This is a genomic window from Azospirillum fermentarium, assembly GCF_025961205.1.
In the GTDB taxonomy this organism is placed as follows: domain Bacteria; phylum Pseudomonadota; class Alphaproteobacteria; order Azospirillales; family Azospirillaceae; genus Azospirillum; species Azospirillum fermentarium.
Window position 1 is genome coordinate 394,426 of record NZ_JAOQNH010000001.1, and the last position, 111,561, is coordinate 505,986.

Below are 111,561 nucleotides of genomic sequence, written 5' to 3' on the forward strand. Positions count from 1 at the left end.
GGCCGTTCCGGCATCCACTCCGCGCCGCGCAGCCCGCGGACAGGGTTTACCGCGGCCATGCCGCCCCTGCCAACGTTCCGCCCCGAACCCGGCGCTGCTCTGGTTGCTTGGCTTTGTCTCTGGGTGACCCTGCCCGCGGCCTTTTGGTACGAACAACCCCTGGAAATGCGTCTCTTGACTGGAAACGAGTCTCTTGAAGGGATGGTCCGCCGCCCGACACCGGGCCGCCATACCCGAACGGTCACCCTAGATCGTCCGGCATATTCTATACAGATTCACCCGCACCGCAACCGTCGCTGCCTGAACGAACAGGGCCTTGCGGGGATTATTCCACACCACTCCAGAAGGGAAGCACCCATGTCCCCAGCGCATACGGACCCGGCACCCGAATCCGCCCCCGCCCCGTTCCACCTGCACGAGCGGCTGGCCGCCGACACGCTGTTCGTGGCCGACCTGGGGCTGAGCCGCCTGCTGCTGATGAACAACCGGGTGTGGCCGTGGCTGATCCTGGTGCCGCAGCGCAGCGGCGCGCGGGAATTCCACGACCTGACCTTCGGCGACCGCGGTGTCCTGATGGAGGAGATCTCCGCCCTTTCCGCCGTGCTGGCCGCCGTCGCCAAGGCCGACAAGATCAACGTGGGCATGCTGGGCAACATGGTGCCCCAGCTTCACATCCACGTCATCGCCCGCCATGCCGGCGACCCGGCGTGGCCCGGCCCGGTGTGGGGATCGGGCCGGGCCGAGCCTTATGACGGGGATCAGGCACAGGCCCTCATCGCGGCGGTGACGGCAAGGCTGTAGTACCCCGCCTGGAACCGCAACGCCCCAGCCCGGCTGCGTGTTGATAGCGGTATCAGACATCAACGGCCCGTCAGAAAGGACAAGGACCATGATCGACAAGGACCGCATCAAGGGCGCCGCCAAGGAAGTCGCCGGGCAGGTGCAGAAGGAAACCGGCAAGCTGACCGGTGACCGCGAGATGCAAGCCCGCGGCGAGGCCCGCAAGACCGAGGGCAAGATCGACAAGGCCGCCGGCCACGTGAAGGAGGTTCTGCGCGGCGACAAATAAGCCGTCCGCGCCGTGGAAAAAAGGGGAGGCCGGGCGCCTCCCCTTTTTCTTGCATCCAACAGTATAAGACCAAAGAGACGGTTCAAACATACCCCCTCCTCAGCCATATGCGTTGACGGCGTTGCCCCGTCTGATATCATTGAAAACAAAAAAGCAGGATACCGTCACAAGGGTTTGCCGATCCTGTTTATGGCTGTCAGCCTTTTTTGACACTCCGGCGACAGGAATATTGCAAAAGACAAACCAGACGACTCTGACGTGCCCTGCGTAACAACGACGCACCGGCTCTCTCAATGCCGGCGCCCGATACGGAGGATGATCGTTCATGACCAGCCGTCTTGCCGCCCATTACCGACAGCAGCACGCCGAACTGTCCGCCATCATCCAGCACATCGACACCCTGCTGGCTGCACCCGAGGCCCGCACCGCCGCCGCCCGCGTGCGCGCGGATGTGGAGGCGCTGGCCCGCAAGCTGAACGCCCATCTGAACCAGCAGGACGAAGGGCTGTACCCCCGCCTGCTCTATCACGACGACACCCAGGTGCGCGACACCGCCCGGCACATGTGCCGCGAGATGGGCGCGGTGCGGAAGGACTTCGACCGCTTCGTGGCGGCATGGGCCAGCGTGCCGCTGATGACCGTGCGTTTCCCCACCTTCGCCGCCGACGCCCGCAGCGTCACCGGGCGTCTGTCCGCCCATCTGGAGGAGGAGGGGAAGACCCTGCCCCCGCTGGTGGAAAAGGCCGGGCTGTAACGGTCCTCCCCCCCGCCACCCCCTCGGCGTAGCGTTGCGGCGTCTCGCCGAGGGCGCGGCGGAACATGGCGGTGAAGGCGCTGGGGCTGCCGTAGCCGGCGGCCCGCGCCGCCGCCGCCACACTGTCCCCCTGCGCCAGCCGTGCCAGCGCCTCGGCCAGCCGCGCCTGTTGCCGCCACACGCCGAAGCTCAGCCCCGTGTCCCGCCGGAACAGCCGCGCCAGGGTGCGGGCACAGGCCCCACAGGAATCCGCCCATCCCTCCAGCGTGTCGTCCCGTGCCGGGTCGTCCAGCAACGCGCGGCACAGGGCGGCCAGCCGCCTGTCCCGCGGCATGGGCAGGTTCAGCGGAACCTCGGGCGCGCGGGCCAGTTCCGACAGGATCAGGCCCGACATCAGCGCCGCCCGCGCCCGGTCCTCCCCCGCCCGCTCATGGCACGCCGCCAGGATCAGGGCGCGCAGCAGATCCGACACCGCCACCACCCGGCAGCGCCCGCCGTCGGGAAACACCGCCGTGGCCGCGTCCACGTAGAGCGTGCGCATGGAGACATCCCCGGCGATCAGGAACCCGTGCTCCACACCGGGGGGAATCCACACCGCGCGCAGCGACGGCACGATCCAGGCACCCGCGTCCGTCGTCACCCGCAAGGTGCCGGTGACGGCGTAGAGCAGTTGCGCCCGCCGGTGGGCGTGGGGCGGCACGCGGGTTCCGTGCCCATATTCCTTGGCCAGCGCCACCACCGGCAGGCGGGAATCATCGTCGGCATCCTCGATACGCATGCTGTCGGCCCCTCTGCGCAAAACCAAAGGGAGCGGCGGAGTTTCCGATGGGGCCGCCCCGGCCCCCGCCGCCTATTGTCCGTTTTGCGACGATCATTGTCAGGACACAGCATAGCAGACACGCCTAGTCTGTTTGAACCGGCGCCTGTCTGAACCGGCAGAGCCGGGCCGACATTCCACCGATCCATCAAGGGAGCGTTTCCATGACCGCCGCCGCGCGCCGGGTCATCGCCTTCGTCAACATCGGGCATGTGGCCGACCACCTCCTCATGCTGGTCTATCCCACCGCCGTCCTGGGCATGGGGGACAGTTTCGGCCTCAGCTACGGCGAGCTTCTGGCGCTGTCGCTGGGCGGGTTCATCGCGTTCGGCGCCGGGTCGCTGCCGTCCGGGTGGCTGGGCGACCATTGGAGCCGCCACCGCATGATGATCCTGTTCTTCATCGGCATGGGATCGGCCACCATGCTCACCGGCTTCGCCTCCACGCCGTGGCAGTTGGCCGCCGGCATCACCGCCATGGGGGTGTTCGGGTCCATCTATCACCCGGTGGGAACGGCGCTGCTGACCGCGCACGCCGACAAGCTGGGGCAGGCCATCGGCGTCAACGGCGTGTGGGGCAATCTGGGCATCGCGTTTGCCGCCCTGCTGACGGGGGCGCTGACCCAGGCGTTCGGGTGGCAGATGGCGTTCATCGTGCCCGGCGCGGTGACCACCCTGTGCGGTGTCGCCTATTGGCTGATGGTGCCCGACGTGCCGTCACCCAAGCGGTCCACGGCGCGGCCGGTGTCGGCCCTGCCCCGCCGGGTGGTGGTTCAGGCGTTCGCCGTGCTGGCGGTGACCACGGTGGCCGGCAGCCTGGGGTTCAACGCCACGGTGATCTCGCTGCCCAAGCTGTTCGACGAGCGGCTGGCCATGGTGGCGGGAACGCCCATGGGGGTCGGCGCCATCGCCTCGCTGGTCTATGTGCTGGGCGCCACGTCGCAGTGGCTGGTGGGACGTCTGCTGGACCGCCACACGCTGCGGCGGGTGTTCATCCCGCTGGCCCTGCTCCAGGCCCCGGCCTTCTTCGCCGCGTCCCTGGCCGGCGGATGGACGCTGGTGGCGGTGGCGGCGGTGATGATGTTCGCCGTGTTCGGGCAGGTGACCATCAACGACACCATGGTCGCGAAATACACCGACGAGGCGTGGCGGGCACGGGCCTATGCCATCCGTTATCTGGTGTCGTTCGCCGCCAGTGCGGCCGCCGTGCCCATGGTGGGGGCGCTGCACGACGGGGGAGCCGGCTTCACCGTGGTGTATCAGGTGCTGGCCGTGCTGGGGGCCGCGGTGGCGATGGCGGCTTTCGCCTTTCCCCACCGGCCTGACGAGGTGGCGCCGCAGGCCGTGCCCGCCGAGTGAGAAAAGCGGGCTGCCGCCCGCACCCGCATGGGGGCACAACCCCCATGCCCCCAGTCTTTTATACGTCTGATGGGGCTGGGGATGCCGCCCCGTTCTACACCGTCTTGGTGACTTTCCGCAGATGAGCCGGCGCGTCGGGATCGCACCCCCGCGCCCGCGCCACCCCCGGCAGCGCACGGTAAAGACTCGCCACCGCCGCCAGCGGCTCCAACAGGGGATGCACCCCCTCCACCACCGGCAAGCGCTCCGCCCCCGGCACCGGCAGCGTGCTCCACACCGGCGAGCCATAGGACGCCATGCGCGCCGCCGCCTCCACCATGCCGGGGGCGGCGGCGTCGTTCTGGCCCAGCGCCAGCACCGGCAGGTCCGGCCCGGCCAGCGCCAGGGGACCGTGGATCACCTCCGCCGCGCTGAAGGCTTCGGCGTGCAGGCCGCAGGTTTCCTTGAACTTCAGCGCCGCCTCCCCCGCCGGCCCCAGCCCGGCGCCGCGCCCCAGCACGTAGAGGCCGCGCGCACCGGCCAGCGGCGCCAGCGGTGCGCCCCAATCCCGTTCCAGCGCCGCGGCCAGGGCGTCGGGGGCCGCCGTCACCGCCGCCGCCGCGTCCGCGTCCCGCCCCCAATGGGCGGCAAGATCGAGGAAGGCCAGGGCCGACAGCAGAAAGGATTTGGTAGCGGCCACCGCCCGCTCTTCCCCCGCCCACAGCGGGACGGTCACGTCGCACAGACGGGCCAGCGGCGATTGCGTGTCGTTGACCAGCGCCACGGTCAGAGCGCCGCCGCGCCTCATCGTTTCGGCCAGCCGCAGCAGGTCGGTGCTCTGCCCCGACTGGGACACGGCGAGGAACAGGGCGTCCTTCACCGCCAGATCGCGGCCATAGACCGACGCCACCCCCGGCGCCACCGAGGCGACCGCCCGCCCCAGCCGCGATTCCAGCACGAAGGCACCATAGGACGCCGCGTGATCGGAGCTTCCCCGCGCGCCCGTCACGACAAAGGACGGCGGCGACCGCCGCAGCCGCGCCCCCAGATCGGCCAGCAGGCCGGCGTTGGCCGCGGTCTGCCGCCGGGCGGCTTCCGGTGCCTCCAGCGCTTCGCGGGCAAGCTGGCTGTCGATGGGCGGCAGGATCATGGCGGGGGCCTTCCGGCGGAGAGCGGGCGGCAATAAGGCCAGAAATGGCGAAGGCCGGCAACCTGTTCGGTTGCCGGCCTTCAGAGGATGGTGGGCGCGACAGGGATTGAACCTGTGACCCCCACGATGTCAACGTGGTGCTCTCCCGCTGAGCTACGCGCCCATCCTTTTTCCCTTCGAACCGTGCCGTTCGGCGCCGTCCGTCGGTGGAGCGGGGGTGTATCACCATACCGGGGGGCACGCAACCCCCTTCGTGCATTTTCCTCAGAAAAAAACGAATCCCCCTTTCCCAGGCGGATTGTCACCATGACGGCGTGACACGGTGGCCTGCCTCGACTACATCAAGGAACCATGGACGCGCACTTCGATCCCACCACCGCCCATGACCGGGTGCTGGACATCCTGTCCCCCGCCGACCAGGCTCTGCCGCTGGTGGTGGCGTCGCCGCACAGCGGCAGCGACTATCCCGACGATTTCCTGCCGCTGACCCGGCTGAACGGCGCGGCGCTCCGCAAATCCGAAGACGCCTTCGTGGACGAGATCTATGGGGCGGCCCCGCGGCTGGGGGCGCCGCTGATCCGGGCGCTGTTCCCGCGCGCCTTCCTCGACGTCAACCGCGAGCCGTACGAGCTGGACCCGGAAATGTTCAGCGATCCCCTGCCCAGTTACGTCAACACCCGCTCGCCGCGGGTGGCCGCCGGGCTGGGCACCATCGCGCGGGTGGTGGCCAACGGCGAGGACATCTACCGCCACAAGCTGACCTTCCCCCAGGCGGTGGAGCGGGTGAACCGCTATTACCACCCCTATCACAACGCGCTGAACGGGCTGATCCAGCGCACCTGCGCGCGCTTCGGCCACTGCATCCTGGTGGACGCCCATTCCATGCCGTCCGCCGGCACGGGGGAGAAGGACCGCAGCCGGCGGGTGGACATCGTGCTGGGCGATTGCTACGGCAACGCCTGCGCCGCCCCGGTGATGGAAACCGCCGACGCATTCCTGCGCGCCAAGGGCTATGCGGTCAAGCGCAACAGCCCCTATGCCGGCGGCTACACCACCCGCCATTACGGGCGCCCGCGCTTCGGCGTCCACGCGCTGCAGATCGAGATCAACCGCACGCTCTACATGGACGAAACCACGCTGGAGCGGCGCCCCTATCTCGACACCCTGGCCGCCCATATGGCCGAGCTGCTGGACACGCTGGGGCGGCTGACGGCCCCGTCCTTGCGGGCACGGTAAGGGCTCCAGGCCCGCGGGGCTACAGGATCGGCTCGCTCTCGTGCCGCGGGTCGAAGCGGTCGCGCAGCCCGTCGCCCAGCAGGCTCAGGCCCAGCACCGACCACGCGATGGCCGCCCCCGGAAACACCGCCAGCCGCGGCGCGCGGGTCAGAAAGGTCTGGGCATCCCCCAGCATGCGCCCCCAGCTCGGTGTCGGCGGCTGCACGCCCAGACCCAGGTAGCTCAGGCCCGCCTCGCTCAGGATGGCGGCGGCGAACAGCACCGTGGCCTGCACCGCCAGCACCCCGGCGATGGACGGCAGCACATGGACGAACGCCACCCCCCACGGCCCGCGGCCCAGCGCCACCGAGGCGCGGACGAAATCCCGCCGCATCACGCCGCGCGCCGCCCCTTGCGTCACCCGCGCCAGCACCGCCACGTTGAACAGCGCGATGGCCGCCACCGCGTTGCCGGCCCCCGGCCCGTTCAGCGCCGTCAGCAAAATCGCCACCAGCACGGCGGGAAAGGCGAACAGCAGGTCGGCGGCCCGCCCCGCCACCTCGTCCCACCACCCCGGACGCGCCGCCCCCAGCAGGCCCAGCGGCACCCCGCCCAGCAGCCCCAGCCCCACCGACGCCGCCGCGATGCCCAGCGACAGCCGCGCCCCCACCATCAGCATCGACAGCACGTCGCGCCCGAAATGGTCGGTGCCCAGCCAGTGATCCGGCCCCGGCGGGCGCAGCCGCGCCACCACCCGCACCGCGTCGGGCGCATAGGGGGTCCAGGCCAGCGACACCAGCGCCACCAGCACCAGGACCGCGGTCAGCATCGCCCCGGCCACCAGGGGAACGGAGGAGCGCCGCCGCCGCCTCACGCCGGCCTCCGCGGGCGGGGGTCGATCACGGCGTGGAGCGCGTCCACCAGCGCGCTTACCCCCATCACCAGCACTGCCAGCAGCAGAACCACCCCCTGCACCACCGTCACGTCGCGCTGGCCGATGGCCTGGGTCAGCAACCGCCCCAGCCCCGGCAGGGTGCAGACATTCTCCACCACCACCACCCCGGCGACGAGGAAGCCGAACTGCAGCCCCACCAGCGTGGTGATGGGGATCAGCGCGTTGGGCAGCACGTGGCGCCGCAGCACCGCCCCGCGCCGCACGCCCTTGGCGGTGGCGGTGCGCACATAGTCTTCACGCAGGGTGTCGAGCACGGCGGCGCGGGTCAGCCGCACCAGGATGGCCGCTTCCGGCAGCGCCAGCGCCACCGCCGGCAGGATCAGCGCCGCCAGCGCCGGCCCCACCCCCGCCGCCCATCCGGGAAAGCCCCCGGCGGGCAGCCAGCCCAGCGACACGGAAAACACCCAGACCAGCAGCATGGCGATCCAGAAATTGGGCACCGCCACCCCCAGCCGCCCGAACCCGCGCACGGCCCCGTCGGCGAAGCCGCCGCGCCGCGCCGCCGCCCACACCCCCAGCGGCACGCCCGCAGCCACCGCCAGCGCCAGCGCCAGCAGCGCCAGCGGCAGCGTGACCGCCAGCCGCTCCGCCACCAGATCGGCCACCGGGCGGTTGTAGGTATGGCTGACGCCGAAATCCCCGCGCAGCAGGCCGCCGCTCCAGCGGACGAAGCGTTCCGCCGCCGGGCGCTCCAGCCCCATCTGGGTGCGGAGTGCTGCCAGGGTGTCGGGCTGTGCCTCGGTGCCCAGGATCAGCAGCGCCGGGTCGCCCGGCACCACATCCAGCACCACGAACACCGCCAGCGCCGCCACCCACGCCGACAGCGCGAAGCCCAGCAGGCGGCGGGTCAGGTAGGGGATCATGCCAGGGGCCTTGCCCCCGGCACCCCCAGCAAGGGCCGGGGGGCCCTTGCATCCCGGCGATGAGGGAAAAGGGGGGTTACTTCCACGACACGCCGGTCACGTCGTTGGCCTGCAACGGACGGTTCGGCCACATGCCGGTCACGCCGGCCTTCTGCACCGTCACCACCGGCAACTGGAACAGGAAGCCGTTCACCGCATCCTCGGCCACGATGCGCTGTTCCTGCTGCAGCAACGCCACCCGGCGGGCGGGGTCCAGGGTGCGGCTCAGTTCGTCCTCCGCCGCGTTGAAACGGTCGGAGCGGTAGTTGAAGTAATAGTCGGGACGGGCGTAGATGCCGATGTCCAGCGGCTCGGTGTGCGCCACCAGCGTCAGGTCGAAGTCGCGGCCCTTGAAGGTGCGCTCCAGCCACGCCGCCCATTCCACGTTCTCGATGCGCAGGCGGATGCCCACCTCGGCCAGCATGGCGGCGATCAGTTCGCCCGAGCGGCGGGCGTAGATGGGGGGAGGCAGGCGCAGCACCGCCTCGAACCCATCCTTGTAGCCGGCCTCGGCCAGCAAGGCGCGGGCCTTGGCGGGGTCGTAGGCGGACAGGCCGGTCAGGTCCACGTATTCCGGGCGGTGCGGCGGGAAATGGCTGCCGATGGGCTTGGCGGTGCCGAACATGGCGCCGTCGATCAGCGTGGCGCGGTCGATGGCGTGGCCGATGGCCCGGCGCACCCGCACGTCGTCGAACGGCTTGCGGGCGTTGTTGATGACCAGCAGCGTTTCGCCCTCGCTGGACCCGTCCAGCACGGCGAAACGGCTGTCCTTGCGGAACTGGTCCAGCGCCTCGTAGGTGCCGAACTGGGGGAAGGTGTCCACGTCGCCCGACAGAAGCGAGGCCACCTGCGCCGCCGGGTCGCTGATGAAGCGGAAGGTCACCCGCTCCAGCGCCGGCTTCGGCCCGTCGTAATCGGGGTTGCGCACCAGTTCCACCCGGTCACCGGCCGCCCAGCGCTCCAGCTTGAACGGGCCGGTGCCGACGGGCTTCTGCTTGTTGGTGTCGGCGGTTTCGGGCGCCACGATGACGGCGTCGCCCTGGCCCATGTGGAAGAGGAACAGCCCGTCGGGCCGCGACAGCGTGACCACCACCGTGCGCGGGTCGGGCGTCTCCACCCGGTCGATGGCGGCGAAGTACGCCTTTTGCGCGTTGACCGAATTGGGGCCGCGGGCGCGGTCGAGCGTGAACTTCACATCCGCCGAATCGCAGACGCTGCCATCGTGGAACCGGGCACCGGGCCGCAGGGTGAAGGTGTAGGTCAGGCCGTCGTCCGACACGCTCCAGCGCTCCGCCAGCCCCGGCACCACCGCCCCGGCGGCGTCGATGCGGGTCAGCGGCTCGAACAGGTTGGCGTAGGTCACCTCGTCGATGGCGCCGGCGGCGCCGGCAGTGGGGTCCAGATGCGGCGGTTCAAGCTGCATCCCCACCACGAGGCCGGTGCGCGCCTCGGCCGCCCAGCCGGCTCCCGGCAGTGCCGCCAGCATCAGCGCCGCCGCGGCCACCATGGCCTTGCCCATTCCCCCCATGATTTTTCCCCTGTCTCTTGCCAGCCCCGGGTTTGTGCCGCGATGATGCGGCGCGCAAAGGGGGAGTTCAATTTCTTTATCGGAACCCCGCCCGCCCCTGGTGTAGAGAAGGTCCATGCGATACCTGACGATCCTTGCCGCGCTGGCCGTGGCCATCCTCGCCAATTACGCCCTCTGGTGCGCGCCCAACCGCCCGGTTCCGCTGGAACCGCCGCCGGGCGGAAAGCTGCGCAGCATCTCGTTCGCGCCCTTCCGCGACGGGCAAAGCCCGCTGACCCGCGTCTATCCCACGCCCGAACAGATCGACGCCGATCTGGCGGTGATCGCACCCCAGGTGGCCGGCGTGCGCACCTACACCTCCCTGGAAGGGATGGAGACGGTGCCGGAACTGGCGAAGAAGCACGGGCTGACCGTCACCATGGGCGGGTGGCTGTCGCCCAAGACCGTCATCAACGACGCGGAGATCGAGTCGCTGATCGATCTCGCCAACCGCTACCCCGACACCATCACCCGCGTGATCGTCGGCAACGAGGTGCTGCTGCGCGGCGACCTGAAGCCCGACCAGCTCATCGCCTACATCCGCAAGGTCAAGGCGGCGGTGAAACAGCCGGTGTCCTATGCCGACGTGTGGGAATGGTGGCTGAAGTTCCCCGAGATCGCCGACGAGGTGGATTACCTGACCATCCACCTGCTGCCCTATTGGGAGGACATCCCGGCCAGCATCAAGGCGTCCGCCGATCACATCGCCTGGACCCACAAGATCATCACCGAACGCTTCCCCGGCAAGCCGATCCTGGTGGGCGAGGCCGGGTGGCCGACCTCGGGCCGCACCCGCGGGGCCGCGGTGCCGGGCCGGGTGGAAATGGCGCAGTTCGCCGGGGCCTTCGTCCGTCTGGCCGAGGAAAAGGGCTTCGACTACAACCTGATCGAAGCCTTCGACCAGAGCTGGAAGCAGAAGCTGGAGGGCACGGTGGGCGGCCACTGGGGCCTCTACACCGCCGAGCGCAAGCCGAAGTTCCTGCTGGCCGGGCCGGTGGTGGAGCTGCCCCACTGGCGCGACCGCTGGGCCATTGCCGCCGGGGCCGGGCTGCTGCTGTTCGCCGGCGCCCTGGCCTTCGCCCCCGCCGCCGTGCCGGCGGGCAGCGGGGCGGCCCTGGCCTTCCTGACCCAAGGGGCGGGCAGCGCGCTGGTCCATGCGGCCGTCGTGGCGCAGGAATGGAACTACTACCCGCAGGACGTGGCGCTGCAATGGGTGCTGCTGGCGGTGCTGGCGGTGCTGACGCTGGCCCTGACCGCCGGGTTCGTGCGCGCCGCCGTGGCCCGCACCGTCACCGCGCGGGTGCTGGCGCCGGGGGCGCTCAACGGCCTGCTGAAGCCCGGCCCCATGGACGCTCTGGAGCGGGTGGGCACCGCGGCCACGCTGATCCTGGGCGTGGTGGCGGTGGTGTGGAGCGTCCTGATCGTGTTCGACGGGCGCTACCGCAATTTCCCCGGCATCTACATGTATATCCCCGCCCTGGGGCTGCTGGCGCTGGGCTGGCTGCGCATGATCCGCCGCCCGGCGGGCATGAGCCGCGGGGCGGCGTTCGCGGTGGGCAATCTGTTCGGCCCGGCCATCCCGGTGCCCACGGGGGCCGAGGGCCGGCTGACCGCCGAACGCTGGATCGGGCGCCTGCTGGTCGCCGGCGCCGTGCTGACCGTGGTGGCCGAGGGCGTGCTGCCGGTGGATGCCCCCCTGCGCGGGTGGATCCGCGGCACCAGTGCCGCCCCGCTGTCGGCCATCGAATGGACGCACCCGAACTGCGAGGCGCTGCGCTGGGCGCTGCTCCAGCTTCTGCTGGCGGTGCCCTTCCTGGCCTCGGCCCGGCTGGTGCGGGATCTGGCAAAGGTGACGGGCCGCCGCTAAGGCGGCCCGCGCCTCCCCCTCACCCCACCGGGGAGAGGGGGAAATGGGGGGATCCACCCCGCGGCGAACGCTAAACCGCCACGGACCGGGCCGTACCGGCGTGAGCCTCGGTCCAGCGGGTGGGGTCGTGCAGGTACGCCTGGATCTCACCCAGCACCGGTTCGGGCAGATAGCGGCCCTCGTTGGCCACCTCCAGCAGATCCCACCATGTGGACAGGGCGTGCATGGTGATGCCCAGCCGGCCCAAATTCTGCTGGATCACATCGAAAATCCCGTACTGGAACAGCACGAACACGTCGCTGAGGTGGCAGCCCATGGCCCGCAGCGGTTCGGCGAAGCGGGCCTTGCGGTGGCCGTCGGTGGCGATCTGCTCCACCAGCAGCACGCGGCAGCCGGCGGACAGGTTGCCTTCCACCCGGCTTTTCAGGCTGCCGGCGTCCGGCTCCTCCTTGCGCACGAACACCAGGGGCAGGCCCAGCCGCTCGGCGATCAGGGTGGCGAAGGGCACGCCCCCGCCCTCCCCCGCGGCGATGGCGTCCAGGGGCGAGCCGTTGCCGGCGTCGATCTCCATGCGGATCATGCGCTCGGCATAGTCGATGGTGCGGCGGCGGGCGGCGGGATATGAGAGCAGCCGGCGCCCGTCGAACCACACCGGGCTGACAAGGCCCGAGGTATGGCGGAACGGGTGTTCGGCGTCGAACCGCACCGCCCCGGTTTCCAGAAGGTCGCGGGCCAGCACCAGGGCCCGTTCATGCGTTTCCATATCCCATGATTGCGGAATCATCCTGACATCCTCCCCTGATGGACGGCCCCGGTGCGGGGCCCTTGTGCCACCACCAACCAGGGAGACGGGGAAAGGGTTGCAAAAGCAACGGTGCAGCCGGATGACCGGACGGGAAAAGAGTATGGCCGCCCACATCACACACTTTTGAGTTTAAGTTGACAAAACCCTCAACTCGCCGGAAAACAGGTCTGGTATGGTTGCCAGGGATCCAGCGACTCATGACCGCGACCGACAATGATGACGAACTTCTGTTCGCCGACGAGGATTCCGTCCCGGATGGCGGGCCCGCCATCGACCCCACCCTGCCGCCCTGGGTCATCCTGATCGTCGATGACGATCCCGAGGTGCACGCGATCACCCGCGTGGTGCTGGGGGAGATGATCTATGAACGCCGCGGCGTCACCTTCCTGTCCGCCCACACGGCGGCGGAGGCCAAGGCCATCCTGCGCAGCCACGAGGACATCGCCACCATCTTTCTGGATGTGGTGATGGAAACCGACGACGCCGGGCTGAAGCTGGTCCATTTCATCCGCGAGGAATTGGGCAACAGCCAGGTGCGCATCATCCTGCGCACCGGCCAGCCGGGACAGGCACCGGAACGGCAGGTCATCGTGTCCTGCGACATCAACGACTACAAGGCCAAGAGCGAGCTGACGGCGCAGAAGCTGTTCACCGCCACCGTCTCGGCCCTGCGGTCGTACCAGCACATCGTGGCGCTGGAGCAGAGCCGGCGCGGGCTGGAAAAGATCATCGACGCCGCCGCCGCGCTGCAGGAGGAACGCTCGCTCCAGCGCTTCGTGGAAGGGGTGGTGCAGCAGATCTCCTCCCTGCTGGGCCATGCCCGCGGCGCGCTCCTGTGCGTGCCGAACGACGAGCCCGGCACGGCGGAGATTCTGGCCGGCAGCGGCCTGTTCGACGGCACCGCCGGGCGGCGCCTGGCCGACGCGCTGGACGAGGGCACGCGCGCCGACATCGCCGCAGCACAGGCCTCGGGCCACGCCGTATCCCGCGACGGCTCTTATTCGGCGGTGTTCCGCACCCGCCGGCACACCGCCTGCGTGGTCCATGTGGCCGGCACCCTGACCCCCATCGACCGGCAACTGGTGGAGATCTTCTGCTCCAAGGTGGCCGCCGGCCTGGACAACGTTTATCTGCTGGAACAGCTCCGCCGCACCCAGACCGCCACCGTGCAGGTGCTGGGCAAGCTGGCCGAGTTCAAGGACGAGGTGACGGGGGAGCACGTGAAGCGCATCGAGCGCTGGACCACGCTGATCGCCCGCGAACTCCAGGCCCGCGGCACCTTTCCCGACATCGTGGACGATCATTTCTGCGACCACATCGGGCTGGCCAGCATCCTGCACGACGTGGGCAAGGTGGGCATCCCCGACCACATCCTGCGCAAGCCCGGCCGGCTGGACCCCGACGAGATGACCATCATGCGGGAACACGCCGCCATCGGCGGCACCGTGCTGCGGGAAGCGACGCGGATGGTGGACGGCCACACCTATCTGCAGCTCGGCGCCGACATCGCCGAGTCCCATCACGAAAAATGGGACGGATCGGGCTATCCCCGCGGCTTGAGCGGCGATGCCATCCCGCTGGCCGGGCGCATCGTCGCCGTGGCCGACGTCTACGACGCCCTGATCCACACCCGCCCCTACAAGAAAGCGTGGGAACAGCACGAGGTGCTGGACCTGCTGCGGCGGGAAACGGGCACCCATTTCGACGGGCGGGTGGTGGACGCCTTCTTCGCCGTGCTGGAACGGGAAGGGGCGGCGCCCGTCTGAGCGCCGCCCCCCGCCGTCCCCTTACGATCCCTGGCTCAGGGCTTCTTCCAGGTTCACGTTCTTCGGATCCTTCCCCTGCATGACGAGCTGCATCTGGGGGTACGGGATGCTGATGCCCAGCTCGTCGAAGCGCTTCTTCATGCGCTTGTTGAACTCGCGCCCGATGCCCCACTGCTTGATCGGGCGGGTCTTGAAGCGGGCGACGATGACGATGCCGGAATCGGCCAGCTTGTCCAACCCCATCACCTCCAGCGGCGCCAGGATGTCGAAGCTGAACTGCGGGTCGGCCTGCATCTCCGCCCCCAGCCGCTTCAGCACGTCGATCACCCGGTCGCAATCCTCGTTGTAGCTGACCAGCACGTTGAAGACGGCGAAGGAGAAATCCTTCGTCATGTTCTTCACCGTGGTGACGGCGCTGAACGGCACCGAATGCACCGCCCCCGCCGTGTCGCGCAGGCGGATGGTGCGGATGGAGATGGCCTCCACCACGCCCGAGTGGTTGCCGCCCACGTCCACCACGTCGCCGACCGCAATGGTGTCCTCGAACAGGATGAACAGGCCGGTGATGACGTCCTTGACCAGCGTCTGCGACCCGAAGCCGATGGCAAGGCCGACCACGCCGGCACCGGCCAGCAGCGGTGCTATGTTGACGCCCAGCTCCGACAGCGTGATCAGGGCCACCATGACGATCAGCAGGATCATCACCGCGTTGCGCAGCAGCGGCAGCAGCGTGCGCACGCGGGCGGAGCGTTCCACATGGGTGCCGTCCGCCCCGGTGCCCGACAGGAAGCGTTCGATGAAGGCGCTCACCACCTCCCACACCAGCACGGCGAAGACCAGGGTGATGAGGATGGTGGTCCCGCCCTCGATCAGCCGGCGGCCGACGCTGCTTTCCACCCAGCCGCCGGTGTCGATGCCCCAGCCGGCCAGGGCGGCCAGCAGGGCGGTGATCCAGATCACCAGCTTCACCAGCCGGTGCAGCAGCGGCAGGTAGAGGTTGATGCGGGCTTCCAGATGCGGATACGCCTCCCGCGTTTCGGCGGGCAGGCGCACGCCGCGCAGCAACAGCCGGCCCAGCCCGTTGACCAGGAACCGGGCGCCCACGAACACCGCGATGGTGATGCCGGTGGCCCGCGCCAGATACTCGAACCCGCCATAAACGTTCAGCACCCACGCCCCGAAGGCCACCAGCACATAAGCGATGGCGAACAGGTGCCACACGTCGGCGAACCGCCGGCGGGCGGAACGCATGACCGCCCCCTGCCCGTCGCGTTCCCGCTCCTCCGCGTCCCGGGCGTTGCCGTTGCCGCTCAAGGGATGGCCGCGCAGCCATTCGGCCACGTCGGCGCGGTTCTGCAGGATCAGCGCCACCAGCATGACGGCGATCAGCAGCCCCAAGAGCTTCAGCAGCGCGCCATAGGCGGCCAGCGGCAGCCCCAGCACGAACGCCGACTGGATCAGGAAATAGCCGTACACCCCGGCCACCACCAGCCGGCGCACCCACACGTACGCCCGCACCGCGGTTTCGTCGCGGGCGCGCAGCAGCCGCAACCCCGGTGCCGCGGGGGCCAGCAGGAAATCGGCCACCAGCAGCACCGCCTGCACGATGACGCTGGCGCTGGTGATGGCATAGAGCACGCTGCGCACCCGCGGTCCCGGCATGATGACGGTCAGGGCACCATAAACCACCACCACGAACACCAGGATGGGCAGAACCCGCAGCAGCATGCGGGCGAACAGGTACGGCACCCGGCCCAGGATGCGCTGGGGCCGGCGGTTGGCCAGCGCCCCCAGCGGGCGCGACAACGCCTTGTCCCCCAGCCGCCGGATCAGGAAGGCGGTCAGCAGCAGCGGCGGCACCATCACCGCCAGATTGAACCAGCGCTCGTGGGTGGAGGGATCGTCCACCTGCCGCTGGATCCAGGCGGAAACCTGCGGCACGTCGGAAAACGCCTCGCCGATGCGCACAAGCTGGCCGGTCAGCCCGTCCACCTGTTCGGCGATCAGGGCCACGCCCATGGCGCCCAGGGTGTCGGGCTTGTCGTCGTCCTTTTCCTCCTCCGCAGCACCGGGCGCCTGGCCCTTTTGCGCGGCGATGAGGATCTTGAGCTGTTCCACCAGCTTGGCGCGCGCCTCCGCGTCTTCCAGGGTGGCGACCATGTCCTCAAGCTGGGCGGCGGGGCCGTCCTCCTTGGCCGCCGGGGCGGGAGCGGCCGGGGCGGCGGGGGCCATGGGCACCCCCGGCGTGCCGGGCGCCACGGCGGCCACATGGGTCAGCCGCGCCGGGGGGTGGGCGTGCTGGACCGCCGGCTGGGCCTGCGTCTTGGCCGGCGGGGCGGCCTTGGGCGGCGATGCGGGTGCGAGGGCGGGGGCGGGGGCGGGGGCGGGGGCGGGGGCGGCCTGTGCCGCTTCCGCGGGCGAGATGGGCGACCCGGTGTCTTCGTTGGCGTGAACAGGCAGTGCGGCAAAGATCACCGCCGCCAGCACGCACAGGAGAAAGACCAGACGGCCGGCAGGGCCGGTCATCCGCGGCACGAACGAAACAGGCATCACAATCCAAAACGGCTGTTGCGGCGCATCAAGGCAGCAAAAGCTACCGTGCGGGGCGGCGGTTGCCAACCCGTCTATGGTCTAGCCCGGAAGACAGAGCCGCCGTCTCATGTCTTTATTGGTGAGACCCTATCCAAAAGCGTAGGCGGCAGCTCCATCAGGAACGGCCCGTCGGTCCACACCAGCGCGCAGCGGATGATCCGCCCCGGATAGATCGCCGCCACCGCGTCCCGGTACGCCGCCATCTGCGCCAGATAGACCTCCGGCACCGACTCGACGGCGCGGGGCGGCGGGCGGTTGGTCTTGTAATCGGCGATCCACACCGCGTCCCCGGTCACGGCCAGCCGGTCGATCTGGCCCGACAGGGCGCGGTCGCCCACCAGCCCGACCACCGGCACCTCGGCCCGCGACTGCGGCCCGAACAGATGGGCGAAGGCCGGGTCTTCCAGCACCGCCAGGGTTTCCCGCGCCAGCCGGTCCTGCTGCGCCGCCGTCAGGCCGTGGGCCGGGCGGGCGAGGAAGCGGCGGGCCGCCGCTTCCCGCAGGTCCGGTTCCAGATCGGGCAGGGTCTGGAGCAGGCGGTGAACCAGGATGCCGCGCTGGAAGCGGTTGCCGTCGTCCTCTTCCAGGGGGGAGCGGACCGCCGGCTCCTCCGTCTCGGGGCGGGACGGGGTGAGGGGGCGCGACGGCGTGGGCTCCGGCGGCGCCCGGTCACGCCACCAGCCCGGCAGCGGCGGATGTTCCACCGCCACCGCTTCCGCCGGCTGGTCGCTGCGGGCCGGGGCGGTCTGCGGATCCTTCCACCGCCAGCCGCCGCCGCTCCACCCGTGGGCGCCGAAGCCGGTGAAGTCGAAATCCCAGCGCACGGCGCCGCCCGGTTCCCCGGCGGCCTCGAACGCCTGATCCACCAGCTTGTACCAGCAGTCCCCCGACGGTTCGCGGGTGGTTTCCCAGCCGCAGACGATCATGCGGTCCTCGGCCCGCGTCAGGGCCACGTACAGCAACCGGCGGTATTCCTGGTCACGGCGGTGGTTGGCGCGGGCGCGGGCGGCGGTGGCGATCCCCTCCATCTGCGCCACACGCGGGGCGTAAAGGGGGACCGGCAGTTCCTCGTCCGGCCACAGCACCCCCGGCCCCTGAACCGGCGCGCCGCAGGTGTCGGGCAGGAAGACGATGGGGGCCTGCAGCCCCTTGGACCCGTGCACGGTCATGATGCGCACGCGCCCGCCGCCGGCGTCCTGCTCGCGCTTGATCTCCGCCTCGCTGGCTTCCAGCCATGCCAGGAAAAGCTGGAGCGAGGGCGGCTCGGTCTTCTCGAAGGCCAGCGCGATGGCCAGGAACTCGTCCAGCGGGTCCAGCGCGTCCGGCCCCAGCCGCCGCAGCATGGCCCGCCGCCCCGACACATCGTCCGCCGGGCAGGGTGCCGCCAGCAGCCCGGCGAACAGCTCGTACGGGCGGCGGAAATCGGTGCGGCCCATCAGATCGCCCAGCCAGACGCGGGCGGGCCGGAACACCGGGTCGCTTTCCGCCCGCCGCACCATCGCCTGCCACAGGCTGCCCTTGCGCTCGTACGCCAGGGTGAACAGCTCGTCCTCGCCCAGCCCGATCAACGGCCCCTTGAGCACGGTGGCCAGCGCCAGATCGTCTTCGGGCAGCAGCAGGAACCCGGCCAGGGCCATCAGGTCCATCACCGCCAGCTGCCGGGTCAGCACCATGCGGTCAACGCCCGACACCGGCACCGCCCGTTCCTTCAGCGCACGCACCAGTTCGGTGACGAAGCCGGTGCGGCGGCGGACCAGCACCATCACGTCGCCGGCCTGGACCGGGCGCCCGCGGGATTCCAGCATCTCCCCCGACCGCAGCCAGCCGGCGATGGTGTCGGCGATCACCGCCGCCAGCCGGTTGGCCGGGGAATCGACGGTTTCGCGGGCCACGGGCGGTTCCCAGGGCGCGCGTTCGGGCGGGGGTTCCGGCTTGATTGTCGGCCACACCTCCACCACCCCGGCCTGCCCGCGGCGGAAGGCGCGGTGGGTGATGGTGCCCGACAGCACCACCCCGTCGCGGGCGGCGGGCTGGGCGAACACCGCGTCCACCGCCCCCAGCACGGCGGCGGTGGAGCGGAACGAGATGTTGAGCGACACATCGGCCCAGGTGCGCGCCGATTCCGCCGCCAGCGCCTCGAACCGCCGCCGCATCCGGTTGAACTCGGCGGGATCGGCGCCCTGGAAGCTGAAGATCGACTGTTTCTCGTCGCCCACGGCGAACACCGTGCGCACCGTGCCCGCCCCGGCCCCCGATCCGGCGCCGGTATCGGCGAAGAACTCCTCGGCGATGGCGGCCACCACCGCCCATTGGTCGGGGTTGGTGTCCTGCGCCTCGTCGATCAGGATGTGGTCCAGGCCGCCGTCGAGCTTGTACAGCACCCACGGCACCACCGGACGCCCCGGCACCCCGCCCAGGAGTTCCTTGGCCTTCAGGATCAGGTCGTCGTAATCCAGCAGCGCACGGGCGGCCTTGCGCTCGCGGTACGATCCCAGCAGCGCGTCGGCCAGCGTCAGAAGCGCGGTGGTGGAGGCCGCGACCCGCGCCGCCCGGCGCCGTTCCGACAGCGCAACAAGCCGCTCGGCCTCGTCCTCCATGGCCGCCAGCGCCAGGGGGAATTGGGTGGCCGGCTTCCTCGTCATCAGCGTCTTGCGCACCGTGCCGTCGGCGGTGAGGAACTGGGCGGCGTAGACGTCGAAGCCGGCCAGCCGGTCGCCGGAATCGAGCCATGCCTGAATGGCGCTCCCCCGTTCCTGATCGGTCTTGCTGCCGCCGGCCAGCGCCTGACAGGCCAGCCGCAGCCCCGCTTCATCGAAGGCATCCGGTTCGGTGCCGGCGCGCAGGATGTCGGCGTCGTCGGTGCCGGGGGCGACGGAGAGCAGACGGTGCACCGCCTCCACCACCGGGTCGAGCCCGCGGTGGGCGCGCAGCAGCCCCTCGATCCGCCCGCGCTGGCTGGTCAGTTCGGCCAGCAGGTCGGCGAACTGCTCGGCGTTGAGATCGGTGGTCAGCCGCGCCAGCGCCCGCCCGATGGCCGTTTCGGGGGCGGAACGGCCCTGCTCCAGCACGGCGTCGCGCGCCTCCCCCAGCAGCCCTTCGGCGGTGTGGTCGTCCATCACCTCGAAATGGGGGGCAAGGCGCGCTTCCAGCGGGAAGCGGCGCAGCAGCGACTGGCAGAAGGCGTGGATGGTCTGGATCTTCATGCCGCCGGGGCAATCCACCACGCGGGCGAACAGCCGCCGCGCCGTGGTGCGGGTGTCGGCATCGGGCATCAGCCCGCCCAGCGCCGCCAGCTCATCGGTCAGCGTGTCCTCGTCCAGCGTGGCCCAGCGCCCGAGCGTGCGGTTGATGCGGATGGACATTTCCGCGGCGGCCGCCTTGGTGAAGGTCAGGCAGAGGATGCGGGCCGGCGTGGTGCCGGTCAGCATCAGCCGCAGAACGCGGTCGGTCAGCACCTTGGTCTTCCCCGATCCCGCCGACGCCCCCACCCACACCGATGCCACCGGGTTCGACGCCAACTGCTGCTTGACGTTGGGATCATAATCGTCGGGAACGGCGAAGGAGGCGTCGGTCATGATCGGGTGCGCTGCCGGGGGTGGGATCGGTCGGGCACGGTAGCACATCCGGGGAGATTTGCGGCTTTCACCATGCCGAATTTACGAGATACGAGATACGTATTGCGTAAATTCGAATTAATGGTAGGATCAGTTATCCGTCCGGCGTGGTTTTGGCTCTTCGTATCCGCGATGCTCTCCCCCATCGAACAGCCGATCGGAGGCACCGCATGATCAAATCCTTTGCCTGCCGGGATACAGAGGCACTGTACAACGATGTCCGCGTTTCCCGATTCGAGGCCTGCGAACGTCATGGCCGACGGAAACTGACCATTCTGGCAACGGCCCCCAGCCTCAACGCCTTGAGGGTGCCACCGGGGAACCGGCTGGAAGCCTTATCCGGGGACCGGAACGGGCAGTTCAGCATCCCCATCAACAGCCAATGGCGCATCTGTTTCCGCTGGATCGACGGGCATGCCCACGACGTTGAAATCTGCGATTATCATTAAGCGCCGCCTAGGAGGCATCCATGTCCGACACGCTTTCCCCCATTACACCGGGCGAAATCCTGAAAGAGGAGTTCATGGAGCCAAACGGCATCAGCGCCAGCCAGCTGGCCCGCGACCTAGACGTGCCAGCCAATCGGATCAGTGAGATCATTGCTGGCCGGCGGTCTATCACTGCGGATACGGCCTTGCGGCTAGGACTCTATTTCGGAATCGAACCGGAATTCTGGCTCAATCTGCAAAACCACTACGACCTGCGCCTTGCGCGGGCGGCAGCCGGGGAGGCCATCGCTCAGCGCGTCCGCCCGCTCCAGGCCGCCTGAACGCCCGCGGCACCGTCAAGACAGGCTGCTCACAGGCACCCCACGGGCGCGAACCGCTTCCGGTGTCCCCGCAAGCCGGGCGATGGTCTCGGCCACCCGTCCGGGCACGGCGTAATGGATCATGTGCCCGGCGCCGGGGATCAGTTGAAGGTCGCTGCGGGGCAGCCGGTGGTGGAGCCACACCGAATGGCTTTCGGCATCGACGATGCGGTCCCCGGTGCCGGCCATGATCGCCACCGGCCGGTCCAGCCCGTCCAGCCGGTCCCGCAGCGCCCGTGCCGCCGGCATCATCAGGGCGGCGTCCTGGGCCTCGGCACGGATCTGCCAGGGACGGACCAGAAGGTTGCCGGGGAAACGGCGGCGGAAATGCTCCGGCACCGGGCGCGGGGCGAACACCGCCTTGAAATCCAGCGGCAGCAGCGCCGTCCCGGCCAGGGGCGACACCGTGTAGCGCAGCACCCCGCCGATGATGGGAATCGTCGGTGCCGCCGCCAGCGGCACGTCGTAGCGCACGGTCGCCGCATGATAGCCCGCCAGCAGCACCAGCCCCGCCACGTCACCGGGCCGGCTGAGCGCCATCTCAAGGGCAACGAGCGTGCCCCACGAATGGCCGGCGATCACCGGACGTCCGACGCCCAGCCGCCGGCACGCCCGCCACAAAAGCCCGGCCTGCCGGGCCGCCGTCCACACGGTGCCGTGGGGGCGTTCGCTGTAGCCGTACCCCGGCCGGTCGATGGCGATGACCCGGTGCCGTTCGGCAAGCCGGTCGAACACGCCGCTGATGAGAAAATCCTCGGCCACCACCGCGTTGCCGTGGATGAGGAGGACCGGCGGCCCCTCCCCCTTTTCGAAATAATGCAGGCGCACGCCGTCCACGGCGATGAACCGCCCGCCGGGCGGGTGCTCCCGCTCGGCCTTATGCGCGCGGTAGGTGTTGTAGACCGCCGCTGCCGCCAGGGCCGCGGCGGATGCGGCCAGGACCGCCCCCGTCCGTGACCGGGTGGGGGGCCGTTCCGATACGGCAACGATGCCGGGGGGAAATGTCCGAACTCCGTTCACGTCAGCCTCCTGCCGGAACCGGGGAGCAGCCCCCGGAGCATCCCTCGTTGTGCTTTGCAACATGGACAGAAGGGTCAACCGGTCAGCGTGGGGAGTGGTTCCGAGGGCATGCGCACCATCGCCCTACAGCCGCCACGCCCAATCATTCAAATGAAATCAATTTTTCATTGTTGAACAAACAAATATTGAATGGAAGAATATGTCTGATTTCAGCGGAGGATTCCATGACAATCAACTACATATATGGAACATTGGGTAACGACCTTCTTTTTGGATCCAGTGGCGATGACGTCATGACCGGGGAGGCCGGCAACGACACCCTGATTGCCGGGGGCGGGAACGACAGCCTGTATGGTGGGGACGGCAACGACGACTTGAACGGCCTCGTCGGCAGTGACCTTCTCGACGGCGGTGACGGTATCGATATCGCCTATTTCGCCAACGCCGAACTCGCCGCCGGGGCCGTCATCCGGCTGGACCTGGGCACCGCCACCTTCACCGGCAGCACGGACGTCTGCACCCTGATCAGCATCGAGAACGCCATCGGCACCGAGGGCGACGACACCATCGTCGGCGATGCCGGGGCCAACTGGCTCTACGGCTTCCACGGCAACGACAGCCTGTTCGGCGGCGACGGCAATGACACCCTGATCGGTGGCACCGGCAATGACAGCCTGTACGGCGGCACCGGCAACGACACCCTGATCGCCGAGGACGGCAACGACAGCCTGTTCGGCGGCGATGGCAACGACGAGCTGAACGGCGGCAGCGGGCTCAACCTGCTGGACGGCGGCGCCGGCACCGACACCGGCTATTTCGCCAACGCCGCCCACGCCGCCGGGGCCGTCATCCGGCTGGACCTGGGCACCGCCACCTTCACCGGCAGCACCGACACCGGCACCCTGATCAGCATCGAGAACGCCATCGGCACCGAGGGGGCCGACACCATCGTCGGCGATGCCGGGGCCAACTGGCTCTATGGCTTCCACGGCAACGACAGCCTGTTCGGCGGCGACGGCAACGACACCCTGCGCGGCGGCTTGGGGAACGACACCATCGACGGCGGCTCCGGGTTCAACATGGCTTCCTTCATCGACGACACCCTCGGGGCCGCCGTGATCGACCTGGGGCAGCAGCGGGCCAGCTTCGCCAACGGCGACACGGATACCGTCCGCAACATCCAGCACGTGGTCACCGGCAGTGGCAATGACCTGATCCTCGGAACGAACGCCGCCGAACTGTTCGAAGGCCGGGCCGGCAACGACACCCTGATCGCCGGAGACGGCAACGACAGCCTGTACGGCGGGGACGGAAACGACGAACTGAACGGCGGCAGCGGGCTCAACCTGCTGGACGGCGGCGCCGGCACCGACACCGGCTATTTCGCCAACGCCGCCCACGCCGCCGGGGCCGTCATCCGGCTGGACCTGGGCACCGCCACCTTCACCGGCAGCACCGACACCGGCACCCTGATCAGCATCGAGAACGCCATCGGCACCGAGGGGGCCGACACCATCGTCGGCGATGCCGGGGCCAACTGGCTCTATGGTTTCCACGGCAACGACAGCCTGTTCGGCGGCAACGGCAGCGACACCCTGACGGGGGGCAACGGCGCCGACACCCTGCGCGGCGGACTGGGAGACGATTTCCTGACCGGCGGTGAGGGAAGCGATTTCTTCCGCTTCGACCGGGCCGACGTTCCCAACATGGTCCAGACGGACCGGATCACCGATTTCCACATCGGCGAAGACAAAATCGACTACCGTGACTGGGGTTACAACGTCAACAACAGCAACGGCGATACATACACGTGGTGGAAGTCGGCCGGCGTGCAGATCCAGAGCCTGAACGGGGGCGTCAACATCGCCGCCTATGGCGGGGCGTACAACCTGTATCTGGAGAACACGGACTACACGGCCTTCACGGCCGCCGGCTCCGCCAACTTTCTGTTCCTCTGACCGGGGCGCGGGGCGTGCCGGCTTTTCTATACCGGCAGCACCACCGTCACCCGCAGCCCCCCCTCCTCCCGGTTGGTCAGCGTGATGTCGCCGCCGTGGCCGCGCACGATGGTGCGGGCGGTGGCAAGCCCCAGCCCCACGCCGCCGGTGTCGCGGCTGCGCGACCGTTCCAGGCGGTAGAAGGGGGCGAAGACCTTTTCGAACTCCGTCTCCGGGATGCCGGGGCCGTCGTCGTCGATGTCCACCCGCGCGGTGCCGTCCGCCCGCCCCAGCCGCACCCGCACCGCGCCGCCATAGGCGATCGCGTTGTCGATCAGGTTGGCGAAGGCCCGGCGCAGCGCCACCGGGCGCCCCTGCACCGTCACGTGCGACGGCCCGTCGAAGGCGGCACTCTGCCCGGCGTCCTCGCGGTCGTCGCACAGGCTTTGCAGCAGGGCCGCCAGATCCAGCGGCCCGCGCGGCTCGTGCCGGGCGTCGTCGCGGGCGAACGCCAGGGTGGCGTTGACCATGGCTTCCATCTCATCCAGGTCGGCCAGCATCTTGCGCTGCATCTCCTCGTCCTCCACCAGCTCGGCACGCAGGCGCAGGCGGGTCAGGGGGGTGCGAAGGTCGTGGCTCATGGCCGCCACCATCTGGGTGCGGTCGGCGACGAAGCGGCGCAGGCGTTCCTGCATCCGGTTGAAGGCGCGGGTGGCGGCGCGCAGCTCCATCGGCCCGACCTCCGGCAGCGGCTCGGCCTCCCCATCCACGCCCAGCCGTTCGGCGGCACCGGCAAAGCGGGCCAGGGGAGCGGTGATGCGCCGTCCGGCCCACAGGGACACCAGCGTGATGACGGCGGCGATACCCCCCATCCACAGCACGAAGCGCACCAGCCGGAACGCGCCTTCAACCGGGTCTCCGGTGGTGAACAGCAGCCACGAGCCGTCGGAAAGTTGCACCGACAGGCGGAACCGCTCCGACCATCGCGGCTCGTCGCGGGGCGGCGGCGGGGGAGAGAGCGGCCCGGCGGTCAGCGGCCCCGGCTGAGGGTCGAGGAAGGAGCGGTCGCTGCGCATCTCCACGATCACCGCGCGGTCGGAATCGTTCAGGGCGACGCGCAGGCGGCGGATCAGGTATTCCGCCCCCATGCCCTGGTGCCGGTGTTCGAACCGGGGCGGGTCGCGCCGCCATTCCACCCGCAGCACCGGGTCGTCGATGGCCCCCACCACCCGCTTGCGGTCGGAGACCGGCACGGTTTCCACAAGCTGGGCGATGGAGGTGACGCGCTGGATCAGCACCTTGGGCCCATGGGGCGGCGGCGGCGCCTCCCCCCGGTCGGTCAGATAGATCAGCGCGCTGACCATCTGGGTCAGCAGCAGCGCCACCACCACGGTCAGGGCCGTGCGGGCGGCGATGCTGTCCGGCAGCAGCCGGCGCAGAACGGTTCTCATGCTCCCGCCGTCACCGTGGGCGTGAAAAGATAGCCGCCGCCGCGCACCGTCTTGATAAAGGCGGGGTCGGCGGGGTCCGGTTCGATCTTGCGCCGCAGGCGGCTGACCTGCACGTCGATGGAGCGGTCGAACGGCACCGCCGCCCGCCCGCGCGCCAGATCGAGAAGCTGGTCGCGGGTCAGCACCCGCTGGGGATGCTCGGCAAAGGCCACCAGCAGGTCGTATTCCCCCGCCGACAACTGCACCAGCACCCCATCGGGGGAATGAAGCTCGCGCTTGGCCAGATTGAGCGCCCATCCCTCGAACCGCAGGGTCTTGCCGTCGCCGCCGCCACCCACCGGCTGGGGTGTGCCGCCGGCCCGGCGCAGCACCGCCTTGATGCGCGCCAGCAGCTCGCGCGGGCTGAAGGGTTTGGCCAGATAATCGTCGGCCCCCATCTCAAGCCCGACGATGCGGTCGGCCTCGTCCCCCATGGCGGTCAGCATGATGATGGGGGTGGGCGGCCCCGGCTGGGCGCGCAGGCGGCGGCACAGGGACAGCCCGTCCTCTCCCGGCAGCATCAGGTCGAGGACGATCAGGTCCACCCGCGCCGATTCCAGCACGCGGGCCATCTCCGCCCCGTCGCGGGCGGCGGTGACGCGAAAGCCGTGGCGGGTCAGGAACTGGGAAATCAGCGAACGGATTTCCCGGTCGTCGTCCACGACCAAGAGATGAGGTGTGCGGTCCATGGCCCCATTGTCGCCGCGGGGCCCGCCGGGGTTAAGGGGAAAAATGTAACGGCGCGTAACGGACCCGGCGGCTGAAACAGACTGTTACCAAAAGCCGGGTTTCCCGACATCAACCGGCAAAGTTCGTGAGCCAGGATCAGGTCATCGGGAACGGCGGCCCCCACGGCAACACCAGCCGGACGGTGAAACGGCCCCGGTCCCCAACGGAACACACGGGAACAGTCTTCCTTGAGGAGTATGGACATGAAACGCGCTTTCTTCGCCTCCGCCGCCGTGGCGCTCGGTCTGGCCGTTGCCATCCCCGCCGTGGCGCAGCAGGCCGGAACCCCGGCGCCGAAAGCCGGCCCCCAGGCCCATTTCGCCCGCATGTGCGAGGATCACGAGGCGTTCCTGGCCGGCAAGCTGGCCTTTGCCGAGAAGAAGCTGAAGATCACCGACGCGCAGAAGGCCGCCTGGACCAAGTTCGCCGACGCCGCCCGCGCGTCGCAGGCGCCGATGGCCAAGTTCTGCACCGACTACAAGGACAAGCCGGCCCCCGCCGCCCTGCCCGACCGTCTGGACCGCATCCAGGCCATGGCGACCGTGCATCAGCAGACGCTGGCCCAGATCGTCCCGGCGGCCAAGGAACTCTATGCCCAGCTCACGCCCGACCAGCAGAAGACCGCCGACCGGCTGCTGCCGGGCCGCGGAATGGGGCACGAGGGCATGATGGGCGGCCATCGCGGCGGCCCGGACGGCGGCCCCGGCCATCACGGCGGCCCCGGCCCGATGAAGGGTCCGAACCCGCCGGCCCCGCCCGCGGCCCCCGCCCCCGGTCAGCCGGGCTGACGCCCTGCCGCCGACGCCCCGGCCGGGCACGGCCCCCGCCATTCCCCCCGGCCCCCTCTTGGGCCGGGGGGAATGGCGTTTGGGGAGGACGCATTGGCGGCACCGCCGACATGTTCGCGACACGGGGATTTCTCGAACACGTCGGGAGGATATGTTAAGAAAACAGCTTATTTCGAACATATCCGGTCGCACATGTTAAAGCCGTCCTACACCCTTCCCCCGCTCCCGCCGCCGATGGAATTAGAGACGAAGGCCGTGTTGCGGACAGCGGCAGAAGCACACCGCTATTTGGCGGAGGTCAAGGGATTGGCCGCCGCCATTCCGAACCAGGGAATCCTGATCGACACCCTGTCCCTTCAGGAAGCGAAGGCAAGTTCGGAGATCGAAAACATCGTCACGACCCAGGACGAACTGTTTCAGGCGGATCTTTTCCCCGAAGGGCCACGCTCAGCGGCGGCAAAAGAAGTCGCACTCTACCGCGATGCCTTGAAGCTGGGCTTCAACGCGATGCATGATTCCGACGGGCTGATCACGAACAATACCCTGATCGCCATGTTCCAGACGCTGAAGCGGACGACGGGTGAATTCCGCACCACCCCCGGAACCGCGCTGAAGAACGACCGGACGGGTGAGATCGTTTACGTCCCGCCCCAAGACGGTCGGGACATCATCGCCCACATGACGGCGCTGGAACGTTTCATCAATGACGACAGCCTGTCGGACCTGGACCCGCTGGTCAAAATGGCGGTGATTCATCACCAATTCGAAAGCATTCATCCCTTCCCGGACGGTAACGGACGGTTGGGGCGTATCTTGAACGTGCTTTATCTGACCCGAGTCGGATTGCTGGATATCCCTGTTCTCTATCTCAGCCGCGCCATCACGGGCAGCAAGGGCGAATACTACCGCCTGCTCCAGGCTGTGCGCGACGACGGTGCATGGGAAGCGTGGGTGCTCTATATGCTGCGCGCCGTCGCCTCAACGTCCCGCACGACACTGGAGTTGATCGACGGTGTGCGCGGCCAAATGGCGGACTACAAGCACCGCATCCGCCGAGACATGCCGAAGCTCTATTCCCAGGATCTGCTGAACAACCTGTTCCGCCATCCCTATACACGGATCGATTTTCTGCAAAACGATCTGGATATCACCCGCCAGACCGCCGCCCGCTATCTGGATCAGTTGGCGGATGCCGGATTCGTCAAGAAGCATCAGGCCGGGCGGAACAATTACTACATCAACACCAGCCTGATTGCCCTGTTCATGCGGGTTTCGGACGGCATGTGACGCCCCTGTCACCGGAAAAGCCAGGGGCGCACTGCGTCCAAAGGGCCGTTACGCCCCCGGAACGCCCTTGCTGGTGGAATATTCGAAGTGCAGCGCCTCGCCCGGATGGACCAGGGCGTGGACGGCGTGGGCGGCCTGGGCCGCTTCGGCGAAGCCGCACAGGATCAGCTTCAGCTTGCCCGGATAATGGGCGATGTCGCCGATGGCGAAGACACCGGGCGCGCTGGTGGCGCCCGTACGGGGATCGACCGTGATGTGGGCCTTGTCCAGGTTCAGGCCCCACTCGGCGATCGGCCCCAGATTCATCGACAGCCCGAAGAAGGCCAGCAGCGCATCGGCGGGCAGCGCCTTTTCCACCCCGTCCAGGGTGGCGACGCGCACGGCGGTCAACTGCCCCTCAGCACCGTCCAGGCCGGAGAGCTGGTAGGGCACCACCATCTCCACCTTGCCCTCGCGCACCAGCGCGTCCATGCGGGCCACGCTTTCCGGGGCGGCGCGGAACTTGGGCCGGCGGTGGACCACCGAGACCTTTTCCGCCACGTCGGCCAGCGACAGGGTCCAGTCAACGGCGGAATCGCCGCCGCCGGCGATCACCACCCGCTTGCCGGCGAAATCCTGGCGGCGGCGCACCATGTAGTGCACCGATTTCCCCTCGAACGCTTCCAGCCCGTCCAGCGGCGGGCGGTTGGGACCGAAGGCGCCGCAGCCGGCGGCGATGATGACGGCCTTCGACTCGATCACCGTGCCGGTGCTGGTTTCCAGCCGCCAGCCACCGTCCGCCGTGGGGGCCAGGGTCTGCACTTGCTGGCCCAGATGATAGGTGGGGGAGAAGGGGGCGGCCTGTTCCGCCAGCCGGTCGATCAGGTCGGCGGCCAGGATCGACGGGTGGCCGGGGATGTCGTAGATCGGCTTTTCCGGGTAGAGGGCCGAGCACTGCCCGCCCACCATGTCGAGCGCGTCCACCACATGGCAGGACATTTTCAGCATCCCGCACTCGAAAACGGCGAACAGCCCCACGGGGCCGGCGCCGATAATGGCGACATCGGTGCGGTGAACGGTGGCGGACATGGGAAAACCCCTCGGCACAGGCCATGGCAAAAGGTTGCGGTGCCGTTTCTATGTCCCCTTTGGCGCCCGCGTTCAACCACACTGGCCTTGTGGTCTTTACGGATGCACGGATTTTTCAACGTGTGGCGTTGTTGAGCTTGACCTGTTGCTTATTCAATCCAGAATAAAGTTTCCTCCCCCGCTCCCCCTGGCCCCACAAGGCGGAAAGGCACCGATGAAGGAATTGCGCTGCCTTGTCTTCAAGGATCAGGAGGTGATGAAGGCCGTCACCGAACGGCGGCGGCGGCGGGGCGACCCGATGCCGGCCGAGAGCGTCACCGCGGTCAGCTACCTGACCGGCGACGGCGGGGTTCTGACCTGCCTGCACCTGGACGGCGGTGAAACCCTGGTGCTGCCGGCCGACGAGGTGCTGGGCGCCCTGGTGTCCCATTGCAAGAACCGGCATGTGCCCCTGCCCGCCGACTCGGACAAATCCCTCTATGTCATCCGCGGCACGCTGGCGTTGATGATCACCATCAATTTCAACAAGCCGGTGCGGATGATCCCCATCGACGCTCACGCCGCCGGGTCCACGGTCCCGCCGGCACCCCAGCCGCGGCGGCGGATGGTGGCCTGACGCCCGTTTTTTGCACGCATTCCGTCTTGCGGGCGGCGGGCGGCTTCCGCACAATCCGCGGCCATGGCCGACCCTGCATTCACCCGCACCCTGACCCTGCCCGACGAGGCCGCCACCACGGCGTTGGCCCGTGCCATTGCCCCGTGTCTGCGCGCGGGTGACGCGATGGCGCTGCGCGGCGACCTTGGCGCCGGAAAGACCGCCTTCGCCCGCGCGCTCATCCGCGCCCTGTGCGGAGAGGAGACCGAGGTGCCGTCGCCCACCTTCACCCTGGTGCAGATGTACGACGCCCCGGATTTCAGCCTGTGGCACTTCGACCTCTACCGCCTGTCCGGCCCGGACGAGGTGTACGAGGTGGGATGGGACGAAGCGCGCGAGGGGGTGGCGCTGGTGGAATGGCCCGAACGCCTGGGCCCGCTGCTGCCCGCCGGGCGGCTGGACCTGACGCTGACCATCACCGGCCCCGGTGCCGCGGGGGAGGAGGCGCGCCGCGCCACCCTGTCCGGCCCCGCGCGGTGGGCCGAACGGCTGGCCGGGGCGCTGCCGTGACCCACACCCGCGCTGACACCATCCGGGAATTCCTGACCGCCCACGGGCTGGCCGGGGCCACGCGCACCCCGCTGGCCGGCGACGCCTCCGTCCGGCGGTACGAGCGGCTGGCCCTGCCCGGCGGCACCACCCGCATCCTGGCCGACACGCCGGACCCGGCGGCGGATCTGGTGCCCTTCATCGCCATCGGGCGGGTGCTGGACCGGCTGGGGCTGTCGGTGCCGCAGGTGCTGGCCGCCGACACCGCCGCCGGGCTGGCGGTGCAGGAGGATTTCGGCGATGCCACCTTTACCCTGTGCCTGGACCGCGGCGACGCTCCGGCCCCGCTCTACGCGCTGGCCACCGATGCGCTGATCCGGCTGCACGCCGGCTTCACCGATGCCGACGCCGCCGGGCTGGACCTGCCCCGTTACGGCGCCGGGCTGTTCGTGGACCAGGTGATGCTGTTCGCCGATGTGTGGATGCCGCTGGTCCGCGGCCATGCGCTCTCGGACCGGGAGCGCAACGATTGTGCCGCCGCCTGGATGGCGGCGGTGGAGCCGGTGTGCGCCGGGCCGCGGTCGCTGCTGCTGCGCGACTATCACATGGGCAACCTGATGCGGCTGCCGCGCGACGGCGTGCGGGCCGCCGGACTGATCGACTTCCAGGGGGCGGGGCTGGGGCCGGTGGCCTATGACCTGATGTCGCTGCTGGAGGATGCGCGGCGCGACGTGCCGGATGATCTTGCGTCGGCGATGAAGGCGCGCTACCTCGACGCTTTCCCGGCGCTGGACCGGGCGGCGTTCCATCGGGCCTTCGCGGTGCTGGGGGCCGTGCGCCACGCGCGCGTCATCGGGATCTTCGCCCGGCTGGCGGTGCGCGAGGGGCGGCGCGGCTATCTGGTGCACATGCCGCGGCTGTGGCGGCTGCTGGAACGCGCGCTGGCCCATCCCGATCTTGCACCCGTGGCCGGGTGGTTCGGCCGGCATCTGCCGCCGCCGGCCCGCGCCGCGTTCGTTATCCCGGAGACGGATTGAATGACCGTGACTGCTGCGCCCGTTCCCCCCACCGCCACCCCGCCGCGCCGGGCCATGGTTCTGGCCGCCGGCCTGGGCCTGCGGATGCGGCCGCTGACGCTGAACACGCCCAAGCCGCTGATCCCGGTGATGGGCCGCACGCTGCTGGACCGCGCGCTCGACCATCTGGAGCGTGCGGCGGTGGACACGGCGGTGGTCAACACCCATTACAAGGCCGAAATGATCGCCGCCCATCTGGCGGGCCGCACCACGCCCCCGGCCATCGTCCTGTCGCCGGAGGAAACGGCGCTGGAAACCGGCGGGGGGGTGAAGAACGCCCTGCCCCATCTGGGCGCCGATCCGTTCCTGGTGGTGAACGCCGACATCCTGTGGCTGGACGGGCCGCAGCCGGCCATCCAGCGGCTGGCCGCGCATTGGAACCCGGAGACGATGGATGCGCTGCTGCTGCTGATGAGCACCACGCGCGCCGTCGGCTATGAGGGGGTGGGCGATTTCCAGATGGACCCCGAGGGCACGCTGTCCCGGCGGGAGGAATCGCGCGTCGCCCCCTTCGTCTATGCCGGCGTGCAGATCGTGAAGCCGGAGTTGTTTGCGGAGTCGCCGGACGGGGCGTTCTCCATGAACGTGCTGTGGGACCGCGCGATTGCCGCGGGCCGTCTGCGCGGCATCGCCCACGACGGGCTGTGGTACCATGTGGGCACGCCGTCCGCGCTTCAGGAAACCGAAGAGTTGCTGGCCATGGACGGGCTGAAGCCCTTCTGGCCCTGATCTCGCGCCCTTGATGGTCCCCCATCAGGGGCTGTTGCCTCAATCGCCGGCGGGGCCGCAGCCGCGGGCCTTGGATTTTGCGGGGGGAAAGCCCATGACGGAACGTGGTCAGGCCACGGTCTACACCATTCCCCCCTGCGCCCCCTTCGTGGACCGGCTGGCCGAAGGGATCATGGAACGGGTGGGGCGCGACCCGCTGGATCTGGCGGCGGTGACGGTGCTGCTGCCCACCCGCCGCGCCTGCCGCTCGCTGCGCGACGCCTTTCTGCGCCGCGGCCATGGGCAGCCCATGCTGCTGCCGCGCATGCTCCCCCTGGGGGATCTCGACCCCGACGCCCTGTCCATCGAGGTGGAGGAGGTGCCGGGCATGCCCGGCGCGCTCGACGTGCCCGAGGCCATCACGCCGCTGCGCCGCCAGCTTGTCCTGGCGCAACTGGTGCTGCGGGCCGAGGGCATGGCCGCCACCACCGCCCAGGCCATGCGGCTGGGCGCCGACCTTGGCCGTCTGCTGGATCAGGTGGCCACCGAACGGGCCAGCTTCGACCGGCTGGAACAGCTTGTGCCGGAGGATTACGCCGAGCACTGGCAGGTCACGCTGAAGTTCCTGCGCATCATCACCGCCGTCTGGCCCACGCTGCTGGACGAGTGGCAGCAACTGGACCCCGCCGCCCGCCGCAACGCGCTGATGGAGGCGCAGGCGGCGCTGTGGGCCGCCTCGCCGCCGCCGGGCATCGTGATCGCCGCCGGCTCCACCGGCTCGATCCCCGCCGCCGCCGACCTGCTGGCGGTCATCGCCCGCATGCCGCAGGGGATGGTGGTCCTGCCCGGCCTGGACCAGAGCGCCGACGACGCCACCTGGGACGCGGTGCTGCACGACGAGGCCCACCCCCAGCACGAGCTGTGCTGCCTTCTGCGCCGCATGGGGGTGGAGCGGTGGCAGGTGCGCCTGTGGGATCCCGCCGACGCCGGGGCCGAGCGCATGGCCCGGTCCCATCTGGTGGCGGAGGCCATGCGCCCCGCGGCCACGACCGAAGCGTGGCGAAACCTTGATGGTTTCGATGGCGAAACGCTGAAGGGCCTGACCCGCGCCGACGCCGCCGGCCCGGAGGAGGAGGCCGCGGTCATCGCCCTGATGATGCGCGGGGCGCTGGAGACGCCGGGCCGCACCGCAGCCTTGATCACCCCCGACCGCAATCTGGCCCGCCGGGTGGCGTCGGTGCTGCAGCGCTGGCGCATCGCGGTGGACGATTCCTCGGGCCGTCCGCTGGGCAATTCAGCGGTGGGCACCTATCTGCGGCTGGCGGCGGAGGTGGGAGCGACCCGCGTCCACCCGCTGGACCTGCTGGCGCTGGCCAAGCACCCCATGGCGGCGGGCGGATGGCTGCCCTTCGACTTCCGCGCGGCGGCCCGCGCTCTGGAACGCATCGTGCTGCGCGGCCCCCGGCCCGGCCCCGGCTTTGCCGGCCTGCGCGCCGCGCTGGAGGCCGCCGACCCGAAAGATTTCGACCACCCGGACCAGCGCGCCCACCTGGGCACATGGATCGACGCGGTGGAGGGGCTGGCCGCCCCCTTCCTCGATCTGCTGGACCGCGGCACGGTGCCGCTGCGCGACCTGATCGAAACCCACGCGCGCTTTGCCGAAAACCTTGCCGCATCCGATACCGAACCGGGACCGGAACGGTTGTGGAAACGCGAGGACGGGGAGGCGGCGGCCCGTTTCCTCAACGACCTGCGCCAGGCGGCGGCGGATTTCCCCGCGGTGCCGGTCAAGGATTACCCGGCCCTGTTCGAAGCGCTGATGGCCGGGTGCGTGGTGCGCCCGCTGTTCGGCCTGCATCCCCGGCTGGCGATCCTGGGACCGATGGAAGCGCGGCTGCAGCACTTCGACCTGACCATCCTGGGGGGCCTGAACGAAAAGAGCTGGCCCCCGGATGCCGAGGCCGACCCGTGGATGTCGCGCCCCATGCGCAAGGATTTCGGCCTGCCGAGTCCCGAACGCATGATCGGCCTGTCGGCCCACGACTTCGCCCAATGCCTGGGCGCGCCGGAGGTGGTGCTGACCCGCTCCCAGCGGGTGGAGGGCACGCCGACCGTGCCGTCGCGCTGGCTGCTGCGGCTGGAAACGGTGCTGAAGGCGCTCAATCTGGAAAAGCGGCTGGAGGCCAAGGGCGAACAATGGCTGGCCTGGGCACGGTCCATGGACGAGCCGGACCGGGTGCAGCCCATCCGCCCCCCCGAACCGCGCCCGCCGGTCCAGGCGCGGCCCCGCCGCCTGTCGGTCACGCGGATCGAAACGTGGATGCGCGACCCCTATGCCATCTACGCCCAGTATGTGTTGCGGCTGAAGAAGCTGGACCCCATCGCCGCCGACCCCGGCGCCGCCGACAAGGGGCAGTTCATCCACAAGGCGCTGGAGCGTTTCATCCGCGACAACCCCGGCACCCTGCCCGGCAACGCCCTGCCCCAGCTTCTGGACGCGGGGCGGGAGGCGTTCGGGCCGCTGCTGCACAGCCATCCCGACGTCTGGGCCTTCTGGTGGCCGCGGTTCGAGCGGCTGGCGGCGTGGGTGGTGGACCGCGAACGGGACCGCCGCCGCACGGTCAAGCCGCTGGCGGTGGAGGTGTCGGGCCGGCTGGTGCTGTCCGGCCCCGCCGGGCCGTTCGAACTGACCGCCAAGGCCGACCGCATCGACCGCGACAACAGCGCGGCCAATCGTTCCGAGGGCGGCGGCGGGGGCTTGGTCATCATCGACTACAAGACCGGCCTGCCCCCGTCGGCGTCCGACGTGGCGCTGGGGTTCGCGCCGCAATTGCCGCTGGAGGCCGCCATCGCGCGGGCCGGCGGGTTCGCGGGCATTCCGGCGGCGGATGTGGCGTCCCTGCTGTTCTGGCGCCTGTCGGGCGGCGACCCGCCGGGCAGCGAGGTGCCGGTGAAGGGGGACATCGGCGATCTCGCCGATCAGGCGCTGGCCGGGCTGGAAAGCCTGATCTGCACCTTCGACGACCCGGCCACCCCCTACCGCTCCGTGCCGCGCCCATCGCTGGCGCCGCGCTACACCGACTATGCCCATCTGGCGCGCGTGCAGGAATGGTCCGCCGGGGGTGAGGGCGCGGGCGAATAGTTAACAAGGCGGAACGATTACATCCCCCTCTCCCCCGGATCGTTTCCGCCATCGACCCACCACAAAATTAGAACGGTCTTCTCTTTTCTTGCATGGAAATTGGAACGTTGTTCTGAAATTCTGCTTCACTGATTTCTGTCGCCTAAAAAAGAACAGCCTGCGCCGGCCCCGGCGGGGACCGCCCCCCGCTTGGCCCGCGCTGCGGGCAGGGAGGAAGAGGCCATGACCATTCGCGCCCGGATTTTCGGGGGGTTTGCGGCTGTGCTGGTGCTGGCGCTGCTGATCGCCCTGATCGGGTGGTACGCGCTGGGGCAGTTCGCCCAGCGGGTGAACGTCGCCCTGCTGGCCCAGGGTGTCGCCGGAGAATTCCAGGATCTGCTGCTGGCCAGCAACCGTTTCGTCCAGCGCGGCGCCCCCGCCGGGGACGACAGCGCGGCGCAGGCGGTGGCGCGCACCCGCGCGTCGCTGGACACGCTGCGGCAGACCGCCGGGGCGGACTCAGGCGCCGTCGCCCGGCTGGGGGATTCGTTGCAGACCCTCAACGACGCCCTTGCGGCCTATGTGGAGCAGGAACGGCTGAAGCAGTCCCTGACCGGCGACCGCCGGACCATGATCACCAAGCTGCGGGAAATCGCCGACGCCACCATCCGCCGGCAGGACGAACAGTTGACCGAGGCCAAGGCCGCGCTGGGCACCGTCGCCACCGCCCGCAAGGCGCTGGAGAACACCCAGGAGGTCATCGCCATCCTGGAGCGGACGGATCTGGAGATGCAGGCCGCCCAATCCCTGCTGACCGCCACCGGGGCCGCCGCCGAACGCACCGCGCTGGAGGACAAGGTGGGGCTGGCGTCGCAAATCGCCGCCGTGCTGACCGCCCAGCCCCTGCCCGGCACCGATCCCGCGGCCCTGCCCGCCGCGCTCTCGGCCTATGAGGCGGCGCTGAAGGGGACCGCGGGTGCCCCGCCCCTGCCCGACGCGCTGGCGACGGTGCACGAGGCGGTGAATGGCCTGTCGCAGGCGCTCCAGCACGCCCGCGTCAACGCCCGCCAGGATTTCGACGACGCCCAGCGCCGGCTGGGTCAGGCCAACGAGCTGAAGCAGGCGGCCCTGACCACCCTGGCGCTGGCCAATCAGGCCGACGCCGGGGAAGCGGCGCTGGCCGGTGCCGCCACCCCCGCCACCATCACCATGCTGGAGGCCACCGCCGCCCGTCTGGGCGAAGCGGCGGAAACCCTGCTCTATTGGGCCGACGAGCCCGAGGCCCGCACGGCGCTCAAGGACATGCGCCAGCGCAGCCGCGGCTACGCCGACAATCTGGGCCGCTTCATGCAGGCCAAGCAGGCCCAGGACGCCCTGTCCCGCACGCTGGAAGACAGCGTGGCGTCGGCGCTGTCCACCGTGCGCGCCGTGCGCGACCGCGAGGTGATCCAGACCCATCAGGACCATGACCGGGCGACCCAGCAGCTTCTGGCCGGGGTGCTGATCGTGCTGATGATCGGCGCCAGCCTGTCGGTGCTGATCGGGCGGGGCATCACCCTGCCGCTGGCCCACATCGTGTTCGTCATGCGCCGTCTGGCCGAGGGGCACACCGACACCGCCATCCCCGGCCGCGACCGTTCCGACGAACTGCGCGACGTGGCGCTGGCGGTGGAGGTGTTCCGCAACAACGCGCTGGACAACGCCCGCCTGAACAGCGAACGCGACGAGGTGAAGCGCCGGGCCGAGGCCGAGCGGCGCGACACCATGCTGCGGCTGGCCGATTCCTTCGACCAGACGGTCAACGGCGTGGTGGACGTGATCGGCAAGGCCGCCGGCGCCCTGAACGAATCCGCCGGGCGGCTGACGGCGAACGCCGAGGGCACGACGCGGGAAACCGCCGGGGTGGCGGCGGCGATCCGCCAGACCTCCGACAACATCCGCACCGTGGCCGACGCGGCGCAGGAGCTGGCCTCCTCGGTCAACGCCATCGCCGGCCAGGTGGCGGAATCCTCCCGCATCACCCAGGCGGCGGTGACCGAGGCCCAGCACATCGACGCCAACATGAAGAGTCTGGCCGCCGCCGCCGCCCAGATCGGCGGGGTGGTGCAGTTGATCCAGGCCATCGCCTCGCAGACCAACCTGCTGGCGCTGAACGCCACCATCGAGGCGGCCCGCGCGGGCGAGGCCGGCAAGGGCTTCGCCGTGGTGGCGTCGGAAGTGAAGAACCTCGCCAACCAGACCGCCAGCGCCACCGACGAGATCGCGGCCCAGGTGGCGGCGATTCAGCGGGAAACCCAGGAATCGGTGGAGGCCATCCAGGGCATCAGCGCCACGGTGGCCAAGGTGTCGCGCATGACCGAGACCATCGCCACCGCCATGGAGCAGCAGTTCACCGCCACCTCCGCCATTTCCCGCAACGTGCTGGAAGCGGCCCAGGCGGCGGAGGAGGTGTCGCAAAGCACCCTGACCGTCACCCGCATCGCCGAGGAAACCGGCCAGTCAGCGACGCACATGCTGCGGTCCACCACCGACGTGAACGACAAGGCCGCCGCCCTGCGCCACGCCGTGGACGATTTCGTCCACAACATCCGGGCCATGGGGTAAATCCGCGGCCTCCCGCCGGGGCCGTGGCTCCGGTGGGAGGCCGCGTCATGCCGGCCTCACCCCTGATCCCGCCCCTCAATCACACTGCATGTTGCCGGCCTTGGTCATGGTGTGATGGTGGGCGAAGGCATCGCTCATGCCGCAGCCACCCCATTTTTCACCCGACCCGCAGATCCTCTTCTTCTGGCCGATGTTGTGGTCCTGCCCTTTGGTGCACACGATTTCGGTGTAGTCCCGCTCGGCACGGACCACGTTGAAGCACACGTCGCCCGAGCGGCACGGCCCGCCGCCCCCGACGCTGGCGCGCCGGTTGGCCTCCTCCTGGGCGGCGTAGGCACTGGCCCGCGCCCGCCGCTGGGCGTCTTCGGAAATGAAATCCGACTGCAGCCGGCTGGACGCACCATAGGCGTTGCTGTCGGTGGAGGTGACGGGGCCCTGGCTCTGGACCTTCCCCGCCTCCCGCAGCACCTTGTCGAAATCCAGCGCCAGAGACGGCGCCGCCGGCACCAGCAGGATCACCAGGGCCGCCGCCCGGATGCGGGCGCTCTTAATCCACGAGCTTGACATTGGTCACCTCGAACGTCACTTGCGGGTCGCCGATCAGGGTCACTTCGGTGGTGCCGCCGGCCGAACCGCGCTCCTTGAAGTTCAGGATCACGTCGTTCACCCCGACCCTCTTCACCGCGCGGTAATCGGGGCCGGAGATCCGCACCACCTCTTCCGCCGAAACGGTGTTGGTCTTGGTCTCGTCCACGTTCCCCAACCAGAAGCTCTGCCGGTACATATGCTGGCGCAGGCTGACCGTCGCCTTGACCGTCACATCATAGACGCCATAGGCGAAGACGCCGATGCTTTTGTCGGCGGACACCTCCAGCTCCGACGAGAAGTTGCCACGGCCCGAACTGACGGTATCGACGAAGATGAAGCCGTTGCCGCGCACGGCCGTCACGGCGGAGGTGGTGGGCTGGGTGGCGCGCAGCGCGAACAGCCGGTTGATGTTCCCCACCTTTCTCTCGATCAGCTTGAGGGCCATGTACTCGGTCTTGCGCTTGTCGCCGGAGGTGGTGGCCAGCGCCTCCGCCCGCTTGGCGTCGTCGATGTCCGACGACAGGTCGAAGGCCCGCGCGTAGCCGTCGAAGGAGTTGGCGCCACGCAGGATGGACAGCCCCCGTGCCCGGTTTTCCGGCGACAAGGGCAAGGCGGACATGGCGGCGTAGAGGAAATTCGGCGATTTTGCCCCTTCCCGCTCGATGTTGGCGCGGACGATGGCGTCCCGCTCGGCGGTGGACACGGTGCCCGGCGCGTAATACGTCATGAAGAACTTCGCGCCCGCGATGCTCTTTCCAGCCTCGTCCTTGTGGTATTCCCACTTCTTGGTGGCCAGGGCATCGACGGCCAGCTTCACCTGCTTCAGAACCTCGAAATCCTGCACCGGGTCGGACACCGCCCTGGTCAGGGATTTACGGGTGGACGACAGCTTGGGGTCGAAGCTGAGCACGTCGATCGCCAGGGTCAGCGGCGAAAGCGCGGTCCCCACCGCCCCGCCCCATGCGGCGCTGGCCGCATCCTTGGCCTTGCGGGTGGTCAGAATGCTCTGGTCGCGTGTGCCGTAATCGAACCAACGCCCCTGATCGCAGACCGACACGTTGTGGCCGTTCACGGTGGCGGCGGTGATGCGGATGCAATCGTAACTCTTGATCGCATTGGCATTGCCGGAAAAAAAGCCAACCGCATCGGCCTGTTTGTCCGTCGTCTTGATGATCTCGGTCGGGTTCCCCTTCTCATCCTTCTTATAGACGACGTACAGCTCGCTCTTGCCGTAAAGCTGGCCGATGTCTTTCAAGTCTTCCGGCTTGACGGTCAGAGGGGACAATTTCCGTTCCGCACACCCGGCAAGCAGAACGGCACACACCACCGGAACGGCAATCGCTTTCATCATGGAACCCCGAACGACGGAAGGGGGCGCCCCATGGCCTTCCGGTTTTCCCCGGACGGGAGGGGCGCCATCAGGGCACCCTAGGAAACCCAACGGAGGGGCAGCAATTGGGGGATTTTCCCCATAACGTATGGGGAAATGCGCGCAACCACATGCACACAAACGATTATCCGCGATAACGTTCCCGGTACGACGGGAAGCGCCCCAACGAGCGTGCCTCCCACACCGCCCGCCCGATGGCGCGGGCGACGCAATCGGCGGCCAGCGCCCCCAGCCGGGCCAGCGTCAGCGGCGGGTTATCCCCCAGCCCCAGCCGCCCGGTGGACAGGGCGAACAGGGTGTCGCCGTCGAAGGGAGTGTGAACCGGGCGGATGGCACGGGCAAAACCGTCGTGGGCCATGGTTGCCAGCCGCAGCGCCTGCGCCTTGGTCAGCGTGGCGTTGGTGGCGACGACGCCGATGGTGGTGTTGGCCCCCGCCACCGCGGAATCCATGAAGGGCATGGCCGGATCGGGCGGCACCGGGCCGGCGGGCGGGATCTGGCCGCCCATTTCCTCCGCCATCTCCCACGCCCAGGCCCACAGGGTGTCCGTTCCCGGCATCACCACCGATCCCACCGGGTTGACCGCGATCAGCGCCGCCACCTGATAGCCGTCGGCGCTGATGATCGAGGCCGATCCCAGACCGCCCTTGATGTCGCCGGCCTTGGCCCCCAGCCCGGCCCCGGCGTTGCCCAGGGCGAAATCCAGCCCTTGTTCCGTCAGTGCCGTTTCACAGGCGGAATAGGCAAGGCGGCGGTACGGCGGATCGTCCCCCCACCCCTTGTCGCCGCCGTTCAGCAGGTCGAACAGCACCGCCGCCGGCACGATGGGCACCCGCTGGTCCCCAACGGCAAAGCCGCGGCCCCGGCCCGCCAGCCACCCCATCGCCCCCGATGCGGCATCCAGGCCGAAGGCGGACCCGCCGGTCAGCACCACCGCATCCACCCCCTCCACCAGACAGGTGGGGTTCAGGGCATCGGTTTCCCGCGTGCCGGGGGCGCCGCCGCGCACGTCCACCGCCGCCCCCGCCGGTTCGTCGGGCAGCACCACGGTCACCCCGCTCCACGCCCGCGCGTCCTCGGCGTTGCCGACGCGCAGGCCGTCAACGTCGGTCAGGCGGTTGCGGGGGCCGGGACGGAAGGGGCCGAGCACCACGGACGGGCCTCAGCAGCCTTCGGCCATATCGTAGATGGCATCGAGGTCGGCGATCAGCACCTTGTTGCCTTCCTGCAACGAGATGGTGCCGGCGGTTTTCAACTGGGTGAAGGTGCGGCTGACGGTTTCGGTGGTCAGCCCCAGGTAATCGGCGATGTCCGCCCGGCTCATGGGCACATAGACGGGGTTTTCCTTGTGCCCCCGCCGGGCCGCCCGCTGGGACAGCATGATGAGGAAGGAGCAGATCTTTTCCTTGGCCGTCTTGCGCCCCAGCAGCAGCATCTGATCCTGCGCCGCCGCCAGCTCGTTGGAGGCCATGGAGAACAGCCGCCGCTGCATCTTGGGGAATTCGTCCATCAGCGCCTCCATCTTCCGCCGCGGGAAGCGGCAGAGGGTACAGGCGGTGACGGTTTCGGCGCTGTAGGCGTAGCTTTCGTTGACCGCCAGCCCCAGGAAATCGCCGGTGGCGACGAAGCCGGTGATCTGGCGCCGCCCGTCGGGCAACAGCTTGTAGAGTTTCACCGTTCCCGATGTAACGTTGTAGAGGGTGTCCGCCGCATCGCCCTCGCCGAACACGGTCTGGTTCGCTTCCACCCGCACGGTCTGAATGATGTCGGCCAGCCGGCGGACTTCTTCCGGGTCGAGGGCGGCACAGATGGTCAGGCTGCGCACCGGACAGGCGCCGCATGGGTTCATTTCGGTCACGGCGCCCTTCTCGCGGGCGCGGCCCATGTCAAACGGAGGCATTGCGGCACCACGCCAAATCCGGCAACGGCCCCCATCATGGTCATATTCCTGACACTTCGCAACCATGGCAGCGGGGGTAGCGGCTATTTTGCAAATCCCGTGCCTGTTGCCGGGAAAGACTCATCGCTTGTCCTCCGTCACGCCCCCCGCCACGGGCCGGACCGGCGGAGCCGGGGGGACATCGCCGTCGTCGAACAGGATACGGTGGGCCGCCCCGTCCAGATCATCGAACTGGCCCGACTTCAGTGCCCACAGAAACCCCGCCAGGGCCAGAAGGCCCAGGCTGAGAGCGGCTGCAATCAAATAGAGAAGCTCGGTCACGGCATCCTTCCTTCAAGCCCCGGCTGCGGCTGAGCCGCAACGCGTTGACGATCACCAGCAGCGACGACGACGACATGGCCAGCGCCGCCAGCAGCGGCGTCAGCATTCCCGCCATGGCCAGCGGCACGGCACAGATGTTGTAAACGATGGCGATGGCGAAATTCTGGCGGACCAGAACCCCCGATTGCCGCGACACCGCCAGCGCCTCGGCGATGGGGGACAGGTTGCGGCCCTGGAACACCACGTCCGCCGCCGTCTGGCTGACATCCACCGCCGTGGACGGCGACATGGACACCGTGGCCGCGGCCAGGGCCGGGGCGTCGTTCAGCCCGTCGCCCACCATCAGCACCCGCCGCCCCGCCGCCGTCAGGGCGTGCAGCGCGTCGGTCTTGTCGGTGGGGCTTTGCGCCGCCTTCCAATCGTCGATGCCCAGCGCCCCGGCCACCGCGCGCACCGCACCGGGACGGTCGCCCGACAGCAGCGACACCGCCATGCCACGGGCCTTCAGCACCGCCACCACCGCCGCGGCGTCGGGCCGGGGGGTGTCGGTGAAGCCGATGCGCACCGGGGCGTGGCCGGGACGGGCCAGCCACAACTCCGGCCCCGCCGCCATGGCATCGTCATCCGCCGTGGACGCAGCCCCGGTGAACACCCGGCTGCCCAGGCGGATCTCCCCGTCGTCGGTGTCCAGCGCCAGGCCGGCGCCCGGCACCTCGCGCACGCCCGCCGTCACCGGCACGCCGGGCACCGCGCGCACCAGCGCGCGGGCCAGCGGGTGGCGGCTGGCCCCGGCCATGCCGGCGGCAAGCCGCAGGACGGCGGCGTCGATGCCCGACAGGCGCGCTTCCGGGCGGCCTTCGGTCAGGGTGCCGGTCTTGTCGAACACCACGGTGTCGATGGTGGCCAGCCGTTCCAGCGCCGTGGCGGATTTCAGCAGAATGCCCTGGCGCATCAGCCGGCCCGACGCGATGACCTGCACCACCGGCACCGCCAGCGCCAGCGCGCAGGGGCAGGTGATGATCAGCACCGCCACCGCGTTCATCAGCGCGTCCTGCCATTCCACCCGGCCCAGGAAGAACCAGCCGAGGAAGGTGGACAAGGCCGCCACATGCACCACCGGGGCATAGAGCCGCGACACCCGGTCGGCGATGGCGACGTATTTGGCGCGGCCCTGCTCCGCCACCTCCATCAGCCGGACGATCTCGGCCAGCAGCGTGCCCTCGCCCACCGCGGTGACGGTCAGGCGCAGAGGTGCCGTCAGATTCATCATGCCGGCGAACACCCGGTCGCCCGGCTTCACCGCGTTCGGCACCGTCTCGCCCGTGATGAGGGCTGTGTCCAGGTCGGACACGCCGTCCAGCACCACCCCGTCCACCGGCACCCGTTCGCCCATGGCGACCAGCACCGTTGCCCCCGGCTCCACCTGTTCCGGCGGACGGATGGAGGAACGCCCGTCGGCCCCCAGCACCGTCACCGCCGTGGCCTGCAGCCCCAGCAGATGCTCCGCCGCCGAGCGCGCCCGGCCCCGCGCCCGCTGGTCGAGGTAGCGCCCGATCAGCAGGAAGAACAGCAGCATCACCGCCCCGTCGAAATAGGCGTGCAGGCCGCTGTTCATGGTCTCGTACAGGCTCATGCCCGTGGCGAGCAGGACGCCGATGGTGATGGGCACGTCCATGTTGGTGCGCCCGCGCCGCAGGGCGGCAAAGGCCGACCGGGCAAAGGGCCGCACGCAATAGGCAATCGCCGGCAGGCAGATCAGCGCCGACAGCCAGTGCATCAGGTCGCGGGTCGCCGGCCCCATGCCCTGGGTGTAGCCGGCCCATACCGAGACCGACAGCAGCATGACGTTGGACGCGGCGAACCCCGCCACCGCCATGGCGCGCAGCAGTTCCGTCTCGGTCTTCTTCTGCGCGTTGCCCAGCCGGCCGGGGTCGAAGGGCACGGCGCGGTAACCCAGCCGCGTCACCACATCCACCACGCCGTTGGCGTCGGCCTCGCCCGTGTTCCAGCGGATGGTCAGGCGGCGGGTGGTCATGTTCATCCGCGCCTGCACCACCCCCGGCTGGCGGGCCAGCACCGTTTCGATCAGCCAGACACAGGCCGCGCACTGCAGCCCGTCGATCATCAGGTGCAGCGACGCGGTGCCGTCGCCGCCGTCATGGGCGTGGGGGGCATAGTCGATGGCGGGCGCGTCGGCGTCGGGGCGCAGGGGCCGGGCGGCGGGATCGACGGTGCGGCGGTCGTAATACCGCTCCAGCCCCAGCCCGCGCACCATGTCGTAGGCCGCGGCACACCCCGAACAGCAGAAGGAGCCTGCCCCGGATTCCGGTGCAGGCTCCACGCCAACGGGCAGTTCCTGCCCGCAGTGCTGGCAGCAGGTCATGGTTACTGGACCCAGACTCGCTTCTGATCCTGATAGTCGCCGGTGGAATGGTCGATCTTCACCCGCATGTCCCAGACGCCGGCCATGGCGAATTCGACCGGCTGGGCATAGCGCCCCTCGCCCAGGTAGGGGAGGTCGAGGGTCTGGTCATAGCCCTGGTTGGTCGGGCGCGTGAACGAGACGGTGACGCGGGCATCCTTCAGCAGGTTGCCGTACTTGTCGTGAAGCGTCACGGCCACCAGACCCTTGCGGTCCTCGGGGCTGGTGAAGTCCAGCGATACCTTCCACGCGCGGGCCGCCTGGGCACGCGCGCCGGCAAGGTCATCGTTGTACTTGATGCCCTTCATGAAGTGTTCTTCGGTTTCCAGCCCGGTGTAGGTGGAGGTGGCGACGTAGATCATCACCCCGTTCACCGCAAGAACAACCATAAAGGCGGCGACGAAAATCCAGGGAATATACCAGCCGGGGGCCCGCGAACGGCCCCCCGGCGATGATTGCCCCTGGTTCAACGATGGCACGGACGTCATGGGCATTACCCGGTCCTAAGTGTCGGAGATCAGTTGCCCGGCCCCATGAACACCGTCTCATACCGGGCGGTCTCACCATTGGCCGAGGTCAGCGTGAAGGTAAGCCCCATCGACGCGCCATGCAAACTCGACGTGGGCACGGTCACAAAGATTCGATAGGTGGCGACCGAATCCGGGGCCGCCGACAGCTTCAGCCCGGTGGAAACCTTGCCCTGGTCCTCGCCGGCCACGGCCAGTTCGGCCCCGGCCAGACCGCCCACGGTCAAGGTGTACTCCCGCGGGTCGCGGGTCATGTTGGAGATCTTGAAGGTGTACGCGTTGCGGATGGACCCGTCGGAGAGGGCCACGTACAGCGGCGCCCGGTCGCGCAGCACCGAGATGTCCAGCCCCGGCTTGAACACCAGCCCGGCGGCGATCGCCCCCATCACCACCGTCATCATGGCGGCATAAATGATGGTGCGCGGACGGATCAGACGGATCGGCACCCGCTTGCCCGCCGTGCCCTGCGACACCTGATTGAGCTGGGTGTCGAAGCGCACCAGATTGCCGGGCCGCCCGATCTTGTGCATCACCTCGTTGCAGGCGTCCACGCACAGGCCGCAGCCGATGCAGCCCATCTGCATGCCGTCGCGGATGTCGATGCCGGTGGGGCACACCTGGACGCAGGCGAAGCAGTCGATGCAGTCGCCGTGGCCCGCGGCCACCCGCTCGTCCCACGTCTGCGACTTGCGGATGGGCGCCCGGCCCTCGCCCCGCCAGTCCTCATAGGTGACGATCAGGCTTTCCTCGTCGGTCATGGCGCTCTGGAACCGCGGCCAGGGGCACATGTAGAGGCACACCTGCTCACGCGCGTAGCCGGCCAGGATGAAGGTGGTGGCGGTGAACAGGCCGATGAAGCCGATGGCGGTGGAACTGGCCTGGAACCGCAGCATCTCAGCAACCAGGGTCGGCGCGTCGGTGAAATAGAAGATCCACGCCCCGCCGGTCAGCAGCGAGATCAGCAGCCACGCGGCGTTCTTGGCCGCCTTCTTGCGGAACTTGCTCCAGCCCCAGGGCTGCTGGTCCAGACGGATGCGCTCGCCGCGGTCGCCTTCGATCTTGCGCTCGACCCACACGAACAGGTCGGTCCAAACCGTCTGCGGGCAGGCGTAGCCGCACCACAGACGCCCGGCCAACGCCGTCGCCAGGAACAGCCCGATGGCCGACACGATCAGCACGCCGGTCAGGTAATAGATCTGCTGCGGCCACAGCTCGACGAAGAACAGGTAGAAGCGGCGGTTGGCCAGATCCAGCAGCACCGCCTGATCCGGCGCATGGCCGCCCCGGTCCCAGCGCACCCACGGCAGGATGTAGTAGATGCCGAGCAGGACGAACAGCGCCGCCCATTTCAGGCGCCGGAAGGTGCCGGACACCGCGCGCGGATAGACCTTGGAATGCTTGTTGTAGAGGGAGCGGGAGGCGCGTTTTTCAGCCTTCGGCTGAGAGTCGGAAGCCGTGCTCATAATCCTGCCTTCTCGTGCCCGCCCATGGTCCGCAGCCGGGCCGTGGCGGTGTGGTGGGCCTTGTCGGACCGCCGCGCGGCCCCAGGAACGGGGGGCGGCGGGGAAGGAAATCGGTCGTTACGCCTGGCAAAATGGTGCGCGTGGCCGCGCCCGGACTATGGCGGCGCGGTGCCGCAGGGGCATTGCGATGGATCAATGGTCCATAAGACTTTTATCAGAAGCCGCTCATTCCAAGGTCATAGCCCTCAAAAGAGCATAAAAAAAGCGCCGGGGGATGTTTCCCCCGGCGCCCTTTTCAGCAGACCTGAAGCGAAGCCTTACTGGCCGCCGCCCAGGTTGTGGACGTACACGGCCAGCTGCTTGATGGTCACGTCGTCCAGACGCTTGGCCCAGTTGGGCATCACGCCGGCGCGGCCGTTGGTGATGGTTTCCATCAGGGTGGCCTTGTCACCGCCGAAGATCCACGAGGCGGTGTTCAGCGGCGGGGCGCCGACTTCGATGCCGGCCTTCACGCTGCCGATGCCCTTTTCACCGTGGCAGGCGACGCAGTTCTCTTCGAACACGGCCTGACCGGCCGTCGCCTTGGCGGCGTCGGTCGCACGGTTGGTGAGCGACAGCACGTATTCCGACACCTGATCGATCTGGCCGGCGTTCAGGATGCCGTCCTTGCCGAACGCGGTCATGCCGGCCGGGCCGCGGGTATCGGGATCATCCGCACGGATGCCGTGCTGGATGGTCTTGTAGATGTCCGCGGTGGTGCCGCCCCACAGCCACACGTCGTCGGCCAGCGAGGGGAAGCCCTTGGCCCCCTGGCCACCGGCGCCGTGACAGGCCGCGCAGTTCTCGTTGAACATGGTGCGGCCGCCGGCCATGGCGAAGTTGCGCAGCTCGTTGTCCTTCTGGATCTCATCGACGGACTTCGCCGCGATGGCCGAGGTGAACTTCGACTGGGCCTGCTTCGCCTTGTTCAGGTCTTCCACGATCTGCTCGCGCATGGTCCAGCCCAGGACGCCGGTCGTGTGCGACTTGCCCAGCGGCCAGGCCGGGTAGAGCACGTAGTACACCAGCGACCACGCAATGCAGACGTAGAAGACGTACAGCCACCACTTGGGCAGCGGGTTGTTCAGCTCCTTCAGGCCGTCCCACTCGTGGCCGGTGGTTTCGACGCCGGAGAGAGCGTCCTTCTCAATATTTCTCGCCATCGCCTAAAACTCCTGACCGTCATCCTTGAGCGGAATGCTGGCGGCTTCGTCGAACTTGTTCCTGTTCCCCGGCCACATGGCGTACGCCATGATCCCGGCGAGCAGAAGCATGAGCCAGAGCGTCCAGAAGGACCGCAGAGCAACCGTGATCGAATCCAAGTCCATGGATTCCTCCTAGGGGTTGGTTACTGCAGCAACTGCTTGGGCGACTGGTACTTCGTGAAGTCCACCATGGTGCCCAGAACCTGCAGATAGGCGACCAGAGCGTCCATTTCGGTGACGGCCTTGTTCCCCGTGAAGTTGGCCACCACCGCCTTGGGGTAGCGCTTCATCAGGGCCGCGGTGTCACCATCGGGAGCCCGCTGGGCTTCCAGGTCCGCCTTGGCGTTGGCGATCTGCTCATCGGTGTAGGGCACGCCGACGATCTTCAGGGTCTTCATGCGGTCGGCGATGTCGCCGTACTTCAGCGGACGGTCCTTCATCCAGCTGTAGCCGGGCATGATCGATTCCGGCACGACCGCGCGCGGGTTGACCAGATGGGCCACCTGCCAGTCGTTGGAATACTTGCCGCCCACGCGGGCCAGATCGGGACCGGTACGCTTGGAACCCCACTGGAAGGGGTGGTCGTACATCGATTCCGCGGCCAGCGAGTAGTGACCGTAGCGCTCCACCTCGTCGCGGAACGGACGGATCATCTGGCTGTGGCAGTTGTAGCAGCCTTCGCGCAGATAGATGTCCTGGCCGGCCAGTTCGAGCGGCGAATAGGGGCGGACCCCCTCCACCTTCTCGATGGTCGATTCGATGGTGAACAGGGGCACGATCTGGACCAGGCCGCCGATGGCGACCGTGACCAGCACCAGAACGATCAGCAGAAGCGTGTTCCGCTCGATCGTATCGTGGCTAAAGCCCTTCTTTTCTGCAGCCATAATCAACTTCCTCCCGCCCTATCAGGCCGCGCCGACGGCGGCCTTGTGGGGCGCCGTGACGTAGGGCTTCTCGATGCGGATGTCGCCCTTGGCGGTGCGCCACAGGTTGTAGACCATGATCAGCGCGCCGGTCAGGAACAGGACGCCGCCCATGGCGCGGATCACGTAGAACGGATGCATGGCGGCGACCGTTTCCACGAACGAGTACTGGAGGAAGCCCAGGTTGTCGTACGCGCGCCACATCAGGCCCTGCATGATGCCCGACACCCACATGGCGGTGATGTAAAGCACGATGCCGATGGTGGCGGTCCAGAAGTGGTAGCTGACCAGACGCATGCTGTAGAGCTGCGAGCGCTTCCACAGGACGGGCACGAGGTAGTAGATGGCGCCGAAGGAGATGAAGGCCACCCAGCCCAGCGCACCGGAATGCACGTGGCCGATGGTCCAGTCGGTGTAGTGCGACAGCGCATTCACCGGCTTCACCGACATCAGCGGGCCTTCGAACGTGGACATGCCGTAGAAGGCGACCGACGACACCAGGAAGCGCAGGACCGGGTCGGTGCGCAGCTTGTCCCAGGCACCCGACAGAGTCATGATGCCGTTGATCATGCCGCCCCACGACGGCATCCACAGCATGACCGAGAAGGTCATGCCCAGCGTCTGCGCCCAATCCGGCAGAGCCGTGTAGTGCAGGTGGTGCGGACCGGCCCAGATGTACAGGAAGATCAGGGTCCAGAAGTGGACGATCGACAGGCGGTACGAATAGACCGGACGCTCGGCGCGCTTGGGCACGAAGTAGTACATGATGCCCAGGAAGCCGGCGGTCAGGAAGAAGCCCACCGCGTTGTGCCCGTACCACCACTGCACCATGGCGCTCTGCACGCCCGACACGAAGGGATAGCTCTTCATGCCGAACAGCGACACCGGAACGTTGACGTTGTTGCCCAGGTGCAGGATCGCGACCGTGAGGATGAACGCCAGGAAGAACCAGTTGGCCACGTAGATGTGGGATTCACGCCGCGTCATCACCGTACCGATGAAGATGATGGCGTAAATGACCCAGATGACCGTCAGATACAGGTCCAGGATCCATTCCGGCTCGGCGTATTCCTTACCCTGGGTGTAGCCCAGAGCATAGGACAGCGCGGCCAGAACGATGAAGATCTGGTAGTTCCAGAAGACGAACTTGGCCAGCCCCTCGCCGCCGAACAGGAACTGCCGGCAGGTGCGCTGCACCGAGTAGAGCGAGGTGGCGAACAGAACGTTGCCACCGAAGGCGAAGATCACGGCCGAGGTGTGGACCGGGCGCAGGCGCCCGAAGCTGGTCCATTCCAGACCGAGGTTCAACGCCGGGAAGGCGAGCTGAAGCGCGATGAACACGCCGGCCGCGAAGCCGACGACGCCCCAGAAAACTGCCGCGATGGTGAAGAGCCGGATTACGTCCTCATAATACCGGACTTCATCCGACCGCTGGCCACCCAGGGCGGCCCCTGGGGTCAGAGTCGCTGATGTCATACAATCTCTCCCGTTTGCCCCGGGCGGCTCGGGCCGCTCTCTTGAGGAACTCTCGCAGGGTACGTCGCTTGAGAAGAACAGCAGGGTGCACACGGCCCGAGGAAGAACGCCGCGCACACCCTGTCGCTGATACCGCCACTATCGTGGAGGGGCCGGTCATACAACATTGATCTAGGTCAACGACCGCTCCGCCCGGCCCCTGTCAAGGTGCCGTGCTGCACCGGGGAGAGGCGCGGCGGATTGGGCATGGACACCGGCTTTATCGCAAAACCTTTGACGTCGCGCCAGATCGATCAGGCGTTTCCGCTGGTCCAGGTTCTGGCGCCGGGGCTGGACGTGGAGCGCTGGCGCGCGTTCGCGCGCGCCGTCATGCCCGAGGACGGGCCCCGCCCGGCGCCCACCGGCATCGTCGGGATTCAGAACGGAAACGGCTATATCCATGGCCTTTTCTCCTACGCCCGCACACAGGATCTGGTGCATGGAGCGGTTCTGACGGTCGAAAACGTCATCGTTCTGGACCTTTTCGACATGGCGGGGGCCGCGTTGACCCTGGTGGGCGCGGTTGACCGCCTGGCCTCGTCGCTGGCCTGCACCGCCATCCACACCAGCCTCGACACCCGTGGCGCGGCGCCGTGCGGCCGGGGCCGCCCGCTGCTCGACGCCTTCCGCGAGAGCGGCCATGCGGTAGAATGCCGCAGGCTGTGCAAGGTGCTGCCTCCCGCCGCCGCCCCCTCCGACATGATGAAAAAGGCGCACTGACCCGCCGCCCTTCCCCGCGCCCGGCCCGTGATCTTTTTCGGCCCGGCAGCGGGCGATGCCACCGGCCACCCGCCCCGTGAGGGCGTGTTGCATCCCTGCCCGCCCCGACTCCGGCTTGCGCGCCGTGGCGCGCACGGTAGGATGCGGGCCTTGATCCCCCCATTTCCGATTCCCGTGATGTCCGCCAAAGCCAACGCCCCGAAATACCCTGTGGTCCGCCTGCACCCCAACCGCGACAAACGCATCCGGTCGGGGCACCCGTGGGTCTATTCCAACGAGGTCCAGATGGACCAGACCGCCAAGGTCATCCCGCCGGGCAGCGTGGTGCGGCTTCTGGACGCAGGGGGATCGGCCTTGGGGCTGGCCACCTTCAACCCACATACGTTGATCGCCGCCCGTCTTCTGACCACCGACACGGGAGCGGTGATCGACCACGACTTTCTGTCCGGGCGAATCGCGCGGGCGGTGGCTCTGCGCGACCGGCTCTACGGCCGCCCCTATTACCGGGCCATCCATGCGGAGGCCGACGGGCTGCCGGGGCTGATCGTGGACCGCTACGGCGACGTGGTGACGGTGCAGGCCAATTCGGTGTTCATGGACAGCCGGATGGACGCCATCCTCGCCGCCATCGACAGCGTGCTGGCGCCGCGCGCCGTCATCCTGCGCAACGACAGCACCCAGCGCGCGCTGGAGGGGCTGGCCGAGGAATCCAGGCTGGCGAAGGGGGAGATCGACGGCCCGCTGACGCTGGAGGAGAACGGCTGCACCTTCTACGCCGACCCCATGGGCGGGCAGAAGACCGGCTGGTTCTATGACCAGCGCGACAACCGCGCCTTCATCGCCTCGCTGGCGGCGGGCGGGACGGTGATCGACTTCTTCAGCTACAATGGCGGTTTCGCGGTGACCTGTGCCGTGCGCGGGGCGGCGTCGGTGGTGGCGGTGGACCGGTCGCAGGCGGCGCTGGAGAACGCCACCCGTGCCGCCGCGGCCAACGGCGTGTCGGACCGGTTCGAGGCCCGCCGCGCCGAAGCCTTCCAGGAGTTGGAGCGGCTGGCGGCGGAGGGCGCGCTGTTCGACGTGGTGATCGTCGATCCCCCGGCCTTCGTGAAGTCCAAGAAGGATCTGGCCGTGGGCTGCCGCGCCTACCGCAAGATGACCCGCATGGCGGCGCGCATCACCCGGCCCGGCGGCTTCCTGCTGGCGGCGTCGTGCTCCCACAACGTGGACCCGGTGATGTTCGCCGAGCAGGTGGCCCGCGGGCTGACCGACGCCGGGCGCACCGGGCGCATCCTGCGCTCGTCGGGGGCCGGCTGCGACCACCCGGTGCATCCGCACCTGCCGGAATCCGCCTATCTCAAGGCCATCACCCTGCAGTTGGACTGAGGACGGCATGGCACCCGGATTGACCCTGCCGGACATGAGCGGTCTGGTCCTGTGGATGGACCTGACCGGGGTTTTCGTGTTCGGGCTGACCGGCGGCACGCTGGCGGTGCGCCACCGGCTGGATCTGGTCGGCGTGCTGGTGCTGTCGCTGGCGACCGCGCTTGCCGGCGGGGTGATCCGCGACGCGGTGCTGGGGGCCGGTCCGCCGGCCACCTTCCGCGACGACCGTTACCTGTGGGTGGCGCTGGCGGCGGGCCTGACCGCCTTTGCCGCCCATCCGCTGATCAACCGGCTGGGCAAGCCGGTGATGGTGCTGGACGCGCTGGGACTGGGGCTGTTCGCCGTGGCCGGGTGCCAGAAGGCGCTGGCCGCCGGGCTGACGCCGCTGCCTTCGGTTCTGCTGGGGGTGGTGACCGCCGCCGGCGGCGGGGTGGTGCGCGACGTGCTGGTGTGCGAGGTGCCCCGCGTCCTGCGCGAGGAGATCTACGCCTCCGCCGCCGTGCTGGGGGCGGTGATCGTGGTGGCGGGGGAACACGCCGGCCTGTCCGGCCCGCTGGTGGCGGGGGCGGGGGTGCTGGCGGCCTTCACCTTGCGGGTGGTCAGCGTGATGCGCGGCTGGAGCGCGCCAAGAGCGCCGTGGTCGGAAACGCCAAGGTCATAATATTCGCCAAGCCAACACTTGGCCGATACGATGTGTCGGCAAAGCTGACGCAAAGGACAGGACAGAGACGGCCCTGAAAGGGTATCGTCGCCCCCTAACGAACATCGTGAGGGAGGAGTTGCACCATGGCCCACCACGGCACCGATACACCGCGCGCCCTGTCCTGGATCAACGGGGAGTGGGTGGAGGGCAACCCGCCGGTGATGGGGCCGATGACGCACGCCTTCTGGCTGGCGTCCATCGTGTTCGACGGCGCCCGCGCCTTCGAAGGCGTGGCCCCCGACCTGGACCGTCACTGCGCCCGCGTGGTCCGCTCGGCCCGCGCCATCGGGCTGGAACCCACCCACACGGCCGAGGAGATCGAGGCGCTGTGCCGCGAAGGCATCCGCCGCTTCCCCGCCGACGCCGCGCTCTACGTCCGCCCGCTGTTCTACGGCGAGACCGGCTTCGTGATGCCGGAACCGGCGGGCACCCGCTTCGTGCTGACCCTGCACGAAGCGCCGATGCCGCCGGCCACCGGCTTCACCGCCTGCATCTCCAGCCACCGCCGCCCGCTGCCGGGCACCGCCCCCACCCAGGCCAAGGCCGCCTGCCTCTACCCCAACGCCGGGCTGGCGCTGAGCGAGGCGCAGAAGAAGGGCTTCGGCAACGCCGTGATGCTGGACCCGCTGGGCAACGTGGCGGAATTCGCCACCGCCAACCTGTTCATCGTCACGGACGGCGTGGTGGCCACCCCGGTGACCAACGGCACCTTCCTCAACGGCATCACCCGCCAGCGGGTCATCGGGCTGCTGCGCGGCGCCGGGATGACGGTGGAGGAGCGTACCATCACGCTGGACGACCTGCGGGCGGCGGACGAGGTGTTTTCCACCGGCAACTATTCCAAGGTGGTGCCGGTCACCCGGCTGGAGGACCGCGAGCTTGGCGCCGGCCCGGTGGCCGCCACCGCCCGGCGCCTGTACTGGGACTTCGCGCACGGGCGGCTGTAACCGGGGGTGTCCCGTGCGGGTGCCCGTACGTCTCGGGGGAACCCCGTACGTCCCGGCACCCGTACGTCTTACCGTCCGTAGGTGGCGGTCAGCGATGCCTTGCCCAGGGTGTTCATGTGAACCATGAACCCCACCAGGGCGCCGCTGGCCTGCGCGTCCAGTTCCAGCCGGTCCGTCTTCAGGGCATGGACCGTGAAGACGTAGCGGTGCGCCGGCCCCGGCGGCGGGCACGGCCCCAGGAAGCCGTTGGCGCCGGCATCGTTCCGGGTCTGCACCGATCCCGGCGGCAACACGCCGCCGTTACCGGCCCCTTCCGGCAGGCTGGTGGCTGAGGCGGGGATGTTGATGACCCCCCAGTGCCAGAACCCCGACCCGGTGGGGGCGTCGGGATCGTAGACGCTGACCACGAAGCTCTTGGTGCCTTCCGGTGCCCCGCTCCATGCCAGATGGGGCGACAGCCCCTGGCCGGAACAGCCGAACACCGCCGCTTCCTGCCGTTTGGTCAGGGCGGCACCATCGGCGATGGTGTCGCTGCGCAGGGTGAAATCCCCCGCCCAGGCCGGGGCGGCGGCCGCCAGCAGCAGGGCTGCCGCCCAGCCGGCGCGGATACGGTTCGGTACCATCGGTGCATCTCCTTCTTTGATGGGACGGCACCGAGCCTAGCGCGTCGGCGGGACCGCCGCGCGCCGGGACCGATCAAGCCGTGTGCCGAAACGCTCATTCCACGCTTTCCAGCACCCCGGCCCGGATGGCGGTGGGGGAATGGCCGAAACGTTCGCGGAAACGCACGGCAAAACGCGACGGGCTGTCGTACCCCACATCGAACGCGATCCGCGTCACCGGGGCGTCGGTGGATTGCAGCAGCATCAGCGCCCGGTGCATGCGCACGTCGATCAGGATCCTGCTGGCGCTCTGCCCCTCCTCGGCCAGCCGGCGGCGCATGGTGGGTTCGCTCATGGCCAGATGGCGGGCGGCGTCGGCGGCGGTCCAGCCGCGGGCCGGGTCGGCGGCAAAGAGATCCCGCACCCGCGCGGCCACCGATCCCCCCGGCGCACACGCCGGACGGGCGCCGTACAGGCCCAGCCACGCCAGCACCTCGCGCAGGCGCTGTTCGGCGACGGGGGCGGGCAGTGCATCCCCCGCCGTCACCGCCGCCACGGCACGGCCATAGGCATCGAGGAAATCCGGCTCCAGCCGCGGCAGGGCCACGGCGGCGGACACCGCCGGCACCTCGGGCCGCTCCGCCCCATAGCGGGCCAGCACACGCGCGTCGAAGACCAGCCACGAGGCGCGGTAACCCCCATCGGCGCCGGGAGTGTTGATGACGTCGAACGCCTGCCCGCCGGCCACCACCACCGCCCCGCCGGAATCGAGCACCCACTCCCCGCCGCCGTTGACCAGCCGCTTGCGCCCGCAGGCGACGACGATCAGGGTCGGCTGGTCCACTACCACCCGGGCCAGACGCAGTTCCCGCCCCTGGAGGATGCTGGCCGTGGCGCCGATGCCGGGCCGCACGCTGACGATTCGCTCCATCTCCCGTGCTCCGTCCGTGGCTCCATCCCGGCTCACCTAGCAGGAATCCGCCCGCTGGGCTTCCGTGGGCAGCCCCAGGGTGCGGGCCAGCCGGTCCAGCATCTCCTGCTCCGCGCCGCTGACCTGCCCATCCACCGCCGCCACCGCCCCGGCCACATGCAGCAGCAGCCGGGCATGCTCCGGGCGGTCGGACAAGGCCGCAAGCCGGTCCAGCAGAACGGTACGGGCCGGCTCCCCTTCCCTCTCCAGCCGGTCCACGGTGTCCTCGAACCGTGTGCGGGCGTGCTCCATGCCCAGACGGCGCAGGTTGGCAAGCTGCCGGACGAGGCCCAGCGTCTCCGTCGCTTCCCCGCGGGTGACCCGGCCCGCACCGGGACCGTCGGCGGACGCCACCAGCGCGGCGGCGTCCACCATGTGCAGCACGGTTTCAGGGGGAAGCACACCGGCAGCGCGGGCCAGATCGGTGTGGGTTGCGGCGAGCAGCCGCTCTATCCAGCGAAGAAGCATGGCCCTTTATGTGCGCAAGGCCAACCGAACGGTCAAGATCCTGGGATCGCCCTATCGTGAAATTTGCATCAATGGTTGTTGACACAGCTTTTCAAGAATAGCAAACATCACAATCGCAAATTTAGGCTTGTGTACAATAGTACTCAGACAGCCAAGCCTGAATTATTTCTATCCTGTAATGTCGTGATTATAATTTTTTAATAGGGAGGCGACCAGATTGACGCTGCGCTTTCTCCAGAACCGTCGTGAATTCCTGCAGTCGGTGGGAGCAGCAGGACTGACGGTGATCTACACGCGGCTGGCCGAAGCCGGCCCCGCCGCCGATACCGCCCAGCAGGCGGCCCCGGCCAACACATGGAGCGGGCCGCCGGGAAAGGCGCGCTACCGAATCGAGGGGGTGCCGAAGGTGACGGGCGCCAAGATCTACGCCCGCGACTTCCGCGCCCGCGACATGGAGGGCTGGCCGGCGGGGCCGGAACGCTATGCCCTGGTGCTGCGCACCACGGTGGTGGACCGGCCCTTTCAGGGCATCGACCTGTCGGTGCTGCCGCCGGAGCTGCTGCCCCAGCAGATCATCACCGCGGAAAAGCTGGCGGACGACAAGATCACCTTCCCCTCGTCGATGACACCGCCGGTGGGGCGGCCCGGCGGGCTTCTGGTGGCGCAGGGCAAGCTGCCGGTCTATTTCGGGCAGCCGGCGGTGATCCTGATCTTCACCGACTTCGCCACCTGGCGGCAGGCGTCCCGGCGGCTTCAGTTCCACAAGGGCGTGGTAAAGTACGGCCCCGCCGCCGATCCCGACATGTGGGCCAGCCCGCAACAGCCCCCCTATTCGCCGCCCACCTATCTGACCCGCGTGGCCAAGGGGAAGCAGGAGCTGTTCTCGCAGGTCAAGGACGGCCAGAGCAACCCCACCGGCAGCGCGCCCGTGGACCGGGAGGCCCGGAAGTGGCGCGCCGACATCAAGGCGGAATTCAACCAGAGCGACGTCACCACCTTCACCGGCACCTATGACACCCAGGTTCTCGATCCGGTCTTCATGGAGCCGGAAGCGGGGCTGGGCTGGCTGGAACCGGCAAAGGACGGCCAAACCGGCGGAACGCTGCATCTGGTGCTGGGCACCCAATCCACCAACGGCGATTTCCAGACCACGCTGAACCTGTTCTCCAACGCCGGCTGCCCGGTCCAGGTCTCCACGATCGTGCTGAACTCCTGCTATCCCGGCGGCGGGTTCGGCGGGCGCGACGTGTCCACGGTGCCGGTCATCATGGCTCTGGCCGCGGCCTATGCCGGCGGGCCGGTGCGTCTGGCCTACGACCGCTATGAACAGTTCCAGTCGGGGCTGAAGCAGCTGGGCGCCACGGTCACCCCCCGTCTGGCCATCGGGCGCGACGGGCGGTTCCGCGCCATCGAATACGACATGGTGCTGAAGGCCGGCGGCAACAACAACTACAGCCAATGGGTGGCGCAACTGGCCGCCTATTGCGGCGGTGGCAGCTACGACATCGACAAGGTGGCGATCAACGCCGGCGCCCGCCCGACGCCGGGGGTGGTCGCCGGCTCCATGCGCGGGTTCGGCGGACCGCAGGCGTTCTTCGGCATCGAATGCCTGATCGACGAGGCGGCGGAAACGCTGAAAATCGACCCCATCGCCCTGCGCCTGCGCAACGTGCTGAAGACCGGCGACCGCACCGTGACCGGCGCGCCGATCGAACAGGCCATGCGCCTGAAGGACATCTGCGAGCGCGCCGCCGCCACCCCGCTGTGGGCGGACCGGGCGGCGGAAAAGCAGCGGCGCGACACCGCCACCCTGGCCTATGGCGTCGGCTTCGCCCTGAGCAACCAGGCGTTCGGCACCGGCGGCGACGGCGTGATGGCCGAGGTGTCGCTGGCCCCCGACGGGCGCATCACCATGTCCACCAACGCCGTCGATATGGGCAACGGCTCGGCCACCTCGCTGGCGGTCAGCACGGCAGCGGCATTGGGGGCCAACGCCGACGCCATCGCCATGGGCAAGGTGGTGCCGTTCGTCGCCGGGCTGGGGTTCGACAGCACTCTGCCGGCGTCCGAACAGGTCTGGACCAACCCGCGCTATACGGCATCCTTTTCCATGTCGTCCAGCGCCTGTCTGACCGGGTTCCATCAGGTCCACGCCGCCGAACAGGCGGCGCGCATGCTGTTCCTGACCGGCATCCTGCCCACCGCGCGGGTTCTGTGGCGGGCCCGGGTGGCCGCCGACAAAGTGCGGTGGAAGGACGGCGCCCTGACCGCGCGGGGCCGCCGCCCCCTGCCGCTGGCCGAGATCGCCGCCGCCGCCCATGCCCGCAAGGGCGTGGTGGGGGCCATGGTCCATGCCTACAACCAGGCGCGCTGGGTGGTGGGCACCTACACCGTGGACGGGGTGCGTCACACCGGGCCGATCGACGGCCTGTCCACCCGGCTGGGCGGGGAAGCCAACTGGCGCATCCACGACCGCCAGGACACCAAGCCGCCGCCCGCCAACGGGTATCTCTATGGCCGTTCCCACTATGCCCCGTCGGGCACGCTGGCGGCGGTGGAGGTCAACCGCGACACCGGCGCCGCCAGGGTCATCGCCCTGCACACCTATCTGGATTCCGGACGCGTGATCCAGCCCGACCTGCTGACCGGCCAGTACGAGGGCGGGGCGGCCATGGGCATCGGCTATGCCCTGCTGGAAAACCTGCCGCTGCTGAAGGAGGGCGGCGGGTCCGGGCGCTGGAACCTGGACCGCTATTCCGTCCCCCTGGCCGGGGACGTGCCGCTGGACCGGCTGACCCTGGAGCTGCTGGGGACCGAGGACGCCAACGGCAAGGGCATCGCCGAAGCGGTGCTGTGCCCCATCGCCCCCGCCATCGTCAACGCCATCGCCCACGCCGTGGGCCGCCGGTTCCGGTCGCTGCCGGTCACCGCCGCCGACATCCGGCAGAAGAAGGAGCCGGCCTGATGCCCACCGTTTCCGTTGCCATCACCATCAACGGCACGCTGTACGAACGCAGCGTGCCCGACGACCTGCCGCTGCTGGATTTCCTGCAAGAGGATCTGGGGCTGACCGGCACCAAGCTGGGCTGCGGCATCGGCGTGTGCCGGGCCTGCACCGTGGCGGTGCGGCGCGTGCCCACCGCCGCCCTGACCCCGCTGCTGTCCTGTTCCACCCCCGCCGCACACCTGAGCGGACAGGAGGTCTTTACGGTGGAGGGGCTGGGCGATGCCCGCCATCTCAGCCCGCTGCAGAAATCGTTTCTGGACGAATTCGCGTTCCAGTGCGGCTATTGCGCGCCGGGGTTCCTGATGGCGGCGCACATCCTGCTGGATTCCCTGCGCTTCGCCCCGGTGCCCCGCGACCAGTTGGACGCGGCCATCGCCGACGCCTGCGGCGCGCACATCTGCCGCTGTACGGGCTACAAGCGCTATTACGCGGCGATTCGCAAGGCCGCCCTGGCCGAACCGGGGCTGGTGTCATGACCGGAGAGGCGATGATGACCCTGATCCGCCGCAGCCTCGCCGCACTGGCGTGGCTTGCCCTTTCCCACGCGGCCCCCACCCTGGCCGAAACCGCCCCGTCCGACACCGGTGCCGCCTATGCCAAGGCGTGTCAGGCGGCCATTGCCCCCATCCCCGCCTTCGACTGCCGCAACGGCGAGGTGATCCCCATCACCGTCAACGGTGCGGTGCCGGCGGAGTACCAGCCGGGCATGACCTGCGACCGGCCCTCGCTGCTGGCGGGGGTGGAGAATGGGCTGCTGAGCGGGGTGAAGAAGGAGCCGTGCGCTCCCTATTCCCGCGCGCTGGTGCTGCGCGACGACACCAAGGCGCAGATCGCCGTCTGGTGCCGCCAGACCCAGTTCCGCCCCGCCGACACCCACCTGTACGACGAAATCAACATGGTGGTTCACGACGTCGGCAGCGGCAGCACCTGCTGGTTCCAGGCGGAACCCAAGGAAGGGTCGGACGGCATCGACGGCAGCAACGTCCAGCCCCCCGGCGCCCCCGGCAACCCGTGGAGCACGCCGGAGCAGTTGAACGAGGGGCCGATGGCCTGCACCCAGTGCCACGACGCCAGCCCGTTCATGTACAGCCCCTATTACGCCCAGACCAAATCGCTGCCGTCGGACCCGTTCGGCAAATACACCACCACCATCGGCATCTTCAACGACTGGCCCAAGCCGATGAGCATCACCACGCGGGGCAACACCTGCACCGGCTGTCACCGGATCACCAATTTCCAATCGTGCCAGACCTTCACGCCCATGACCTATGAGCCGTCGAAGACGGAGGGGCTGGATGCGTGGGGCTATCACTTCCCGCAATCCCACTGGATGCCGCCGGGCAACCTGCACAGCCGCGAGCAGTGGGAGGTGATCTACCGCGAGAGCATCGCCGGGATCGAAGCCTGCTGCCAGGATCCCACCCGGCCCGAATGCATCGTCACGCCACTGCCGGGCGACAAGTAAGCACCAGGGGCGGCGGGAGGACGGCTCCGGCCTTCCTCCTTCCCCCGTTCAGAAGTCGGAGCAGCGGCCCTTGAATTCCCAATCGCCGTAGCGGGTAGGTTCGGGGCCGTTGGGGCCGCCGATTTCGCCGGGCATCTGTTCCACAGGCTTGGGCGTGGCGGGGTCCGCGGCGGTGGTTTCCGTCGTTGCCGGCGACTCGGACGCGGTGGTGACCGCCGCCGGGCTGAGGGGCCGGGCAGCGGGGGACGGGGTTCCGTCGGCAGGGATGTCGGTGGTGCTCATGACCGGCAAGGATAGGCCCGCCGCGGGCGGGGGGCAAGGGAGCGGTTGCTTTCACTCTGGCCTGAACACCCAATCCCCCGGTTTCCAAAGGCCCCCGGCCTTTGGCGGATGCGGGCGGCGCCCGCGTGGGTTCCCTCACCTCAGATACGGCGTGCGCTGGGCCACGGCCCCGCGGTCGCGTGCAGTCACCCCAAAGCGGTCGAGCATGTCCGGCCACTGCCGCAGCCCGTGTTCAACCTCGTCACGCACCCGTCCGGCGGTCCCGGCCTCAAGCCCGAAGGCCGGAAAGACGGCGAACGCCGCGCCGGGATCGGGCAACGGGTCGGCACCGCGGGCGGGCCGGACCGCCAGATGCGGCGCCCGGTGGCACATCAGGTCGAAGGCCGGCGACAGACGCCAGCCGCCATCATGGAGGAAGGCGGTGTTGCGCAGGTGGTCATCGGTGTTGTGAAGGGCGCAATTGAACAGCAGCCGGCGAAAGATCTCCTCCTCGCACGGTGCGGCCCCCATGGCGCGGGCGGCGGCGGCGATGTCGGTGTAGGTGAAGCGGGTGGCGTAATCCGCCGGTGGCTGCCGCAGAATCGTCGCCGCGCTCAGATAGCCCAGCCGCCGGCCATCGCCGGTGCGGTCGAAGCGTTTGACCAGCAGCACGGAACGGCCCGCCACGGTCACCACCTCGTGCTCCGGCACGGCGATGCCGCACGCGCGGGCCAGGGACAGGCAGGCAGCCTCCACCCGCGGCTCGTCGAAGGCATCGCCGCGGGCGGAAAACTTGGCGATCCAGCCATGGCCGTCCCGGCGGATGCGGGCCTTGGGCCGAGCGCCACCCACATCGGCACTGGAACGGAACAGAAGCTCCAAATGGTGGCGGCGGGCGATGCCGGCCTCCACCGCCTCGGCGGCTTCGGTCAGATCCTCCAGGGTCTCGCTGCCGTCGGGCAGGCCGATGAGGGCATCGCCGGGCACCCACTGGCCGGGACCGGCGTCCGGGGTAGGACCGAAGCGAAGGTCGCCAGTACGGTCATCGCCGGCAGCGGCAAGGTATTCGGCCAGCCCGAACACCTGATTGGGAAAGGCCGCCGACAGAACGTCCTTGCCCCACCCGTCCGGCCCGGCATCGTAGAAGGCCAGAGCCGCTTCGTAAGGATCACTGACAGCCGGCTTGCGCCGCAGCGGCAAACCGATGGGGTCGATGGCACGGGCGTCGGGACGGGCCAGCCACGAGGCGGCGTATTGGAAACGGGACCGGCGCGCCGCCCGGCCGTCAAACTGCAGGGCGCCGACGGGGACCGGCACACCGCCGCAATCGGTGAACACCACCAGCCGCTCGATCCGGCCACCCCTAGAAATCGGCCACATCGGGTGTCCTTCCCGCGCGCTTGCGCCCGTGGATGTCGTCCAGATCCTCGCCGATGGGGTCGGTTTCCAGCAGGGACGCGATGCGGCCGGGATAGCCGAGGATGGCCAGAACCTTGACCAGCAGGCCGATGCCGGCGGTGGGGCGTCCGGCTTCCAATGCCTGATAGGTCTTACGGGTGACGCCAGCCCGGTCGGCGACGTCGGCCTGGGTCAGATTGCGGCGCAACCGCGCCAGCCGGAGCCGCCGCCCCAGCCGCTCCAGGCTGTCACTGTCGTCGGTAGTCAGGATCATCGGACACACCCCATGACCCATACAAGGGTCACAATCCGCTTGTTCGATCCATATAGAGGGCATGGATGCCGGTAATCAAGCCCCTTGCCCCGACCCGGCCCCCCCCCGGAAAACAGAAAAGGGGGCCGGTTTCCCGGCCCCCTTCCCTTCTCAACCCGAGGGCTGAAAAGGCTTAGTCCTGCTCGGCCTGCTTGCGCTTCAGAGCCGCACCCAGGATGTCGCCCAGCGAGGCGCCCGAGTCCGACGAGCCGTACTCGGCCATCGCCTGCTTCTCTTCTTCCATCTCGCGGGCCTTGATCGACAGGGAGATGCGGCGCGAACCGCGGTCGATCTGGGTGACCTTGGCGTCGATCTTTTCGCCGACGGCGAAACGCTCGGGCCGCTGCTCACCACGCTCGCGCGACAGGTCCGACTTGCGGATGAAGCCGGTGTAGCCTTCGCCCACCGCCACTTCGATGCCGCCGTCGGTGACCGCGGTCACGGTGCAGGTCACGACGTCGTTCTTCTTCAGGCCGGCGGTGGCGGCTTCGAACGGATCGTTCGAGAGCTGCTTGATGCCCAGGCTGATGCGCTCCTTGTCGATATCGACGTCGAGCACCTTCACCTTGACCCGGTCGCCCTTCTTGAACTCGGCGATGGCTTCTTCGCCCGACTTGTTCCAGTCCAGGTCGGACATGTGGACCATGCCGTCGATGTCGCCCGGCAGACCGACGAACAGACCGAATTCGGTGATGTTCTTGACCTCGCCTTCCAGCTCCGTGCCCGGGCCGAACTTGTCGAGGAAGGTCTCCCACGGGTTGTCCAGGCACTGCTTCAGGCCCAGGCTGATGCGGCGCTTCTGGGGATCGACGTCCAGGACCATGACTTCCACTTCCTGAGAGGTGGAAACGATCTTGCCCGGATGGACGTTCTTCTTGGTCCACGACATTTCGGAGACGTGAACCAGACCCTCGATGCCCGGCTCCAGCTCGACGAACGCGCCGTAGTCGGTGATGTTGGTGACGCGGCCCTTGAACTTGGCCCCGATCGGGTACTTGGCTTCCACGCCTTCCCACGGATCGGCTTCAAGCTGCTTCATGCCCAGGCTGATGCGCTGGGTTTCGGGGTTGAAGCGGATGACCTGCACGGTGACGGTCTGGCCGATCTGCAGGGCTTCCGAGGGATGGTTGATGCGGCGCCACGCGATGTCGGTGACGTGCAGCAGGCCGTCCACGCCGCCCAGATCCACGAACGCACCGTAATCGGTGATGTTCTTGACCACGCCCTGGAGAACCTGGCCTTCCTTGAGGTTGGCGACCAGTTCCGAACGGGCTTCGGCGCGGCTTTCTTCCAGCACCGCACGGCGCGACACCACGATGTTCCCGCGCGAGCGGTCCATCTTCAGGATCTGGAAGGGCTGCGGGGTGCCCAGCAGCGGGGAGATGTCGCGGACCGGGCGGATATCGACCTGGCTGCCGGGCAGGAAGGCCACGGCACCGTTCAGATCGACGGTGAAACCGCCCTTCACGCGGCCGAAGATCACGCCGGTGACGCGCTGCTGGTCGTTGAAGGCCTTTTCAAGCTGGGTCCACGCTTCTTCGCGCTTCGCCTTCTCACGGGACAGGACGGCTTCGCCGTTCTTGTCTTCCATGCGTTCCAGATACACCTCAACGGTGTCGCCCACCTTCAACTCGGCGGGCTGTCCGGGCACGGAAAATTCCTTGAGCGCGACGCGCCCTTCCGACTTCAGGCCGACGTCGATGGTGACCATGTCGTTCTCGACGGAGACGACGCGGCCCTTGACGACGGAGCCTTCCAGAGACTCGGCCGTGCCCAGCGACTCTTCCAGAAGCGCCGCGAAGCTTTCCTTACCCATAGCCTGTGCCATTGAAACTCCTAAGGTTGCGCAAAAACGGCCCGCATCCGGCCCGGCCACGGCAGCATGACCGGCGTCGATGCGAACCGCCGCGCCGGACCTCATGTCCGGCGTCTTGGTTCAAAATATTTTCTGGGAGGCGATCCGGCCCGGACGTTCACAGCGCTTACGCGCCGTGCACACCGGTCTTGGAACCGATAAACGCAATCGCCGCGGTAAACGCCTCATCGGCGTTCATCGCGGACGTATCAAGCAGATAAGCATCGTCGGCGGGGACCAGGGGGGCAATCGCCCTTTGGCTGTCGCGCGCGTCACGAGCCTTCATGTCTTCCAGAACGTCGGACGGTATAGCCGGAATCCCGCGCTCCTGCAACTCCTTGAGTCGCCGCTGGGCGCGGACCTCCACCGATGCGGTGACGAACAGCTTGGCGTTCGCATCCGGGCAGACCACCGTGCCGACGTCGCGCCCGTCCAGCACGGCGCCGGGAGCCCCGCCGGGGGGAGTGAAGGCGAAGCTGCGCTGGAAATCCAAGAGCGCGGCCCGCACCTCGGGCACCACGGCGACCTTGGACGCGGCCTGGGCCGCCTCGTCGGTGCGCAGGTCGGGGTCGTCCAGGATGGCCGAGTCGGGTTTCAGCGCACGGGCCACCTGGGCCGCCGCCACCGGGTCCGCCGGATCCTTGTCGGCCCGCAGGACCAGAACGCCGACGGCGCGGTACAGCGAGCCGGTGTCGAGATGGGCGAAGCCCAGCGCGCGCGCGACGCGGCGGGCCAGCGTGCCCTTGCCCGAAGCGGCGGGGCCGTCGATGGCGATGATGAGAGACGATGACATGAGGGATTGCGTGTCTGTGGCGATCACAAGCGGTAACCGTTCGGTGAGCCAGTTAGTCCCGTCTGCCCCGCATGGCAAGCGCGGCGTTCGGCCGACGGCCACGCCCTGCCATGCTTTTTCCTTCTACCACACCTGATCGTCCGGCCCCAGCGGGGCGTTGCCGCACCCGCCGGCGGTCCGCCGGGCGGCGCCTCACACGCCCGCGATCTTGGCGCCCAGACCGTTCATCAGCCCGACGAAACCGGGGAAGCTGGTGTCGATGAAGGCGCTGTCGTCCACCTGCACCGGCTCCACCGAGCCCATGCCCATCACCAGGAAGCTCATGGCGATGCGGTGGTCCATGGCGGTGGCGATCACCCCGCCGCCCTGGGGCGGACGGCCGGTGCCGTGAACGGTCAGGCTGTCGTCGGCCCCGACCTCCACCTTGACCCCGCAGCGGACCAGCCCCTCGGCCACCATGGCCAGACGGTCGCTTTCCTTCACCCGCAGTTCCTTCAGGCCCAGCATCACCGTGGTGCCCTCGGCGTAGGACGCGGCGACGGCCAGGATGGGGTATTCGTCGATCATCGACGGGGCACGGTCCGCCGGCACCACCACGCCCTTCAGCCGGCTGCCCCTGACGCGCAGGTCGGCCACCGGCTCGCCCGCCTGATCGCGGCGGTTCTCGAAGGCGATGTCGGCGCCCATCTCCACCAGCGTGTCGTAAAGGCCGGTGCGGCGCGGGTTCATGCCCACGTCGGTCAGCACCACCTCCGAGTCGGGACGCAGGAGGGCGGCGACGGCGGGGAAGGCAGCACTGCTGGGGTCGGCGGGCACGTGGATGGTGCGGCCCGTCAGTTCCGGCTGACCGGTGACCGACACCGCCAGCGCCCCATCCTCCAGCGTCTCCACCGACACGGTGGCGCCGAAATGGCGCAGCATCAGTTCGCTGTGGTCGCGGGTGGGTTCGGATTCGATGACGGTGGTGACCCCGGCGGTGTTCAGCCCGCACAGCAGCACCGCCGATTTCACCTGCGCCGACGGCACCGGCAGGCGATAGGTGATGGGAACCGTCTTGTCGCTGCCCAGCACCGCCATGGGCAGCCGCCCGCCGGCCCGGCTGACGAAGGAAGCGCCCATCTTTTCCAGCGGCCCGATGACGCGGGCCATGGGCCGCTTCACCAGCGAGCCGTCGCCGGTGAAGAAGGTGGTGATGGGGTGCGACGCCACCAGCCCCACCAGCAGCCGGGCGGCGGTGCCGCTGTTGCCCATATCCAGCACCTGCGCCGGTTCGGCCAGGCCCCCCAGCCCGACGCCGCGCACCCGCCACACACCATCGGTGCAGGCCGCCGCCGCCCCCAGCGCGCGCATGGCGGCGGCGGTGTTCAGCACGTCCTCGCCTTCCAGCAGGCCGTGAATGGTGGTCTCGCCCATGGCCACCGCGCCGAACATCAGGGCGCGGTGGGAGATCGACTTGTCGCCCGGCACCCGCAGCGTCCCCGTCAGCGCGCCGGAGACCGACGAGCGCAGGGGGCGGACCGCCGGGGTGGAATGAGCGTTGGTCATGGCTGGGCCTCGTCAGACTGGACAGAGTTGCAAACGAATCGATGCGATATGGGTTCGATACCACACCGGTCCCGCCCATGCGAGCGGTCAAAGATGTCCGCCCCCATCGCCGCCGGGTGCGGCGGCGGGGGCGGGGGCGGGGCGGTTTGACGCGTTCCGATGGAAATGCGCCGCCCCGATGCTCAGTTTGTTTTTGACAAGCGGCGCCGCCCATGGCAAACGGCGCGACTTGGACACTTTCCGATGTGACGGAAACGACGGAGGATTCTGCGTGGCGAAGCCGGAATGGGGCATCAAGCGCATCTGCCCGAACTGCGGCGCGCGCTATTACGATATGCGCAAAGACCCGCCGGTCTGCCCGGCGTGCAACACCCCCTTTGACCCCGAAGCGCTTCTGAAGTCGCGCCGCGCCCGGCCCGTGCCGGTGGACGACGTGAAGAAGATCCCGGTCCGGGCAGAGGATCCCGACCTGGAAAAGGACGAGGACGAAACCGCCGAACTGGACGAGGTGGTGGATGATGTCCCCGTCGATGATCTGGACGACGAGGCCGCCGACACCCCCGACGATGAGGACGATGTTCTGATCGAGGACACCTCCGAACTCGGCGAGGACGACATGGACGAAGTCGTCGATGTCGAAGGCGAGGACGAGGAAGAGCGCTAAGCCGCTTGCCCGCCGGACCCTCCGGCGGGCCGAGACGGAAAAAGGCCGCCCAACCCTGTTGGGCGGCCTTTTCGCGCGTGCTCTTACCGTTTCACGACGGTGGCGAGGTTGGATTTCACCGCCACGTTGGTGGCGTCCAGGTTCGGTTTGTCGGACACCGGCACCTGGAATTCCAGTTCCACCCCCGGCTGGAACACCAGGCAATGGGTGGAGCCGCCGAAATGGAACATGCCGATCTGGTCGCCGCGGCTGACCCGCTGGCCCGGCACCACGGTGATCTCGCAGCTCGACACCTCGGCCATGCCCACCGGCACCATGGCCATCAGGCCGATCGCGGGATCATCGGCGCGGATGAAGATCACCGCCCGCGCGGCAACCGAGGTGATGAAGGGCTGCGAGGCGTTGGGCGCCGACGGGTCGGGATCGTCGCTGTAGATGCCTTCCGACGGGCTTTCCAGGTAATAGGTGCCGTTGACCACGGTGGCCTTCTCGATCACCCCGTCCACCGGGCTGTGCCAGCGGTGGTAGCTGAGCGCGCTCAGGAACGCCTGATACACCGTGCCGCCGGCGAACTGGGCGGCCAGCGGGTCGCCGTTCAGCATGTCGTTCAGGGAATAGGGCTGCCCCTTCAGCCAGATGTTGGACGACAGCGCCACCCCGGTCTGGTACTGCAGCGGCGCCGACTCGCAGGCGTTGACCAGCACCGAGTCGCCGACGGGCCGCTGCCCGTCCTTGAACAGGCGGGTGAAGAAATTGTCCCACGAGGTGAAGCCCAGATAGGCCGGGTCGCCGGGGTCGGGCACGTCGAAGATGTCTTCGAAGGTCTGGCCGCGCGGCGGGTCGGCGAAGGGCTGCTGGGCGACGGCGACCATCTGCTTCTTGGCCGGCGCGCTCAGCCACGGGATGGATTGGGGATCGCTGGTGGCGTCCCCCTCGGCCAGCACGTAGCGTGACGGCTCGGTGCACAGGAACCGGCCCCAGTAATCCAGCACCGCCTTGAAATAGGCGTTGAAAGCGGTGTCGTTGAACGTCACCGTGCCGCCCACCGTCCCCATCGGCCAGTCGAGCAGGGCGTTGATGGGGAAGCCCACCAGCCCCTGCGCCTCCAGCGTGCCCTGGTCCACGATGAATTCGGGCGACGTGGCCATGATGGTGTTCAGCAGGCTCAGGAACTCGTCCCAACTGGTCACCGCCGGGGCGCCGGTGGGATCGTCCTTGGAATAGGCCAAAGCCTCGACGAACATGGATTGGGTGCTGGCATGCAGCACCGGGTTGTTCGCCACCATGGCCTGCAGCGCCTTGATGGGCGGGATATAGGTCGCCGGGTCGGTGCCCGCCGCCTTGGCCTTCAGCTTTTCGACCCATTTGCGGACAACCACATGGTCACGGCTCAGCCAGCCGCCGGGACGCCGCTTGTTCGGACGCGCCATAACGCTTTCTCCATAATCACAGTTATTATTCAGGAAGAGATGACTGCATACGATTGAATTATTAATGGCGTGCACCATCGAACCCATGATGCACAGGTAATTTTCCGAATCTGTCTTTATTTTTATCAAGTATTCGTCGGGGATAATATTTGAAATACCCGACGGGAGGGGGCGAAGACCGCCCCGCCCCTTACCAGTCGCTGACCACCCGGTCGGGGGGCAGGCGCAGGATCACCGTGGTGCCCACCCCCTCGTGGGAGCGGATTTCCAGCCGCCCGCCGTGCTTGTCCATCAGCGACTTGGCGATGGACAGCCCCAGCCCGATGCCTTCGTAATGGCGGGTCAGCAGAGATTCCCCCTGCACGAAGGGCAGCATGACCGATTCCATGCGGTCCTCGGGGATGCCGATGCCGGTGTCGAACACCTCGGCCACCAGCCCGCCGTCGGAATCGACCCGCGCGGCCAGCCCGATGCACCCGCCCGCGGGCGTGAACTTGATGGCGTTCGACAGCAGGTGCATCAAAACCTGCTTCAGCGCGCGGGGGTCGGCGTAGATGGGCGGCAGTTCGGCGGCGATGTCGGCCTGCACCTTCAGCTTGCCGCGTTCGGCCCGCTTGGCGACCAGACGCAGGCACGACACCACCGTGTCGCGGAAATCCATCAGCGTCTCGTCCAGGTCCAGTGTGCCGGCCTCGATGGACGCCACCTCCAGCAGGTCGTTGATGTTGGCGAGCAGCAGTTCGCCCGACCGCTTGATCTCGGCCATATAGGCCAGATACTGCGGATTCTCCAGCGCGCCCAGCATCTGCTGCTGCACCACGTCGGCAAAGCCCAGGATGCCGTTCAGCGGCGTGCGCAGCTCGTGGCTCATGTTCGACAGAAAGGCGGATTTGGCGCGGTTGGCCAGTTCCGCCGCCTCTTTCGCCTGAATCAGCGCGGCTTCGGCCTGACGGGCCTGGGACACGTCGCGGATGGTGCCGACGAAGACGTGGAAGCCGGGGCGCTTGATCTCGGTCAGCGCCAGCCAGCCGACGAACACGCTGCCGTCCTTGCGCTGCACCGGCACGTCACGCCCGATGCCGATCATCCGCCGTTCGCCGGTGGTGAGATAGCGGTTCATATAGCCGGCGTGGCGCCCCGCCTCGTCCTGCGGCATCAGGATGGCGACGTTGCGGCCCACCAGCTCGTCGGCGGTGTAGCCCAGCATGGATTCCACCGCCGGGTTCACTTCCAGGATCGTGCCGTCGGGGGTGACGGTCATGATGGCTTCGACGGCGGTTTCGATGATGGCGCGGTAGCGCTCCTCCGACCGTTCCAGCGCCTCTTCCCGGCGGCGCAGCACGGTGCGGTCGGTGACCATGGCCACCAGCCCGATGATCAGCCCCTCGTCGTCGCGCAGCAGCGACGGATGCACGCCCACATGCAGCACGCTGCCGTCGTCCAGGCGGTAACGCTTTTCCAGCACCCCCGGCGGGCGCTCTCCGCCGGCCAGCCGGTCCAGCACCTCCCGCTCCCATTCCCAATCCTCGGGCAGGGTCAGGCTTTCCAGCGTGCGCCCGACCATCTCCTCCGGCGTGCGCCCGAACAGGGCGGCATAGGCCGGGTTGGCGTGGGTCATGGTGTAGGTGAGATCGACGACGCTGATGCCCATCTCGCCATGGGCGAAAACCTCGTCGAACAGGCGCAGGCGCAGCGCGGCATCAAGCAGCGCGCCGGAGGTGGACGGTTTTTCGGAATTGCTGCACGACATGGCACGCCCAAGACTTTCGGCCCGCACCCGTGAAAGGCGAACCATCCGTTCCCTCCGCGACCTTGTACCCGAGGGGGAACCCGATGGCGACGGTAAAATTGACAATTATCATCCGCTTCTTATGAAAGCGAACACGAATGTCAGCGCCGGGGGGGGCGGGCGCGGCGGGCCGCCGCCGGATGGCGGGGGGCGGGGGCCTGTTCCAGCAGGGTCAGCAGGGCATCCACCGTGCCGGCGTCGAGGTCGGCGATGCGCTGGGCCAGCCGATTCGCCAGCTCGGTCGCCCGTGGCGACAGGCCGGCGGTGTCCACGGTGATGCGGGGGTGGGACAGGTCGGCCAGCCGCTCCATCTCCTCCGCCTCGTCCCAGAAGATGTCGAAATAGGCGCAGATCTGCCGCACGAACTGGACCGAGGGACGCCCGCGCTTGCCATGCTCCAGCGCCGACAGATAGGCGGAGGAGATGTGCAGGTCGGTGGCCATCTGCTTCAGCGTCACCCCGCGGGCATCGCGCAGGGCGCGGACCTTTTCCCCGAACGGCGTCACCGCGTCCCCCCCGTCCCCGGCCCCTTCCCGTCGCGGTCCTGCCGGCGGCGCTTGAGCAGCACATAGAGCGCACCGTCGCCGCCGTCGCGGGGCTGGGCCGGCTGCACCGCCAGCACCATGGGGCGCACGGGCGATTCCGACAGCCAGCGCGGCACCATGCGGCGCAGCACCCCGCCGTCGGGGTTGGTGGTGCCCTTGCCGGTGATGATGAGCACGCAGCGCCGCCCCTCGTGCCACGCCCGGTGGACGAAGCCCATCAGCGCCCCGTGGGCCTGTGTCTGGGTCATGCCGTGCAGATCGATGCGCCCGTCCAGTTCCAGCCGCCCGCGGCGCAGCCGCTCGGCGGTGCGGCGGTCCATGTCGGCGAACACCCCCACCTCCAGCGGGCGGGGGGCGCTGGGGCGCGGGGTCTTGGGCGGGCCGGCGGGGCGGTGGACGGCGGGGACCGCCGGTTCCTCCGGTGCGTCCTTGGGCACGCCGTCCATGGGGTCGGCCACCGGCACCACCGGCACCGTGCGCCCCGGCATGGGATCGGCATCGCGCACCACGAACTGCCAGAGGGAACGTTCCTCCTCCGTCACCGACCGGCGGCGGCGGGGCAGGACGATGCGGCCACGTCCGAACACCGGCTCAGGCCCCCTCGACCAGCAGGATGTGCAGCCGGCGCGGCCCGTGGGCGCCAAGCTGGATGGTCTGTTCGATGTCGCCGGTGCGCGACGGGCCGGTGACGAAATTGACCGTGCGCGGCAGCCCCCCTTCGGCCCGCAGCCGGTCCCACCCGTCCTCGTACGCCGCCACGACGCGCGAGCGGGGCAGCACCACGATGTGGGTGTCGGGCAGGAAGTTCAGCGTGGTGGGGTGGCCGGGACCGGAGGTCAGCATCAGCGTCCCGGTTTCCGCCACCCCGGCAAAGGCCCCGGTGACCGATACCGCATCGCCGTCGCGGGCCGGACCGGCGGAGATGGTCAGGGCCGTGCGGCTGGCCCACGGCAGCCCCGCCACGTCGGGCGCCACCCGCGCCTCCGCCGGCAGGTTGTGGGACGCCAGATAGGCGGCCACCGCACCGGGCACGGCGTCCAGATCCGCCACCCGCTCCACCGTCGCCGCCACCTCGGTGGCCATGGTGAGGAACAGGTCCGCCAGCTCGGCGGCGGGCACAGCGGTGCGGGCGGGGACGATGTTGCGGGCGTGGGCGGCGATGCGGGCCTCCGCCGTGCGGCGGGCCTCGGCGCGGTCACCGCCGCCCAGCGCGGCGCGGATCGCCCCCAGCACCTGCGAACGCGAATCGCTCATCGGCCCTCTCCCCGGCCGGCACCGCGGCGCTCGGCCCACAATTCCTGAAAGGTCCGCCCCTCGGGCCGGGGCAGGTCGCGGTGCCGGGTCCAGCCGGCGGCCAGCGGCCCCGGCGCCCCGAACCGGCGCAGCACCCGCGCCGCCAGCCGGGCGGCGGCGTGGTAGAGTGTCGGGCGGCGCACGAACCACCCCCACACGCCCAGGCCCCGGCGGACCGGCTGGGAGCCCAGCCCGGCTTCGAATTCCTTCTCCCGCCAGTGGCGCATCATCGTCGGCAAGGGGATGCGCACCGGGCACACCGCTTCGCACCGCCCGCAGAAGGTGGAGGCGTTGGGCAGATGCCCGGCCTCCTCGATGCCGATCAGCGCCGGGTCGATCACAGCACCGATGGGGCCGGGATAGACCCAGCCATAGGCGTGCCCGCCCACCGCCCCATAGACCGGGCAGTGATTCATGCAGGCGCCGCAGCGGATGCAGCGCAGCACCTCCTGAAACTCGGTGCCCAGCAGCTTGGAACGGCCATTGTCCAGCAGCACCACGTGGAATTCCGCCGGCCCGTCGGCATCCTCCCCCCGCCGCGGCCCGGCGGAGAAGGTGGTGTAGGCGGAAAACTCCTGCCCCGTGGCCGAGCGGGCCAGCAGGCGCAGCAGAGTGGCGGCGTCCTCCTGGGTCGGCACCACCTTGTCGATGCTGGCGATCACCACATGGACCCGCGGCAGGGTCTGGGTCAGGTCGCCGTTGCCCTCGTTCGTCACGATGACGGTGGCGCCGGTCTCGGCGATCAGGAAATTGGCGCCGGTGATGCCGACGTCGGCCTCCTGAAACCGGCGGCGCAGCATCAGCCGCGCCTCGGTGATCAGCTCGCGCGGCTCGTCCAGCGGACGGTCCGGGGGCAGGTCGGTGTGGGCGGCGCGGAAGGCTTCCGCCACCTGTTCCTTGCGGACGTGGAACGCCGGGGCGATGATGTGCGACGGCGGCTCCCGGCGAAGCTGGATGATGTATTCGCCCAGGTCCGTTTCGATGGGCACCAGCCCGGCGGCCTCCAGATGGTCGTTGATGCCGATCTCCTCGGCGATCATCGACTTGCCCTTGGTGACGGTCCTGGCACCGGCCGTGCGGCACAGGGCCAGGATGGTATCGCGGGCGTCCGCCGCGGTGGGGCACCAATGGACGTGGCCGCCGGCCTCGGTCACACGGGCCTCGAACGCCTCCAGGTACGCATCCAGGTGGGCCAGGGTGTGGTTCTTGATGGCGCGGCCCTGGTCGCGGAGGTCTTCGAACTCCGGCAGGCGGTTGGCGGCCATGCTGCGGCGAAGCTGGAAGCCGGTGGCCGACTTGCGCAGCATGTATTGCAGGTTCTCGTCCGTCAGCGCCCGGCGGGCGTTTTCGGGAAAGCTGTGGGCGGTGGAATGCATCGGCGGCGGCCCCTTCCCTCGTCAGCCCTTGGCCCCGATGGGCGGGGCGTCGGCGGTCATGTCCGCCAGCACCTCGGCCACATGGCGCACGGCGATGGGCGAGCCGCGGCGCGACAGCGTGCCGGCGATGTTCAGCAGGCATCCCATGTCGCCGGCCAGCACCATGCCGGCGCCGGTGGCGGCGATGTCGTCGGCCTTGTCGCCGGCCATGCGGGCCGACACGTCGGGGTATTTGACGCAGAAGGTGCCGCCGAATCCGCAACACACCTCCGCCCCCGGCAGTTCCGCCAGTTCCACGCCCTCCACCGAGGCCAGCAGCCGGCGCGGCTGCTCCTTCACCCCCAGCTCGCGCAGGCCCGAACAACTGTCGTGATAGGTGACCTTGGCCGGGCCTTTGCCGGTGGGGCAGCGGGCGGTGACCGCCCCCACCATCATCACGTCGGTCAGGAACGACACCAGTTCGAAGGCCCGCTGCGCCAGCGCGGCGGCGCGCGGCCCCCACACGGGATCGCCGGCCAGCAGGGCGGGATAGTGCTTGCGGATCATCCCGCCGCAGGATCCCGACGGGATCACCACGTAATCGAACCCGTCGAACAGCGCGATGGTGGCCCGCGCCAGATCGGCGGCGGTGGCCCGGTCGCCGGAATTATAGGCCGGCTGGCCGCAGCAGGTCTGGCCCGCCGGCACCTCCACGGTGCAGCCGGCCTGTTCCAGCAGGCGCACGGCGGCGAAACCGACGGTGGGGCGGTACAGGTCCACCAGACAGGTGACGAACAGACCGACACGGGGGCGGCCCGCGGGGGGCGATGAGGCGGTGACCATGGCGGCGGCGTGCGGTTCACGGGTGCAGGGTTGGTCCGATGGCGCGACAATAGGGCCTGCACCCGGTGCGGACAAGGCCGGGGCCGCGCAGGGCAGCCCCAAGCGGACGGTCCCGGCGCCTTGTTCCGCCCTTACGCTGCCGGGACGTGTGTCGGGGCGTGGCCCGGAAACCAGCGGTCACGCATGTGGCGGTGGGCCGCGGTGCTCAGCAGTCCGGCATAGCCGGGGTATTCCGGCCCGATCAGGGGCAGGCCGAAATCGGCGATGGTGGCGGCGATGCCGGCATCGTCCAGCGCCCGGCCCGCGGCCACGGCGTGGCGGGCGATTTCCAGCTCCTGCCCCCAGAAATAGACGGACGCGGCCCGAACGTTGGCCTGCATCCTCCGCACCTCCTCCACCCGGCCGTCGGAGACCGCCAGCGGCCAGATGTCGGGCATCAGCAGGTCCACCGGCTCCGCCGGGGTCCAATGATAGGCGTCCCCCTGCTCCACCCGGATCTTGGCCCGCGCCGCCGGGGGAAGCTGGCTGAAGATGCCGAGGCCGCGGTGAAGCGCCAGGATCTCCGGATCCCGCTCCACCACGGTCACCGCCGTCACTTCGCCGCGCAGGGCGCAGACCGCCGCCGCCCAGCCCATGCCCATCCCCATGATGACCACATGACCGCGCGACAGACGCACGCCGATTTCCTGGCTTTCCAGCTCGAACGGGGTCATGGACATCCAGGTATCGCCGTTCCGGACCAGCCCCGCCATGCCCTGGACCAGATAGGTCTTTCCCCAATAACCAGGACAGAACACCAGATCGGCGTGCTTCACTTCCCACCCGCCGGACTGACCGGGAGGATAGGTGGGAATGAACAGATCAAACTGGAAAAATGACGGTCCCTGATTTTCCAACACACAATCCTCTGCATGAAACGGCGGGCCCCTGCATGAAACGACCGGCCTCTGCATGAAACGGGCGACCGGACAGCCTGCAAGACAATGGCCGAAACCGTATCCAGATACGCGGCACAGGACCATGGAAAACCGAAACGCCGGCCGGTCCATGGCGTGGCATGGACCGGCCGGTGCTTGTCCAGGCTTGTGCTTACATGCGGCCCGCCCCGCCGGCCCCGGACAGGGCGTCCTGGTGGGACAGGCCGGCATCGATGGCCGACAGATAGGCATCCAGGTCAACGCCGGGGGCATAGCAGCCGGACACCGCGTCCAGCCCGGCTTCGACGGCGGGGGACAGGGGCCGGCGCACGCGCATCCTGCGCACCACGGCATCGTGGATTTTCTGAGCGGCCACCGCGTCGCCGCTCAGCGCGACGAAATCGAAGGATTGCCGCAGAGATACCATATGCTCCTCGGCCAAGCCGGAAGCGTTCCTCAACGAACCGCCCATCACGCGCAATTTCACGGCCACATCATCATAAGAAGACGGCGGCGTAATATTGATCGCCCGCACAAGCGATTCCCGCGTTTCAGCAGCAGCAGCCTTTCCGCTGGTGCCGGATCTGCCCGCAACGCGGATGACGGCCTCTTCCGCCCGGGCGAAGTCCATGCCCAGATCGGAAAGCAAAACGAGGCCATCATCAAGGCCGGGACTATGGGAGAAGGGCTTGCGCTCCTTTGGAATGGGGGTATGCTTGCTGTCAGTCTTCATCTGGCGCTCCAAAGCCAAGGGTTGAGGACTAGCCGCGATACACAAAACGTATCGTGGTTGAGCGCCCGGCTGCTGCAACAGCCGGGCGTTTATTCTTGAGCCAGCTCTCGCCGGCGCCTTCAAAATCAGGCTGCTGCCCGTAGATCCGCCTGGCAAGCAACCCACAGGAAGCATGCTTCTGCACGCCGCGTATCTCCGGGACGACGTGGAACTGCCGCCGTATAGTCAGACGGCAGCACGATACCTTCAGCGGCAAAGATTGCACGGGTATTTTCCCATGCGATTTCAAATTCCGGCGTGCCGTAAGCAAAAGGATCATGCACAACAAGAGAACCATTACCGAAAATTTCTTCACTGAAACGGTAGTGTCCGACCGTATCCAAAAGAAGAATGTGCAGGGCCTGATCGGCACCAACAGTCAGAGCGTACTTTTTATCTGGAAAACCTTCCATTGCACGAAATATTATTAAGAGATCATTCCAATATTTTTGACAATCTCCTTCACTAAAACCAAATCTCTCAACCATGGAAACTTTATAACGACCAAAATCATACTCAGAAACCTTGCTCATACAATCTCCATCAATGCTTGCGCCCTTTTCCAGGGCTGGTAATTGCCGCAATTTTTGTGACAAGATTAGCAATTCCTGCCAGATCATCTACGGCAAACCGTGACCGGCGCAGGGCGGATCGGACGCCACGCACCTGATTGTAAGTTGTCTTCTCGGCAACCCCGCGGGCTGCGGCGATGTCCGCCACGGACTGACCAGCCCCAATACCAGCAGCAACCTCAGCTTCTGCAGGCGTCATATTAAAGGCCTGCTGCAATGAACTGGCGATCGATGCACAATCCTCACCGAAACGAGAAACTACGAGCACAGCAGTGCCCGGCAGATCACCAGCACTTACAGCCACAATCAAAGGCGGCTGAGAACTACGACGGATCGGTATATAAGTTGCTGGCTGCAAACCTTCTGCAACATTGGCAACAGCTTGCTCAAGGACGAGATCATCACAAACATCTATAGCTTTGATATCGCCATCCTCCGTAAGCATGAAACCATCACAAGCGGCCAGCATTTCATTAAAACTTGCATTGCTGTTAAACAGCCTTCCAGATGCATCGACTAAACCAATAGCAATGGATAAACTATTGAGCGCTGACTGCATGTTATGCATATGCCTTTGAACACGTAAAGCCCACATCACACCCAGACCGATATCAGGATCACCAAAATATTTACAAATCCCAGTTGATTTCAGGCTAAGGCGAGCTTGAACACTAATTCCAGAATCAAGACGTAAGTGGGAAACAAGCATTCGCCCCCATGGATATATGTTAGTAAAATCTAAATTTGGGCTGGTCCGACGCGCAGCAATCGCACCCTCAAGCCACGCCGCGGGATCAGCCATTGCGGACCGTGTACCAATCATACCGGCGTTAAGCACTTTCCAGAAAAGACTCTTGTAGGTCTCATCTGCATAATCACTGCAGGGCATTAATGTGCGCTGCCCATCGCTCACCCAAACGATTCGGTCATCATTGTCATAAACGATAACCGCTGCCCCAGCACGATCTGCTTCGCGAACGAGGTCAAATGCTGAAGATGGCAATGCATCTAAGATAAACTCTCCACGCATCAGTAATCACCTTGGCCTGATATTTTTCAGCCTATCACATGAATTCTCTTTGTCATGTGGAAAATTCCACATGACAAAGAGAGATTTGCATACTATTGAATTCTATGAAAAAAATGAAAAGCCCTCAGACATGACAATAGAAGATTTTTATTCCCAATTTTCGGAAAAATTTAAGTGCGCAAAATAGAAAATTTTTTATTGCGCGGCGGCTTGTTGATTTAATAAAATTGAAATATATGGAAACCAAACTATAATGTAAAACAATAAAACAAAACCCATCAATGGAAGATCAATTACTCACGCGACACTGCATCTTCTTACAGAGAGGCTGAAACGCAATTTTAGCCGCCAGCAACCGCAGGCCAAACGAAAAACCCCCTGGCTCCGCGACGGGAACCAGGGGGTTTTCGATTGGTAGCAGCGGAGGGATTTGAACCCCCGACCAAGGGATTATGATTCCCCTGCTCTACCACTGAGCTACGCTGCCACAAGGGCCGCAGCGTGATTTGGATCACCGCGGCTCGGGGCCGGACGTGTACTATGCCGGGCGGGTGGCGTCAAGCGGTTTCATGCGTCTTCCAGAATTCCGGTGGGCAGGCCGTCGAAGCTGACGCTGTTCTTGTCCCGCCAATAGGCGCGGATGCCGTCATCCCCCTTCTTCGCCGCCCAGTCGGGCAGGGTCGGGCGCTGTTCCTCCATCGCCATCCGCGGCACACCGAAGCCGCAGGACGAGATGATGTCGTCCACCTCCACCACCACGATCTGGCGTTTGCCGGCATAGGCGGGGAACAGCCGGTCGAGATCCGCCCAATCGGCATCGCGGGCATGGACCGCGCGGGCCGTGCCGTACAGGCGCAGGATCAGCGGCTTGGCCGTGAAGGAGCAGAACATCACCGTGATCCGCGGGTTGAGGCGCAGATGGGCCGCCGTCTCGTTGCCGCTGCCGGTCAGGTTCAGAAAAGCCACGCGCCGCGGGTCCAGCACCGCGAAACTGCCGTCCAGCCCCTTGGGGCTGAGGTTCACGCGCCCCTCGTCGGCGGCGGTGGCGATGAAGAACATCGGCTGTGCGGCGATGAAATCCGCCAGATCCGGCGTGATGCTGTCGTGGTGCTTGGCCATGGGGGCGCGCTCCTTCCTTCCGGTTCGCGAACGGCGGCCATGGTAGGCGAGCCGTCCCCGTACGACCAAGGTGCGATTTCGCTACCGCCCGCGTTCCGGCCATATTATCCCTGACCTTGGAAGGCCGGCGGGGAAGCCGGCACGGGCATCGACGGGAAGGAATGAAGGCGATGAAGACGGGCCTGATGGCGATGATGGGAACCCTGGCGGCGGCCACCCTGGCCGCGTCCCCGGCGCTGGCGCTGGAGGTGAAGGAAGAGGTTGTCATCGACGCCCCGATCCAAAAGGTGTGGCAGCAGATCACCGAATTCTGCGCCGTCGCCAACTGGCACCCGGCGGTGGAAAAGTGCGAGCTGCGCGACGGCGCCGGCAAGAAGCAGGAGCGTGTGCTGACCCTGAAGGGCGGCGGCACCATCGAAGAACAGCTCCAGTCCGTCACCGCCAGCCGCCGCACGGTGCGCTACACCCTGCTGTCCGGGCCGCTGCCGGTGGCGAACTATTCCGCCTCCATCGCCCTGACCGCCGGCACCAAGACCAGCACCACCGTCATCTGGTCGTCCCATTTCGACGCCAAGGGCGCCAGCAACGACGAGGCGCGCAAGGCCATCTCCGGCGTCTACACCAGCGGCCTCCAGGGGCTGAAGGCCAAGCTGGAGCAGCGCTGATCCGCGCCCGGTCCGTGGCTCACCGCGCGGTGAGCCACGCCGCCGCCAGACCCAGCACCGCCACCGCCACCAGCAGCAGCGCCGGGCGGCGCCCGTGTTCGGCCCCGCCGAAACCGGCGGCATAGACACCCTTGGCCAGATTGTTGGTGGAGGTGGCGATCAGAATCGCCGCCGCCACCCCGTGGGGCGACAGGGACGGCACGCTGCCTTCGATCAGGCTCAGCACGAATGGGTCCACGTCGGCGATGCCCACCACCGCCGACAGCACGAAGATCCCGGTCTGGCCGAATTCCGCCTGCGCCCAGCGCGACACCACGGCCACCACGATGAACAGGGCGGCGAACACCACCGCCGCCGTCACCTGCAGCGGGTTTTCCACCGGCAGCGCCCGCCCTTCCCCCACCCGGCGGTGACGCCACAGCGGCGCCGTCAGCATCAGCGCCAGCCCGAACAGCGCCCCCATGGCGGGCGCGATGGCCAGCGCCACTTCGGTGTTGAAAAGGGCGATGATGAGCGTGATGCGCAGGTACATCATCGCCGTCGCCACCACGATGCCGGCCCCCAGCTCGGCCACCGGCGCCCCCGGCTCGGTCAGGCGGCGGGCCAGCACCACCGTCGTGGCGGTGGAGGAATAAAGCCCCCCCAGCACCGCCGACACGAACACCCCGTGGCGCAGCGGCGCGTACCGCTGAATGAGATAGCTGGCATAAGAGAAGGTGCAGACCGCCACCACCGCCATCCACGCCTGATACGGGGTGACGGGGACGTGGGGGATCACCGGCTCGTTGGGGACCAGCGGCAGGATGACGCCGATCAGCACCAGGAACTTGCCGGCGGTGAACACCTCCTCGCCGGGGATCAGGGTGACCAGCCCGTGCAGCCGCTCCCGCGCGCCCAGCAGCAGGGCGGATGCCACGGCCAGCCCCACCGCCGCCCACGGCGGCTGCGTCAGCGCCATCGGCCCCAGCAGAAAGGCCGACAGGCTCGATACCGGAACGATCAACGTGGGCCGCACCCCGTCGGGGGTGCGCATGGCGTCGTGCAGATAGACGGCGTGCCACGCCCCCAGCGCCACCAGCCCCACCGAAAAGGCCGAGGCATGGCCGGGTTCCAGCAGGTACAAGGCCCCGCCCGCCAGCGCCAGCAGGGGAAAGGTGCGCACCCCCCCCGGTGCCCGCCGGTCGGTGCGCTTGTATACATCCTCGAACGCCAGCCCCAGGAACACCCCCAGCACCAGCGCCAGCCCCAGCCGTTCGGCCAGCAGCATCGGCTCCATGCCGCCACTCCCCTTCACGTTGCCGAAGGGATCATGCCGCAAGCGGCAGCGGGGCGCCATGGGGAGGGAGGCCGCGCCGTCAGGCCAGCAGCTTACCGTGCCAAACCCGCAGGATCGTCACCTCACTGTCCCCCACCTCGTAAACGGATGATGTAGGGAGACGCGGCCAGAAGCTCACGCGAGCCAGGGATGCGCCCAACCCGGCCCCGCAGAGGGAAAACCGACAGGCTGTCGCCAAGGGAAATGAGGGTTTGTGCCAATTCACGGGCGGCAATCGGGTTTACCTCGGCCAGATAAGCGACATGCTGCTCCACATCGCGCACAGCCCGGATGGCCCAGACAACAGTCACGGCGAACTGCGCTTAGGATGAAAAGGGCTTGAACCGCCCCTGCGCCACATCCAACAGCCATGCCCGCACCTGTTCATGGGGAACGGTGCCCTGTGTACGGACGGAATGACGGGCATCGTCAACCGCACTGCGGAGCAGGGCGGTTTCCTGATCCTCATCATCAGCTTTGGACAACGGCTTGGTCATGGAAAAAGGATGGCATTCCCCCAGAACCCTGTCGAGGGGAAAGGCCCGCGGAATTCCGAAAAGGTGATTATCCCCCGCCCTGTCCCGCAATCTTGAGTATGGGCCGCCGCCCTGTCAAGCTGCCCACCGGACGTGGGGGGAGCGGGGATGCGCCAGGCTTTGCGGATCATGGCGGCGGTGCTGCTGGCGCTGGCCGCCGTCGGCACCGGCTGGGTGGTGCTGTACCGGGTGGTGCCGCCGCCGCTCACCGCCCTGATGGTGATCCGCACGTTCGACGGCGCGGGCATCAACCGGGACTGGGTGCCGCTGGACGCCATCGCCCCGGCGCTGGTCACCGCGGTCATCGCGGCGGAGGACACCAAGTTCTGCACCCATAACGGGTTCGACTGGGCCGCCATCGGCGATGCGCTGGACGGCAACGAGGACGGCGGGCCGATGCGCGGCGGCAGCACCATCAGCCAGCAGACGGCCAAGAACGCCTTTCTCTGGCCGGACCGCACCTGGGTGCGCAAGGGGATGGAGGCTGGATTCACCGCGCTGATGGAGGCCCTGTGGCCCAAGCGGCGGGTGATGGAGGTCTATCTCAACATCATCGAATGGGGTGACGGCCTCTATGGGGCGGAGGCCGCGGCGCGGGCGTGGTTCCACAAGCCGGCCTCGGCCCTGACCCGGCGGGAGGCGGCGCTGATGGCGGTGGTGCTGCCCAACCCGCGGCGGTGGTCGCCGGCGGCCCCCACCCCCTTTATCGCCCGGCGGGCAGCGGTCATCGAGACGCGCATGGGTGTGGTGCGCCGCGACGGGCTGGACGGGTGCGTCACGGGCAGCCGGGGCGGTTGACCGCAGCGTCCCCCTGACATTAGGGTCCGCAAGTCCGATGATTCTTTTACACGAAGGCGTTTTCACCATGATCCCGGAACAGGAACTGGCGTTGCAGGCAAAGGCGTGGCCGTTCGAGGAGGCGCGCAAACTGGTGGCGCGCTTCGCCAAAGCCCCGCCGGCCAAAGGCTACGTCCTGTTCGAGACGGGATACGGCCCGTCGGGCCTGCCCCACATCGGCACCTTCGGCGAGGTGGCGCGCACCACCATGGTGCGGCAGGCGTTCCAGCGCATGTCGGACCTGCCCACCCGCCTGTTCGCCTTTTCCGACGACATGGACGGGCTGCGCAAGGTGCCGGACAACATCCCCAACCGGGACATGGTGGCCCAGCATCTGGGCAAGCCGCTGACACAGGTGCCCGACCCGTTCGGCACCCACGACAGCTTCGGCGCCCACAACAACGCCCGCCTGCGCACGTTCCTCGATTCGTTCGGCTTCGAGTACGAGTTCCAGTCCTCCACCGACTGGTACAAATCAGGCCGGTTCGACGAGGCGCTGCTGAAGGTTCTGCAGCACTATGATGAGATCATGGCGGTGATGCTGCCGACCCTGGGGGCCGAGCGTCAGCAGAGCTACAGCCCGTTCCTGCCGGTGTCCCCCACCACCGGGCGGGTGCTGCAGGTGCCGGTGCTGGAGCGCAACACCGATGCCGGCACCATCGTGTTCGAGGACGAGGACGGCACGAAGGTCGAGGTTCCCGTCACCGGCGGCCATGTGAAGCTGCAGTGGAAGCCCGACTGGGGCATGCGCTGGTACGCGCTGGGCGTCGATTACGAAATGGCCGGCAAGGATCTGATCCCGTCGGTGGAGCTGGCCGGCAAGATCGCCCGCATCCTGGGCGGCACCCCGCCGGAGGGGTTCAATTACGAACTCTTCCTCGACGACAAGGGGCAGAAGATCTCCAAGTCCAAGGGCAACGGCCTGACGCTGGAGGAATGGCTGGCCTATGCCCCGCCGGAAAGCCTGGCGCTCTACATGTGGCAGAAGCCGCGGGCGGCCAAGCGGCTGTTCTTCGACGTGATCCCGCGCGCGGTGGACGAATACATCACCTTCACCTCCAAGTTCGCCAAGGAGGAACCGGCCAAGCAGCTTGAGAACCCGGCGTGGAGCATCCACAACGGTGCGCCGCCGGCGGTGCGCGCGGATCTCAGCTTCGGCCTGCTGCTCAATCTGGCCGGTGCCGCGAATGCCGAGAGCACCGAGGTGATGTGGGGCTTCATCAGCCGTTACGCCCCCGAAGCGACCCCGGAAAACAGCCCGTTCCTGGACCGTCTGGCCGGTTACGCCGTGCGGTACTATCAGGACCGGGTGAAGCCGGAAAAGACCTACCGCGCCCCCACCGACGCCGAGCGCGCGGCCCTGACCGACCTGCTGGCCGCCCTGGACGCGCTGCCAGCCGGGTCCAAGGCCGACGTGATCCAGAACGAGGTGTTCGAGGTGGGCAAGCGCCACGGCTTCACCGAGCTGCGCGCGTGGTTCCAGGCCCTGTACGAAGTCCTGCTGGGCCAGACCACCGGCCCCCGCATGGGGTCGTTCATCGAACTGTACGGCATCGAAGAAACCAAGGCGCTGATCCGCGAGAAGCTGGCGGCGTAAATGCCCCGTCCTCTCCCCGGTGGGGCGAGGGGAGAAAAGCGGGTTCCAAGGGCCATCCGGCCCTTGGCCGGGGAAGCGTGAAGGGGCGGGCAGCCCCTTCACCCTCACCCTCCGGTGATGATCTTCACCCCCCGCCCCGGCTCCAGAGCCGTTCCCGGCGGGATATCGTTGATGATCCGAAACAACTCCTCCGCATAAGGCTGGCGCGGCATCTGCGCCACCAGCCCCTCCACCGTGTCGCCGGCACGGACGGTGACGGCCCGCACGCGGGCGGGCTGCAGCGACGCGGCCTCGGCCTGGGTCAGGGGACGCAGGCTGGCCGCGGTCTGGCGGAACAGCCCGTCCGCCGCCCCCAGCCGCCCGGCGGGGGCCAGGAAGGTGAAGCGGTAGACGGTGCGGGCGTCCCAGCGCACGGCGACCAGCCGGATGTCGGCGGCCCCGGCGTCGGTCTGGCCGCGGGTGATGCCGGTGGCGGCGGGACGCCCGGCGATGGTCAGGGGTTCCACCGCCTGAAGCGGCGTGTCGCCGGCCCAGCCGCGCACCAGATAATCCACCGGGTCGCCGATGCCGCCCTGGACGGGGCCGCCGTCGAAGGACACGGCCAGCCCGTCCGGCCCCTTGCCCACCACCGCGTCGGCACCGTTCAGCAGGCTGAAGCCGCGGGGCACCTCGAACCGCAGCCCCAGCACCGGGTGGGCAAAGACGGTTGCGCGCACGAAACCATTGTCCGGGCTGTCGCCCCAGATCATGCCGTCGATGGCCTGGAGATAAGGTGCAACGGGCCGCTGCCCGCCGGGCGGATAACGGCGGGCCTGCCGGGCGGCGGTCTCCACCCGCTCGGCGGTCGGGGGATGGGTGGCGAAAAGGTCGAAGCCGCCGCTGTTGTTCCCGGTGCGCAACGACGTGTATTGCTCGTACCGGCGCAGGGTTTCCAGGAATGTGGCCTGGGCGAAGGGGTCGTAGCCGGCCCGCGCCAGGGTCTCCACCCCCAGCGCGTCGGCCTCCAACTCCTGTTCGCGGGAATAGCTGGCGAGCATGGCCCCCGATCCCAGGGTCAGCAGTTGCGCCACCGTGTCGTTGCCCAGCGCCATGCCCACCCCGGCGGCCAGCAGGTCGGTGAGGGTGGAGCGGGTGGCGCGGGCCACGGAATGGCGGGCGGTGACGTGGCCGATCTCGTGGGCCAGCACGCCGGCCACCTCCGCCTCGTCCTTGGCGAGCGTCAGCAGGCCGCGGGTGACATAGACATAGCCGCCGGGAAGGGCGAAGGCGTTCACCACGTCGCTGTCCAGCACGGTGAAATGCCACTCGAAGCCGGGTTGGGCCGAGGCGGCGGCCAGACGGCGCCCGAGATCCTCCACCCAGCGGGTCAGGCGGGCGTCCTTGACCGCACCGCCGAACTGGGCGACCACCTTGGGGTGCTGCTCGGCGCCCATGGCGGCGTCCTGATTGAGCGGGATCAGGTCGATCAGCCCGGCCTGCGCCCCGCCCGTCTGGCACCCGGCCATCAGGGACGCGGCCAGAAGCGCGGCGGCGGCGCGTTTCATCAGGGGGCGGAACACAGGCATGGGACGGCCCTGGCAGGGATGGACTATGGTCACCTGATGAACCCCCGCACGGCCCGTCTTGTTCCCGTTTTCTGTCTTGCCGCGCTGGTGCTGGCCGCACTGCCGGCGTGGGCGGAGACCGTGCGGGCCACGGCGGTGCTGGATGGGGAAACCCTGCGGCTGGACGACGGGCGGGAATTGCGGCTGTCGGGCATCGACGCCCCGCGCCCGCCCGCCGGGGCCGATCCCGCGCGCCGCTGGCCGCTGGCCGACGGGGCGGTGGCACTGCTGACGGAGTTGACCGCCGGCCAGCCGCTCACCCTCGCGGTGGAGGTGGCGGAGGATCGTTACGGACGCGTTCTGGCCCAGGTGACGCGCGGCGACGGGGTGTGGATACAAGGCGAGATGCTGCGCCGCGGGCTGGCCCGCGTGCAGACCCGCCCCGACGCCCACGCCCGCGCGCCCGAGATGCTGGCGGTGGAGGCCGACGCCCGCGCCGCCCGCCGCGGCCTGTGGCGCACCCGCGTCTATGGCGTGCGCCGCGCCGCCGACACCGCCCGCCTGCTGCGCGACCGCGACAGTTTTCAGGTGATCGAGGGCACGGTGGTGGCGACGGCCAAGGTCAAAGACCTGACTTACCTGAACTTCGGCGACAACTGGCGCGACGACACCACGGTCACGCTCACCCGTGCGGCGGCCAAGGCGTGCGAAAAAGCCGGGCTGGACCCGCTGGCGCTGACGGGACAAACGGTGCGGGTGCGCGGCTGGGTGACCGAGCGCAACGGCCCGATGATCGACGTCACCCACCCCGAACAGATCGAACGGATCTCCGCCCCCACCGAAATCGTTGCGGAGGGGGAATAATCCCTGTGGCTCAGTGCTTTTCTTTGCGGAAGGGGCGGGACAGCAACGCGGTGATGGTGTCGTCCAGCCCGGCCCCGTGGTTGAGGATGGCGTCCACCGCGGTGCAGATGGGCATGTCCACCCCCAGCCGCCCGGCCAACGCCACCACCGCACGGGCGGTGTAGACGCCCTCGGCCACCGACCGGCGCTCGCCCAGCACCTCGTCCAGCGTGCGCCCGGCGCCCAGCGCCGCCCCCAGCGACATGTTGCGCGACTGCATGCTGGAGCAGGTGAGCGTCAGATCCCCCAGACCCGACAGCCCCATCAACGTTTCCGCCCGCCCGCCCAGCGCCAGCGCCAGCCGGGTGATTTCCGCCAGACCGCGGGTGATCAGCGCCGCACGGGCGTTGTCGCCCAGCTTCCGGCCCTCCACCACGCCGCAGGCGATGGCCAGCACGTTCTTGACCGCACCGCCCACCTGCGCGCCCACCAGATCGCCGGACAGGTAGGGGCGGAACGTGCGGCTGCCCAGCGCCTCCACCAGTTGCCCGCCCAGGGCGAGGTCGTCACAGGCCAGGGTGACGGCGGTGGGCAGGCCGCGCGCCACCTCGGCGGCGAAGGTCGGGCCGGACAGGATGGCGATGGGCGTGCCGGGGGGCAGGGCTGCGGCCACCGCCTCGCTCATCAGCGATTGGGTGGCGATCTCGATGCCCTTGGCGCAGATGACCGCCGGGGCGCCGGGGGTCCAGTGGGGGGCCAGCCGTTCGCAGACCGCGCGCAGGTGCTGGGCCGGGGCCACCAGCATCACCGCGTCGGTTCCGGCCACCGCCGCCGCGTCCGCCGTGGCGGTGAGGTCGTGGGGCAGCGGCACGCCCGGCAGATAGTCGCGGTTCTCGTGATCGTGGTTGATGGCGTCCACCACCGCCGGCTCCCGCGCCCACAGCACGGTGTCGCGACCGGCGCGCAAGGATGCCAGCGCCACCGCCGTGCCCCAGGCGCCGCCGCCGACCACGCCGATCCGGCTGAACTCACCCATGCCCCTGCCCTCTCTCGTCAAAAATCATGCCTTGCGCCCGGCGCCCACCCCGTCGCGCCCGATGGCCGGTCGGGCGGTGGGGTCCAGCGGCCAGCGCGGGCGGGGGGCGAAGTCCAGCGCGTCGCTGTCCCCCAGCCGCAGCCGTTCGATGCCGGCCCAGGCGATCATGGCGGCGTTGTCGGTGCACAGGCCCAAGGGCGGGGCGACGAAGCGCAGCCCCTCCCGCGCGGCCAGCGCCGACAGGCGTGCGCGCAGCGTCTTGTTGGCCGCCACGCCGCCGGCCACCACCAGCGCCGTGCCGTCCGGGTGGTCGGCGCGGAAGGCGCGGATGGCCCGCTTGCAGCGGTCGGCCATCACCTCCGCCACCGTGGCCTGAAAGGCAGCGGCCAGATCGTTGCGGTCGGCCTCGCTCAACGGCTGGGGCAACTCCTCCACCAGCCGGCGCACCGCGGCCTTGAGGCCGGAGAAGGAGAAATCGCAGCCCGGACGGCCCAGCATGGGCCGCGGCAGCTCGAACCGGCCCGGATCGGTGGCCTTGGCCGCCGCGCGCTCCACCTGCGGCCCGCCGGGATAGCCCAGCCCCAGCAGCTTGGCGGTCTTGTCGAACGCCTCCCCCACCGCGTCGTCGATGGTGGTGCCCAGGCGGCGGTAACGGCCCACACCTTCGACCGCCAGCAACTGGCAATGGCCGCCCGACACCAGCAGCAGCAGATAGGGGAAATCCACCCCATCGGTCAGCCGGGCGGTCAGGGCGTGCCCCTCCAGATGGTTCACCGCGACGAAGGGCAGGCCGGAGGCCGCGGCCATGGCCTTGGCGGTCATGACGCCGACGATCACCCCGCCGATCAGGCCGGGGCCGCCGGTGGCGGCGATGGCGTCGAGATCGGAAAGCCGCAGGCCGGCGGTGTCCAGCGCCTGCCGGATCAGCCCGTCGAGGTATTCCAGATGCGCACGCGCGGCGATTTCCGGCACCACGCCGCCATAGGGCGTGTGTTCGTCCAATTGCGACAGGACCACGTTGGCCCGGATCTCGCGGGCATCGGTGACGACGGCGGCGGCGGTTTCATCGCAACTCGTCTCGATCCCCAGAACAATCACGGGAGGCTGTCCTTAGCTGTTGCGAGAATGGGCTGTTGCGTGCGAATCGGGAAATGGGGTCAGGCGGCGGCCGCCGTCTCCTCCACCCGGTTTTTCAGGGCAGCGTTCATCGCCTCGAACCCCTGGCGGATGCGGGCGTAGGCCGAGGCCGGGACCAGCGCCGCCGCCACGCCCGTAAACCGCTCCTCATGGTGCAGGCGCACGCCGCCGGGCACGGGTTCCAGACGGAAGCTGTGCTCCCCGTCGAACAGGCCGGGGACCAGCACCCGTCCCTTCCACCGCAATTGCCGTTCCGGCTCCGCAATCAGCACGCGGGGGCGGAAGGACGAAACCCCGCCGCCGGGCGTGCGGATCTGCACCCGCAGCCGCGTGCCCACCGCCGGCGTCCCTTCGATTGTGGTGATGAAGGGATTCCACGCCGGGTAATCGGCAAACGCCGTCAGCGTCCGCCAGACGCGGGCGGGGTTGGCGCGGATGTCGATGATGGTGGCGATCAATTGCATAGTGGTCTTATATCCTGTCGCCGCCCGCCCCGCTACGTTGCTGGAACGGTCACGGCCACGAAACGGCACCGATGAATGCACAGGTTCCCCGAGCCGGCCATGAAACGCCCATGAACCCCAATGTGCCCGATAGCGACGGCGCCATCCGCTATTACGACGGCGATTACCCGTCCCTGGAACTGGATCCGCCGCGGGCCGGGGCGGTGCAACGGCTGGCCGCCATCGGGCTGCTGGGGGATGTGGCGTTTTACCGCACCCTGGCGGAACAGGCCGGCGGCCCGGTGCTGGAGATCGGGTGCGGCACCGGGCGGCTGACCATTCCCATGGCGCGGGCCGGCGCGGTGGTGCGCGGGGTGGATTCATCCGCCGCCATGCTGGACCGGCTGACCCGGCGGCTGGACCGGGAACCGGCGGCGGTGCGGGGGCGGGTCACGCTCACCCACGGCAACGCCATCGGCCTGGATCCGGGGGCCTTCCCCCTGGTGCTGCTGCCCTTCAACCTGCTGATGCTCCAGCACGGCGCCGGCACGGCGGAACGGCTGCTGGCCGCGGTGGTGGCGGCTCTGCCCCCCGGCGGACGGCTGGCGCTGGACGTGATGAACCCGCTGACCCTGTCCGCCGCGGCGGAGCGCAGCGGCATCCCCTCCTCCCCCCTGATCGACCCGTGGACGGGGGCGTCCTATCTCAAGATCACCCTGGCCGGGCCGGTGGACGCCGACGGCGAACAGCTCGTCCACGGCTGGTACGAGGCGCTGGAGGACGGCGAGCGGGCCATCCTGACCGATTTCGCCTTCCGCTGGCGCATGATCCCCCGCCCGCGGCTGGAACGGCTGCTGAGCGATGCCGGCCTGTCCATCGAAGAAACGGCCGGCGATTTCGACGGCGCCCCCTGGCAGCCGGACAGCCGGCGCACGGTGGTGGTGGCGCGCCGCACCGGTTAGCGTGTGATCGGTTCAAACGGAATCGTTTGAAGCGTGGATCACACGGAAAACCAAAAGCCGAGCCCCCTTCAGGGAGCTTCAATACGCACCTGAAGGGGTCTAGCAGGGCGCGGAAAAACAGACCGATGCGGTGGCATTGTCTCCGCTGAAGCTTGGAAATGGTGTTTTCGTGGCCTGTTTTGGTCTGGATGGCGCCTTTTTCCGCGCCCTCAGGCTCCTGGAGTCGCCATTCAGGCGGACTCCGGGATGATTATGCCGTTGTCAGCAGCTTGGGCAGACGGATCAGGTTATAGGCGGCGGCAGTCAGCGTGAACATCCAACCGACGCGGGCGGTGCCGCGGTGACGGGTCTTGCGCAGCCCCGCCCCCTTGATCCAGCCGAAGACCTCCTCGATCCGCTTGCGGATGCGCAAGGACACGGCATAGCCGGGGTGACGGGTGGTCCGGCCATCAATGGCTGAGCGGCGGTTGCTGGTGTTCTGGGCAACGTGCGGGGTGGCGCCCAGGCGGCGCATGTTCGCCACGAAATCCTTGGTGTCGTAAGCCTTGTCGGCGCCCAGCGTGATGCGGTGGCAGCCGGAGATGGCCTCGACCATCGACACCGCCGCCTCGCGTTCGGCCAAGCCCGTAGCCGCCGTCAGCCGGACATCCACCACCAGAGCATGGCGGTTCTCCATCAGCGCGTGGCCCATGAAGGCCAGCTTCGCCGGCTGCCCGTTGCCCTTGCGGTAGAGACGCGCCTCGGGATCGGTTGTGGAGGCATGCGTTTCGTTGGACCGTTTCTCACCGTGAAAGTCGCGCTCGCCGTTGCGGCCCGGCCCCGGCGGCTCACCGCTGCCATCTTTGGGCCGGAAGCTCTTCACGCTGGCCCACGCCTCGATCAGCGTGCCGTCCACCGAGAAGTGCTCGTCCGACAGCAGCGCCTTGACCCGCGGCTGATCCAGCACGGTGGCCAGGAACGTGGCCGCCACATCCCCCGCCAGCAAACGCTCACGGTTCTTGGTGAAGACCGTCACGTCCCACACCGGGGCGTCCATCGACAGCCCGACGAACCAGCGGAACAGCAGGTTGTAATCAAGCTGCTCCATCAACTGGCGTTCCGAGCGCACCGAGTAGAAGGCCTGGAGCAGCAGCGCCCGCAGCAGCTTCTCCGGTGCGATCGACGGCCGCCCGATCTTCGAGTACAGACCCTCGAAGGCTGGCGACATCACCTCCAGCGCTTCATCCACGATGGCCCGGATCGCCCGCAACGGGTGGTTGGCCGGAACCCGAGCCTCACAGCTCACGTAGCTGAACAGACCCTCGCTGCGTTCGTCCGAACCCCGCATCGCCCCCTCGCCGGCCTCATTCTCTACGAAATGAGAGAATCACGACCGGCCAGCCGGGCATAGCCTTTTTCCGCGCCCTGCTAGGAGGCCGATTCCCCCACCCACGGCGCCGTGGCGCGGGCCAGCAGGGTGACGGTGACGCACAGAACGGCGATCATGGCAAAGGCGGCGGCGATGGACAGCCAGCCGGCCACATAGCCGAACAGCGCCGGCCCCACCAGCACCCCCACATAGCCCAGGGTGGCGACGGTGGCGATGGCCCGCGGCGCTTCCGCCGGGCCGCGGCGCCCGGCAGCGCTCAGCAGCACCGGCACCACGTTGGACAGCCCCAGCCCGGCGATGGCGAAGGCCGCCGCCGCCGGCACCGGGTGCGGCATCAGCAGCGCCAGCCCCAGCCCCGCCGCCGCCAGCAGCCCGCCGGCCCGCAGCAGGGTCAGCCCGCCGTAGCGCCGCCGCAGCCCGTCGCCCAGAAACCGCCCCAGCGCCATGGTGCCGCAGAACGCCGCAAAGCCCAGCCCGGCCAAGCCGGCCATCCCGCCCAACTCGTCGCGCAGGTAGATGGCGCTCCAGTCCAGCACCGCCCCCTCGCTCATGAAGGCCAGCATGGTCAGCACGCCCAGCAGCACCGTGCCCGGCCCCGGGCGCCACGGTCCCCCGGTGTCCCGTGCCGCGGGGGTGGAGCGCACCGGCAGCAGCCACGCCTGCGCCACCAGCAGCACGGCCAGCAGAAACCCGGCCATCACCGTCACCTGCGCCAGCGGCGGCAGCACCGTCAGCAGCGCCCCCCCGGCCCCGGCTCCGGCCAGCCCGCCCAGGCTCCACATGCCGTGCAGCGACGACATGATGGGGCGGCCGAGCGCGCTTTCCACCTGCGCGCCGTGGGTGTTCATGGCGACATCCATCACCCCGCCCGCGGCCCCCAGCAGGAACAGCGCGGCCACCAGCGTGCCCAGCCCCGGCACCAGCGCCGGCAGCGGCAGGAACAGGCAGAACAGCACGCCGCTGATCCGCACCAGCGTGGCGCTGCCCACCCGGTGGCTCAGCGCCCCGGCCCCGGTCATGGCCGCCAGCGCGCCGATGGCCAGACACAGCAACGCCGTCCCCAGCACCTCCGGCGACAGGCCCAGGCGGTCCTTGACCAACGGAATCTGCGCGGCCCAGGTGCCGAAGACACCGCCATGGATGAAGAACAGGGCGGTCACCGCCCAGCGCGCCCGCCCGGCCACCGCCGGGGCAAACGTCTGGAGCGCAGAGGAAGAGGCTGTCATGATCCCAACACCCGTACCAACGAAAGAGCTACCCCCGCCGGACCGCGGCACCGGCAGCGGCGGCGTGCCATATGGGCAGCATACGTGACCCATGGGATAAGAACAGCCACGATGCCGGGAACGGAAGGACAGAGCAGACAATGATTCCGTGCAGAGCCGCCGCCACCCTGTCCGCCCTGATTCTGGGGACGTTTCCGGCCCACGCCGCCGAGCCGCCGCCGCGGGCCGAGGACACCGCCGCCGCCATCGGCTTCGTCTATGAAAACGACATCTTCGCCAACGCCGACCGCCACTACACCAACGGGGTGCAGGCGTTCTATTCCCCGCCGGAAAGCAGCACGCCGGGCTGGATCACCGATGCGGCGGAAGCCTTCCCCCTGCTCGACCCGGCGGGACACAAGCGGGTGGTCTTCTCCCTGGGGCAAAAGATGTACACCCCCGCCGACATCAGCCGCCCGGTGCCCGATCCCCGCGACCAGCCCTATGCCGGGTTTCTCTATACCGACATCGGCGTGCTGTCGGAAACGGCGGACCGGCTGGACCGGCTGAACCTGACGCTGGGGGTGGTGGGGCCGTGGGCCTTTGCCAGGCAGACGCAGATCTTCGTCCACCACCAGACCCACTCCACCATCCCCAAGGGCTGGAGCCATCAGCTCCGCAACGAACCGGCGGTGATGCTGAGCTATGAGCGGGCGTGGCGCCGGCTGTACGAGGCATCGCCCTTCGGGCTGGGGTTCGACGTGACGCCGCGGCTGGGGGCCAGTGTCGGCAACGTCGCCACCCTGGCCGCCGCCGGGGTGACGGTGCGGCTGGGCGTCGATCTTCCACAAGACTACGGGCCGCCGCGCATCAGCCCGGCCATCCAGGGCACCAGCGCCTTCGTTCCCGGACGGGATTTCGGCTGGTACCTGTTCGCCGGGGCCGAGGGGCGGGCGGTGGCGCGCAACATCTTCCTGGACGGCAACAGCTTCCGCGGCGGGCCGTCGGTCAGCCGCCGCCCCTGGGTGGGCGACCTTCAGGCCGGGCTGGCGGTGACGGTGGGCGGGGTGCGGCTGGCCTACACCCACATCTTCCGCACGAAACAGTTCGACGGCCAGCCGCGGGCGGACCAGTTCGGGTCGCTGTCGCTCTCCACACGCTTTTAAAGCGGGCCGATACCGCATACACTTGCGTGTTTTCCGGCGTGATGGGGTCTTGGCGGTGGTTGCGCGCGTCAACACGGTGGCGTTCCAGGGGATCGAGGTTCTGGACATCAACGTCCAGGTGCAGATGTCGGCGGGCATCGTCGCCTTCACCCTGGTGGGGCTGCCCGACAAGGCGGTGGCGGAAAGCCGGGAGCGGGTGCGCGCCGCCCTCCACGCGCTGGGGCTGTCGCTGCCGGCCAAGCGCATCACCGTCAACCTCGCCCCCGCCGACGTGCTGAAGGAAGGGTCGCATTTCGACCTGCCCATCGCCTTGGGCCTGCTGACCGTCATGGGGGTGCTGCCGGATCTGGAGATCGCGCGCTATTGCGCGCTGGGCGAACTGGCGCTGGACGGGGCCTTGACGCCCGTGGCCGGCGTGCTGCCGGCGGCGATCAACGCGCTGGCCCGCGACCGCGGCCTGATCTGCCCCGAGCCGTGCGGGGGAGAGGCGGCGTGGGCCGGTGACGGGCTGGAGGTGCTGGCCCCCGCCTCGCTCCTGGCGCTCATCAACCATTTCAAGGGCACGCAGGTGCTGAGCCCCCCGCGCCCGAAGCTGCAGGAGGAGCCGGCGGCGCCGCCCGACCTGCGCGACATCAAGGGGCAGGAAAGCGCCAAGCGCGTGCTGGAGATCGCCGCTGCAGGCGCCCATAACCTGCTGATGATGGGGCCGCCGGGATCGGGCAAATCCATGCTGGCCGCCCGCCTGCCCGGCCTGCTGCCGCCCCTGTCACCGGCGGAGGCGCTGGAGGTGTCGATGATCCACAGCGTCGCCGGGCTGCTGGAGGATGGCCGGCTGCTGCGCCGTCGCCCCTTCCGGGCACCCCACCATTCCGCCAGCCTGCCGTCGCTGGTGGGCGGGGGCACGCGGGCCAAGCCGGGGGAAATCTCGCTCGCCCACATGGGCGTGCTGTTTCTGGACGAATTGCCGGAATTTCCCCGCGCCACGCTGGAATCCCTGCGCCAGCCCATCGAGACGGGCCGGGTGATGGTGTCGCGGGCCAACGCACACGTGACATATCCCGCCCGCGCCCAGGTGGTGGCGGCCATGAACCCCTGCCGCTGCGGCCATCTGGACGACCCGGCGCTGGCCTGTTCCCGCGCGCCCAAATGCGCCGCGGACTATCAGTCGAAGATCAGCGGGCCGCTGTTCGACCGCATCGACCTGCACATCGACGTACCGGCGGTCAGCCCCGCCGACCTCAGCCTGGCCCCGCCCGCGGAAGGATCGGCGGAGGTGGCGGCGCGGGTGCTGCGCGCCCGCATGATCCAGACCGACCGTTACGCATCCGTCCCGGATCAGGACGGGCGGCCCGTGCGCACCAACGCCGACGCCGACGGCGAAGTGCTGGAGCGCGTGGCATCCCCCGACACGGCGGGCCGCACCCTGCTGACCGAGGCGGCGGAGCGGCTGAAGCTGTCGGCGCGCGGCTATCACCGCATGATGCGGGTGGCCCGCACCCTGGCCGATCTGGACGGCGGCGGCCCCGTGCGCCGCGTGCATGTGGCCGAGGCGCTGAGCTACCGCCGCATGGCGCCGGGACGGTGAGCGGCGGGCTGCCGCCCACACCCTCCGCTTTTTTATTGATCGAGTGCGGGGAAGGCCCCTTACGCCCGCAGGATGAGTTCTTCCACCACCGCCCGCAGCGGGGCGGGGGACACGGGCTTGATCATCAGGCGGAAGCCGGCGCTGGCCGCTTCGCTCACCCGTTCGGGGGCGCCGTCGCCGGTCAGCAGGATGGCGGGGATGTGGGCGCCGCTGTGGGCACGCACGCGGGCCAGCACGTCGGCCCCGGTGCGCCCGCCGGGCAGGAAATGATCGGTGATGAGCAGGGACGGGGCCGTCTCCAGCCCGGTCAGCGCGGTTTCCAGCGCCTCCATCGACAGGGCGCGGACGACGCTGTACCCCCAGGCGCCAAGGACCATGCCCAGCCCTTCGACGATGAAGGGGTCGTCGTCAACGATGATGATAGGGCCAACGGCGGATACGGACATAGGGTCGAGCCTCCCTAAAACGGAAAGCCGCCGGGGGAAACACCCCCGGCGGTCCCGACCTTAGAATTAGACCACCCGCCGAAAGTCACAAGACACAATAAAGCACATGCGGTTTTTCCGCTGGGGGGTGCGTCCTAAGCACGCAGGCTGCCGCCCGTCGCCTTCACCACCGCGGCGACGATCTTCTGCCCGATGGCGTCGATCTCCGGCTCGGTCAGGGTGGCGGCGGTGGGCTGAAGCGTGACGTTGATGCCCACCGACTTGCGGCCCTCGCCCACCCCGGTGCCTTCGTAGATGTCGAAGACGCCGACGCCGGTGATCAGCGCCTTGTCGGCCCCCTTCACCGCGCGGACGATGCGGTCGGCCTCAACCCCGCGGTCCACCACGAAGGCGAAGTCGCGTTCCACCGGCTGGAAGGCCGAGAGGGTGAGCAGCGGTTTGGCCGTCCCGCCCTTCTTCTTGGGCGCCGGCACCTTGTCGAGGAAGACCTCGAAGGCCACCACCGGCCCCTTGACCTTCAGCGACTCCAGAATCGACGGGTGGACCTCGCCGAACCAGCCCAGAACCGTGGGGCCGAGGCGCAGGGTGCCCGACCGGCCCGGATGGTACCAGCCCGGCGCGTCGGTGGTGATCTGCAGGTTGCCGGCGGGCGCCCCCGCCGCCTCCAACACCGCCAGAGCGTCGGCCTTGGCATCGTAGGCATCGACGGCGCGCTCTTTTTCCGCCCAGTGGCGCGGTACCGCCTTGCCGGCGCGGACACCGCCGGCGATCTGGTCCTGCCCGTCCGGTTCCGGCGTGCGGTAGGCCGGGCCGACCTCGAACAGGCCGACGTCGGCAAAGCCGCGGTCGGAATTGCGGCCCGCCGCCTGGATCAGGTTGGGCAGCACCGACGGGCGCATGACCGTCAGATCGCTGGAGATGGGGTTGACCAGCACCAGCCCGTCATGGGCGGCCCCGAACAGCCCCGCCACCTCGGTGGACAGGAACGACCACGTGACCGCTTCCGACAGACCGCGGGCGGCCAGCGCCCGGCGGGCGGTGACGGTGCGGCGCTGGCGCGCGTCCACCGCCGGCTTGGTCACCGTGCCGGCCCGGTCCATGGGCGTGGTGGGGATGGCATCGTAGCCGTGGACGCGCAGGATCTCTTCCACCAGATCCGCTTCGCCATGGATGTCGGCGCGCCACGACGGCGGCACCACGGCGAAGGTGCCGTCGGCGCTCTCGGTCAGGGTGCAGCCCAGGTCCGACAGGATGCGCACCTGATCGGCCACGGGCAGGTCGATGCCGCCCAGCGCCTTCAGGCGGGTGGGACGCAGGGTGATGGTGCGCCGCCATTCCGGCACCGCCCCGGCGAACACCAGCTCCGACGCCTCGCCGCCGCACAGCTCCAGGATCAGGCGGGACGCCATCTCGATGCCCGCGACCACCGCTTCGGGATCGACCCCGCGTTCCAGACGGTAGCGCGCATCCGAATCGATGCCCAGCCGCCGCCCGGTGGAGGCGACGCGCAGCGGGTCGAACAGCGCCGCTTCCAGGAACACCGCGGTGGTCTCCTCGGTGCAGCCCGACGGCTCGCCGCCGATGATGCCGCCCAGCGCTTCCGGCCCGGCGCCGTCGGCGATCACCACCATGGTGTCGTCGATGGCGTATTCCTTGCCGTTCAGCGCCTTCAGCGATTCGCCCTCACGGCCCATGCGGACCACGATGTTGCCGGTCACCTTGCCGGCGTCGAAGGCGTGCAGCGGGCGGGCCACGTCGAAGGTCACCAGATTGGTGATGTCCACCAGCGCCGAGATGGGGCGCAGGCCGATGGCGCGCAGCTTGTCCTGCAGCCACTTCGGGCTCGGGCCGTTCGTCACGCCGCGGAAGCTGCGCCCGACATAGTACGGGCAGCCCGGCGTTTCGGTGGTGACGGTGATCGGCGACGGGAAGGTGCCCGGCACCGGATCGGCGGCCAGCGGCTTCAGCGTGCCCAGCCCGGCGGCGGCCAGATCGCGGGCCACACCACGCACCCCGGCGCAATCGGCGCGGTCGGGGGTCAGCGCGATGTCGATCACCGGGTCGCCCAGCCCCATGTAGTCGGCGAAGGAGGCGCCGACCGGCGCGTCCTCGGGCAGTTCGATGATGCCGTTGTGCTCGTCGGACAGCTCAAGCTCGCGCTCGGAGCACATCATGCCGTTGGATTCGACGCCGCGGATGACGCCCTTCTTCAGCACCATGCCCGAAGCCGGCACGGTGGTGCCCACGGGGGCGAAGCACACCTTGATGCCGGCCCGCGCGTTGGGGGCGCCGCACACCACCTGCAACGGCGCACCACCGTCGCCGGTGTCCACCATGCAGACGCGCAGCTTGTCGGCGTCGGGGTGCTTTTCCGCCGACACCACATGGGCGATGCGGAAGGGGGCCAGCGCCTTCGCCCGGTCCTCGATCCCTTCCACCTCCAGCCCCAGCATGGTCAGGCGGCGGGAAATCTCGTCCAGCGGCGCATCGGTTTCCAGATGCTCTTTCAGCCAGGACAGCGTGAACTTCATGGGTCCGGTCCTTCCTTACCGCGTCAGGCCATGGGCCAGCGAGGGCACGTCGAGCGGCACGAAGCCGTAATGCTTGAGCCAGCGCAGATCCGCTTCGAAGAAGGTGCGCAGGTCGGGGATGCCGTACTTCAGCATGGCGATGCGCTCGATCCCCATGCCGAAGGCGAAGCCCTGGTACCGGGTCGAATCGACGCCGCAGGCTTCCAGCACGTTCGGGTGGACCATGCCGCAGCCAAGGATCTCCAGCCAGTCGCCGAAGTTGCCCAGCTTCAGCTCGCCGCCCTTGCGCGAGCAGCCGATGTCCACCTCCGCCGACGGTTCGGTGAAGGGGAAGAAGCTGGGGCGGAAGCGCAGCGGCAGATCGTCCACGTCGAAGAACGCGCGGCAGAAGTCGATCAGGCAGCCCTTCAGGTGGCCCATGTTGGTGGTCTCGTCGATGACCAGCCCCTCCACCTGATGGAACATCGGCGTGTGGGTCATGTCATAGTCGGAGCGGAAGGTCCGGCCGGGAATGATGACGCGGATCGGCGGCTTCTTCTTCAGCATGGTGCGGACCTGCACCGGGCTGGTGTGGGTGCGCAGCAGCATCTTCCGCCCGTCCGCCGCGTCGGGCAGATAGAAGGTGTCGTGCATGTCGCGCGCCGGATGGCCCACGGGGAAGTTCAGCGCCGTGAAATTGTGGAAATCGTCCTCGATGTCCGGGCCGTCGGCCACCGTGAAGCCCATCTCGGCGAAGATGGCGACGATCTCGTCGATGGTCTGGCTGATGGGGTGGATGCGGCCCTCGGTCTGGGGGCGCACCGGCAGCGTCACGTCGATGCGCTCGGCTTCCAGCTTCTTGGCCAGATATGCGGCGGCCAGATCGGCCTTGCGGGCGTCGAGTGCGGCGGCGATCTCGTCTTTGAGCGCGTTCAGCGCCTGGCCGCGGGCCTTCTTCTCCTCTGCGGAGAGGGCGCCCAGTTCCTTCATCAGGCCGGTGATGCGGCCCTTCTTGCCCAGAGCGGTGACGCGGATCTCGTCCAGCGCCGCCAGATCGGCGGCGGATGCCACCTGGGACAACAGTTCTTCTTTCAGCGCGTCCATTTTTTTCGCTCCGCGGGCCAGGGGCGTCAGCCCCTGGACCCCATCAGGAAAAATAAAAAGGGAGCCGGTCCCGTGCAGGACCGGCTCCCTTTTCTTGTCTGGCGCTTGAACCCGAAGGGGGATCAGGCGGCCTTGTTGGCGAGCGCGGCCTGGACCTTGTCGACCAGGGCCTTAAACGCCTCCGGCTCACGGGCGGCCAGATCCGACAGCACCTTGCGGTCCACGTCGATGCCGGCGATCTTCACGCCGTTCATGAAACGGGAGTAGGTCAGGCCGTACTGACGCACACCGGCGTTGATGCGCTGGATCCACAGGCCGCGGAACGCGCGCTTCTTGTTGCGGCGGTCGCGGTAGGCGTACCGAAGGGCCTTTTCGACCTTTTCGATCGCGATGCGGAAGTTCTTGGAGTTGCGGCCCCGGTAGCCCTTGGCGAGCTTCAGGATCTTGCGGTGACGGGCGTGGGTGGTGACGCCGCGCTTAACACGAGCCATGGTTCTGTTCCCTCAATACCAGTAAAGGCGCGCGCCGGATCAGGCGTTGCGCAGCCAGTTCTTCAGCACGATGCGCGCGTCGGCATCGCACAGGGTCATCATGCCGCGGGCGGACCGCTTCATGTCGGGGGACTTGTGCTCCAGGCAGTGGCGCTTGTTGGCCGCACCAGCGCGCACCTTGCCGCCGGCGGTGACCTTGAAGCGCTTCTTGGCGCCGCTCTTCGTCTTCAACTTGGGCATTTTCGGTCCTCAAGTCAGGGGTCTGTACGGGGCGGTTGGGCATGCCCCGGGCATTCGGCCCGGCCTCGCCGCCCGTGGAGCGCGGTTTATACGCGGTGGTTGCGATTTTCGCAAGGGCTTGTGGTTTTCGCACAGCGCCGATCAGGCAGACCGGACGCGCCGGGGTTCCGGCACCGGCAGGCCCTCGGCCTTGGGCGCGTCGGGGGTGGCGTGCGGCTTGGGCGGCTCGCCGACGATTGAGCGCAGGCTTTCGATGAAGCCGCGGCCCTTGTCGGTCAGCGTCACCACCTTGCGGCGGCGCTCGCGGGGGTCTTCCTGGGCCTGCACCAGATCGAACCCGGCCTTGCCGAACGAATGCCAGCGGCTGAGAGCCGCGACGTTGCGGGAGGCCGAGGATTGCGCAATGCCGAGACGTTCCGCCAGCTCGCCGATGGACATCCCTTCGTTCTGCGCGATCGTGATGAACGACAGCGCGTATTGGATGGGCAGATCGGGGTCGAGGGTGCGGAACGCCTCAAGCACGCGTGCAACGGTCAGCACCGCATCAGGGCGGGCGCGGGCCGGCATCAGAAAGCCCTCCGGGGACAAGCCGCGGCGGCGGCGCCCAACGGGCCGGCGTGTGAATGATGTTCAGGCGTCCGATCCATACGACGAACTCCCCGTTCTCCCGCCGGACGGCGACCGTGGTCCCACCCGGGCGTGCCCAACGGGCGTATTCAGCAAACAGACGATGACCGAACAGGTTCACATAGACACTCATAACACCCTCTCCCATACGACGATTCACCGGAACAGCCCGCGGTCTGGGGCGGGGCAAGGCGCCAATCGGCGGCCGGGCGTACCGCCGGCATGGCGGCTCGGTGGTTTCGGGTGGCGAAAGTGTGTTTCATGGTCTCGTCTCCTTGGATGAACAGGCCGGGCGGGGTGGCGGAAGGCCGCCGTCCGGTGGTTTTTCAGGTATCGCCCGTCAGCGGAACGCGGGCAAGCGGCAATAGACGCGGACGTCCGCCGGCACCCGGTTCTGCGGTGAATCGGCGGCGGGCGTTGCACCGAAGACATGATGGGCACCGGCACCATCCCCCATGCCGATATCCCGGCACAGATAGGGGCTCAGGCTTTCCACCGGGGCCACGGACCGGGGGGGCGGGCGCCCGTCCAGCCACCGCGCCTTCCACGCGGACCAGAACGACATGACACGACTCCTTGGACAAAAATACCGGGGGACAAAAATACTGGGTCCGCAATATATCCGATATCGGGATGTTTTCGTCAACGGCGAAGGCCGGCATAATGACACGGGCCAGCAACAGACGAATTGTGTTCGGGAATGGAATTGGGTATACAGGCCCTCTGTCGCGTGCGGGCGTGGCGGAATTGGTAGACGCAGCGGACTCAAAATCCGCCGTCCTCACGGATATGTCGGTTCGAGTCCGACCGCCCGCACCACCGCTTCCGGCGCACCGCCGATGACACAGCGTCTCTTTCCAGATCCTCCCCACACCGCCCCGGGCCTGAACGGGCCGTGGGACTATTGGCGCCCGGCGGACAGCCGCATCGTCGAATTGGGGACGGTGCGCGGCCTGGACGTGGCCCTGCCGGTTCATTTCCACGACGAGGACCAGGTGACGTTCGTCCTGTCGGGGCGGCGGCGCTTCGTCATCGGCGGCGAGCGGGCCGATGCCGGCCCCGGCCAGGGCGTGGTCATCCCGGCGCGCACCCCTCACCGCTCGCTGGCGGACACGGCGGAGGTGGTGTGCATCAACATGTACCTGCCGCCGGGGGGCTATGGCGCAGCGGAGGTGATTGCCGCCCTGGCCCGTCATTGGCGCCGCACGGGGGGCGTCGGCTGGGCCGATCTCATGCTCATCGCCGAAGATCACCGCTGCGTCACCGGGACCATCATGGAGCCGCCCCGCGGCGATCCAGGGGGTGAGCCGTGGGAAACGGTGGACCTCATGGCCCGGCGCGCCGGCATGACCCGCGAAGGCTTCACCCGCCGGTTCACGCGGCAGCACGGCGTGCCGCCGCATGCGTTCTCCCTGTTGGGAAGGCTGAACGAGGCCCGCCGGCTGCTGCGGGCGGGCGAACCCATCGCCGGGGTGGCCGCCGACACCGGCTTTACCGACCAGAGCCATCTGGGCCGCTGCTTCCGCCGCGCGTTCGGGGTGACGCCGGGGCGGTATCGGGCACGGTAGGTCACATCCGTACCAGACCGCCGCCGCCCCCGCCTGTTATCCCCTCCCCCACACACGCACCGTCCTGTGAGGGAGTTTTTCATCATGACAGCCGCCTTGTCCGTCCTTTCCTATCTGCTGGTGGTGGGGGCCGGGGCCAGCGTCGCCTTGCAGCAGGTGCTGAACGCCAACCTGCGCACCGCCCTGGGATCACCGTGGTGGGCGGGGTTCGTCAGCTATTTCGTCGGCATGCTGGCGATGCTGGCCGTCGCCCTGGCCGCCCCCGGCCCCCGCCTGTCGGAGGCGTTCGCCGGACCGGCGCCGTGGATGTCGTGGAGCGGCGGGCTGTTCGGCGCCCTGTTCATCGGCACCGCCATTTTGATGGTGCCGCGCCTGGGGGCGGCGACGGTGCTGGCCCTGATCGTGGTGGGACAGATGCTGGGGTCGCTGGCCTTCGACCATTTCGGCCTGTTCGGGCTGGTGCAGCAGCCGGTCAGCCTGCCCCGGCTGGCGGGGGCCGCATCCTTGATCCTGGGCGTGGTCCTGATCCGCCTGTAGCCGCGGGGAAGGGCCGGTCCCGGACCAGGCAAACGGCCCCAAAACAAAGTATCAGAGCCCCGTTCCGCAATGTTGCAGCGCGGGAAAGAAATGGATAACCTTTCGCAACGGCTCAAAATCAGCCGCCGCCGGGCCGGGGACTCAACCGTCCCTGATTTTCGTACCAGCGCCGTCTTGCGCGCCCGGACGGCCTCTTATCCCCCGTTTTACCGTCGTCCGGCCAAGACTGCGACATAAAGCCGCAGTCTCAGGTCATACGCCCCTGGCCCGATCATAATCCTTTGGAATCAATTCGAAACTTTAAAAGACAATTCGTCAGTATGCCCCGCCTTATGTTGCACTGTCTCAAAATGTTCGCACGAGCGATGCTGCGGCGCAGTTGGCGGGACCGGGTACCCTGTAATATGGTGGTGCTTGCCGCGGCGGGTGATCCACAGGGGAATCGGAAGAACGGCGCGGTGGTGACAAAGCCCTGCTTTTGACGGGGGTTTTCATCCGACGATCAACCGTGGGCATTTTTCCTGAAGAATTGCCTTTGTAGAGTGGAGCGACAGTGATGTCTCAGAAGATCGCGCTTGTCACCGGTGCCATGGGCGGCCTCGGCACCGCCATTTGCCAAGCGCTTGCCAAGGACGGTTTCGTCGTGGCGGCCAACTGCCTGCCCGGCTTCGAACCCGCCGCGGCGTGGCTGGGCCAGCAGGAAGCCGCCGGCTTCAAGTTCTACGCGGCCGAGGGCGACGTGTCGGACTACGAGAGCTGCAAGGCGATGGTGGCCAAGATCGAAGCCGACCTGGGCCCCGTGGACGTCCTGGTCAACAACGCCGGCATCACCCGCGACAAGTTCTTCCCCAAGATGGAAAAGGGCCAGTGGGACGCGGTGATCAACACCAACCTGACCAGCCTGTTCAACGTCACCCATCAGGTGTCGGCGAAGATGGCTGAGCGTGGCTGGGGCCGCATCATCAACATCTCCTCGGTCAACGGCGTGAAGGGCCAGGGCGGCCAGACCAACTATTCCGCCGCCAAGGCCGGCGTGATCGGCTTCACCAAGGCGCTGGCCGCCGAACTGGCGACCAAGGGCGTGACCGTCAACGCCATCGCCCCCGGCTACATCGGCACCGACATGGTGATGGCCATCCGTGACGACATCCGTCAGGGCATCATCGACACCGTTCCGATGAAGCGTCTGGGCAAGCCGGAAGAAATCGGCGGTGCCGTGTCGTACCTGGCGTCCGAGATCGCGGGCTACGTCACCGGCGCCACGCTGAACATCAACGGCGGCCTGTACTACCAGTAATCCGGTTCCCCGTTCCCGCAGCCGGGCAGGCCCCGGCGGCGGGAACGGTTTTCTACTCCCGCAGCCGGTGCAGCAGGGCCACCAAAAGCCCCACCACCGCCAGCGCCCCCGCCTGATGGGCGGCTGCGACGGGAATCCACACCACGCTCAGCAGCGTGGCGATGCCCAGCCCCACCTGGACCACAACGGCGATGCCCAGCGCCAGCGCCACCCGCCCGGTGGTCCGCCCCGGCAGTTCGGCCCGCCACACCCGCACCGCCAGCGCCACCACCACCGCCGCCGACGTCAGAGCCAGGGTGCGGTGGATCAACTGCACCGCCGCGGTGTTTTCCAGCGGGTTGAGCCACCACGGCGTCAGGTTTCCCACCTCCGGCGGGATCCAATGCCCGGCCATGGTGGGAAAGGTGTTGTAGGCCAGCCCGGCATCCAGCCCGGCGACGAAGGCCCCCCACACGATGGTCAGCCCCACCACCGCCAGCGCCCAGCGCCCATGCCGGCGCAAAGCCCCCGCCTGCGGATGCCAGCCCGACAGCGGCAACGGGTCGCTGATGCCCAGCGCCAGCCGCAGCGTCAGGCCGTAGATGACGATGGCGGTGCCCAGATGCAGCGCCAGCCGGTAATGGCTGACCTCGGGCCGGTCCACCAGCCCGCTCATCACCATGTACCAGCCGATCAGCCCCTGCAGCCCGCCCAGCAGGAACAGCCCGCCCAGCCGCAGCGCCAGCGCCCCCGTCAGCCGCCCCTGGACCAGAAACGCCAGGAACGGCAGCAGGAAGGCGAAGCCGATCGCCTGCCCCCACAGCCGGTGGAACCATTCCCACCAGAAGATCCGGCGGAACCCGTCCAGATCCATGGCGCTGTTGTAGATGCGGAATTCCGGCGTCGCCTGATAAAGCGCGAAGACGCGGTGCCATTCGGCGTCGGACAGCGGCGGCAGGATGCCGATCAGCGGCTTCCATTCCGCCATGGACAATCCCGATTCGGTCAGCCGGGTGACCGCCCCGATCACCGCCATGGCCACGATCATGGCGCAGCAGGCATACAGCCACACGGCCACCGGCCGCACGGACGGACGTCCCTCTTCCCCCGCAAGCACGGTCACGGCAGTCACAGCCACCCCTCCCCCCAAGACGCGCCGACCGTCCTGACATGGGTGCCCCCGATGCCGAGGTCAAACCGAATGGGATGCAAGGGCCCCGCCCTTGCCGGGGGAGCCCGAGGGGAAGCTCCCCTCGGCCTTTTTCTAGAACGACGGCGCCGCCATCCGCGCACCGTCGAGGATGGCGTCGTCCATGGTGGTGCCGGTGCGGTTGCAGCCGGTCAGGTCGGCCATGGTCAGGTCGCAACTGTTGAAGTTGGCCTCGGCCAGCGAGGCGCCGGCCAGCCGGGCGCGCACCAGCGACGCCCGCATCACCTGATGGGACGAAGCGATCTGCAGCGACGAGACGTTGGCCCCGTCCAGCCGGGCGTCGATCAGGATGGCGCGGTTCATCACCGCCCCGCGCAGGTCGGCGCCGCGCAGGTCGGCGGAGCGGAAATCGGCCCCTTCCAGCCGGGCGGCCTGAAACTGGACGCCGCGCAGGGTGGCGTTGCGCAGCTTCACCTTGTCGGCGAGCGCCAGGGTCAGGACGGCGCCGGCCAGATTGGCGCCTTCCAGGTTGCGTCCGCTGATGTCGAGCTGCCGCCCCAGCTTGCCCCCCGATCCCAGCCACAGCATGTGCAGCCGCATCAGCTCTTCCAGCGGCTCGGGCGGGGGTTCGGGGTCGCCCGCCGGCTCTTCCTCCACCGGCAGGGGGGGCAGGTTCTTGATGGCGGCGGCCTCGGAATCGGTCCGGGCCGTGTCCATCAGGTCCAGCTCGTTCATGAAGGCGCCGTCGAGATTGGCGCCGCGCAGGTCCGCCCCCGCCAGTGCCGCCCCGTGCAGGTCGGCGCCGATGAAGTTGCAGTCGCGCAGGTCCGACCGCTCCAGCCGCGCCCCGTTCAGGGTGGTGTTGGTGAAATCCACCTGCCGGGCGAAGCTGCCGGTCATCTTGGCCCGCGCCATGTCGGCGTTGTTGATGCGGGCGGTGGACAGGTCGGCGGGGCCGGGCTGGAACCCCACCACCTTCTTCTCGCCGGGGCTGCTGCGGTTGACCAGGGCGCCGTCGCGCAGGTCCACCTCCACCAGGGCGGCGTTCTCAAGGTTGGCGCCGCGGATGTTGGCGCCGCGCAGGTCGGTGCGGTAGAGGCGCGCCTTGCGCAGGTCGGCGCCGCGCAGGTCGGCGCCGTAGAGGTCGGCGTAATCGAGGATGCTGCCGCGCAGGGACACCTCGCGCAGGATGGCGCCCGACAGGAAGGCACCGGTCAGGTTGCGGCCGGTCAGGTCCAGCCCGGTCAGGTCATAAAACGGCAGGTTGGCACGCGCACCGCCGTTGCGCCCCTCGGCGAAACGCTGGTGGCGTTCGCACACCCGGTCCAACTGTTCCTGGGTGAGCTTGACGCGTGTTTTCAGGGTGCCGTCGTATGCCATGTCTCAATCACGCGAACAGCTTGTCGATGTCGTCCTGCGAAATCGGCTCCCCCGCGCTCGCCGGGGCCGCAGGCGGGGGCGGAGGCGGTGGAGGACGGGACGGTGGAGGCGGCGGTGGAGGCGGCGGTGGAGGTGGAGGCGGCGGTGGCGCCGCACCCCCGAAATTGAGCGCTCCCGGATTGGAACTGGCCATCTGGTCGAACAGGGCGTCGATGTCCTGCTGGCTCACCCCCTGCCCGTCCAACTGCGGCCCGTTCAGCAGATGGGCGTCGGGCCGGTCGTCGTTCATCTTGCGGTGTGCCGCCGACATATCGACGCTGGGCATCACCCCGGCGGCCCGCTCCACGCCCCAGATCTCGATCATGGTGTTCACGCGCTCCTCGATGTAGCGGAGCGTGTTGATGACCTTGGTGGTGCGCTGGCCGGTGATGTCCTGGAACGAGCAGGCGGTCATCACCTCGATGCACTGCGCTTCCACCCCGTCGGCCAGTTCGGCCCAGTCGGGATCGTCGCGGGGGATGAGGGCGGTGTATTCCTGGATCTTTTCCACCGCGTTCAGGATCTCGGTGGTCGCCTGCTCGGTGGCGTTGACGATGGCGTCCAGCTCGGCGGTGGCGGCCATGATGCGGTTGGCGCCGGTGTCGGCGGGGCGGAGTGCGGCGATGTCCCGGTGCGCCTCCTGCACGAACTGGCCGATGGAGTTCAGTTCCTGCTGGATGCGCGACAGATAGGGGTCGCCGCCGGCCATGGCCGCGGCAGCCCCGCCGCCGCCGGCCATGGGCATGGGCGCAAAGCCGTCGATGGACGCCAGCCGCTGCACCTGGGCGCTCAGGCTGGCGGCCACGGCGCTGAATTCATCGACGGCGACCACGCGGGCACGGCGGTCGCGCATCCGCAGGAACGCGCGGCCGCGCGCCGTCTGCGACAGCGCTTCTTCCATCTTCTGATAGTCCTGCTCGCTCAATTCGAGCAGTGGCGTATCATTCATTCCCGGCTCCGGCCCGGCACTTCCGTTCTTCGATAAGAGACGAAATGATATTTAACCGCGCAAAGCAACGGCGTAAAGCCATGCGGGGTGCCCCTTCTCCATAAGCCATATGTGGCGGCAGCACCCGGACGGCCAGGATTTTGTCATGACATCACCCCCGCCCCCCGTTCATCTGCCCGTTCCCGTGCCCCAGCCGGCGGAAAGCCCGGCGGTGGAGCCGGTGCGTTGGCGGTTTCGGCCCCGCTGGCCGGCGGTGGCTCTGCTGGTCCTGTGGGCGGCGGCGGCGGTTTCCATCCCCGCAATGCGACAACAGGACGCGCGGGCGGTGGCCGCCGCGCGGGCCGAAGGCGTGGCGGCGGAGGCCGCCGCCCGCCTGGACGCGGTGGTGTCCGTCATCCGCGCGGCGGCGGGGGAGAACCGCGGGGCCGGCGCCGTCCCCGCCGTGGCGGCCGCGCTGTCGGTCCTGGCACCGGACGGCTGGCTGGGGATCGTGCGCACCGACGCCTATGGCGCCATCGCCGAATCGCGGGGAACGGTGCGGCCCGCCCCGGCGGTCCTGCGCGGGGCGGTCATCGCCGCCCGCCCCCTGGTGACGGTGGACGTTATCCGCGGCAGCGGCGGGCGTGACGGCACCGGCTCCCAGCCGGTGGTGGTGGTGGCCGTGCCGGCGCCGGCCCCCGCCGCAGGCACGGGAACGGCCATGACCGAAAGCGTGATCGCCGTGGTGCTGGCCGCCCATGTCTGGCGTCTGGAGGGGGAGGAGGACGCCGCCCTGCTGGCCCCCGGCTGCACCCTGCTGGCCGCCCGCCCCGCCGGGGTGGGGGTGACCGACGCCGGGCGCTGCCGGCAGCGGCTCGACACCCCCGGCGGCTCTGCCGGGCTGGGACGGCTCGGGGAGGAGCCGGAATGGGGGGAGGTCGCCCTGCGCCCGGCCGCTCCCCGGACCGCCGCGCCCCCCCAGACCGGCGCGGCGGACGGCGGCGGGGCCTCGGCCCCCTGGGCCGTGCTGGTGCCGGTGCCGCGGGATACGCCCGCCCCCCTGCTGCTTCTGTGGGCGCTGGGGCCGGCGGGGGTGCTGCTGTTGGGGATGCCCGCCGGGCTGCCGGGGGCGCTGCGGCGGCGCTGGATGCGGCGGCGGACGGCGGGACGGGCTTGAAAGCACAGAGGCTTTTGCCCAATTCTGCCGGTCGTGATGCACGCCGGACGATCATCGCCGGATGACCGGGGCGAAGGGGGAGAGAGGGGCTATGAACGTGAAACGGATCGCCGCCCTGGCGGCGCTGGCCATCGGCCTGGGCACCGGAGTGGAAATGGCGGGCGGGGCCTCGGCGGCCCTGCCGGCGGCGGTGATGGGGGCCGGCACCATCGCCCCCATGCTGGAAGCCGTCACCCCGGCTGTGGTCAACATCGCCGTTCTGTCCAAGGCGCCGCAGGTGGAAAACCCGCTGCTGCGCGACCCGTTCTTCCGCCATTTCTTCAACATCCCCGACATGCCGCAGCAGCGCCCGCGGGCCAGCGCCGGGTCGGGCGTGATCGTGGACGCGCACAAGGGCTATGTGGTCACCAACAACCACGTGGTGGAGAACGCGCAGGAAATCGTCGTCACGCTGAAGGACCGCCGCCGGTTCACCGCCACGCTGGTGGGCCGCGACGCCGCCACCGACATCGCGGTGCTGAAGATCGGCGCCGACCGGCTGACGGCGCTGCCCATGGGCGATTCCGACCGGCTGAAGGTGGGGGATTTCGCGGTCGCCATCGGCAATCCCTTCGGCCTGGGCCAGACGGTGACGTCGGGCATCATCTCGGCGCTGGGCCGCAGCGGGCTGAAGGTGGAAGGGTACGAGGACTTCATCCAGACCGACGCCAGCATCAATCCCGGCAATTCCGGCGGCGCGCTGGTCAATTTCCAGGGCGAGCTGATCGGCATCAACACCGCCATCATCGGCCCGGCGGGCGGCAGCGTGGGCATCGGCTTTGCCGTTCCCACCTCCATCGTGCGCACGGTGATGGACCAGATCGTCGAATATGGGCAGGTGCGCCGCGGGCGCCTGGGCGTCGCCATCCAGGATCTCACCCCGGAACTGGCGGAAAGCCTGAACGTGGAGGGCGACCAGGGCGCCGTGATCGCCAAGGTGGAGAGCGGATCGGCGGCGGACCGCGCCGGCCTGCGCAGCGGCGACGTGGTGACCTCGGTCGATGGGCGCCCGGTCCACAGCGCCGCCGACCTGCGCAACCGTGTCGGCCTGGTGCGCGTGGGCACGCCGGTGCAGTTGCAGGTGGTCCGCCGCGGCAAAGAACAGACGCTGACGGTCCAAACCCAGCGGTGATGCGTTATTCCTGACGGACCACCGTTCTTTTCCGCCGATTCCCGAAGACCCCATCCCCCGAAGACCGAGGACATGCCGCCGCTCCGCCCGCCCCGGCCCCCCGCCGCCCCGCCCAACCCGGCCGTGCTTCAGCGCGAAGCGGCACGCCTGATGCTGCGCCTGGACGAGTTGTGGAAGAAATCCCAGACCCTGGCCGAGACGGCGCGCAGCCGGGTCAGCATCGGCGGCCTGACCCGCTACCGCCGCTTCACCCGCAAGGTGCGCGATTTCTTCTCCCTCGCCGCCACGGTGGAGGAGCGGCTGGACGCCCTGCCCCCCGATCTGGCCGACCAGATGCTGCTGGCGCTGGACCGCATGCACGCGCGCATGGTGCTGCTGTTCGTGGAAACCAGCGCCGCGTTCTTTTCCGTGTTCGCCCGGGCGCGCTATCTGCCGCTGGGCACCTATGAGATCTGCGGGCTGGAGCTGCGTGGGCTGATGGCCATCCGCGCCTTTCTCGACGATCCCCGCTACGACGGGGAGCGGGGGCAGGCGCTGCGGGACGAGACCGACCGCATCGCCCAGCTCATGCGCACCACCATGGAGCGCATGCCCCCCCTGCCCGATTTCGGCGATCAGCCCAGCGTCGGGCCGCGCGGGGCGGTCAACAAGCCGCTGAAGGCCCCGCGCCCGGCGCCACCCGCCGCACCGGCCGGCGACTCCGTGCCGGGGGTGCGGCAGATGTCACCCGACGATTTCCGCGAGTAAGCCCACTTAGGCGGAAAAGGGTCAGCGCCCACCCGACAGCGCCCCCACCGCCGCACCGCCGGCACCGCCGATCAGGCCGCCCACCCACGGGCTGCCGCCGGTGACGGAGCCGATGACGGCACCGCCCGCCGCCCCGATTCCGGCGCCCATCAGCGCCCGGTTTTCCCGATGCGACAGGTTGGAACAGCCCGCCAGCAGAGCGGCGGCCATGGCGGCGGCGGCAAATTTCCTCGTCAGCATTCCCTGGGCTCCTCTGTTGCTCCTGTACGGGAGTATGTGAACACGAACACACGAGGCCGAGGTTTCATTCCCGGCGGCGATCCATAGTGTCGCAGGCAGCCCCAGTCCCGGCGGTGACGGCAGGATCGGTCAGATGCTCTGCCGTATCCGGGCGGTAACAATCATTGACGCAACCGTTACCATACCGCCCGCACCGGAGACGGGGAGCCGTATCCGGCCAAGCCACCCGGCACCCGCAACGCCATCGGCCCCACGGTGGCAGGAGGTTTATAACCATATGAAAAACAATGACTTGCCTTATTTCACCCCGCGGTTGTCACACCTCTTCCAGGGGAACGCAGCGGCTGGGAAAAGGTTCCCTTCATATCTGAAAGATTTAAGACGGTTTTTGATCCATTTACTTTGGTGTTACCAACACCGAGGCATTCAATAAAATTCTAGACAATCC

The 111,561-nt window shown here is 68.7% G+C and carries 104 protein-coding genes and 3 tRNA genes; 40 read left to right on the forward strand and 67 right to left on the reverse strand.

What is annotated here, in order from left to right; genetic code table 11:
- Positions 1 to 357 precede the first annotated feature (357 nt).
- The 3 genes from M2352_RS01955 (at position 358) to M2352_RS01965 (ending at position 1,823) form a co-directional block, all read left to right on the forward strand.
- Positions 358 to 801: an HIT domain-containing protein gene (locus M2352_RS01955; protein WP_264662833.1), complete on the forward strand. Its 444-nt coding sequence runs from the start codon at positions 358 to 360 to the stop codon at positions 799 to 801.
- Between the two features lie 88 nt (positions 802 to 889).
- A complete protein-coding gene (locus M2352_RS01960) occupies positions 890 to 1,069 on the forward strand; it encodes a CsbD family protein (RefSeq protein WP_264662834.1) in 180 nt (59 codons plus the stop codon).
- 325 nt (positions 1,070 to 1,394) lie between these two features.
- Positions 1,395 to 1,823: a hemerythrin domain-containing protein gene (locus tag M2352_RS01965; RefSeq protein WP_264662835.1), complete on the forward strand. Its 429-nt coding sequence runs from the start codon at positions 1,395 to 1,397 to the stop codon at positions 1,821 to 1,823.
- On the opposite strand, the gene M2352_RS01970 is transcribed toward M2352_RS01965, so the two are convergent.
- A complete protein-coding gene (locus M2352_RS01970) occupies positions 1,747 to 2,601 on the reverse strand; it encodes an AraC family transcriptional regulator (RefSeq protein ID WP_264662836.1) in 855 nt (284 codons plus the stop codon). The genes M2352_RS01965 and M2352_RS01970 overlap by 77 nt on opposite strands.
- Positions 2,602 to 2,804: 203 nt before the next feature.
- Here M2352_RS01970 and M2352_RS01975 point away from each other — a divergent pair, with 203 nt between their 5' ends.
- Positions 2,805 to 3,998 (forward strand): MFS transporter, encoded by a 1,194-nt coding sequence (locus tag M2352_RS01975; protein ID WP_264662837.1) that lies wholly within the window; start codon positions 2,805 to 2,807, stop codon positions 3,996 to 3,998.
- A 94-nt stretch (positions 3,999 to 4,092) separates the two neighbouring features.
- Here M2352_RS01975 and M2352_RS01980 read toward each other — a convergent pair whose 3' ends face one another.
- Both M2352_RS01980 and M2352_RS01985 read right to left on the reverse strand, forming a co-directional pair.
- Positions 4,093 to 5,127 (reverse strand): SIS domain-containing protein, encoded by a 1,035-nt coding sequence (locus M2352_RS01980; protein ID WP_264662838.1) that lies wholly within the window; start codon positions 5,125 to 5,127, stop codon positions 4,093 to 4,095.
- Positions 5,128 to 5,215: 88 nt separating this feature from the next.
- A tRNA-Val gene (locus tag M2352_RS01985) sits at positions 5,216 to 5,290 on the reverse strand.
- 188 nt (positions 5,291 to 5,478) lie between these two features.
- Here M2352_RS01985 and M2352_RS01990 point away from each other — a divergent pair.
- Positions 5,479 to 6,363, forward strand: a complete 885-nt coding sequence (locus M2352_RS01990; protein WP_264662839.1) for an N-formylglutamate amidohydrolase — start codon at positions 5,479 to 5,481, stop codon at positions 6,361 to 6,363.
- 19 nt (positions 6,364 to 6,382) lie between these two features.
- Here M2352_RS01990 and M2352_RS01995 read toward each other — a convergent pair whose 3' ends face one another.
- The 3 genes from M2352_RS01995 to M2352_RS02005 form a co-directional block, all read right to left on the reverse strand.
- Complete coding sequence (locus M2352_RS01995) at positions 6,383 to 7,216, reverse strand: ABC transporter permease (protein WP_264662840.1); 834 nt, start codon at positions 7,214 to 7,216, stop codon at positions 6,383 to 6,385.
- Positions 7,213 to 8,160 (reverse strand): ABC transporter permease, encoded by a 948-nt coding sequence (locus M2352_RS02000; RefSeq protein WP_264662841.1) that lies wholly within the window; start codon positions 8,158 to 8,160, stop codon positions 7,213 to 7,215. The genes M2352_RS01995 and M2352_RS02000 overlap by 4 nt, the downstream gene beginning before the upstream one ends.
- A gap of 76 nt (positions 8,161 to 8,236) precedes the next feature.
- A complete protein-coding gene (locus tag M2352_RS02005; protein ID WP_264662842.1) occupies positions 8,237 to 9,727 on the reverse strand; it encodes an ABC transporter substrate-binding protein in 1,491 nt (496 codons plus the stop codon).
- Between the two features lie 115 nt (positions 9,728 to 9,842).
- On the opposite strand from M2352_RS02005, the gene M2352_RS02010 reads away from it, so the two are divergent.
- Positions 9,843 to 11,633, forward strand: coding sequence for a glycoside hydrolase family 17 protein (locus tag M2352_RS02010; RefSeq protein WP_264662843.1), 1,791 nt, complete (start codon positions 9,843 to 9,845; stop codon positions 11,631 to 11,633).
- Between the two features lie 70 nt (positions 11,634 to 11,703).
- Here M2352_RS02010 and M2352_RS02015 read toward each other — a convergent pair whose 3' ends face one another.
- Complete coding sequence (locus M2352_RS02015) at positions 11,704 to 12,417, reverse strand: orotate phosphoribosyltransferase (RefSeq protein ID WP_264662844.1); 714 nt, start codon at positions 12,415 to 12,417, stop codon at positions 11,704 to 11,706.
- Between the two features lie 218 nt (positions 12,418 to 12,635).
- Between M2352_RS02015 and M2352_RS02020 the strand changes: the two genes are divergently transcribed.
- Positions 12,636 to 14,204 (forward strand): response regulator, encoded by a 1,569-nt coding sequence (locus tag M2352_RS02020; RefSeq protein ID WP_264662845.1) that lies wholly within the window; start codon positions 12,636 to 12,638, stop codon positions 14,202 to 14,204.
- Positions 14,205 to 14,225: 21 nt separating this feature from the next.
- On the opposite strand, the gene M2352_RS02025 is transcribed toward M2352_RS02020, so the two are convergent.
- Both M2352_RS02025 and addA read right to left on the reverse strand, forming a co-directional pair.
- The gene (locus M2352_RS02025) at positions 14,226 to 16,754 is read right to left on the reverse strand and encodes a mechanosensitive ion channel domain-containing protein (protein WP_264662846.1); all 2,529 of its coding nucleotides are present in this window, start codon (positions 16,752 to 16,754) and stop codon (positions 14,226 to 14,228) included.
- A 107-nt stretch (positions 16,755 to 16,861) separates the two neighbouring features.
- Positions 16,862 to 20,371, reverse strand: coding sequence for a double-strand break repair helicase AddA (gene addA, locus M2352_RS02030; protein ID WP_264662847.1), 3,510 nt, complete (start codon positions 20,369 to 20,371; stop codon positions 16,862 to 16,864).
- Positions 20,372 to 20,580: 209 nt separating this feature from the next.
- Here addA and M2352_RS02035 point away from each other — a divergent pair, with 209 nt between their 5' ends.
- Positions 20,581 to 20,859, forward strand: coding sequence for a type II toxin-antitoxin system RelE/ParE family toxin (locus tag M2352_RS02035; RefSeq protein ID WP_264662848.1), 279 nt, complete (start codon positions 20,581 to 20,583; stop codon positions 20,857 to 20,859).
- Between the two features lie 20 nt (positions 20,860 to 20,879).
- Positions 20,880 to 21,179, forward strand: a complete 300-nt coding sequence (locus M2352_RS02040; RefSeq protein WP_264662849.1) for a HigA family addiction module antitoxin — start codon at positions 20,880 to 20,882, stop codon at positions 21,177 to 21,179.
- 15 nt (positions 21,180 to 21,194) lie between these two features.
- On the opposite strand, the gene M2352_RS02045 is transcribed toward M2352_RS02040, so the two are convergent.
- Positions 21,195 to 22,238: an alpha/beta fold hydrolase gene (locus M2352_RS02045; RefSeq protein ID WP_264662850.1), complete on the reverse strand. Its 1,044-nt coding sequence runs from the start codon at positions 22,236 to 22,238 to the stop codon at positions 21,195 to 21,197.
- A gap of 224 nt (positions 22,239 to 22,462) precedes the next feature.
- Between M2352_RS02045 and M2352_RS02050 the strand changes: the two genes are divergently transcribed.
- Complete coding sequence (locus M2352_RS02050; RefSeq protein WP_264662851.1) at positions 22,463 to 24,196, forward strand: calcium-binding protein; 1,734 nt, start codon at positions 22,463 to 22,465, stop codon at positions 24,194 to 24,196.
- A gap of 26 nt (positions 24,197 to 24,222) precedes the next feature.
- On the opposite strand, the gene M2352_RS02055 is transcribed toward M2352_RS02050, so the two are convergent.
- On the reverse strand, positions 24,223 to 25,626 hold the full coding sequence (locus tag M2352_RS02055) for an ATP-binding protein (protein ID WP_264662852.1): 1,404 nt from the start codon (positions 25,624 to 25,626) through the stop codon (positions 24,223 to 24,225).
- Positions 25,623 to 26,354 (reverse strand): response regulator, encoded by a 732-nt coding sequence (locus M2352_RS02060; RefSeq protein WP_264662853.1) that lies wholly within the window; start codon positions 26,352 to 26,354, stop codon positions 25,623 to 25,625. The genes M2352_RS02055 and M2352_RS02060 overlap by 4 nt, the downstream gene beginning before the upstream one ends.
- Positions 26,355 to 26,597: 243 nt before the next feature.
- On the opposite strand from M2352_RS02060, the gene M2352_RS02065 reads away from it, so the two are divergent.
- Positions 26,598 to 27,182 carry a Spy/CpxP family protein refolding chaperone gene (locus M2352_RS02065; RefSeq protein ID WP_264662854.1) on the forward strand — a complete coding sequence of 195 codons (585 nt, stop codon included), beginning with the start codon at positions 26,598 to 26,600 and terminating at the stop codon, positions 27,180 to 27,182.
- A 234-nt stretch (positions 27,183 to 27,416) separates the two neighbouring features.
- Complete coding sequence (locus tag M2352_RS02070; protein ID WP_264665287.1) at positions 27,417 to 28,469, forward strand: Fic/DOC family N-terminal domain-containing protein; 1,053 nt, start codon at positions 27,417 to 27,419, stop codon at positions 28,467 to 28,469.
- A gap of 48 nt (positions 28,470 to 28,517) precedes the next feature.
- On the opposite strand, the gene M2352_RS02075 is transcribed toward M2352_RS02070, so the two are convergent.
- Positions 28,518 to 29,537: an NAD(P)/FAD-dependent oxidoreductase gene (locus M2352_RS02075; protein WP_264662855.1), complete on the reverse strand. Its 1,020-nt coding sequence runs from the start codon at positions 29,535 to 29,537 to the stop codon at positions 28,518 to 28,520.
- Positions 29,538 to 29,751: 214 nt separating this feature from the next.
- On the opposite strand from M2352_RS02075, the gene M2352_RS02080 reads away from it, so the two are divergent.
- The 6 genes from M2352_RS02080 (at position 29,752) to M2352_RS02105 (ending at position 38,190) form a co-directional block, all read left to right on the forward strand.
- Entirely contained in the window at positions 29,752 to 30,153 is a 402-nt protein-coding gene (locus tag M2352_RS02080; RefSeq protein WP_264662856.1) for a hypothetical protein, read from the forward strand.
- A gap of 63 nt (positions 30,154 to 30,216) precedes the next feature.
- On the forward strand, positions 30,217 to 30,702 hold the full coding sequence (gene tsaE, locus M2352_RS02085) for a tRNA (adenosine(37)-N6)-threonylcarbamoyltransferase complex ATPase subunit type 1 TsaE (RefSeq protein WP_264662857.1): 486 nt from the start codon (positions 30,217 to 30,219) through the stop codon (positions 30,700 to 30,702).
- Positions 30,699 to 31,718, forward strand: a complete 1,020-nt coding sequence (locus M2352_RS02090) for an aminoglycoside phosphotransferase family protein (protein ID WP_264662858.1) — start codon at positions 30,699 to 30,701, stop codon at positions 31,716 to 31,718. The genes tsaE and M2352_RS02090 overlap by 4 nt, the downstream gene beginning before the upstream one ends.
- Positions 31,719 to 32,486, forward strand: coding sequence for a nucleotidyltransferase family protein (locus tag M2352_RS02095; RefSeq protein ID WP_264662859.1), 768 nt, complete (start codon positions 31,719 to 31,721; stop codon positions 32,484 to 32,486).
- A gap of 94 nt (positions 32,487 to 32,580) precedes the next feature.
- On the forward strand, positions 32,581 to 35,607 hold the full coding sequence (addB, locus tag M2352_RS02100) for a double-strand break repair protein AddB (RefSeq protein WP_264662860.1): 3,027 nt from the start codon (positions 32,581 to 32,583) through the stop codon (positions 35,605 to 35,607).
- Between the two features lie 222 nt (positions 35,608 to 35,829).
- Positions 35,830 to 38,190 (forward strand): methyl-accepting chemotaxis protein, encoded by a 2,361-nt coding sequence (locus M2352_RS02105; RefSeq protein ID WP_264662861.1) that lies wholly within the window; start codon positions 35,830 to 35,832, stop codon positions 38,188 to 38,190.
- Positions 38,191 to 38,265: 75 nt separating this feature from the next.
- Here the strand turns inward: M2352_RS02105 and M2352_RS02110 are convergent, their stop codons facing one another.
- From M2352_RS02110 to ccoN, 12 genes are all read right to left on the reverse strand, one after another.
- The gene (locus tag M2352_RS02110) at positions 38,266 to 38,757 is read right to left on the reverse strand and encodes a hypothetical protein (RefSeq protein ID WP_264662862.1); all 492 of its coding nucleotides are present in this window, start codon (positions 38,755 to 38,757) and stop codon (positions 38,266 to 38,268) included.
- Positions 38,738 to 40,063 (reverse strand): hypothetical protein, encoded by a 1,326-nt coding sequence (locus M2352_RS02115; protein WP_264662863.1) that lies wholly within the window; start codon positions 40,061 to 40,063, stop codon positions 38,738 to 38,740. The genes M2352_RS02110 and M2352_RS02115 overlap by 20 nt, the downstream gene beginning before the upstream one ends.
- Positions 40,064 to 40,292: 229 nt before the next feature.
- Positions 40,293 to 41,321, reverse strand: a complete 1,029-nt coding sequence (locus M2352_RS02120) for a P1 family peptidase (protein WP_264662864.1) — start codon at positions 41,319 to 41,321, stop codon at positions 40,293 to 40,295.
- A gap of 9 nt (positions 41,322 to 41,330) precedes the next feature.
- Positions 41,331 to 42,017, reverse strand: coding sequence for a Crp/Fnr family transcriptional regulator (locus tag M2352_RS02125; protein WP_264665288.1), 687 nt, complete (start codon positions 42,015 to 42,017; stop codon positions 41,331 to 41,333).
- A 171-nt stretch (positions 42,018 to 42,188) separates the two neighbouring features.
- A complete protein-coding gene (gene ccoS / locus M2352_RS02130) occupies positions 42,189 to 42,389 on the reverse strand; it encodes a cbb3-type cytochrome oxidase assembly protein CcoS (protein ID WP_264662865.1) in 201 nt (66 codons plus the stop codon).
- Complete coding sequence (locus M2352_RS02135; protein ID WP_264662866.1) at positions 42,292 to 44,772, reverse strand: heavy metal translocating P-type ATPase; 2,481 nt, start codon at positions 44,770 to 44,772, stop codon at positions 42,292 to 42,294. Before M2352_RS02135 ends, ccoS begins: the two co-directional genes overlap by 98 nt.
- 2 nt (positions 44,773 to 44,774) lie before the next feature.
- Positions 44,775 to 45,305 carry a FixH family protein gene (locus tag M2352_RS02140; protein WP_319802012.1) on the reverse strand — a complete coding sequence of 177 codons (531 nt, stop codon included), beginning with the start codon at positions 45,303 to 45,305 and terminating at the stop codon, positions 44,775 to 44,777.
- 23 nt (positions 45,306 to 45,328) lie between these two features.
- Positions 45,329 to 46,801 carry a cytochrome c oxidase accessory protein CcoG gene (gene ccoG / locus M2352_RS02145; protein WP_264662868.1) on the reverse strand — a complete coding sequence of 491 codons (1,473 nt, stop codon included), beginning with the start codon at positions 46,799 to 46,801 and terminating at the stop codon, positions 45,329 to 45,331.
- A 317-nt stretch (positions 46,802 to 47,118) separates the two neighbouring features.
- Entirely contained in the window at positions 47,119 to 48,003 is an 885-nt protein-coding gene (gene ccoP / locus M2352_RS02150) for a cytochrome-c oxidase, cbb3-type subunit III (protein WP_264662869.1), read from the reverse strand.
- Positions 48,004 to 48,006: 3 nt separating this feature from the next.
- Positions 48,007 to 48,168: a cbb3-type cytochrome c oxidase subunit 3 gene (locus tag M2352_RS02155; protein ID WP_264662870.1), complete on the reverse strand. Its 162-nt coding sequence runs from the start codon at positions 48,166 to 48,168 to the stop codon at positions 48,007 to 48,009.
- A gap of 20 nt (positions 48,169 to 48,188) precedes the next feature.
- Positions 48,189 to 48,929 (reverse strand): cytochrome-c oxidase, cbb3-type subunit II, encoded by a 741-nt coding sequence (gene ccoO / locus M2352_RS02160; RefSeq protein WP_264662871.1) that lies wholly within the window; start codon positions 48,927 to 48,929, stop codon positions 48,189 to 48,191.
- Between the two features lie 21 nt (positions 48,930 to 48,950).
- A complete protein-coding gene (gene ccoN / locus M2352_RS02165; protein ID WP_264662873.1) occupies positions 48,951 to 50,444 on the reverse strand; it encodes a cytochrome-c oxidase, cbb3-type subunit I in 1,494 nt (497 codons plus the stop codon).
- A gap of 246 nt (positions 50,445 to 50,690) precedes the next feature.
- On the opposite strand from ccoN, the gene M2352_RS02170 reads away from it, so the two are divergent.
- The 4 genes from M2352_RS02170 (at position 50,691) to M2352_RS02185 (ending at position 54,236) form a co-directional block, all read left to right on the forward strand.
- Complete coding sequence (locus M2352_RS02170) at positions 50,691 to 51,203, forward strand: hypothetical protein (protein WP_264662875.1); 513 nt, start codon at positions 50,691 to 50,693, stop codon at positions 51,201 to 51,203.
- 177 nt (positions 51,204 to 51,380) lie between these two features.
- Positions 51,381 to 52,586, forward strand: coding sequence for a class I SAM-dependent rRNA methyltransferase (locus M2352_RS02175; RefSeq protein ID WP_264662876.1), 1,206 nt, complete (start codon positions 51,381 to 51,383; stop codon positions 52,584 to 52,586).
- A 7-nt stretch (positions 52,587 to 52,593) separates the two neighbouring features.
- Positions 52,594 to 53,247 carry a trimeric intracellular cation channel family protein gene (locus M2352_RS02180; RefSeq protein WP_264662877.1) on the forward strand — a complete coding sequence of 218 codons (654 nt, stop codon included), beginning with the start codon at positions 52,594 to 52,596 and terminating at the stop codon, positions 53,245 to 53,247.
- Between the two features lie 125 nt (positions 53,248 to 53,372).
- Entirely contained in the window at positions 53,373 to 54,236 is an 864-nt protein-coding gene (locus M2352_RS02185; protein WP_264662878.1) for a branched-chain amino acid aminotransferase, read from the forward strand.
- A gap of 68 nt (positions 54,237 to 54,304) precedes the next feature.
- Here the strand turns inward: M2352_RS02185 and M2352_RS02190 are convergent, their stop codons facing one another.
- The 3 genes from M2352_RS02190 to M2352_RS02200 all read right to left on the reverse strand — a co-directional run bounded on the left by M2352_RS02190 (position 54,305) and on the right by M2352_RS02200 (position 56,276).
- Positions 54,305 to 54,859: a YbhB/YbcL family Raf kinase inhibitor-like protein gene (locus M2352_RS02190; protein ID WP_264662879.1), complete on the reverse strand. Its 555-nt coding sequence runs from the start codon at positions 54,857 to 54,859 to the stop codon at positions 54,305 to 54,307.
- Positions 54,860 to 54,953: 94 nt separating this feature from the next.
- Entirely contained in the window at positions 54,954 to 55,769 is an 816-nt protein-coding gene (locus M2352_RS02195) for a helix-turn-helix transcriptional regulator (protein WP_264662880.1), read from the reverse strand.
- Between the two features lie 36 nt (positions 55,770 to 55,805).
- Positions 55,806 to 56,276, reverse strand: coding sequence for a tellurite resistance TerB family protein (locus M2352_RS02200; protein ID WP_264662881.1), 471 nt, complete (start codon positions 56,274 to 56,276; stop codon positions 55,806 to 55,808).
- 217 nt (positions 56,277 to 56,493) lie between these two features.
- Here M2352_RS02200 and M2352_RS02205 point away from each other — a divergent pair, with 217 nt between their 5' ends.
- From M2352_RS02205 to M2352_RS02215, 3 genes are read left to right on the forward strand one after another with little or no spacing between them, the layout of a single operon-like run.
- The gene (locus tag M2352_RS02205; RefSeq protein WP_264662882.1) at positions 56,494 to 59,241 is read left to right on the forward strand and encodes a xanthine dehydrogenase family protein molybdopterin-binding subunit; all 2,748 of its coding nucleotides are present in this window, start codon (positions 56,494 to 56,496) and stop codon (positions 59,239 to 59,241) included.
- Positions 59,241 to 59,759: a (2Fe-2S)-binding protein gene (locus tag M2352_RS02210; RefSeq protein ID WP_264662883.1), complete on the forward strand. Its 519-nt coding sequence runs from the start codon at positions 59,241 to 59,243 to the stop codon at positions 59,757 to 59,759. The genes M2352_RS02205 and M2352_RS02210 overlap by 1 nt, the downstream gene beginning before the upstream one ends.
- Positions 59,756 to 60,748: a hypothetical protein gene (locus M2352_RS02215; RefSeq protein WP_264662884.1), complete on the forward strand. Its 993-nt coding sequence runs from the start codon at positions 59,756 to 59,758 to the stop codon at positions 60,746 to 60,748. Before M2352_RS02210 ends, M2352_RS02215 begins: the two co-directional genes overlap by 4 nt.
- A gap of 48 nt (positions 60,749 to 60,796) precedes the next feature.
- Here M2352_RS02215 and M2352_RS02220 read toward each other — a convergent pair whose 3' ends face one another.
- The 6 genes from M2352_RS02220 to aroA form a co-directional block, all read right to left on the reverse strand.
- Positions 60,797 to 61,030 (reverse strand): DUF1674 domain-containing protein, encoded by a 234-nt coding sequence (locus tag M2352_RS02220; protein ID WP_264662885.1) that lies wholly within the window; start codon positions 61,028 to 61,030, stop codon positions 60,797 to 60,799.
- Between the two features lie 135 nt (positions 61,031 to 61,165).
- The gene (locus M2352_RS02225; RefSeq protein ID WP_264662886.1) at positions 61,166 to 62,389 is read right to left on the reverse strand and encodes a type II toxin-antitoxin system HipA family toxin; all 1,224 of its coding nucleotides are present in this window, start codon (positions 62,387 to 62,389) and stop codon (positions 61,166 to 61,168) included.
- Complete coding sequence (locus M2352_RS02230) at positions 62,373 to 62,681, reverse strand: helix-turn-helix transcriptional regulator (RefSeq protein WP_264662887.1); 309 nt, start codon at positions 62,679 to 62,681, stop codon at positions 62,373 to 62,375. The genes M2352_RS02225 and M2352_RS02230 overlap by 17 nt, the downstream gene beginning before the upstream one ends.
- Positions 62,682 to 62,853: 172 nt before the next feature.
- Positions 62,854 to 64,548 carry a 30S ribosomal protein S1 gene (rpsA, locus tag M2352_RS02235; RefSeq protein ID WP_264662888.1) on the reverse strand — a complete coding sequence of 565 codons (1,695 nt, stop codon included), beginning with the start codon at positions 64,546 to 64,548 and terminating at the stop codon, positions 62,854 to 62,856.
- Between the two features lie 154 nt (positions 64,549 to 64,702).
- Positions 64,703 to 65,368 (reverse strand): (d)CMP kinase, encoded by a 666-nt coding sequence (gene cmk, locus M2352_RS02240; RefSeq protein WP_264662889.1) that lies wholly within the window; start codon positions 65,366 to 65,368, stop codon positions 64,703 to 64,705.
- Between the two features lie 192 nt (positions 65,369 to 65,560).
- Positions 65,561 to 66,913, reverse strand: a complete 1,353-nt coding sequence (aroA, locus tag M2352_RS02245) for a 3-phosphoshikimate 1-carboxyvinyltransferase (RefSeq protein WP_264662890.1) — start codon at positions 66,911 to 66,913, stop codon at positions 65,561 to 65,563.
- Positions 66,914 to 67,184: 271 nt separating this feature from the next.
- Here aroA and M2352_RS02250 point away from each other — a divergent pair, with 271 nt between their 5' ends.
- On the forward strand, positions 67,185 to 67,577 hold the full coding sequence (locus M2352_RS02250) for a TIGR02300 family protein (protein ID WP_264662891.1): 393 nt from the start codon (positions 67,185 to 67,187) through the stop codon (positions 67,575 to 67,577).
- A gap of 83 nt (positions 67,578 to 67,660) precedes the next feature.
- Here the strand turns inward: M2352_RS02250 and M2352_RS02255 are convergent, their stop codons facing one another.
- From M2352_RS02255 to M2352_RS02315, 13 genes are all read right to left on the reverse strand, one after another.
- Entirely contained in the window at positions 67,661 to 69,007 is a 1,347-nt protein-coding gene (locus M2352_RS02255) for a phosphatidylserine decarboxylase family protein (RefSeq protein WP_264662892.1), read from the reverse strand.
- 190 nt (positions 69,008 to 69,197) lie between these two features.
- Entirely contained in the window at positions 69,198 to 70,802 is a 1,605-nt protein-coding gene (locus M2352_RS02260; protein ID WP_264662893.1) for a PAS domain S-box protein, read from the reverse strand.
- A 95-nt stretch (positions 70,803 to 70,897) separates the two neighbouring features.
- Complete coding sequence (locus M2352_RS02265) at positions 70,898 to 71,302, reverse strand: helix-turn-helix domain-containing protein (protein WP_264662894.1); 405 nt, start codon at positions 71,300 to 71,302, stop codon at positions 70,898 to 70,900.
- Complete coding sequence (locus M2352_RS02270; protein ID WP_264662895.1) at positions 71,299 to 71,928, reverse strand: Smr/MutS family protein; 630 nt, start codon at positions 71,926 to 71,928, stop codon at positions 71,299 to 71,301. The genes M2352_RS02265 and M2352_RS02270 overlap by 4 nt, the downstream gene beginning before the upstream one ends.
- 4 nt (positions 71,929 to 71,932) lie before the next feature.
- Positions 71,933 to 72,595, reverse strand: coding sequence for a LutC/YkgG family protein (locus M2352_RS02275; protein ID WP_264662896.1), 663 nt, complete (start codon positions 72,593 to 72,595; stop codon positions 71,933 to 71,935).
- A complete protein-coding gene (locus M2352_RS02280) occupies positions 72,592 to 74,010 on the reverse strand; it encodes a lactate utilization protein B (protein WP_264662897.1) in 1,419 nt (472 codons plus the stop codon). Before M2352_RS02280 ends, M2352_RS02275 begins: the two co-directional genes overlap by 4 nt.
- Before the next feature lie 21 nt (positions 74,011 to 74,031).
- Positions 74,032 to 74,832, reverse strand: coding sequence for a (Fe-S)-binding protein (locus tag M2352_RS02285; protein WP_264662898.1), 801 nt, complete (start codon positions 74,830 to 74,832; stop codon positions 74,032 to 74,034).
- 131 nt (positions 74,833 to 74,963) lie between these two features.
- Positions 74,964 to 75,647, reverse strand: coding sequence for a hypothetical protein (locus M2352_RS02290; RefSeq protein ID WP_264662899.1), 684 nt, complete (start codon positions 75,645 to 75,647; stop codon positions 74,964 to 74,966).
- Between the two features lie 274 nt (positions 75,648 to 75,921).
- A complete protein-coding gene (locus M2352_RS02295; RefSeq protein WP_264662900.1) occupies positions 75,922 to 76,176 on the reverse strand; it encodes a hypothetical protein in 255 nt (84 codons plus the stop codon).
- A gap of 431 nt (positions 76,177 to 76,607) precedes the next feature.
- A complete protein-coding gene (locus M2352_RS02300) occupies positions 76,608 to 77,141 on the reverse strand; it encodes a hypothetical protein (protein ID WP_264662901.1) in 534 nt (177 codons plus the stop codon).
- Positions 77,065 to 78,123, reverse strand: coding sequence for a helix-turn-helix transcriptional regulator (locus tag M2352_RS02305; RefSeq protein ID WP_264662902.1), 1,059 nt, complete (start codon positions 78,121 to 78,123; stop codon positions 77,065 to 77,067). The genes M2352_RS02300 and M2352_RS02305 overlap by 77 nt, the downstream gene beginning before the upstream one ends.
- Positions 78,124 to 78,535: 412 nt before the next feature.
- Positions 78,536 to 78,610: transfer RNA gene (locus M2352_RS02310), tRNA-Met, on the reverse strand.
- 80 nt (positions 78,611 to 78,690) lie between these two features.
- Positions 78,691 to 79,242, reverse strand: coding sequence for a pyridoxamine 5'-phosphate oxidase family protein (locus M2352_RS02315; protein WP_264662903.1), 552 nt, complete (start codon positions 79,240 to 79,242; stop codon positions 78,691 to 78,693).
- Between the two features lie 170 nt (positions 79,243 to 79,412).
- On the opposite strand from M2352_RS02315, the gene M2352_RS02320 reads away from it, so the two are divergent.
- On the forward strand, positions 79,413 to 79,907 hold the full coding sequence (locus M2352_RS02320; protein WP_264662904.1) for an SRPBCC family protein: 495 nt from the start codon (positions 79,413 to 79,415) through the stop codon (positions 79,905 to 79,907).
- Between the two features lie 19 nt (positions 79,908 to 79,926).
- Here the strand turns inward: M2352_RS02320 and M2352_RS02325 are convergent, their stop codons facing one another.
- The 3 genes from M2352_RS02325 to M2352_RS02335 form a co-directional block, all read right to left on the reverse strand.
- On the reverse strand, positions 79,927 to 81,183 hold the full coding sequence (locus M2352_RS02325; protein ID WP_264662905.1) for an MgtC/SapB family protein: 1,257 nt from the start codon (positions 81,181 to 81,183) through the stop codon (positions 79,927 to 79,929).
- 122 nt (positions 81,184 to 81,305) lie between these two features.
- The gene (locus M2352_RS26540; protein ID WP_406567223.1) at positions 81,306 to 81,533 is read right to left on the reverse strand and encodes a type II toxin-antitoxin system RelE/ParE family toxin; all 228 of its coding nucleotides are present in this window, start codon (positions 81,531 to 81,533) and stop codon (positions 81,306 to 81,308) included.
- 12 nt (positions 81,534 to 81,545) lie between these two features.
- On the reverse strand, positions 81,546 to 81,719 hold the full coding sequence (locus M2352_RS02335) for a hypothetical protein (RefSeq protein ID WP_264662906.1): 174 nt from the start codon (positions 81,717 to 81,719) through the stop codon (positions 81,546 to 81,548).
- Positions 81,720 to 81,866: 147 nt separating this feature from the next.
- On the opposite strand from M2352_RS02335, the gene mtgA reads away from it, so the two are divergent.
- Together mtgA and M2352_RS02345 are read left to right on the forward strand one after the other, a co-directional pair.
- Positions 81,867 to 82,556: a monofunctional biosynthetic peptidoglycan transglycosylase gene (gene mtgA, locus M2352_RS02340; protein ID WP_264662907.1), complete on the forward strand. Its 690-nt coding sequence runs from the start codon at positions 81,867 to 81,869 to the stop codon at positions 82,554 to 82,556.
- Positions 82,557 to 82,623: 67 nt separating this feature from the next.
- Positions 82,624 to 84,192 (forward strand): lysine--tRNA ligase, encoded by a 1,569-nt coding sequence (locus M2352_RS02345; protein WP_264662908.1) that lies wholly within the window; start codon positions 82,624 to 82,626, stop codon positions 84,190 to 84,192.
- Between the two features lie 104 nt (positions 84,193 to 84,296).
- On the opposite strand, the gene M2352_RS02350 is transcribed toward M2352_RS02345, so the two are convergent.
- Positions 84,297 to 85,757, reverse strand: a complete 1,461-nt coding sequence (locus M2352_RS02350; RefSeq protein WP_264662909.1) for a M48 family metalloprotease — start codon at positions 85,755 to 85,757, stop codon at positions 84,297 to 84,299.
- 18 nt (positions 85,758 to 85,775) lie between these two features.
- Between M2352_RS02350 and M2352_RS02355 the strand changes: the two genes are divergently transcribed.
- Positions 85,776 to 86,600 carry a thermonuclease family protein gene (locus M2352_RS02355; protein WP_264662910.1) on the forward strand — a complete coding sequence of 275 codons (825 nt, stop codon included), beginning with the start codon at positions 85,776 to 85,778 and terminating at the stop codon, positions 86,598 to 86,600.
- 10 nt (positions 86,601 to 86,610) lie between these two features.
- Here the strand turns inward: M2352_RS02355 and M2352_RS02360 are convergent, their stop codons facing one another.
- From M2352_RS02360 to M2352_RS02370, 3 genes are read right to left on the reverse strand one after another with little or no spacing between them, the layout of a single operon-like run.
- Positions 86,611 to 87,615 carry an NAD(P)H-dependent glycerol-3-phosphate dehydrogenase gene (locus M2352_RS02360; RefSeq protein WP_264662911.1) on the reverse strand — a complete coding sequence of 335 codons (1,005 nt, stop codon included), beginning with the start codon at positions 87,613 to 87,615 and terminating at the stop codon, positions 86,611 to 86,613.
- Positions 87,616 to 87,639: 24 nt separating this feature from the next.
- A complete protein-coding gene (gene tsaD / locus M2352_RS02365) occupies positions 87,640 to 88,713 on the reverse strand; it encodes a tRNA (adenosine(37)-N6)-threonylcarbamoyltransferase complex transferase subunit TsaD (protein WP_264662912.1) in 1,074 nt (357 codons plus the stop codon).
- A 59-nt stretch (positions 88,714 to 88,772) separates the two neighbouring features.
- Positions 88,773 to 89,216: an SRPBCC domain-containing protein gene (locus M2352_RS02370; protein ID WP_264662913.1), complete on the reverse strand. Its 444-nt coding sequence runs from the start codon at positions 89,214 to 89,216 to the stop codon at positions 88,773 to 88,775.
- 110 nt (positions 89,217 to 89,326) lie between these two features.
- On the opposite strand from M2352_RS02370, the gene M2352_RS02375 reads away from it, so the two are divergent.
- Entirely contained in the window at positions 89,327 to 90,157 is an 831-nt protein-coding gene (locus tag M2352_RS02375; RefSeq protein WP_264662914.1) for a class I SAM-dependent methyltransferase, read from the forward strand.
- Positions 90,158 to 90,407: 250 nt separating this feature from the next.
- Here M2352_RS02375 and M2352_RS02380 read toward each other — a convergent pair whose 3' ends face one another.
- Both M2352_RS02380 and M2352_RS02385 read right to left on the reverse strand, forming a co-directional pair.
- Entirely contained in the window at positions 90,408 to 91,484 is a 1,077-nt protein-coding gene (locus M2352_RS02380; RefSeq protein WP_264662801.1) for an IS5 family transposase, read from the reverse strand.
- 80 nt (positions 91,485 to 91,564) lie between these two features.
- Positions 91,565 to 92,752, reverse strand: coding sequence for an MFS transporter (locus M2352_RS02385; RefSeq protein ID WP_264662915.1), 1,188 nt, complete (start codon positions 92,750 to 92,752; stop codon positions 91,565 to 91,567).
- A gap of 140 nt (positions 92,753 to 92,892) precedes the next feature.
- Between M2352_RS02385 and M2352_RS02390 the strand changes: the two genes are divergently transcribed.
- On the forward strand, positions 92,893 to 93,897 hold the full coding sequence (locus M2352_RS02390) for a lipid A deacylase LpxR family protein (protein ID WP_264662916.1): 1,005 nt from the start codon (positions 92,893 to 92,895) through the stop codon (positions 93,895 to 93,897).
- 55 nt (positions 93,898 to 93,952) lie between these two features.
- On the forward strand, positions 93,953 to 95,482 hold the full coding sequence (locus M2352_RS02395; protein WP_264662917.1) for a YifB family Mg chelatase-like AAA ATPase: 1,530 nt from the start codon (positions 93,953 to 93,955) through the stop codon (positions 95,480 to 95,482).
- Positions 95,483 to 95,541: 59 nt separating this feature from the next.
- On the opposite strand, the gene M2352_RS02400 is transcribed toward M2352_RS02395, so the two are convergent.
- From M2352_RS02400 to M2352_RS02430, 7 genes are all read right to left on the reverse strand, one after another.
- Positions 95,542 to 95,928, reverse strand: coding sequence for a response regulator (locus tag M2352_RS02400; RefSeq protein ID WP_264662918.1), 387 nt, complete (start codon positions 95,926 to 95,928; stop codon positions 95,542 to 95,544).
- Positions 95,929 to 96,062: 134 nt separating this feature from the next.
- On the reverse strand, positions 96,063 to 98,459 hold the full coding sequence (gene pheT, locus M2352_RS02405) for a phenylalanine--tRNA ligase subunit beta (RefSeq protein ID WP_264662919.1): 2,397 nt from the start codon (positions 98,457 to 98,459) through the stop codon (positions 96,063 to 96,065).
- Positions 98,460 to 98,474: 15 nt separating this feature from the next.
- Positions 98,475 to 99,542: a phenylalanine--tRNA ligase subunit alpha gene (gene pheS, locus M2352_RS02410; RefSeq protein WP_264662920.1), complete on the reverse strand. Its 1,068-nt coding sequence runs from the start codon at positions 99,540 to 99,542 to the stop codon at positions 98,475 to 98,477.
- Positions 99,543 to 99,664: 122 nt separating this feature from the next.
- Positions 99,665 to 100,033, reverse strand: a complete 369-nt coding sequence (rplT, locus tag M2352_RS02415) for a 50S ribosomal protein L20 (RefSeq protein WP_264662921.1) — start codon at positions 100,031 to 100,033, stop codon at positions 99,665 to 99,667.
- Positions 100,034 to 100,072: 39 nt separating this feature from the next.
- Positions 100,073 to 100,273, reverse strand: coding sequence for a 50S ribosomal protein L35 (gene rpmI / locus M2352_RS02420; protein ID WP_264662922.1), 201 nt, complete (start codon positions 100,271 to 100,273; stop codon positions 100,073 to 100,075).
- A 141-nt stretch (positions 100,274 to 100,414) separates the two neighbouring features.
- Positions 100,415 to 100,813, reverse strand: coding sequence for a helix-turn-helix domain-containing protein (locus tag M2352_RS02425; RefSeq protein WP_264662923.1), 399 nt, complete (start codon positions 100,811 to 100,813; stop codon positions 100,415 to 100,417).
- A gap of 427 nt (positions 100,814 to 101,240) precedes the next feature.
- Complete coding sequence (locus M2352_RS02430) at positions 101,241 to 101,465, reverse strand: hypothetical protein (protein ID WP_264662924.1); 225 nt, start codon at positions 101,463 to 101,465, stop codon at positions 101,241 to 101,243.
- Between the two features lie 167 nt (positions 101,466 to 101,632).
- Here M2352_RS02430 and M2352_RS02435 point away from each other — a divergent pair.
- The 4 genes from M2352_RS02435 to phbB all read left to right on the forward strand — a co-directional run bounded on the left by M2352_RS02435 (position 101,633) and on the right by phbB (position 104,302).
- Positions 101,633 to 101,719: transfer RNA gene (locus M2352_RS02435), tRNA-Leu, on the forward strand.
- A 20-nt stretch (positions 101,720 to 101,739) separates the two neighbouring features.
- A complete protein-coding gene (locus M2352_RS02440; RefSeq protein ID WP_264662925.1) occupies positions 101,740 to 102,468 on the forward strand; it encodes an AraC family transcriptional regulator in 729 nt (242 codons plus the stop codon).
- Positions 102,469 to 102,552: 84 nt separating this feature from the next.
- Positions 102,553 to 103,005 carry a DMT family transporter gene (locus M2352_RS02445; RefSeq protein ID WP_264662926.1) on the forward strand — a complete coding sequence of 151 codons (453 nt, stop codon included), beginning with the start codon at positions 102,553 to 102,555 and terminating at the stop codon, positions 103,003 to 103,005.
- 556 nt (positions 103,006 to 103,561) lie between these two features.
- A complete protein-coding gene (gene phbB / locus M2352_RS02450; RefSeq protein WP_264662927.1) occupies positions 103,562 to 104,302 on the forward strand; it encodes a beta-ketoacyl-ACP reductase in 741 nt (246 codons plus the stop codon).
- 52 nt (positions 104,303 to 104,354) lie between these two features.
- Here the strand turns inward: phbB and M2352_RS02455 are convergent, their stop codons facing one another.
- From M2352_RS02455 to M2352_RS26465, 3 genes are all read right to left on the reverse strand, one after another.
- On the reverse strand, positions 104,355 to 105,413 hold the full coding sequence (locus M2352_RS02455) for a COX15/CtaA family protein (protein WP_264662928.1): 1,059 nt from the start codon (positions 105,411 to 105,413) through the stop codon (positions 104,355 to 104,357).
- 132 nt (positions 105,414 to 105,545) lie between these two features.
- A complete protein-coding gene (locus M2352_RS02460) occupies positions 105,546 to 106,811 on the reverse strand; it encodes a pentapeptide repeat-containing protein (RefSeq protein WP_264662929.1) in 1,266 nt (421 codons plus the stop codon).
- Between the two features lie 7 nt (positions 106,812 to 106,818).
- Positions 106,819 to 107,799, reverse strand: coding sequence for a protein phosphatase CheZ (locus M2352_RS26465; protein WP_319802013.1), 981 nt, complete (start codon positions 107,797 to 107,799; stop codon positions 106,819 to 106,821).
- Positions 107,800 to 107,944: 145 nt separating this feature from the next.
- On the opposite strand from M2352_RS26465, the gene M2352_RS02470 reads away from it, so the two are divergent.
- The 3 genes from M2352_RS02470 to M2352_RS02480 all read left to right on the forward strand — a co-directional run bounded on the left by M2352_RS02470 (position 107,945) and on the right by M2352_RS02480 (position 110,873).
- The gene (locus tag M2352_RS02470) at positions 107,945 to 108,955 is read left to right on the forward strand and encodes a hypothetical protein (protein WP_264662930.1); all 1,011 of its coding nucleotides are present in this window, start codon (positions 107,945 to 107,947) and stop codon (positions 108,953 to 108,955) included.
- 91 nt (positions 108,956 to 109,046) lie between these two features.
- Positions 109,047 to 110,126 carry a Do family serine endopeptidase gene (locus M2352_RS02475; protein ID WP_264662931.1) on the forward strand — a complete coding sequence of 360 codons (1,080 nt, stop codon included), beginning with the start codon at positions 109,047 to 109,049 and terminating at the stop codon, positions 110,124 to 110,126.
- 72 nt (positions 110,127 to 110,198) lie between these two features.
- Entirely contained in the window at positions 110,199 to 110,873 is a 675-nt protein-coding gene (locus M2352_RS02480; protein WP_264662932.1) for a hypothetical protein, read from the forward strand.
- A gap of 21 nt (positions 110,874 to 110,894) precedes the next feature.
- On the opposite strand, the gene M2352_RS02485 is transcribed toward M2352_RS02480, so the two are convergent.
- Positions 110,895 to 111,113 (reverse strand): YMGG-like glycine zipper-containing protein, encoded by a 219-nt coding sequence (locus M2352_RS02485; protein ID WP_264662933.1) that lies wholly within the window; start codon positions 111,111 to 111,113, stop codon positions 110,895 to 110,897.
- Between the last annotated feature and the right edge of the window lie 448 nt (positions 111,114 to 111,561).

What these genes read in the sequence shown, in the direction of transcription:
- rpsA (WP_264662888.1), bottom strand. Translation starts at nt 64,548, where the DNA reads ATGGCACAGGCTATGGGTAAGGAAAGCTTCGCGGCGCTTCTGGAAGAG.
- M2352_RS02200 (WP_264662881.1), bottom strand. Translation starts at nt 56,276, where the DNA reads ATGCTTCTTCGCTGGATAGAGCGGCTGCTCGCCGCAACCCACACCGAT.
- M2352_RS02300 (WP_264662901.1), bottom strand. Translation starts at nt 77,141, where the DNA reads ATGATCTGGCAGGAATTGCTAATCTTGTCACAAAAATTGCGGCAATTA.
- M2352_RS02175 (WP_264662876.1), top strand. Translation starts at nt 51,381, where the DNA reads ATGTCCGCCAAAGCCAACGCCCCGAAATACCCTGTGGTCCGCCTGCAC.
- mtgA (WP_264662907.1), top strand. Translation starts at nt 81,867, where the DNA reads ATGCGCCAGGCTTTGCGGATCATGGCGGCGGTGCTGCTGGCGCTGGCC.
- M2352_RS01965 (WP_264662835.1), top strand. Translation starts at nt 1,395, where the DNA reads ATGACCAGCCGTCTTGCCGCCCATTACCGACAGCAGCACGCCGAACTG.
- M2352_RS02440 (WP_264662925.1), top strand. Translation starts at nt 101,740, where the DNA reads ATGACACAGCGTCTCTTTCCAGATCCTCCCCACACCGCCCCGGGCCTG.
- M2352_RS26465 (WP_319802013.1), bottom strand. Translation starts at nt 107,799, where the DNA reads ATGAATGATACGCCACTGCTCGAATTGAGCGAGCAGGACTATCAGAAG.
- M2352_RS02305 (WP_264662902.1), bottom strand. Translation starts at nt 78,123, where the DNA reads ATGCGTGGAGAGTTTATCTTAGATGCATTGCCATCTTCAGCATTTGAC.
- M2352_RS02180 (WP_264662877.1), top strand. Translation starts at nt 52,594, where the DNA reads ATGGCACCCGGATTGACCCTGCCGGACATGAGCGGTCTGGTCCTGTGG.
- M2352_RS02470 (WP_264662930.1), top strand. Translation starts at nt 107,945, where the DNA reads ATGACATCACCCCCGCCCCCCGTTCATCTGCCCGTTCCCGTGCCCCAG.
- pheT (WP_264662919.1), bottom strand. Translation starts at nt 98,459, where the DNA reads ATGAAGTTCACGCTGTCCTGGCTGAAAGAGCATCTGGAAACCGATGCG.
- M2352_RS02050 (WP_264662851.1), top strand. Translation starts at nt 22,463, where the DNA reads ATGACAATCAACTACATATATGGAACATTGGGTAACGACCTTCTTTTT.
- M2352_RS02355 (WP_264662910.1), top strand. Translation starts at nt 85,776, where the DNA reads ATGGACTATGGTCACCTGATGAACCCCCGCACGGCCCGTCTTGTTCCC.
- M2352_RS02155 (WP_264662870.1), bottom strand. Translation starts at nt 48,168, where the DNA reads ATGGACTTGGATTCGATCACGGTTGCTCTGCGGTCCTTCTGGACGCTC.
- M2352_RS02025 (WP_264662846.1), bottom strand. Translation starts at nt 16,754, where the DNA reads ATGCCTGTTTCGTTCGTGCCGCGGATGACCGGCCCTGCCGGCCGTCTG.
- M2352_RS02015 (WP_264662844.1), bottom strand. Translation starts at nt 12,417, where the DNA reads ATGATTCCGCAATCATGGGATATGGAAACGCATGAACGGGCCCTGGTG.
- M2352_RS02350 (WP_264662909.1), bottom strand. Translation starts at nt 85,757, where the DNA reads ATGCCTGTGTTCCGCCCCCTGATGAAACGCGCCGCCGCCGCGCTTCTG.
- M2352_RS02460 (WP_264662929.1), bottom strand. Translation starts at nt 106,811, where the DNA reads ATGGCATACGACGGCACCCTGAAAACACGCGTCAAGCTCACCCAGGAA.
- M2352_RS02320 (WP_264662904.1), top strand. Translation starts at nt 79,413, where the DNA reads ATGAAGACGGGCCTGATGGCGATGATGGGAACCCTGGCGGCGGCCACC.
- M2352_RS02005 (WP_264662842.1), bottom strand. Translation starts at nt 9,727, where the DNA reads ATGGGGGGAATGGGCAAGGCCATGGTGGCCGCGGCGGCGCTGATGCTG.
- phbB (WP_264662927.1), top strand. Translation starts at nt 103,562, where the DNA reads ATGTCTCAGAAGATCGCGCTTGTCACCGGTGCCATGGGCGGCCTCGGC.
- M2352_RS02210 (WP_264662883.1), top strand. Translation starts at nt 59,241, where the DNA reads ATGCCCACCGTTTCCGTTGCCATCACCATCAACGGCACGCTGTACGAA.
- M2352_RS02070 (WP_264665287.1), top strand. Translation starts at nt 27,417, where the DNA reads ATGGAATTAGAGACGAAGGCCGTGTTGCGGACAGCGGCAGAAGCACAC.
- M2352_RS02255 (WP_264662892.1), bottom strand. Translation starts at nt 69,007, where the DNA reads ATGGCGCGTCCGAACAAGCGGCGTCCCGGCGGCTGGCTGAGCCGTGAC.
- M2352_RS01975 (WP_264662837.1), top strand. Translation starts at nt 2,805, where the DNA reads ATGACCGCCGCCGCGCGCCGGGTCATCGCCTTCGTCAACATCGGGCAT.
- aroA (WP_264662890.1), bottom strand. Translation starts at nt 66,913, where the DNA reads ATGACCAACGCTCATTCCACCCCGGCGGTCCGCCCCCTGCGCTCGTCG.
- M2352_RS02370 (WP_264662913.1), bottom strand. Translation starts at nt 89,216, where the DNA reads ATGCAATTGATCGCCACCATCATCGACATCCGCGCCAACCCCGCCCGC.
- M2352_RS02125 (WP_264665288.1), bottom strand. Translation starts at nt 42,017, where the DNA reads ATGAACCCATGCGGCGCCTGTCCGGTGCGCAGCCTGACCATCTGTGCC.
- M2352_RS02055 (WP_264662852.1), bottom strand. Translation starts at nt 25,626, where the DNA reads ATGAGAACCGTTCTGCGCCGGCTGCTGCCGGACAGCATCGCCGCCCGC.
- M2352_RS02220 (WP_264662885.1), bottom strand. Translation starts at nt 61,030, where the DNA reads ATGAGCACCACCGACATCCCTGCCGACGGAACCCCGTCCCCCGCTGCC.
- M2352_RS02230 (WP_264662887.1), bottom strand. Translation starts at nt 62,681, where the DNA reads ATGATCCTGACTACCGACGACAGTGACAGCCTGGAGCGGCTGGGGCGG.
- M2352_RS02285 (WP_264662898.1), bottom strand. Translation starts at nt 74,832, where the DNA reads ATGGTCACCGCCTCATCGCCCCCCGCGGGCCGCCCCCGTGTCGGTCTG.
- M2352_RS02280 (WP_264662897.1), bottom strand. Translation starts at nt 74,010, where the DNA reads ATGCATTCCACCGCCCACAGCTTTCCCGAAAACGCCCGCCGGGCGCTG.
- M2352_RS02485 (WP_264662933.1), bottom strand. Translation starts at nt 111,113, where the DNA reads ATGCTGACGAGGAAATTTGCCGCCGCCGCCATGGCCGCCGCTCTGCTG.
- M2352_RS02400 (WP_264662918.1), bottom strand. Translation starts at nt 95,928, where the DNA reads ATGTCCGTATCCGCCGTTGGCCCTATCATCATCGTTGACGACGACCCC.
- ccoN (WP_264662873.1), bottom strand. Translation starts at nt 50,444, where the DNA reads ATGACATCAGCGACTCTGACCCCAGGGGCCGCCCTGGGTGGCCAGCGG.
- M2352_RS01990 (WP_264662839.1), top strand. Translation starts at nt 5,479, where the DNA reads ATGGACGCGCACTTCGATCCCACCACCGCCCATGACCGGGTGCTGGAC.
- addA (WP_264662847.1), bottom strand. Translation starts at nt 20,371, where the DNA reads ATGACCGACGCCTCCTTCGCCGTTCCCGACGATTATGATCCCAACGTC.
- M2352_RS02385 (WP_264662915.1), bottom strand. Translation starts at nt 92,752, where the DNA reads ATGACAGCCTCTTCCTCTGCGCTCCAGACGTTTGCCCCGGCGGTGGCC.
- M2352_RS02375 (WP_264662914.1), top strand. Translation starts at nt 89,327, where the DNA reads ATGAACCCCAATGTGCCCGATAGCGACGGCGCCATCCGCTATTACGAC.
- M2352_RS02480 (WP_264662932.1), top strand. Translation starts at nt 110,199, where the DNA reads ATGCCGCCGCTCCGCCCGCCCCGGCCCCCCGCCGCCCCGCCCAACCCG.
- M2352_RS02430 (WP_264662924.1), bottom strand. Translation starts at nt 101,465, where the DNA reads ATGTCGTTCTGGTCCGCGTGGAAGGCGCGGTGGCTGGACGGGCGCCCG.
- cmk (WP_264662889.1), bottom strand. Translation starts at nt 65,368, where the DNA reads ATGTCATCGTCTCTCATCATCGCCATCGACGGCCCCGCCGCTTCGGGC.
- ccoP (WP_264662869.1), bottom strand. Translation starts at nt 48,003, where the DNA reads ATGGCGAGAAATATTGAGAAGGACGCTCTCTCCGGCGTCGAAACCACC.
- M2352_RS02315 (WP_264662903.1), bottom strand. Translation starts at nt 79,242, where the DNA reads ATGGCCAAGCACCACGACAGCATCACGCCGGATCTGGCGGATTTCATC.
- M2352_RS02000 (WP_264662841.1), bottom strand. Translation starts at nt 8,160, where the DNA reads ATGATCCCCTACCTGACCCGCCGCCTGCTGGGCTTCGCGCTGTCGGCG.
- ccoO (WP_264662871.1), bottom strand. Translation starts at nt 48,929, where the DNA reads ATGGCTGCAGAAAAGAAGGGCTTTAGCCACGATACGATCGAGCGGAAC.
- M2352_RS02095 (WP_264662859.1), top strand. Translation starts at nt 31,719, where the DNA reads ATGACCGTGACTGCTGCGCCCGTTCCCCCCACCGCCACCCCGCCGCGC.
- M2352_RS02010 (WP_264662843.1), top strand. Translation starts at nt 9,843, where the DNA reads ATGCGATACCTGACGATCCTTGCCGCGCTGGCCGTGGCCATCCTCGCC.
- tsaE (WP_264662857.1), top strand. Translation starts at nt 30,217, where the DNA reads ATGGCCGACCCTGCATTCACCCGCACCCTGACCCTGCCCGACGAGGCC.
- pheS (WP_264662920.1), bottom strand. Translation starts at nt 99,542, where the DNA reads ATGGACGCGCTGAAAGAAGAACTGTTGTCCCAGGTGGCATCCGCCGCC.
- addB (WP_264662860.1), top strand. Translation starts at nt 32,581, where the DNA reads ATGACGGAACGTGGTCAGGCCACGGTCTACACCATTCCCCCCTGCGCC.
- M2352_RS02110 (WP_264662862.1), bottom strand. Translation starts at nt 38,757, where the DNA reads ATGTCAAGCTCGTGGATTAAGAGCGCCCGCATCCGGGCGGCGGCCCTG.
- M2352_RS02360 (WP_264662911.1), bottom strand. Translation starts at nt 87,615, where the DNA reads ATGGGTGAGTTCAGCCGGATCGGCGTGGTCGGCGGCGGCGCCTGGGGC.
- M2352_RS02445 (WP_264662926.1), top strand. Translation starts at nt 102,553, where the DNA reads ATGACAGCCGCCTTGTCCGTCCTTTCCTATCTGCTGGTGGTGGGGGCC.
- M2352_RS02185 (WP_264662878.1), top strand. Translation starts at nt 53,373, where the DNA reads ATGGCCCACCACGGCACCGATACACCGCGCGCCCTGTCCTGGATCAAC.
- M2352_RS02335 (WP_264662906.1), bottom strand. Translation starts at nt 81,719, where the DNA reads ATGACCAAGCCGTTGTCCAAAGCTGATGATGAGGATCAGGAAACCGCC.
- M2352_RS02065 (WP_264662854.1), top strand. Translation starts at nt 26,598, where the DNA reads ATGAAACGCGCTTTCTTCGCCTCCGCCGCCGTGGCGCTCGGTCTGGCC.
- M2352_RS02475 (WP_264662931.1), top strand. Translation starts at nt 109,047, where the DNA reads ATGAACGTGAAACGGATCGCCGCCCTGGCGGCGCTGGCCATCGGCCTG.
- M2352_RS02345 (WP_264662908.1), top strand. Translation starts at nt 82,624, where the DNA reads ATGATCCCGGAACAGGAACTGGCGTTGCAGGCAAAGGCGTGGCCGTTC.
- M2352_RS02060 (WP_264662853.1), bottom strand. Translation starts at nt 26,354, where the DNA reads ATGGACCGCACACCTCATCTCTTGGTCGTGGACGACGACCGGGAAATC.
- M2352_RS02135 (WP_264662866.1), bottom strand. Translation starts at nt 44,772, where the DNA reads ATGACCTGCTGCCAGCACTGCGGGCAGGAACTGCCCGTTGGCGTGGAG.
- M2352_RS02140 (WP_319802012.1), bottom strand. Translation starts at nt 45,305, where the DNA reads ATGCCCATGACGTCCGTGCCATCGTTGAACCAGGGGCAATCATCGCCG.
- M2352_RS02275 (WP_264662896.1), bottom strand. Translation starts at nt 72,595, where the DNA reads ATGAGCGATTCGCGTTCGCAGGTGCTGGGGGCGATCCGCGCCGCGCTG.
- M2352_RS02390 (WP_264662916.1), top strand. Translation starts at nt 92,893, where the DNA reads ATGATTCCGTGCAGAGCCGCCGCCACCCTGTCCGCCCTGATTCTGGGG.
- M2352_RS02020 (WP_264662845.1), top strand. Translation starts at nt 12,636, where the DNA reads ATGACCGCGACCGACAATGATGACGAACTTCTGTTCGCCGACGAGGAT.
- M2352_RS01980 (WP_264662838.1), bottom strand. Translation starts at nt 5,127, where the DNA reads ATGATCCTGCCGCCCATCGACAGCCAGCTTGCCCGCGAAGCGCTGGAG.
- M2352_RS02325 (WP_264662905.1), bottom strand. Translation starts at nt 81,183, where the DNA reads ATGGAGCCGATGCTGCTGGCCGAACGGCTGGGGCTGGCGCTGGTGCTG.
- M2352_RS02190 (WP_264662879.1), bottom strand. Translation starts at nt 54,859, where the DNA reads ATGGTACCGAACCGTATCCGCGCCGGCTGGGCGGCAGCCCTGCTGCTG.
- M2352_RS02035 (WP_264662848.1), top strand. Translation starts at nt 20,581, where the DNA reads ATGATCAAATCCTTTGCCTGCCGGGATACAGAGGCACTGTACAACGAT.
- M2352_RS01970 (WP_264662836.1), bottom strand. Translation starts at nt 2,601, where the DNA reads ATGCGTATCGAGGATGCCGACGATGATTCCCGCCTGCCGGTGGTGGCG.
- M2352_RS02105 (WP_264662861.1), top strand. Translation starts at nt 35,830, where the DNA reads ATGACCATTCGCGCCCGGATTTTCGGGGGGTTTGCGGCTGTGCTGGTG.
- M2352_RS02040 (WP_264662849.1), top strand. Translation starts at nt 20,880, where the DNA reads ATGTCCGACACGCTTTCCCCCATTACACCGGGCGAAATCCTGAAAGAG.
- M2352_RS01955 (WP_264662833.1), top strand. Translation starts at nt 358, where the DNA reads ATGTCCCCAGCGCATACGGACCCGGCACCCGAATCCGCCCCCGCCCCG.
- M2352_RS02080 (WP_264662856.1), top strand. Translation starts at nt 29,752, where the DNA reads ATGAAGGAATTGCGCTGCCTTGTCTTCAAGGATCAGGAGGTGATGAAG.
- M2352_RS02225 (WP_264662886.1), bottom strand. Translation starts at nt 62,389, where the DNA reads ATGTGGCCGATTTCTAGGGGTGGCCGGATCGAGCGGCTGGTGGTGTTC.
- M2352_RS02215 (WP_264662884.1), top strand. Translation starts at nt 59,756, where the DNA reads ATGACCGGAGAGGCGATGATGACCCTGATCCGCCGCAGCCTCGCCGCA.
- rplT (WP_264662921.1), bottom strand. Translation starts at nt 100,033, where the DNA reads ATGGCTCGTGTTAAGCGCGGCGTCACCACCCACGCCCGTCACCGCAAG.
- M2352_RS01960 (WP_264662834.1), top strand. Translation starts at nt 890, where the DNA reads ATGATCGACAAGGACCGCATCAAGGGCGCCGCCAAGGAAGTCGCCGGG.
- M2352_RS02380 (WP_264662801.1), bottom strand. Translation starts at nt 91,484, where the DNA reads ATGCGGGGTTCGGACGAACGCAGCGAGGGTCTGTTCAGCTACGTGAGC.
- rpmI (WP_264662922.1), bottom strand. Translation starts at nt 100,273, where the DNA reads ATGCCCAAGTTGAAGACGAAGAGCGGCGCCAAGAAGCGCTTCAAGGTC.
- M2352_RS02260 (WP_264662893.1), bottom strand. Translation starts at nt 70,802, where the DNA reads ATGGTTCGCCTTTCACGGGTGCGGGCCGAAAGTCTTGGGCGTGCCATG.
- M2352_RS02170 (WP_264662875.1), top strand. Translation starts at nt 50,691, where the DNA reads ATGGACACCGGCTTTATCGCAAAACCTTTGACGTCGCGCCAGATCGAT.
- ccoG (WP_264662868.1), bottom strand. Translation starts at nt 46,801, where the DNA reads ATGAGCACGGCTTCCGACTCTCAGCCGAAGGCTGAAAAACGCGCCTCC.
- M2352_RS02195 (WP_264662880.1), bottom strand. Translation starts at nt 55,769, where the DNA reads ATGGAGCGAATCGTCAGCGTGCGGCCCGGCATCGGCGCCACGGCCAGC.
- M2352_RS02295 (WP_264662900.1), bottom strand. Translation starts at nt 76,176, where the DNA reads ATGGTATCTCTGCGGCAATCCTTCGATTTCGTCGCGCTGAGCGGCGAC.
- M2352_RS02075 (WP_264662855.1), bottom strand. Translation starts at nt 29,537, where the DNA reads ATGTCCGCCACCGTTCACCGCACCGATGTCGCCATTATCGGCGCCGGC.